Source organism: Loigolactobacillus bifermentans DSM 20003, assembly GCF_001434575.1.
In the GTDB taxonomy this organism is placed as follows: domain Bacteria; phylum Bacillota; class Bacilli; order Lactobacillales; family Lactobacillaceae; genus Loigolactobacillus; species Loigolactobacillus bifermentans.
Genome location: NZ_AZDA01000046.1, coordinates 1 through 115,343 on the forward strand (window position 1 = coordinate 1; position 115,343 = coordinate 115,343).

Genomic DNA, 115,343 nt, shown 5'->3' on the forward strand with positions numbered 1-115,343 from the left:
GTTAAATCAGCTTCATATTTTTGTGCTTGTGTTTTAATTGCTTCGTAATCCATTATTTTTCTTCTCCCCACAAAATGTTCTTGTAGCTATCAGGGTCTGTGTTACCTTCTGTTGAGAATAACAAGACTTTAGAGTTTTCATCTAATTGAATTTGATCTTTAAAGTCAGCATATTTAGGATCATGCATCAAAGTCGCAACTAAGCCCATGCCAACGGCGCCAGATTCACCAGAAGTAACTTGTGGATCGCCTTTAATAGGTGCACCTAACATACGCATGCCTTTTGAAGTTACCCAATCAGGACATGAAGCAAAGAATGAAGCATGGTTCCGTAAAATATCAAATGAAATGGTGTTTGGTTCGCCACAAGCCAAACCGGCCATGATAGTCTTCAAATCGCCAGTTGCAAAATGAATATTGCCATCATTTGCTTCTGCAGATTTGTACAAGCAATCAGCAGCTTGTGCTTCAACGACCGTCATAATTGGTGGGTTATCTTTGAACAAGTTAGCAAAGAAACCAATCACTGCACCTGCTAAACTCCCAACACCAGCTTGAATGAAGATATGTGTTGGACGATCAATATTTGCAGCTTTTAATTGAGCAGCAGCTTCTAAAGCCATCGTGCCATAACCTTGCATGATCCAAGTTGGTATTTCTTCGTAACCATCCCAAGCAGTATCTTGAACCATAACGCCATTTTCATTAGCTTCAGCCAAAGCGTTCGCTTTACGAACACATTCGTCATAGTTAACGTCTTCAATGGTAACGTCAGCGCCTTCTTTTTTAATGTTGTTAAAGCGTGCTTCTGTTGTCCCTTTAGGCATTAAAACAACTGCTTTTTGGCCTAATTTTTTGGCAGCCCAGGCAACACCACGACCATGGTTACCGTCAGTGGCTGTATAGAAAGTTGCTTGGCCTAAATCCTTTTTAAGTTCAGGTGAAACCATTACGTCGTAAGTGATTTCAGAAACATCGCGACCTAATTTTTGAGCAATGAAGTTAGCCATTGCAAAAGAACCACCTAATACTTTAAATGCGTTTAAACCAAAACGATATGATTCATCCTTAACGAATAAGTCATTAAGACCTAAGTAATCAGACATTTTTTCAAGATGTGCTAATGGTGTTTCACTATATTGTGGGAAACTTTCATGGAACTTCTTAGCGTTGCCAATTGCCTTTTCGTTCATTAGTGAAAGGTGTTGGTCATCAGTTTTTTCAAATGCATTCTTTTTTAATTTAATATCAGCCATTAAAAAATGCCTCCTTATTTATTAAAGGTATATTCTGAAGCTTGACGTGCTACAAATTTACCTTGCTTTTCTTTAATGATTTGGCCACTTGCGGCCACTTTAGTGCCACGCAAGTAAACTTCGCGTGGTCCGCCTTGCGTTTGAAAGCCTTCAAATGCGGAATAATCACAATTTTGTAGTTGTGTTTGACTTGAGATCACATTTTTTTCTGCTGGATCCCAAATTACAATATCAGCGTCACTGCCGGTTTGAACAATTCCCTTTTGAGGATACATGCCAAATTGATGCGCTGCATGTTCTGCCATTACACCTACGAATTGTTCAGGCGAGATTCGGCCGCTTGTAACACCAGCCGTATAAAGTAATTCTCCTCGCGTTTCAACACCAGGTAGACCACCAGGAATTTTAGTGAAATCATCTTTACCAAGTGGCTTTTGTGTTTCGTAGTTGAAATCACAATGATCTGTCCCCATCGTATCAATTTCACCGGCTTCTAAGCCTTCCCATAGGGCGGCTTCATCAGCAGGCTGACGCAATGGTGGTGAACAAACATACTTAGCACCTTCGAAACCAGGCAGTGCATATAATGAATCATCCAACAAGAAGTATTGTGGGCAAGACTCAACAAACACTTTTTGGCCACGTTGACGTGCAGCACGGACAACTTCCAAAGCCTCTTTCGTACTTAAATGTACAATGTTAACGGGTAGATCTGCTAAAGCAGCAATGGTTAAATAGCGCGATACCGCTTCAGCTTCTAAGATATTAGGACGTGTAATAGGATGATACTTGGGTGCATTTAAACCATTATCTAAATACTGTTTTTGTAATGCGTTAACCAAATCACCGTTTTCACAGTGAATACCTAACATCCCATGAACAGCCTTAATGGCCTTCATTGCTTCATAAATATCGGCATCGCTAGCGCGTAAATTATCATATGCCATGTACATCTTGAATGACGTAATTCCTTTTGCAGCCATTGCTTTAATTTCATCAACAAAACCCGGTTGCCATTCAATCAATGACATGTGATAACTGTAATCACATGAGCTTTTACCTTTGGCCATTGCATCCCATGCATCTAAACAGGATTGTAAGCTATGACCACGATCTGGTGTTGCCATATCTAAAACAGTTGTTGTTCCTTTCGCAACGGCAGCAATACTACCAGTTGTAAAATTATCGGCTGTATCTGTCATACCGTTGTTTAATTCCAAATGTGTATGTGTATCGATAAAACCAGGGAATAAATAGCATCCTTTTGCATCGACTACATTTGCACCGTCAACGGGTAAATTAACACCCATTGCTGAAATCTTCTCACCGTCAATCCGAACATCAAGTTGTCGCTGACCTTTTGTCGAAACAACTGTTCCACCTTGAATTAAAATGGACATGATTTATTCCTCCTACAACTTAGTCGGCTAAACAATAGCTGTAGTCTTCGATAACTGTTTCCATAAAGTCTAATAAACCATTTGGAATATCCATAACAGATTCAGTCAATCGAATCGTTTCAACTTTGTCACCTAACCGAACTAGGCATTCTTTTGTTGCAGCATCAGTGACATAGAAACCTTCATTGGTACTGTTGTTAAAGTCTTCTTTACTGTTAAATAATGTGAATTTATCTTTGTATGGTGCACTTGAGTATGGACAGAATGTTGCACAGTTCCCACATTCATTACACATCCGGTCGATATGCAAGATTTGTGGTTCACCATTAACATTGACCACAATGTTAGCCCGGTTAGGACAAACATCAACACAGGACTCACAAACAGTTGAACATTCAAGACAACGTGCTGATTGTGAAACGTTGCAATCCGGTGTGATCAAGTCACCACGCTTAGCACGTGGTACTGCTAAGTTAATGTTTTGGTTTGCACGTTCATAATTTAAGTTATGGACTTCGCAAATGTTATTGGCCGCTTTTGTTGCATCCGCAATGGCTTCAACAACCGTTGCAGGGCCTAAGTTCCCATCACCAATCACATAAACGTCTTTTAAGTTTGTTTCCAAAGTAACAGGATCAACATTAACGTGACCGCGATCATTAACCGTCATGCCAACTTCTTGATAGAAGGAAGTATCAACATCTTCACCTACGGCAGCAATTACCGTATCGGCTGGTACTTGACGATACTGACCAGTTGGCATTGGACGACGGCGACCAGAAGCGTCCCGTTCACCTAATTTCATAATTTCGCAAGTTAATTGCCCGTTTTCCAAAGTGACTGGCGATAATAATTCTAAGAATTCAACGCCATCTTCCATTGCGAATAACAATTCTTCTTCATCAGCTGGCATATTGCGTTTATTACGACGGTAAACAATTGAAGTTGATTTAACACCTGGTAAGCGAACTGCAACACGGGCACAATCCATAGCTGTATTCCCGCCACCAACAATGACTAAATGTTCACCGTAAGGATTTTCACTACCGTTTAATTGTTTACGATTTGCATGCAAGAATTCCAATGAATTAATTGCATGGCCTTGTTCTAACTTCAAATGACGATGTTTCCATGCGCCAATCGCATAAATGACATTGTCATAACCTTGGGCACGTAATTCAGCCAATGATGGTGCAGCTGCACCCGTCTTAAATTCAGCACCCATAAATTCAGCTAAGCGAACATCGTTTTTAACGCTTTGACTAGGTAATCTAAATTCAGGTACGATTTGTGATAAGACACCGCCAACTTCGTCTGCTTTTTCAAAGACGGTCACTGGCATGCCTTCACGGGCTAATAGGTAACCTGCTGAGATCCCAGCTGGTCCCCCACCAACAACGGCCGTCTTAGGTGCATTTTCTTTGCGTGTTGGTTTTTCTAAAGTTGCTAATAATTCATCGTAAGCATGTTCTGCTGCTTCCAGCTTCACACCGCGAATGTCAATTGCACCTTCATAAAATTGACGTGTACATTTCGTTTGACAAGGATGTGCACAGATCGTACCAGTTGCAAATGGCAATGGGTTTTTATCGACAATTACTTTTAAAGCATCTAAGTACTTGCCTTCAGCAACATAACGCAGATAAGCTGGCACATCTTGATTGATTGGGCAACCACCAGTACCACGGCAAGGTGCTGTATAACAATCTAATAATGGTAATTTTTCAGCAATCTTGGGACTTTCTGGTAATTTAAATGACTTCTGATAAAGTGCTTGTTTGTTGGCCTTTTCAACAAGTTCATCTAATTTTGGCAAGTCAATTTGTGGATGCGTTGGATAGGTCAAGCTTTCCAATACATTCGCAATTTGATGAATTCGCTGATAACTACCTGGCTTCAATAAGGTTGTTGCCACTGTAACTGGCCAAATACCTGCTTCAAAAATATCCTTGATGTTGAAAATATCAGCACCACCAGAATAAGAAATTTGTAATTTACCATGGAAAGCATCCGATAATTTCTTAGCAACTGCAATACTCAATGGGAATAATGAACGCCCTGACATATACATTTCATCGCCTGGTAATTCACCTTGTTTAATCTCAACTGGGAAGGTGTTGGTGATTTTAACACCAAATCGAAGTTGTGCTGCTTTCGCACGATCCAATAAGCGTTGAATCATCGGAACAGCATCCTCAAACTGTAAATCTTCCGTAAAATGATGGGCATCAAAGGCCATATAATCAAAGCCTAATTCGTCCATTGTTTGACGTGCATAATCGTAACCTAATAAAGTTGGATTACATTTAATGAATGTGTTCAAATGCTTTTCTTCGATTAAATAAGAAGCAATTTTTTCAATTTCATCAGCAGGGCAACCGTGCATTGTTGATAGCGTAATGGAATGAGAAACTTGTGGATCAATGGCATTTAAGTAGGCTTCGTCAATTCGTGTAAATTTCGGTAATAATTGACGTGCTGCTTTAAGACATTGGCCCCAAATTGGCGTCTGACTTGCATCTTGCATGCTATCAATATATTTTTGAACTTTTGGTGATTGAATCCCCTTTAAATCATAGCCAACGCTCATGTTGAAGATGAAACCATTTGGATCGCCTAAATCGAATTCACGGCTTAATAGTTTCAAAATGAACCAAGCCTTAACGTATTCTTCATAAGCATCTGGCACACGTAATTCAGTTGACCATTCAACGTTGTACCCTTCATCCCGTGCACTGATACATGGTTTTGATACTGGCAAATCTTCGCCATCAATGATTTGAACTGTCTTAAGTTCAAAGAAACGAGAACCTGCCAAGTATGATGCCACAATGTTTTGTGCTAACTGTGTATGCGGACCAGCAGCTGGACCAACAGGTGTCTCCATTTGTTCACCAAATAATGAAATTGTTTTATTTGGATCAGCCTTAAAAAATTTGCGAATACCGAAAATCGTGGCATTCCGTTTATATTCTTCTAGAATCCAATCTAATAATGATTCGATTGAAATCGGACGCATAATATCACTCATGTTGATTTCCTCCTAACCGTTGATTCGATGCCACAATTTTTGGGCTTCAACCTGTGCATCTGCCCAAATCTTGGCTTCATCAATGCCTTGAACTTCAAAGTTCTTCATTCGGATTTCGCCATTAATAATTGTGTCTCGAACGTTCCGACCATTAACGCCGAATAAAATGTGGCTATTGTAATTTGAATCAGTAATTGGTGTTGGTGCTTGGTAATCAACCACAATCACATCTGCAGCAGCATTTGGTTCAAGTACACCAAGCTTTGTGTTGAAATAGCGGTTTGCCATCTTTGGATTATTGCCAAAAATCATTTCAGGAATTTCAGTCCACCCTGCATTTGGATCAGCCAAATGATGCTTATGGATCAAGTTGGCAAATTTATAGGATTCTGTTAAATCATTGGTATAACCATCTGTGCCAATACCAATCAACAAGTTGTAATCGTTAAACATTCTTAAAGCAGCTGGTGTGCCAACCGCATTCCCCATATTTGATTCTGGATTGGTGACAACCATTGTATCAGTGTCCCGTAACAATTCCATTTCATGTGGGCCAATATGGATACAATGACCGGCCAAAGTCTTTTTACCTAAAATATTATGTTGATATAACCGGTTCACAATTGGTTGTTGATATTTAGCTAAAGAATCAGCAACATCAGAAATACCTTCAGCAATATGAATATGGAAGCCTGTTGTATCTGGTGTCATTTCACGGCAGTAGTCTAGCGTATCATCTGATAATGTAAATGCCGCATGTAAGCCCATCATGGCGTGTTGCATATCATCATCACGGCCTGCAGCTGCTTTAATGAAACGAACATTTTCAGCAACGGCTGCTTTCATTTGATCAGCACCGTTACGGTCTGAAACTTCATAACAAAGCGTTGTCCGAACGCCTAATTCATCAGCCGCTTGGCTTAATGCGCTTAAACTATTGGTGATCTCACCATAACTTGCATGATGATCAAACATGGTTGTCACACCATTTTTAATACTATCTAAGTAAGCAACGCGTGCACTGGCATAGGTCATATCGTTTGTCAGTTCGCGATCCAATCTGAACCATTGACCTTCCAAAATATCTAAAAAGTTTTGAGGATGATAGCCATTAATCGATAACCCACGTGCAAATGTGCTGTAAATGTGATTATGCATGTTCACAAGTCCAGGCATGATCAAGCCTTGCTTTGCATCGATAAATTCAGCCTCTGGATACTTTTGACGTAGTGTCGAAGTAGTCCCAACTTCTTTGATTGTTTTCCCTTCAATCGCTACACAACCATCCTTGATCAAACCTTGCTGTGTACGTGTAATGAGATATCCATTTCCAATTAATAACATAATATCCTCCTTGCTCCGCAAGCGATTACAATAAAGTCAATAACAAACATTTTTTCATTGATCACTGATTCACTTACCTCACCTAAGAGTATATCACCATTCCTTAAAAAAAAGAAGTATGCCTAAAAAATATTTTATATATTTTTCTAGGCACACTTTTAAAGATGCTGTTTTCTAGTCGTTTTCATAAAAAAAAACGACCTTAATTGGCCGTTTAAAAACTCATTTATTTTTAACATCAATATAACTATACAAGGTATATTTTGAAATATTGAAATAATTTGACACTTTATCACCAGATTTTGTAATCAAAAAGGCGCCCTTGCTATTCAAAAATTGAATGCTTTTGACTTTATCCTCTTTGGTCATCAGTGCAACTGGTTTTCCAACTAATTTAACCGACTCTTGAATCAAATCATCCAGCAGCTCATTAACATCCTTTGGAATAACTTCTGGATCTGGCACTTCAGTTGTCGGTGTTTGTGTTAATGACTTCAAAACATTCTCAGCAACGATCAAGTTTGAGACATCAAAGTTAATGGCAAAGATAGCTTCCAATTGACCTTGATCGTCTTTTAAGTAAAGTGTACTTGATTTCAATACACGGCCGTCATGCGTGCGGGTTAAATAATTAATGTGATCCTTTAATTCAGCGGGTTTCTTCTTTAAACTTTCAAGCACAACCTGTGAAGGACCATCATCTAACTGTCGAGAGGAAACTTGGCCATTTTCAATCATGACAATGGAATGATTGATGTCGTCTCGATTAATTTTGTGAATCACAACTTCACAATTATTTCCGAATTGGCCAGCAAGTGCTTTCCCGACTCGACTGAGAAATTCTAAATTTTCATCTGTTAGCATGTGGCGAACCTTCTTTTTTTTTTTGGATTTAAAAAAATATTTAAACATTTCGTTCAATATTATACCAGTCTTTTTAAGATTCGCCAATTCCTATCAGGATTTACTTTGTGCCCGCTTTCAGGTCAGCTGCTAATTGGACCAAGTTCGTTAAGTGTGACACCTTGAAATCAGCCTGGCTTTGATCAATGACAAAATCATCTGTTAGCGGCTTTAAAGCTGCAACTTTAATTTTAGCAGCACGTGCCGCTGCGATACCTACTTTCGAATCTTCAACTGCTAATACGTCACTGGCTGGCAACTGTAATTGGGATAACGTCGCCAAATAAATTGCAGGATCGGGTTTGCTTCTTGGAAATTGCTGGCCAGAAGTAACCTTATCAAAAAACTGACCAATACCAGTATGTTGAAAAACATTTTCAATCGCTGCCATATCACTGGCGGATGCCAATGCCAGTTGCAATCCTAATTGTTTCAGTTTCGCTAGCGTTGGCACCGCATCTGGATTTAGTCTTGCACGATAATCCATTGGGTGCTGCTTTTTATACGTGACATATCCCGCTTGCCATTGCGTGTACTGCTCAGGTGTTGCCTCTGGGAACAATGTTTGCCAAACTTGACGCAGATTTTGACCGTATAATGCTTTTACCTGCTCTGCGGTGACCTTTAACCCAATTTCATGAAAATAGTTTAGTTTTTGCTCAAAATAATAAGGTTCACTATTGATCAAGACACCGTCTAAATCAAAAACAACTGCTTTTAACATGCCAGTTTCCCCCTTTTGATCACAGATCTAGCATTTGTTGTAAATAGTCTTTTAACGCTGCTGGCGTATCTGGTCGTAAATAAAGCGCCTGTAACAACCGACTGCGATTGTACCAACGCACCCAAAAATCATAGTGTTTTTTAGGTCGTAACATGGCCAGGTCATGTTGCCAGTTTTTTAACATCAACAATAAGTAATCTCGATATAACGGGTCTTGGTTCACTAAATTGATCATGGCCCAAGCCAGTCGTTCTGGCTCTCCAAAAATCAAAGATGTATTTAAGCGTTTGTAACGCTCAAGCAATACCACCAACAAAAAGATTTTATCGCCTCGTACTAAAACCTTGCTTTGGGCCAGCTCTGAAAATGCATTCCCAATATGTGTGAAAGCGTGTGCCCAACCATATTGATCCACATACCCCCGTCCATCTGATTCCAAAGCCGTATAAGTCGCTAATGTAATATTGATCTCTTTTAACTCAGATTTTGTCAAGAAATGATCACGCATCCGATCTGTATATAAAATAACAGATAACAATAAAACTGAGAAGGAACGCTGAAAAACGACATTGTTTTGTGGCTCTAAAATATGGTCAAATAATGTTTCAGGCGTTATTAGACGATCTTTGATCTGACGCAATTGGGCGGTTGTGAAAGCCTGTGTCTGAATTAAATCATTAAATAAGAAATAAACACCTTTATCGCGTACCAGTGGATTTAATGACTTTAAATGGGTTAACAAAAAATCAATCTGAGTTACCTCAATTGGTTCATGTCCCACAATCACTTGTTCATGTAACTGTTTAATGGCTTCTAGGGATGCCTGATTATCACTTAACGGCTGCCATTCGGTTTCAGGCAAGGTCGGCAATTTTTCGATGAGTTGTCCGACTTGTTGTGGCAAGCCTTGATATAAATTGCCTGATAACACTTGTTCTCGTAATTGGACTAGCTTTTGTTGTGTTGTAATAACAACTGGACTCATTATAATGTCACCCCTTCTACTTAATAATAGCATAGGCTAAACACGCGATGATTTCAAAAAAAAGTGATCCATGCTAATATTAAATGATATAGACAGAGGCGATGAAAATGAGTAAAAAGAAAAAAATCACAAAAACATTAGTCGAAAAGATTCTTGATCAGGCTAAGATAGCTTATGAAAGCTTTGAATTTCCAACCGAACAAGAAGGCGACGTCCGCCAAATCAAGCTAGACGAAGCTCACATTAACGATCATTTAATTTATAAAACGCTGGCTTTAACTGGCCAAAAAACAGGTCCAGTTATTGGTGTTGTCCCACTTGATGAGCGAATTAACTATAAAAAGCTTGCCAAAGTCAGTGGTAACCGTAAAGTTGGCATGGTGCCTTTAAAGGAATTGATTGCCACAACGGGTTATGAACATGGTGCTAATAGTCCCGTTGCGATTCACCAAACACATGGTTATCCGATTTACTTTGCAACAGAAGCACAAAACGAACCGACTATTTTAGTTTCAGCTGGCAAGCTAGGTCGTTCTGTTAAAGTTGATCCTCGCGAATTAGTCCAATTCTTAGGCGCAACATTTGCAGACATTGCTGAGCCTGATACCGACTAACAAAAAAGTTGACCCCCCTGTCACAATTTGCAGGGGGGTCAACTTTTTTAGCAACATTATTTATTTTTCGATAGTAAATGGAATCGCCGCTCGTGCATGTGGCTCAACATCAAGGCGTTTAGCAGCCAGTTGCACCGCATCAACAATTTTTTGATAGCCCGTACAACGACACATGTTACCTGACAATTCTCGACGAATCTCACCACGTGTTGGAGACGGATTGTGCGCCAGCAATTGCTTACTGGACAAGATCATGCCTGGAATACAGAAGCCACATTGTACCGCACCGGCATCAATAAATGATGCCTGAATTGGATCAAGGGTCCCATCCTCATGGGTGACGCCTTCAATTGTCGTTGCTTGTTTACCGTCGATCCAAACAGCAAGGTAAATGCATGAATCCACTGTTTGCCCATCAATGATAACGGAACAGGCACCACATTCACCGACACCACAGCCTTCCTTAACACCTGTCATGCCAAAATCTTCTCGCAACATTTCTAAGAGGCTTTTGCGGACATCAACCTCACAAGAAACAGTTTCACCATTCAATGTAAAATTAACCAATTGCTTCATCTTCATCACCTCTTAATGCCATTGAAATGTCACGGCCTGGTAAAATCGTTACTAAGTGATCTCGGAAGACCTTCGAATTACGCCAATCTGAAATGGTTTGTGTATCTTTCAAGCAATACTCACCAATGGTGTTCAATACTGCTCGATTAAGCGGTTGATGTCGTGCATAAGCCTCTGCTTGTGGCATTCTTAACGGTACTGGTCCAGCAGCACCAAAACAAATGCGTAGGGCTTCAATACGTTGTTCAGCGCTAACCTTTATCAAGGCCGCGCAACTTAAATTAGCAATGTCCAAAGCTTTACGGCGTGCAAACTTAGTATAGTGTCCAACAAAACCACGATAATCCTCAGGTGCAATTTTAATTTTCGTTACAATTTCTCCTGGTTTCAAGATTGTTCGTCCTGGGCCAACATAAAATTGAGCAATTGGCACTTGCCGCACATTTGATTCAGATTGAATCTCAATTTGAGCGTTATACGTGAATAAGGATGGTGCGCTATCAGCAGCTGGGCCGGCATTACAGATGTTTCCCCCAACGGTTCCCATCCGTCGTGTTTGCGGACCACCGACTAGCGAAACCGCCTGGCTTAACAAGCCTAAATGCGTTTGAATTAACGAATCGTGTTCGATTTGATCAAACGTCATTAACGCCCCGATATTAAACGTACCATCAGCTTCAAGCGTACATCCCTTTAAGGCAGTAATTCTAGAAATACCGATCAGCGTCGTATCAGCATAATGAGGTGCCGCTGCCCGTATTTTGACTAAAACATCTGTCCCGCCTGCAACTAGCCGTGCTGTTGGATCAGCCTGCATTAATTTAAAAACATCGGTCAGACTGTGTGCCTCATGATAACCTGTCATATCATACATCAGCGATTCCTCCTTCAACAGTTGCTTGTGCCTGATGATAGGCCTGATAAACGACTTCAGGGGTTAATGGAATTTTGCCAATTTCAACACCGATGGCATTTTTAACGGCGTTGCGAATAGCAGGTGCTGGCGAACAAGTTGGTGTTTCGCCCAACGCCTTATTCCCATAAGGGCCTAGTGGATCCACTGTTTCAACAAATACCTTATCTAAATCAGGTAGGTCCATCATCGTTGGTAGTTTATAGTCCAGCATATTATTATTCAACGGTCGCCCTTCAGCACTGTAAACAAGGCCTTCATTTAAGCCATAGGCTGCGCTCATTGCCATTGCACCTTCAACTTGACCACTTGCCAGCAATGGGTTGATTATTTTTCCAGAATCATGAACATTCATGAGACTTAATAGGGTCACCTGACCAGTTGCTACATCAACTTCAACTTCGGCTAAACTACAACCTGAAGCGTAGGAATTATTATGAATATTAACCGAAGCGTGGGTTTCAAGTGCCTTGGCCGTTGCCAAATCATAATAAGACGCCATCACCAAGTCTTTCACCGTGACCACTAAGTCACCATCCGTAGCATAAACAACTTGATTGGCGACAATATCTAAAAATTCCGGCCGAATATCATAAGTGGTTGCCGCACGTTCAATCAACTTTTGCTTCATTTTTTCGGCCGCTGCTTTAACAGCATAGCCCCCAACATAAGACTGACGGGATGCGTAAGCACCTGTATCAAATGGATCCGTATCCGTGTCTGTCATTGAATCACGAATAATTGCCTCAAAAGAAACGCCTAACGTATCAGCCGCCATTTGTGACAGTGCCGTATCGGCACCTTGTCCAATTTCAGTCGCACCAATGTGTAATTTGAAAGTACCATCTGGCAATGCGATTAAATGTGCGCCTGCAACCTCTAATCCAAAGGGCCAAACAGCTGTCCCAAAAGCAAACGCAGCCATTCCAACACCATACTTTTTCGTTGAAGTTGTCTTTTGTTGTGCTTGGGCTAATTTTTGGTCCCAATTAAAAGCTTCACGCCCTTTAACCAAGCAATCTTCAATTCGAAAATCGCGTTGTTTGGTTTTCCCAAATTGATTGTAATAACCATCTGGTTGATGATTTAATTGACGAAATTGAATCGGATCCATTCCAATTTGCGTTGCCACGTCATCAATGGCACATTCTAGTGCATAAACAAGTTGCGGCATCCCATAGCCACGCATTGCACCAGCTGTTCCGATGTTGGTATAAACTGTTTTAGCCGTAAAGCGTAAATTGTCTGCCCGGTACAAGGCATTGATAAACGTCCCACCTTTACCACCTACCGCGTGACCGTGTGAGGCATAGCCACCTTGGTTTGATACCACATCACAATCAATTGCTGTCATTCGCCCATCTTTCATCACACCAATTTTAAAATCAAAATCAATGGCATGGCGTGTACGCGTATAGGCAATTGACTCTTCACGCGTCAGCGCCAGTTGAACTGGCTTACCGCCCATCAACCGACTTAATGCAACAGTTAGCGGTTCAATAATGACATCCTGCTTGTTCCCAAAACCACCACCAATAAATGGCTTTTTAACACGCACTTGTGACCATGGCAACCCATTGGCCTGTGCAATAATTCGCCGGCAAATATGTGGTATTTGAGTTGAGCTTAAACAGAACCAGCGTTGATCATCGCTTTGATAAGCCACTGCAATTTGATTTTCAAGATGTAAATGTTGCTGAACTGGCGTGCTCAAGTGCCGTTTCACAATAAAGTCTGCCTCATTAAAGCCTTGTTCAACGTCCCCATAACCGACCTTTGAACGCCCTAAAACATTATCATGTCCTTCATGAATTTGCTTTGCATCAGGCGCCATTGCAGCCTCTGGTGTCAAATAAACAGGATAAACGTCATAGTCCACTTTGATTTTCGCAAGGGCTTTTTGAGCTTGAAATTCAGTTTTAGCGATAATGGCTGCAATATCGTCACCATAGACACGTACATGACGTGTTAACATGTTTCGGTCTTCAATATCGCGCTTTTCCGGAGTTAAGTTCCATGGATGACCTGCAGTTGCATACGGAGTTGCTGGAATATCCTCAGGTAAAACGACTTTAACCACACCGGGCATCTTTTCCGCTTCAGTTATGTCATAGTGCTTGACATAACCATGAGCAATCGTTGCACGCAAAATTTTTGCGTGTAACAAATTTCTAATCGGAAAGTCTCCAGTGTAACTCGCCTGGCCTTTTACCTTTGCGATTGCATCCCACCGCTGCTCTGCTTGGCCAATAATTTTCTTTTTGTCCATCTCTCCATTCCTCCTTAAGAGAATTTTTCAAACAAAAATTTTATTAATGGTTTTGCAATAACGGGATAACGGATCATACTTTTATATCGCGAAAATGAACGATCGCCGCCTTTCGTATTGATTTCGTATTCTAGCACGCTTATCTTCGTAGTCAAAATAACGGCTATTACAGTGCACTGATATTCTTAAAAAGCAGCCTAAAAAATGAACTTGTCTCAGCCAATTTCACTAAAAAACGCTCATATTAACTATTTAAGTTTCTATTTTTAGTTTTCCAACCAAACATTATCAAAGTTTTTATCAGCACGTTTAAAATAAAACCATATAAAAAACCCCTTGCTTCAAATGGACGAGTGTAATTTTTCTCTTGTCCACCCAAGAAGGAGTTTCCTATTTAAAATAATTTAATTGATGTTATACCTAATTCCCTTGTGCAACATTTGGTGCTTTTGCAGTTTCCGGTACTTCTGTTTTTTCAACAATCTTCTCTTTAGCTTCTGGGAAAATCAAGTTCGCAAGAATTCCAATTACAGTTGTTGCTGCAATACTATCATTAAAGATAAATTGCAACCAGCTTGGCAACCCGGCAGTTGCTTGTGCATTACCAGCTAAGCCAATTCCTAATGCAAATGTAATCCCCATTACTAAGATATTGCGTTCATTAAAACCAGATTGCGCTAACATTTTAACACCATTAATCGTAATCTGAGCAAATACGGAAATTAATGCGCCACCTAATACAGCACTCGGAATTGAAGAAAATACAGCGCCTAATTTAGGTAAGAAACCACAAATCACTAAAACAGCGGCACCCAGTGTAATACACCAGCGGTTAACAACCTTAGTCATTGACACGATCCCAGCGTTTTGGCCGAAAGCGGTTTGTGGCATTGAGCCAAAAATTGCAGCAACAAAACAACCGATGGCGTCTGCAAGCACAGAACCTGATGTTTCTTGTTCCGTCGCTGGCCGATCAAATGCAGCAATTGTAATCCCAGAAGTATTCCCAATGGTTTCCATCGCAACAGTGATATAAATTGCAACAAAACTGAAGATGATTTTCGGATCAAACGTCGGTGTAAAATGCATTGGAAGTGGCACAGTAGCCCATGCAGCGCCGCCAACTGAACTCAAATCTACTTTTCCCAAGACTAAGGCAATAATATAGCCAAAAATAAGGCCAATCAATAAAGCTGCTGTTTTAAAAGCACCTTTCCCAAAACGCTGGAGTGCAATCACAAATAAGAAAGTTGCAAATGCAATTGTCAAATTTTGCCAAGAACCATAGTCTTTAGCACCTGCACCACCAGCAAAGTAATCACGACCAACCCCTAACAAATTAATCCCGATTGCAATTAATGTGCATCCAATCACAAGCGGTGTAAATAAGCGCTGTAACCTGCTGTAAAAAATACCAATCAGGCCTTCAACAAAACTCCCGACTAAAGCACCACCTAGTACAGCCGGTATACCACCCGCTGCAGCGGCAATCGATGCTGTGGGGACAAAGGCAAATGCTGTCCCCATAACAATCGGAAGCCGTGAGCCAAATTGTAATTTACCAATTTTAATCGGATATAATTGAAGAAAAGTGGCTAGCCCAGAAACCAACATCCCTGCTTGAATCATCACAACTTTATCAGCTTCACTCGCTTTTGCAATCGTTGCAATGATGAGCATTGGTGCTAAGTTTCCTGCAAACATGGCCAAAACGTGCTGCATTCCAAGTGGAAATGCAATGGAAAATTTAGGACGACCATCTAGTTGGTAAACCATTTCTCTATCTGACAAGCTACCTTTATCGTTAGGTTCAATTTTATTCATGAGAAAACCTCCATTTCAAAATAATGATCGGCAGGTTGTTTTGTTTTGGGCTTCCAGAGGCACAAAACTTGTTTCTATTGAATAAATTGGTACAAACGTCATTCTAAGATGAAACCCCTACAGTTGTCAGATAAAGCATGGTTCAATTCCAAAGTCAAATCAGTTAATTTGACTAAGACGGTGCATGTATAACCTCCCTTTCTTTGCAATCAATCAACTTTTAGGCATGGTATTGATCAATCGCATCAAGACGTCATCATTGTAACCGTTTTCCAAAAACTCGAAAAAATAATAGCTTGTCACCTAATTGATAGACGCCCTTCACACAGTAATGAAGTAAGATTAAGTTTATCAGCATTGGCCTTGTTTACCAAACAATAAGCTGATTGTTTGATTAGTCGTCGACAACTTTCACAAATATACTGATGACTTAATGTCCACTTTTTGGCTTAATATTTCATTCACAATCAAACCATAAGTTGCTTCGTTCACTGTTGCAAATCCAATTCTAAACGCGCTTTCAGTAAATGTCAAACCCGTTTACAACACTTTTCATGAAAAAAGTTAGCGTTTACAAATTGTATTCATTAATAAAATGAATTTTTGATCAAAAATATTATTTTTAAATCGTCATCATATCAAGCTTTTAGAACCAAAATCAGCTTGTTTTTAAATACACATAAGCTCAAAAAAACACGGCTCGTTGAAAACGAACCGCGTTAAAAATTATTTTATGATGGTCGTACTTGCCCATTTCCTTGCACAACATACTTGGTTGTCGTCAATTCATTTAACCCCATTGGCCCACGAGCATGTAATTTTTGGGTACTGATTCCAATCTCCGCACCAAAACCGAATTCAAAACCATCCGTAAAACGCGTCGATGCATTGACATACACCACTGCTGCATTGATCTGATTGGTAAAAGTTTGGGCATGCTGATAATTATTGGTGATGATGGCTTCAGAATGTTGAGTATTGTAACGATTGATATGCTGAATTGCGGCCGACAAAGATGGCACGACCTTAATCGCAAGAATCGCGTCATTATATTCTGTTGACCAATCCTCCTCAGAAGCAGATTCAATATCTGGTAAAATATTTTGTGCTTCTAAATCGCCGCGTAGTTCAACTTGTTTTTCTTTCAAGGCCTGTGCAATCTTTGGCAAATAAGCTGGTGCAACCGCCTGATGGATCACAAGTTTTTCCATTGCATTACAAACAGCAGGCCGCTGGGTTTTCGCATTAACGATCACTTGAATGGCCATTTCTAAATCACTGTCAGCATCAACATAAACATGACAGTTACCTGCTCCTGTTTCAATGACAGGCACCGTTGCAGTTGCCACAACTGTTTTGATAAAGGCCCCACTGCCACGTGGAATCAGGACATCGACGTAATCTGTTAACTGCATCAAAGCATGCGCCGTTTCATGACTGGTATCTGTGATCAGCTGAATCGCATCAGGTGTTATCCCAACTTCGGTGAGCACCTGCCGCAATAGTGCTGCCAAAACACGGTTCGTTTGCAGCGCTTCTTTCCCGCCACGTAAAATAACCGCATTTCCAGATTTGAAACACAATGCAGCTGCATCCACGGTTACATTCGGCCGTGCTTCATAAATCATGGCAATCACACCTAAAGGAACACGTCTTTGAACAATTTGTAATCCCAATTCAGTTTGCCAACCACGGACAACATCCCCAACTGGGTCTTTTAAACCAGCGACTTGAAACAGCCCTTGCGCCATCGCATCAATCCGGTTAGGTGTTAGTTTAAGACGATCTAACATCACTTGCCGGACACCGTTAGTCGTTGCTTGTGCCAAGTCAAGTTGATTTGCGGCAATAATATCAGCCTGTGCCGCTTGCAATTTCACGCCCATTTGATGTAACACTTGATTCTTGGTCTTCGTTGGTAATTGACTGAGCGCTGCAGATGCTTGCTGAGCCGCTGCACCAATCTCATTAAGTGTCGTCATTTGTAATTCCCCCTTAACCCACGCGGTGAGCCAACTGGCGTCCGGTAAACAATGTCCCAATGGTTTCTCCTGCTAAAATACGATAGATAATCTGCGGGTCTTTGCCGTTGGCCAATACCATTTGTTGTTGCTGTGCCAAAACACGTTTCGCGGCCTTTAATTTGGTCACCATCCCACCGGTGCCGTATTGGCTCCCATGACCACCGGCCGCTTTGATCAGGGTTTGGTCGATTTGATGGATCTCAGATAATAATTGTGCATTCGCAACATCATGCGGATTAGCACTGTAGAAACCGTCAATGTCCGATAAAACAATCAACAGATCCGCGTCCAATAAATTGGTAACTGTCGCTGCCAACTGGTCATTTTCACCAAACGTGGTTTGATGGCCAAACTCGGCAACCGAGATTGCATCGTTTTCATTGACGATTGGGACGATTCCTAACTGAAAAAGTCGATCAAATGTATTCAGTACATTACGATGACTTTGTGGATAATGTAGCACATCTTGCGTTAATAGCACCTGGGCCACTGTTTGATTATAGGTCCCAAACGCACGCGAATAGATGCCCATCAATTCACTTTGTCCAATTGCTGAAAGTGCTTGTAATTCCGGCGTCACCGTGGGTCGTTTCGTCAGCCTTAATTTGTTCATCCCAACCCCAACTGCACCAGAAGAAACCAGCACAACCTCTTTACCTTGGTTGCGCAGATCACTTAAAACAAGTGCTAAACGGGTAATAGCATGCAAATTCAATTGATTGTTGGCATAGATCAAACTACTCGTACCAACTTTGACGACAATCCGCTGTAATGGTAATAAATTTCGCGTTTTTCCCATTGCTTATACGCCTACTTTCAAAGTGGATGGTTCTTATTCTAACATAGATTCCGACTAATTATGAAAATTTCGTTAGAATTTAGCGGCGAATAGGCCTAAATCTAAAACCTGATAGTTATTTTTACGCAAGGTATCTAAGGTTTTTTGTAATTCGGGAATGTGCTGGCCAAGGCCCCCAACTTCAATGTAGAACGAATAGGTGCCCATTTTGCGCTTGGTTGGCCCTGACATTAATGCAATCAAATTCAAATTAGCCCGTGCAAAGTAACCTAAAATATCATACAGCAACCCTGACCGATCTGTGTTCGGGGTAATATAACATAAAAAACGGAAGGTTTCAGTGGCATCAAACTTCACAATTGGGACGCGTGCTGCCACCGCTTGTACCACGATAAACCGGGTTTCATTTTCCAAACTATCCGCTACTTGTTCTCGAATCAAAAAATCAGCCGTCTGCGGTAAATCCGATAAGTGAAACTGTGGAATAATCGCAGCATCCCCAAATTCAGCCGTTTTAAGCTTATTAAATGACAGCATATTGCTTTCCGTGATCGATAGTTCGGCCTGCGGCATTTGATGCAAAATATTTAAGCACTGGCCCTTGGTTTTAAACTGGACGTAGACCCGCTTCACCTGATCCAAGCGTTGACAGTTGGCTACTAATGCAAAATGGACTGGTACCGTTGCTGTGCCAACCACATGAAGTTGGCCTGCTTTTAAAAGCGTTAACGTGCGCTCAACATAGCCATCCAACGTATTTTCCAGCGGTAGAATCGCCAACTGCCCCTTACAATCAACTGATTGACCTACTTTACCAATATTATCGTAATATACCAACTGGTCAATTTCTGAATGCGTTTGTTGATACTGCTGTGCAGCAACATCACTAAAGGTCCCCGCTGGTCCTAAAACTGCTAAACGTGTCATTTAAAAAGCCTCCCTTAATTACTCATTTATTTAGTATAGCTTAAAAATCACCTTTTGATGCAAAAAGTGGGATAATCAGCCGATTATCCCACTTTTTTTATTTTGTAATGATAGCTTGACCACTAAAGAAAGTCTCCAATTCGTTTAGCTGAACCGGATAAATCACCGGTTCCCCGATGGCCTTTAAATAGACTAAATTTAGCTTGCCATGACGGTTTTTCTTATCATGCCGCATATTTTCATAAAATGCCTGACTGCCAATCAAATCACTCTCAGTTGGCAAACCAACTTTTTGCAAAGCAGTGGTCAATTGTTGGGTCAAACCAACTGGTGATAACTGGTATGCTTCAAATAACTTGGTTAATTGCACCATGCCAATACTGATTGCTTCACCATGGGCCAACGCACCTGCCGCCAACAATTCAATGGCATGCCCCATTGTATGACCAAAGTTTAAAATCTGGCGCAAACCGCCTTCTTGCTCATCCGCAATGACAACCTTTGCTTTAAAAGTGACACTGGCTTTGATCAACTCTGACGCATACGTCATAATCGCTGCTGGCTGATCAATTTTTTCAATAATTTGCCAAAATTCAGGTTTATCGATGGCTGCCATTTTTAAAATTTCGGCATAACCTTCAACAAGATAACGCTGTGACAAGGTTTTTAATGTTGTCGGATCAACGGCCACTAGATCTGGTTGGTAGAAAGTACCAACCAAATTCTTGCCACTTGGCAAGTCAACCGCCGTTTTACCCCCAACACTGCTATCCACTTGTGCCAGCAATGAGGTTGGTATTTGAATAAACGCCAGTCCACGCATATAAGTCGATGCCACAAAGCCTGCTAGATCACCAACAACGCCGCCACCAAGTGCAATCACACCATCTGTTCGGGTAAAGCCATCGCCAACCAGCTCATCATAAAGTGAACTCGCCACACCTAAGCTTTTTGACGCTTCACCGGCTTCAACCAAGTAAAGATGAGGTTCAAAACCGGCTGCCTTTAACGAGGTCAACACTTGATCCGCACATAAAGGGGCTACCTGACGATCGGAAATAACTGCAATTTTACGTGGTTGCCATAACGCTGCAACCTCTGTACCAATCGTATTTAATAAACCATTTGCAATTTTGATCTGATATGTTTTTGTAGGTAAAGTAACTGTTACCTCTTCCAAAATTAAGCCTCCCAAGAATCCATTAGACGACGCATTTCAAATACTTCTTTGGTCATCTTTTTGTAAGTATCTGGTTTCAATGCTTGTGGGCCATCAGAAAAAGCATGTTCTGGATCATCATGGATTTCAACGATCATGCCGGAAGCCCCTGAGGCAACACCAGCATGCGCCATTGGTGTGACTAAATCCCAAACACCAACAGCATGGCTTGGATCCACGATAACTGGGTAATGCGTCAGCTTTTGTAAAACAGGGACTGCCGCTAAATCAAACGTATTACGCGTGTACTTATTATCAAATGTCCGTACCCCACGTTCCAATAACATGATCTGATGGTTACCACCAGCAGCAATGTATTCAGAAGCATTTAATAAGTCATCAATTGAACCTGCCATGCCCCGCTTCAAAGCAACGGGTACCCGTGTTTTCCCAACAGCTTTTAACAATGAAAAGTTTTGCATATTACGTGCACCAATTTGGAAAACATCTGTGTATTTGGCAATCAAATCAACATGGTCTTCATCCATGACTTCCGTGATCACATCCATACCATTTTCATCAGCCGCTTCACGCAAGTATTTAAGCCCTGCTTCACCTAACCCTTGGAAAGAGTATGGTGAGGTCCGTGGCTTGTAAGCTCCGCCACGTAAAATGGTTGCACCACCTTCACGGGCAACTTTTGCCATCTTGCGTAAATGTGCTTCTGATTCAACTGAACATGGACCTGCCATCATGGTAAAATGCCCCTTACCGCCAATTATACTATGCGGAAGCTCAATAATGGTATCTTCTGGTTGGAATAATCGACTTCCTAAAACAGCAGCTGGTGTTTTTTCGATCACTTCGGTAACATTTGCGGCTTCTGCCGGTGTTAAATCAACATGACTTAATTCTGGAATCGCCATATGATTTTTAATGCGGATCACGGTTGCTGGTGTTGCTTCTAATCGTTTGGTTAAGGCTGTCACAATTGCTTCATCTGGATTTGCTTTTAATTGAATAATCATCTTTATCAATCTCCCTTAAATTTTAACTGTAGCGTAAAGTTTTTCATACAATGCTTTGGTAACTTGTGGCACTGGCATTTCTTCACCAGTCCACTCCTCAAATGCCAAAGCACCTTGATAAATCAACATATCTAGACCGTTATAACAAGTATGGCCCAATGCTGTTGCTTGCTGCAAAAGACGTGTCGCTTTTGGAACATAGATCAAATCACAAACAATGGCAGCTGGTGCTAACGCTTCTAGCGTTGTCAATGGTAATGGCAACTGATCTTGTGCTTGCCCCATGCCGATATTTGTCGTGTTGATCAAGTAATCACTTTGCGCCAAAATGCGTGTCATTTCAGCCTGATCGGCGTAAGGATGCACTTGAATCTCAACCTGCGTAGCATCCCCAATCTCATGACAACGCTGTACGATTTTATCAAATGTTGCATTTTGACGTTTAAATACATGGATCACTTTGGCCTGGTTTTGAGCAACCGCAGCAATCACGGCTAAACCAGCACCACCTGCCCCTAAAACGGAAACGGTTTTTGCTGTCACACTTTGTTGATGCTGGGCTAAACCCGCAATAAAGCCTGCACCATCGGTACTATCACCAATCAAGTAACCATTTCGATTGGTAACTGTGTTAACAGCGCCTAGCAATTGCGCCGTCGGTGTTAATTCGTCTAGGTAATCTATAATAGCCGTTTTAAACGGATGTGACAAATTGATACCGCCAAGATCTAATGCACGAATTGCAGCGGCGGCTTGTTCAAAATGTTCTGGGATCTCAAATGCCAAGTAAGTCGCATTGATGCCCAATGTTTTAAAGCTTAAATTATGCATCAGCGGCGACAAGCTATGCTTGGCCGGATTTGCATAAAATCCATAAAGTTGTGTGTGACCATCAATCATTTAAATTGCCTCCTGATTCAGTTGCTGCTGCGCAACGTACATTTCTAAGTATTGATCCACAATATGTTCACTGGTAAACCCATAATCGCTTAACAACTGGTCCGCTGCACCACTGGCGCCAAATTGGTTGATGCCAACACTGATGCCATCTAACCCAACATATTTGCCCCAGCCTAAAGTGCTCCCCATTTCAACAGATAAGCGTAACCGCACATTCGTTGGTAAAATTTGTTCGCGGTAAGCACGCGGTTGCCGATCAAATAAATCAAAGCTCGGTAAGGAGACCACTGATACATCATGTTGCTGTTGTGCCAGCTGACGTTGTGCTGCTAACGCCAAGGCAACTTCAGAACCCGTTGCCATTAAAATACCTTCAGGTTGATGCCCCTTTTGTGGTGATAAAACATAACCACCACGACTTAGATCCCCCTGTGCTGTGCCAGCTAAAACAGTCAGGTTTTGACGCGTTAAAACCAATACAGTTGGCCGATTGCGAATCGTCATCGCCAACTTCCAAGCCGCCACTGTTTCATTTGCATCCGCTGGTCGTAAAACCGTGATTCCTGGCATTGCGCGTAAGCTCATGAGTTGTTCAACTGGTTCATGCGTTGGCCCATCTTCACCAACTGCAATTGAATCGTGTGTGAAAACGTAAGTCACAGGTAATTTCTGAAGGGCCGCCAAACGTAATGCACCGCGCATGTAATCTGAGAAAACAAAGAATGTCCCGCCGAAAACGTGTGTTCCACCATGCAGTGCAATCCCGTTCATGGCTGCACCTTCCGCAAATTCACGTACTCCGAAACAAATGTTACGTTGATCTAAAGCATCTGCTTCAAAACTACCGGTTGTCGCAATATCTGTTTTGTTAGAAGATGCCAGATCTGCTGAGCCGCCCCATAGACTTGGATTTTGTGCTGCCAACCCCTGAATCACTTTATGACTGGTAGCCCGGCTAGCTTCTAAGTCGCCCACTTGATAAGTCGGTAACTTCAACGCCCAGTTGGCTGGTAATTGCTGATTGATCGCACTTAGCAGTTGTTCATGTAAAGCTGGCGCAACTTGTGCCAGCTTTTCACATTGCTGTTGCCAAGCTTGTTGCGCTTGTTGACCGCGTTTAGCAACAACCTGTTGAAAGCGTTGGTAAACAGCAGCTGGTACTGTAAAAGCAGGCGTCGTCCAATGCAGTGCTTTTTTAGTTGCTGCAACGCCTTCAATACCTAATGGTGCCCCATGCACTTTATTGGTGCCTTGTTGTGGTGCGCCATAACCGATCACTGTTTTTACTTCAATCAATGTTGGCGCATCCGTTTGCGCTTTGGCTTGCGTTAAAGCGGCATCAATAGCGTTGAGATCATTACCATCAGTCACTTTCAAGTAATGCCAACCATAGCTTTCAAAACGTTGTTCAGCGGAATCCGTTAACGCACGATCAGCGGCGCCATCTAACGAAACGTCGTTAGAATCGTATAGGACAATGAGTTTGCCTAATTTTAAGTGGCCAGCCAGACTAGCTGCTTCATGTGAGATGCCTTCCATCAAATCGCCATCCCCACATAAAGCATAGGTGTAATGGTCAACGACTTGCGTACGTTGGTTATAAGTTGCCCCTAAATGCGCTTCGGCCATTGCCATCCCCACCGCCATACCTAGGCCTTGGCCTAATGGACCAGTTGTTGCATCGACCCCTGGTACTTGACCATACTCTGGGTGCCCTGGTGTCCGGCTCCCTTTTTGACGAAATTGTTTTAAATCGTCCATGGCCAAGCCAAAACCGCTAAGGTGTAATAAGCTGTATAACATTGCCGAACCATGTCCCGCAGATAACACGAAACGATCACGATTGAACCAAGTTGGCTCTGCTGGGTTAATACGCAAATGCCGTGTAAACAATGTATAGGCCATTGGTGCTGCCCCTAACGGTAAACCAGGGTGCCCAGAATTTGCTTTTTGAATCATATCAATACTTAATGCCCGTACTGCATTCACACCTAATTGATCAATCTCATCCATCATCGTAATCCCTCCAGTTAATTGTGAGGTCAAAATAAAAGGGACCCCACATATCTGCTGTGGGGCCCCAAAAATAGATGTTCAGAATTGGGAAGACAAATAGTCTACTATTGGCCACACAGCTGATATTTTTATCATCTATGTGGCTAGTTTTTAATCCATGATTAAGAACTTTTGGCTCGCATAGATGCAAACGTCGTGTTTGCATCTATACTGCTGATGCAAACACTAGCTAAAGAACCAAAAGTAATAATACGCGCTATTCAATTGTAGCGTTAAATGCCGTTTCTTAATCATTATTAAAAACTCCTTAGAATTGAATGACATTAGTATAACAACCCCATTAGTAACTGTCAACGGTTTTCATAGAAAAATTTGTTTTTTCAATAAAAAACTTCAATCAATATTGAGCAACTTAAAATTTCAGTTAACAAATATCAGGACTGGGCGTATAATGGGTAATTGGAGTAATGTACATTAAGCTTTTAGCTATTGCTTAAGATAGCAACCATTTTTGAGGGGGTAAGCTTACGCTAAACTTTATTGAAGCCGCAATCATCACTTGTGGATTGTTGCTAATGTTGTTCCGTGATGACCATCATCTTAACGATGAAGCTTAATTCTGAAATTTGACGAGAACTGCCAGCTGGCAGTTCTTTTTTTATACAAAAAAATTCGTTGAACAAAATTGCTCAACGAACTTTTTAAACGTTATCAACTGATCACTACCCAACAGTACCTTCCATTTCGTAACTGATCAGTCGATTTAACTCAACAGCGTACTCCATTGGTAACTCTTTGGTAAATGGTTCAACGAAGCCCATGATGATCATTTCAGTGGCTTTTGCCTCTGAAATCCCGCGGCTCATCAAATAATACAATTGTTCTTCTGAGATCTTCGATACTTTGGCTTCATGTTCCATTGAAACATTGCCGTTTAAAATCTCATTATACGGAATTGTATCTGAACTAGATTGTTCGTCCATAATGATCGTATCACATTCAACGTGGGCCTTTGACCCGTCAGAATGGCGGCCAAAACGAACTGTCCCACGGTAGTCAACGGCCCCACCATCTTTAGAGATGGATTTTGAAACAATCGAAGAAGATGTATTTTTAGCATTATGAATCATCCGAGCACCAGCATCTTGATCAATGTTCTTACCGGCAACGGCAATTGATAACATCGTCCCAGTTGCACCTTCACCATCCAAATAAACACTTGGATACTTCATCGTGACTTTAGACCCTAAGTTACCATCGACCCATTCCATCGTAGCATTTTCCATGGCGCGCGCCCGTTTGGTTTCCAAACTATAAACGTTATTGGACCAGTTTTGAATGGTTGTATAACGCATATAAGCATCCTTTTCGGCAAATACTTCTACAACGGCAGCATGTAAACTGTCAGAAGAATAGTTTGGTGCGGTACAGCCTTCAACATATTGAACACTAGCGCCTTCATCGACAATAATCAAGGTCCGTTCAAACTGACCTGAGTTTTCTGAATTCAAACGGAAGTAAGATTGGATTGGAACATCCAGCTTAACCCCTTTTGGAATGTAGATAAATGAGCCACCAGACCAAACAGCCCCATTTAAGGCCGAGAACTTGTTGTCCGCTGGTTTAACTAATTTGCCAAACCACTTTTTAAACAGTTCTGGGTATTCGCGTAAGGCAGAATCAGTATCTGTAAAGATGATCCCCAACTTTTGGAAATCATCCTTCATGTTATGATAAACCACTTCTGATTCGTACTGTGCAGAAGAACCCGCCAAATACTTCCGTTCAGCTTCAGGAACCCCTAAACGGTCAAAGGTTGTTTTGATTTCTTCTGGTACATCTTCCCAGTCACGGTACTTTTCATCCGTTGCTTTTTGATAATAGCGCATATTCTTTAAATCTAAATCTGATAAATCTGGGCCATAAGGTGGCATTGGCATTTTTTTGTAGATTTCGTAACTTTTAAGCCGATAATCTAACATCCATTGTGGTTCACCTTTAGCGGCAGAAATCTCGCGTACAATCTCTTCAGTTAAGCCACGGCCAGTTGAGAAAACGGGTTTGACATCATCATGGAAGCCAAAATCGTAATCATCACTGAGGCCAAGGTCCTTAACGGAGGTTGCGGCTGCTTCGTTATTTTTGGTGTTTTCTGTTTCAGGCATGGCAATTCCCCCTTTTATTTGTCGTCCGTTGCTTGATGGTTTGTAATTTGACCAGCAACGCCGGTGCCGTCCGCACTGGTCAACGCTTTATTCAACGCTTTCCAGGCTAAAGTTGAGCACTTGATCCGTGCTGGAAACTTTGCAACACCTGCTAAAATTGCTGCATCTTCTAAGCTAGATGTATCGAGGTCAGGATCATCACCGATTACCATTTTTGAAAAGACTTGCACCATATCTTCCGCCTGTTCAGGGGTTTTCCCCATCACTGCGTCTGTCATCATGCTAGCAGACGCTTGACTAATGGTACAGCCGTCACCAGAAAATGCAATATCAGCAATCTTGCCATCCTTCACTTCGATTTCCAATTGAAGTACATCGCCACAAGTTGGGTTCCGTAATTCAATTTCATTCGTTGCACCCGTTAAATGACCATGATGATGCGGCGTTGCAGAATGATCCAAGATTACTTGACGGTATAAATTATCTAATTTAGATAGTGCCATCTTTAAAGAACTCCTTCGTTGCTAAAACTGCATTCACTAAACGATCAGCATCAGCCTTCGTATTGTAGAAATAGAAGCTAGCCCGTGCTGCCGCTGGAATACCCAAATACTTCATCAATGGTTGGGCACAATGGTGACCTGCACGCACGGCAACCCCTTCCATGTCCAAACCAGTTGCAAGATCATGTGGGTGTAAACCATCTAAGTTAAACGCAATCACCCCTGTATGTTCAGCAGGATCCTGTGGTCCATAAATAGTCAATCCATCAATCGCCTGTAATTTAGGTAAGACATAGGACACAATTTCATGAGAGTGTGCTTGAATTTGATCCATGCCGATCTCATTTAAATAATCCACAGCAGCACCTAAAGCAATGGCACCCGAAATATCAGGTGTACCTGCTTCGAACTTCCATGGCAGGTCCGTCCATGAACTATCAAATAAATTGACAAAATCGATCATTTCACCGCCAAATTCGATTGGTGGCATTTCAAGTAATAAGGCTTCCTTGGCATATAAAACACCGATCCCAGTCGGACCTAACATTTTATGACCAGAGAAAGCTAAGAAATCACAATCAAGGTCTTGCACGTCAACCTTAATGTTTGGCACAGATTGTGCCCCATCAACGACCATGATTGCGCCTTGTGCATGCGCCAATTTGGCTAATTCTTTCACAGGGTTGATCACACCCATCACGTTAGCCGCTTGGGCAATCGCAACAATCTTGGTTTTAGACGTAATTTGTTGCTTCGCATCAGCCATATCAAGCGTGCCTTGATCAGTCAGCTTAATATATTTTAACGTTGCACCCTTACGCAAGGCTAACTGTTGCCAAGGCACGAGATTACTGTGATGTTCCATATAAGAAATCACAATCTCATCGCCGGCCTGAATAACCTTTTCACCATAACTTGCGGCGATCCAATTAAGGCCAGTTGTTGCCCCACGCGTAAACAAGACTTCTTTTGTAGAAGCAGCATTGATGAAAGCGCGTACCTTTTCACGTGCAGCTTCAAAATGCTCAGTTGCACGCTCTGCCAAGGTGTGTACACCACGATGAACGTTGGCATTATCATGGTAGTAATAATTTTCTAAAGCTTGAACCACTTGCCGAGGCTTTTGTGTCGTAGCAGCATTGTCTAAATAAACCAAAGGTTCATCGTTTACAATTTCGTTTAAAATGGGAAAGTCTTCCCGAATGTTATTCAGATCTTTGACCATTTTCAAGCTTCCTTTCGATTGTCGCTGTCAATTGGTCGCGAATTGCTTTAGCAGGAATTTCTGTAATAACACTGCCAAGGAACCCACGAATAACCAAGCGTTCAGCAACCTTCTTTGAAATCCCACGGCTCATCAAATAGTACATCTGCTCTTCATCCACACGACCAACACTGGCAGCGTGTCCCGCAGTAACATCATTTTCATCGATCAACAAAATCGGATCTGCATTTCCACGCGCATGCGTTGATAACATCAAGACACGGTTTTCTTGTTGCGAATCTGAGCCACGGGCGCCTTTGACAATATGACCGATCCCATTAAAGGTTAAGGCTGACGTCTCTAAGATAACACCATGCTGTAAAATATGGCCAATCGTATGTTCACCATAGTTCGTGACACGCGTGTTAACGCCTTGTTGTTGATCCTCCGTGCTAACTGCAACGACTTTCACTTCGGAATGACTGCCTTTACCACGCAGATCTGTATTAAAATCACCGACAACATCGCCATCATTCATGAATCCAATCGCCCAGTCAACGCGTGCATCTTGGCCCAAAGTCGCTTGACGGCTAAAGTAAGCCTTGGTTTGGCCAGCTAATGCATCAACAGCCGAGAAACGAACCCGTGCATTATCACCAGCAACAACTTCTACCACAACATTGGCCACGTTGGTTTCAGTACCAACTGTATGCCAGTTTTCAAGGTAAGCCACCTCACTGTTGGCTTCCGCAACGATCAAAACATGATGAACCATAGTTTGTACTTGCGTACTATCTTGTAAGTAATGCGCCGTTAAAGCTTCCTTAACCTGAACATTAGCAGGTACATAAAGGAAGGCACCACCATTTAAAAAGGCTGTATGTAAAGCAGTTAAGCGATTTGCATCTGGTTTAACAGCTTGTTGCATAAAGTACTTTTGAACTAAGTCAGGATGCTCTTTTAATGCCGTCCACAAATCTGTGAAAATCACACCTTGTGCGGCTAATTCTGGGCTTAAACTTGCCTTAAATGTAGTCGCACCGGCCTGAATCAACGTATTATCTGCTTGTTGATCAATTCCTGCTTGTGCGGCTAAATCCGGTGTAGCAGGTGTGGTACTAGGTGCAACTAAGTTTTCTAAACCCCAACGACGATAATCAATTTTTTCATAACGTGGTAAGGGCAAAGTTGCACTTTTTTGCAACATATTTTGACGCAGCTCTTGGAACCACTTTGGTTCTTCATGAGCGGCAGAGAAGGCTTCAATAGCCGGCCACTGCTTTGTTTCGACTTCTGTTGCCATGCTGTTGCCCCCTTCCTAAAGTTCGTCCGTTAATTTAACATCAATACCAAGGTCATCACGAACACCAGCATAACCTTCAGCTTCAAGCTTTTCAGCTAATTCTGGGCCGCCTGTTTCAACGATCTTACCACCCATCATGACATGAACCGTATCAGGTACAATATAGTTTAACAAACGTTGATAATGGGTAATGATCAAGGAACCAAAGTCAGCACCACGCATTGAGTTAACCCCACGTGAAACGACCTTCAAAGCATCAATATCCAAGCCAGAATCAATTTCATCTAAAATGGCAAATTTAGGCTTGATCATTAATAATTGTAAAATTTCGTTCCGTTTCTTTTCACCACCGGAAAAGCCTTCGTTTAAGTAACGTTCAGACATTTCATCAGTCATGTCTAAGATCTTTTGTTTTTCATCTAATAATTTCATAAATTCCATAACCGGAATCTGATCGTCTGGATCGCGACGCGCATTAATGGCAGCACGCAAAAACTCGATATTGGTCACACCTGCAATTTCAGCTGGGTATTGCATTGCTAAAAATAGACCGGCACGTGCGCGTTCATCAACAGGCTTTTCAACAATACTCTCACCGTCTAATAAAATATCACCAGAGGTGACTTTGTATGCGCTGTTACCCATGATTGCTTGAGATAAGGTTGACTTACCAGTACCATTTGGGCCCATGATGGCATGAATTTCGCCAGTTTTCATGGTTAAGTTGACCCCTTTAAGAATTTCTTTGGCTGTTCCTTTATCTTCGTCGACAACAGAAACGTGTAAGTCTTTGACTTCTAACTTTGCCATTGTATAATCTCCTCCAATCCGATCAGCATTTTGATATGCTCCGGAATTTTCTTCACAACGTCATTTTAGACTAATTGAGAATGTTTTTCAACAGCTTAGAATACTCTCATAAAACTCGTTTTAGAAAAGATTCATGGTAATGGCTAAACCGCTTACTACACGATAGCAAAAAGCACGCTCAATAAAATTAAAATGAGACAAATTTAATTTTACACCAAAAAACTGCTAACGTCGATTGCGACGCTAGCAGTTTTTACAAATTATTTCACTGGTAATTTTTAATATTTTAACGCGGGCGTTTATAGCAACATTTCCGCCCTTTTTCCGCCCCAATTTACAACTGTCAAAATGACCGGGCTAGGATCTATAATTGAATACTTTTAATTGCTTAGCCTGGCCGATGCCAGGCTTTATTTATTGCCAGGATTCAATCACGATTGAATCATTATGCTTATGATGTAAATCATCCGTATAGGCATCCTGGTAGAACCTCAATTTAAATGCCAAATTTTCGACTGGATTGTAGATTTCTTCATATTTAGGGTGATTAGGATTTGAGATCATAATCGTAACCCCTTTGCCCTTTATTTTGGCATTTTTAATAAAATCTAGCAACTGTGCTTTACGTGTTTCTTCCATTAAAATTCACCCCATAAATCATTTGCACTGCCAGTTGGATGAACAGGCAAGTAAATGTCATCGTTACTATATGATTTGTAATGCACCCAGCAGTAGCCATCCCGATTGATATAACCATCATAATAAACCGTGCAATTTGGTGGTAAGTTACCTGCCTTTTCGCCGCTTAATGATGGCGAATAACGGGCTTGAATTTCCTTATTGCCATTTGTAAAATGCCAATTTTCTGCCGTCAAACCCGTACTTGGTCCTGGGTTTGGTGCAGTCGTGATTACGCCGTGCTGCGGTTTAGCTGGATTGCTGACCACATTGCTATTGCTATCTAAGCTAGAAGTCCCCGTCACTACATCGTGCGCAAAGACTGCTTGTGACACGCCTTGGCTATTTAAATAATCAACCGGGTCCTGGTGATTGCCCCAAAAATTATCCGAAATAAACTTGTGGGTTACAATACCACCTTCAACCTGGTTGAATTGCAGTGGAATACCAAACTTAACCGCCATATCATGTGCTAGTTTCACATAAGCCGCATAGTCAGCTTTGAACTGCTCATAGGTGCTGGCATAACCTAATTCAATTTGAACCGGACTGTTATTATTAGCGTACTCACCAGCACCCCAGGCAACGTAGCCTGGTTCGCCACCTTGATAGACCTTACCCCAATCACCAACTACGTATTGCGTATAGGTTTGTGAGGTTGACCAATTATTCTTGAAAAAACTAGCATTATCCGCTGCACCCGATGGCACGCCCACATAGTGCATTATAATAAATCGGTTAATTGCCTTAACACTAGAACCTTCACCGGCACCCAATGCATAGGTTTTGTCAATCGTATAGGCCTTAGCTGGTGACGCCGTAAGGTCAGCAAGACGTTTAACAGTCGCCGATGTCGCTTGTTGCACCGTCGGCATTGACTGCGTACTCAAAACAGTTGGCCCAATTAAAAAGGCGGCCGCTAATGCGACTGCCCCATTCTTTGCTTTACTCATTTTTTGCCTCCGTTTCTGTTGGCGTAACGCCTGTTGTACCAATTGTGCTAACTGCTGTGGCTGATACTGATAGTAACTTAGCTTGCAGCGACTCAATCTGTTCTTGCGCATCACTCACGGCTTTAAGTGCCGATTCGGTTTGCGAAGCTTTTGCCTTGAGATCCTTATTCGTTGCTAGCTTTTCAGCCACAATTGTTTTTAATCCCTTAATGCCATCAAAGGCACCACAGCTAGCGCCACCGCTAAAAGCCCCTACCACCGCACAGGCTACGTAATTGCTATCATCCGTTAGTGCTGTTGCAATGAGGCCACCAACAGCACCTAAAATCACTGCCAAAAACGGGATTGCTGCCGATGGAATCGGTGTGGCCTTTTTAAGCAATTGTGAAATCACACTTACAGCAACTGCAATAATGAACAGTTCCGCCTCACTGGCTAGACTATTAATTTCCATTTAATCATCTCCATTCCTAATAGGTAACGCACAGACCATGGCATAAAGCCGTTCGCCTGTGCCATTGCCGCCTAAATCGCGATAACTGCGAAACAAATAGCCAAGGTCATCTAAATCAGCTGTGCTGATATAGCCCTTGGCTAAATGCATGTTGCAAATTGTATATAGCTCATGGTGCAGCATCGCCACAATTCCAGCCTGTTGCAGTTCCAATTGTCTGTTGTGGACAATGTCGTTGTCTTCGAGGTGATCAAGCCGTTTGTTGCGTGCTGCTTGATCACGGGCAATACGTTTTGTGAGTGATGACCATACTTTTAAGATTCCGGCGACAATGCCGCCGCCCGTTAAGGCTGTGATAACGCTATTGAGTTCTAAAAATCCGTGCACGTCATCGCCTTCCTATTCCGTTTTTTCGGCTTCTGGGGTTACACCATTGGTCCCATCACCTGGTTCTGCTGCCGGTTCCGTTGATTCTGTAGTCTCATTTGACGCATCTTTATCATCTGACACTGCCATTTTGTCTTGCACATCGTAAACCGCATCGTTAAATGCAGCTAAATCCTGACGTACTTCCTTTTTATTAGTATCATACAATTCTTGATTGATTGTTGATGCTGTAATTGTGCTGTGACCATTATCATTCCCGATTTTGGCAGTGAAACTCATCGCCAAAGCATCTCCAACATAAGACTGACCTGATAAGCTAATTGATTTAGTTGTTTTTAACATTTTTATCATCCTTTCCTGCTTGTAATTCTTTGATTTTATTTTGCAAGGCTTCATTGGTTACCTGTAAATTGGCAATCAATTGGTCCTTACGTGCCATTTCAACCGCATGATTACTTGCCATTTTGTTAATTAAAGTCTGCGCATTAATTTGTACTTGTTCCATTGATTATTGCCTCCAATTTTTTGAGTCGTTCTTCATGGTCATTCAAAATTACATTGTGGTACATGGAAATGCGATCGTATGCCAGGTTGTCGACTTCGCCATCGCGATAAGTCACAACCTCATTCAGACCTGCAGCGTCAAAATCATCGGCAATGAAGCCATAGTGCTTTTCAATTCTCACATCCGCTGCTGGTGTGGTGCCATTCGTCAATGATTTGGCTAGACTTTCCATTTCTGTTTTGTCGTACCACTCCGCTGGTTTAATCTTTAAAATACGTTTTGCCTTGTTGATCACGCCTGTTGCGGCCGTGTCGGCTACTTTATACTTACGAGCGGACGTTAAACGCCCCAAAGTGCCGTAACTAGTCACAACAACATGGTCCCCACTTGAATACGTCCGGAAATAAATGTCACGAGATCCAACTCGCTTGCCGGTATCATCCGTGGTAATGAAGAACGTACTAGGACCGCCGCCAGCGAACGATGTTAGGGCAATTGTGTCGCCCATTAAAGCTGCATCAGTGCCACCATTTGCAATTGCATTTAGTTCACTGCCAGTGACGTTAGCACCAATCAACAGCTGCGGAAAGACTGGCAAACCATAATCCTGTTTCGTACTAGTACCAGCTTGTAAACTAATCGCTTTTGGGTTTTCAATTTCCGTTAAATCATTACGGATCGTCATCCCTGCGCCCGCAATAGCATTACCTGGCACCGTAACACCTTTATACTTGCTGGTACCTAACACCAAATCATCCTTGGCAATAACAAACATGCCGGTTTCTTTGATGTAATTACTGTTAAAACTGATTGACCCATAAGTCGGGTCCTGACCGTTCATCCAAGCATTATCAACCAGGTATAAGGCACCATTTGCAAAATGAATACCGTTATTGCCTGTGTCTCGTACGTCCATTGTGCCATTATCAACACTAATGTTGAGCAATCCATTGATCGATTTGATTGCACCTTTTGTAAATAGGATCTCACCACTGTTTAAATCAATCATCAGATTAGCACCATTGATCGTACCAGTTGTAATGTTACTGGCATTAAGGTTAATCACATCAATCACATTGGCATCAATCGAACCAGCTGTTAATTTGCTGGCGGATAAATTTGCAATGGCTGAATCCTGAATAGCTGCATATTCGATGTAGGTGTCACCCGTAATCCAGATTTGTTGTCCTGATAATACTAGGCCGGCTAGGCTAACATCTATCATGCTTTTAACATCGTCAGATTGAACTGACAGACTCAACTCATTTTGAAGTTGTAAAAACTGAGATTGTGTTGCCTGCTCCGATGGATTTGGCGCCCAAAAACGTGGTCCACTAGTGCCGAGGGTTACCGAAGCTGTCGAAACGGTGAACGTGGCGCCAACTGGGAAATTATCCAATCGCCACTGCATTGTTAATGATTTCGTCTTGTCAGTCTCGGACCCCAAGACAAATGTGTACGTGTACCAATTCCAACCTTTTTTAATTGGCACTGAAGTTACCCCTGATAGCTGCCACGTTTGATAACCATCACCAGTTTGTGGTATAAACGTGCCCCCATCAGAACTTGCAGTTATTGCAAAACCGAGTGTCACCTGTTGTCCAAGTGCATCGCGCTGTAATGTATATTTGCCACACCCCTGGTTTGCATTACCAGTCCCAGTGACCGTTAGCGAATTAGCTGTACCCAGTAGTAAATTACCTCTAACGACATTATTAACCGAAGTTATTGTTGATGTCAGTTGATTATTTAACAACGTTAATTGTTCCTGTGTAACACCGTCACTTACTGTCGCCTGTATCCCAGCTATATCTAGTTGTAATCTAGAAATCTCATCCTCACTATTGATTGCAATAGCTTCAATATTATCTGCTTTCTGCGATAATGCGGTAAGAGCAGCATTATTGTTATAGCGTCCTGGCACATATACACCTACATCTTGATCAATAACTATCATTGGTCGAGATATGTTTAAATCGGAGTGGACGCCTTTTACCCACCCGTATAGGCGTACGTATAGCATGCCATCTGGCACAGTTGTTGATACCTTGTACGTTTGCCATTGATTGTTCGTACTACCACTATAAAAATTTAAAATTCCGTCACCATATTTACTGATGTCAGCGGACAAATCAAAGTTTTGAGTATTTGATGTGTTTGCATATTGAAACTGAACTCTTGCACTATTATCAGTGCCATCTGTTGGTACCCAGTATCTAATAGCATCGATTGACACAGATACTTTCCGCCCTGGGGTAACAGGAATCCAGCCACTAATAAACTCAACAGTCGGTTTATCTTTAATATTAGTATCGGACGTGGCCGGACTTCCCATATTTAAAATTCTGCTACCGTCGTGAGAGCCATCTTGTCTGACCATTCTGATTCCACCATTAAATAGCCAAAATTTCCAACCACTAAAGTCCGGGTCCCATTCACTATTGTTTAACTGATTGACCTGTCCCATTGCATTAACTTGAGCATTCAGTTTGCTAACTGTATTTGTTATAGAATCAGCTAAAATATCCGTTTGTGCTTGTACATACTCTTCTGTAACAAAACCACTTGTAGCAGCCGTTAACTCCGACTTAGTCACCATTGTTTGAACTTTGTCCGCCTGAATCTTCATCTGACCTGACAGTGAATCAACGCTTTTGTTGAGCTTATCCGTTATGGTGCTGTCGGCCTTCAGCGCCAATTGATCATTAGCCAAGTCTAACCCAGCGGCTGTTTGAGTGACCGTGTTTTTCAAATCATCCACGATCTGTTGGCTGGCCAGGGTTGACATGGTGCCTTTAACGTCATCTATATCCGTTTTGATTTGGGTATAGTTTTCGGTTAGATCCTCAGCCTGATTCAAGGCGGTCAAGGCATTTGCGGCGGCTTCAGTCATACCCTCTTTAACGTTGTCCATGGCATCACTAACACTGGCCAACGTTGCTGTCATATCGCCAAAGTTGGCTGCATTGGCTTCTGCTTGGGCCATAGCAGCTTCAATTTGGGCTTTTAAATCTGGTATTTGGGCAGCCTTTTCATCGACTTCTTTGCGGATTTCTTCGCCGGTTAAATCATCAACCGCCTTTGTCCACTTGCCACCTTCATACTTGTACATGGTGATTTTGCTGCCTTCTTGGTCATACCAGACATCGCCTTCAGTTCCAGTATCAGCATCGGTAGGCGCCTTATCACTCCAGGTATTGGCATTTTTACCGTTCGCCGCCACGGCTTTCACGTTACGATCAATACTGGTTACCTGGCTTTGTAGCCTGGTAATGGTGTGGTTCACATCTGGGCTGGGCTTGGTGGTGGAGTCAAAGGTCACCGTTAAGTATTCCTGCTGCACAGGTGACCAGGTAAATGCTGTTAATTCAGCTTTGACTTCTTCCCGGTCCTTGCTATGGATAAACGTCGCTGTATCACCAGGATAAACCCGGTTAAACTGACCTTTATCGCGATATTCTTCAGTGTTTTCCAGCAAAATCACATTTAATTTGTAAGTGGTAGCCGGTTTATCCAGGTTGTTCGTTTCAAAATCAGCTTTGGCGGCTTTGCGTAGCAAGTCATATGCTTCTTCTAATGGCACTGCATTCTCATCATCTGAAGCCGTATTTTCATCAATGGCCTTCACATCCGAATACTGAACAACCGCAATTCGTGGCTTGCGATAATTACCGATCAGCGGACTATCCACGTACTTTTCAGGTAGCAGCAGGCCATTATACCCTTCTGGCATAATGCGCGTGACCACGTTGGCCGTGGCAGTTTGGGCCGAATACCCGGTTAAATTTTTACCATCTCGGAAAATAACACCACGATCACTGCCAATTTTATCGGCAACATTAAACTCAAAATTATCCCATTCAAATTCGCCGCCCCAACGGCTAACGAACGTATTGTCATCAGTGCCAATTAAGGCGGCCAGCGCTGACATACGCACCATTCTAGCCGTGGCTACGTTAGCCAGGTTTGAGGCTACTTTAAATCCTGATTCATATTGTGTTCGCTCCAAAATCTGTTTCAGCGCATCGCTACCGGTCTTGTCCACCACATTGGTATCTTCTACAAAATTCTGCATCAGGTCCCAGAATACGTGATAGGCATGCACTGTGAGCATTCCCATTGACTTCGTCACGGTATCAATCCGAAAAGCCTGGTCGTGATTATGAATGCTAGGTGTTGGCACGGTTATAAGCCGTTCTTCTGTTAATTCAAACCCATAAGGGCTAAATAACGGATAATCAAATTGCAATTCAAACTTTGCGTTTAATTGCCAAGTCACTGTATCATTTGAAACATCCTGCAGCACGTGACCGTTGTGCGTAAAATCCGTTACATCACTGTTGTAAAGTTGAATCAAAGCGTCCAACACCACCTTTCGTCAATCTCGATTTTGGTTGTTCCTGCTGCAAATTGAATCGTGTTTTTACCAGGTACCAACGTGGGGAAAGCACCTGTCATTTTATTATCCAAATTGGTTGCGCCTTTGTAACAAGTCTGTAGTCGACTATCGATCGTGACACTGCCATCTACGGCATCAACGCCTACAACATCCCCATTTATGACTAGCTCACAATGATCACTGCCATACAGTGTGATCAACGGTTCAGCGGTTTGCCCACCAGGGTTAACCAAAGTGGTTGCTGCTGAAATGGTTACGACTGGCGTATTTTGATACTGAAATGGGTCAACAACTGCTGTAATGTTAAATGTTGCCACGGCTTCAGTGCTGTCCGGGGTGACATCGGACACATCAGCATTTTTAACCAATAAATAAAAATCTGGATCATTAGAAAAAGCGATTCGTTGGGCCGCCTGAATCAAGGCCCCAACTTGTCGCTTTTTGACTTGCAAATTGTTCAAATCATAATAGGTCATCGGTATGGTGATCGTGACATCCTTCCAGCCCAACTTACGGCTAAGCGATCCGTGCACGCGACCTGGTACCGCTGTATAACTGACATCCCGCTGGGCGCTTGGTAAATTAGGCATCTTGACGGTGTAAACTTCCAACGCCGTTAAGGATTGTCCATCGATTAACGTATCAATCATTACCAAGGCCTCTTTCCATAACTAAAGTTTGATGATGCATCGCTTTGCTGTAGATAATCCGACATGTAAGGCCCAGCAATCTGGGCAAACGTGCGGCCATCAATTTGCAGTGTGATCGGTTGTCCGCCGTTCATTGATGCTGCAATTCCTTGGCCAATTGCGCCTAAGGTTTCAGCGTTTAACGGTAAGGCTGCTTCTGGTCCGGCTTCACCGGCACCTTTCAAGCCACCACCATCGGCCCCAAAAATTGTGGGTTGGGTGAAAATCCCACCTTTGGCATACCAACTAACACTTAAGTGCGGTACGCGCGGTGGTTTTAAGCTAAAGGATCCAGACAAATTAAAATGCGGTAATGGTGGCATGCTAATGCGTGGCAATGCCAAATGCATGCCGCTAAAGAATCCTTTAATGGCACTGACAATGCCAGAAATCGTGCTTTTTGCGGCCTGAACTGGGTTAATCATCGCTGATTTAATGCCGTTCCAAACCGATGAGGTGACAGACTTCACAGCATTCCAGGCACTTGATACCACTGATTTAATCCCGTTAACAACACTTGAAATGGTCGATTTAATGCTATTCCAAACGGAACTGGCTGTCCCTTTTACACCATTAAAAACAGAACTGGTGACAGACTTAACGCCGTTCCAGGCACTTGATACCACCGATTTAACGGCATTAACCACTGAACTAATCGTGGATTTGATGCCGTTCCAAACGGAACTGGCCACCGACTTCACGCCGTTAAAAACGGATGAAGTGGTTGATTTCACCTTGTTCCAGGCTGATGTAACGGCCGACTTAATCCCATTAACCACATTGCTGATTACCGTTTTAATGCCATTCCAGACGGAACTGGCTGTGGATTTAATGCCATTCCAAACTGATGTTACAACTGACTTAATCCCATTCCAAATTTGGGTAAAGAATTGGCCTAACGGGGTAAAAATCGTTTTGGCCAACGTAATAACTGAAGTCCAGGCATTCTGCAGCCAGGTTTTAATGCCGGTCCAAACATTGGTGATCGTGTCTTTAATGGCATTGAAAGCATTGCTGAACGTTTGTTTGACAGTTTCCCAGAATGGGCCTAACCATTCTTTAAACGAATTCCAAAGATTTTTAAACCAATCTACAATCTCGCCCCAGTGCTTAATCACTTCAACAATCGCAACGATGGCCGCTATAACTGCTGCGATTGCAATTGCAATTGGACCTAATGCAATGCTCAAACCACCTGCGGCCGCACCAGCTTCACCGGCACCAGCACCAAACAATCCTATCACACCAACGACTGCTGTTATAACCGGTGCGAGAGCACCAATTACAGCAACAACAGCGCCAAAAGCAGCTACCACTGCTTTAACCGGCCCTGGCATATTTGCAAAAGCCTTAACCACATTGGTAACCGTCTCAATCACTGGCGTCATGCTTCCTAATAGATCCACAAAAGAAGACTTCAGTTCATTGAGCGCACCTTTCAGCTTTTCAGATGGATTGTGCTTGCTCATATTGTCCAGGCCGCCGGTAACCTTATCGGTCGACCCTGCTGCTTCCAGTAATGAAGTAGATGCTTTGTTCCCTAAATCTTCAAACTGTGTGCCCAACGCTGACAACGCGGACTTTTGTTCAGCCGGCGTCATATTTTTAAGGTCCTTTGCAATGGCCTTGGTGACATCCCCTGATGTGGCTTTGCCTTTACGCAAGTCCTTCACCATTTGTTGCGTGTGTTTACTGAATTGGCCGAAATAAGTTTTGACTGGTGTTGAACCATCGGTCATTTTCAGGCCTAATTCCTTGACGGCATCGGCAGCTTTATCGGTGTTAAAGGCCCCATCTTTTGCGCCTGCTGTGATAATACGCATCATTTGTTGCGCACTAAAGCCGGCATCTTTAAATTGCGGTGAATATTCGTGTACGGTGTCCAAAAAGTCATCACTGGCATTGGCACCATTCTGAAAACCGGTGGCGATCATATCCATGGCCTTTTCACCGCTAATCCCAAAGGCCTTGTTCATTTGCGCTGCAGCTTGAATGTTTTCGTTATAATCCGTACCTGTCCGCTGGGATAATGTGGTGATTTTGTCCGTTAAACTGGCTAAATCCGTGTTATTAAGGTCACCAAAAGCTGTCCGAACGTTGGAAACTGCATCAACAGCTTCATCAACTGACTCAACTACCCCTTGATTCATGACCTGCTTGACAACGCCCATCATTTCCTGGGCTTCCTGGGCAGTCCCACCCATAGACGCCTGCATTTTGGTCTGGCCATTGGCGTAATCCATGGCTGCGGAAACAACCGAACTGCCCATTTCCTTGGCCTTATCGCCAACACCTGACAATGCATCCCCGGCCTGCATTAAATTACCAGCATCCAGCTTCTGACCTAGCTGTTCCATGTCGGTACCGGCATTTTTGCTTTCGTTCCCTAACGACGACAACTTATTTTCAAGATCAGTAACGGCTGTTTTGGCATTATTCAGCTTGGTAGCCATCTGCATAGCTTCGCTTGAATTTTGGCCATAGGCCGCTTTGGTCTGCTGCAGTTGGCGTTCCAAGTTAGCGACCACTTGCTTAGCCAAGTTAAGCTGTGACGATAATTGCTTCTGGCTGGCCTCAGTACGCTGTGCTTCGGTGGCGTTGGCAGCTAGCTGCGTGTTTTCCAGCTTGATTGCTGACGCCAGTTCCTTTTGCTGGGCCTGTAGACGACTACCTTCTGTCTGTAAATTACTTAAGTCACTTTTGGCCGAATCGCTTTCGTTACCTAATGCTGCTAAGCCTGATTCCAAGTTGGCTACTGCTGATTTGGCATTGTTAAGCTTGGTGGCCATTTGCGTGGCTTCATTTGAGTTTTCACCATAAGCCGCCTTGGTCTGTTGCAACTGTTGTTCCAGGTTGGCTACTACTTGCTTAGCCAGCTTAAGTTGCTCAGCCAATTGCTTCTGACTGGTTTCTGTTTTTTGTGCTGCCGTTGCATTGGCACCTAACTGCGTGTTTTCCAGCTTGATTGCCGACGCCAATTCTTTCTGCTTGGCTTGCAATTGGTCGCCTTCATTTTCAAGCCCTGCCAGTTTTTCTTTGGCCGCAGTAGCCGATTTACCGCTATCACTTAATTGATCGTTCACTTTTTCCAGCTGACTGCCTAAACTAGCTTCGGCCCGCTGCGCATCGGCCACTCGACCTTGCATTTTGGTTAATTCAGCCGTTGACGCATTGCCAGAATTTTGCATGTCCTTAAATTCACTGACCAATAACTGGGTCCGCTTTTGGGCCGCTGCAAATTGTGTTTCCAGTTTCTTCTGGGCTGCCACCAACTTATCAGTGGCACTGGCATCATCACCCATGGCCGCAATTTGGGCCCGATATTCCTTAGACGCCGTGTTCATAATGCTGTTCAGTTCTTTAACCGTTTTGGCCATTTCAACGGCGCCGTCCGACTTAAAGCGCAGTACAACGTCGGCTTCTTTTTCACTTGCCATCTGTCATCCCCCTTTCTCAGTTAATTCCAGAACGGTACTTCATCCATGAAGACTTCTTGACGTTCTTCAATGGCATCCGGATTGTTCTGGCGTAACCACATCACGTAGTTTTTCATGAATAAATTCGGTGTCGCGTCCATTAAAAATTCAAACGTCCAATGAAACAACGTTGTGGCAACATACAAATAAAACTCCCAGGGATCTTCATCCATCTGGGAGTTTGCATGTCGCGACTTTATTTTTTTGTGGAATCGTCCGCCTTGATTTTATCCGCATCTTCTTGCTGAAAATACGCACTACCAAACAGCTCATTGATTTTAGGGGCAATGTTGGCTAATTCGGTGATTGGAATTAGCTCTTTCACCTCATCTGGTGTGGTGGCCGTACCGCCAGTGCGAATCATGGCATAAAGCAACGTGTAAATACCATCAATCATCTTTGGATCTAAGTTATCAGACGTTTTTTGGTTTTCAAACAGGTTTAACAACCGCTGAAACGACCCTTTGCCCGTGTCTTCAACGTAACTAAGCGTTTTGAAGGTAAAGGCTACCGGGATTTCAGCGCCCATGATCTGTAAGGTGTCAGCCTGCTTTGCTTTAGGAATTAAATCAGATAGCTTTGCCATTATTCAGTGCCTCCTGTGACTGTGATTTCTGCGGTGCCGGTTACGCCACCAACGGTTGCTGTAATGATGGCTGTGCCGGCTTTAACCCCTGTAACAGTCCCATCAGCACTAACCTTTGCAACACCTTCATCGCTTGAGGTGTAAGCTACGGTTTTATTGGTCGCATTGGTCGGCGTAAGCGTTGCTGCTAATTTAGTCGTTTTACCAACTTCAACATTTGCTGTGGTTGGCGCAAGCGCCACACCAGTCACAGCTACTGGTGCAGCATCACTTTTTAAACTGGCAATTTGGGAAACGTCGTAAACCACTTGGCTCATGAAATCATCAACCAATAACGTTGTGTCTCGTTGATTTGAATATTTGAAGTACAACGCATGGTGCCCATCCGGCATTGCATAACGTAGTGGCCCCGCAATAATCGACATTGACACATCTTGTTCTTTAAATTCATCTTCAGATGTTTCATAACTCAATTCGGTGGCTGGGCTTAAAGTACAACTTGGGAACCACATCGCATCCATCACGCCATCGGAACGTTCAGCCACAAACCCCCAGGCAAACTCCGGCAGCTCAGTTGCATCCCCAATACCGACTGAAATACCATTTTCGGCCGCTACTTGGCTAATTGCGTCCAACACTTTGGTTGCAATCCCGATATGATCCATCGAAATTTCTTCCTGGTTTTCCATGGCCACAGTCCCAATCAAAACCCCTGAAGCATAAATCGAGACGGTTTTCCCATTCCCTTTAACTTCAATTTTCTTTGCGATGGTTTTCCGATAAACATCTTCCGAATATTCAGGCAATGTAGATGTGGTTTCTTTCAGAATTTTCGGACAGAAAAACACATCACGTACCGTTAATAGATAGGCGTCTTTATCCGCCTTGGTGTTTGTTGTTGGTGTATCTGGCATTTATAACAACCTCATTTCTTGCATCATTTTTGTAATCATCAATTTACTAATCTCTGCACTGCTTGCATTCCAAGTGTTACGCACAAAATTTTGGGCACGCATTTTAACGGTGCCATGCTCCACAAAACGCCACCAAAACGATGCGCCAAAAGTTGTAATCACATCTTGGCCGTCTGGCTTATTGGTTAAATTACTGATCATGGAACCGTAACGTTTGGCGAAGTGTGCGTTAGGGTCTTTCGGCACATTCGGCTTTAATTTTGTGGTGTAGGCATCTGCTCCAGCCTTTAAAACCTTTTGAACCTGCGACTCTGACACATTAATTTGTTTTAAAATTTTCTGGAAGTCCTCAAACCCGTTTTCACTCATCTGCTAGCACCCGCAAATAGGTGTAAAAATTTGTAATCGTACTGTCGTTTTCGTCCCCCTGTTGCCCAACGAAATCAATGTAAGGCACATCGACAAATGCTTCTCTAAAGCCCTTTAAATCGGCCTCTGTGCCACTGGTAAACAGGGAAACTTGATATTCTGATAAATAGGCCAAGTGCTGACCACCCGCCGTTATTTTGCGCTGATTGGTAAAGGTATAAACGAAATACGGATAGGCCGTACCAGTTGGTGGGCCATTTTGAAATACTGGGTAACCAATAGCCTTCAACCGTTGGCGAAATTCAGTTAAATCAATCAACATAATTCAAACTCAACTCCATCATTTTCTTTTCTTCGTCTAAGTAAATTCGCGTGATCAAAAAAATATCGTCTCCAATTTGGACACGATTATTCTTACGTGATATTGATTTGTCTAAACGACAGCGGATTTTTCGGACTACATCTGTTTTGGCCTGCTTCGCAAGGTAAACATCTTGGGCAGTGGTGCCAATGTCTTCATAATTCAAGGTTCGCACTGGTTGCCATGATTTATCCTGACGATCATCAGCCCCAGTTGTTTCAATCAGCTTCAGCAGTGTTGCTCGCCACTTCAGATGGTTCGGCAGTCTCGTCATGGTCAGCCAGTCCTTCCGCTAATAGAATCGGCGTCATGGCATCTAACGCCTTTTGCATGTCACTATCTGGCACCCGCCAATCATTCAGCATGGCGGCAATCATCAGCACCGATTGTTCTGGTTCCCAACCCGTGGCAACTTTTACCAGGCTGCGGGCGGATTTCAGATAAGTATCGAACATGCTATCATCCATACCTTCTTCATATTCGATGTGCTGCTTAAATTTACTTAACAAAGGGTCTTCGGTATCGGCCATTAGGATTGACCTCCATCGGCTTCAGTCGGTTCACCACTAGCTGCTGGTTCAGCTGATTCAGTTGTGCCGGAACTAGCAGGTGCTGCCGATTGACCCGCATCGCTATCTGATGCACCTGAACCAGGGTCAGCAGCACTTTCAGCGCCTGACTCAGGTGCACCCGATTCGTTATCCCCACCATTTTCAGGCGGGGTTACGCTTTTTTTGCTTCACCATCTGCGATCCACTTGTAAACGGTTGGTTCTAGCGGGCTGTAAATCAACTGTGCATCTAAAATGTTGTAGATCTTATAACCCATTTTGTTGGTCAATGCGAACAGCTGGTCCAGTTTTTGCACTTCTAATGAACCATTGACATCCTGAATGTGGAATGAACGCATATCGCCATAGTAGAAAACAGGCATTTCAGGATTATCCGGTACGTTAGCGCCTTCCGTTACTACCGTATTGGCACCGACCAAACGCCCGTTAATCCCTTCAGCGACTTGAATGTCATCGCGATAAAGCGGCCGACCATTGTCATCTAACATGGATTCAACCAGTGCTTCAGCAGCATCATTCATGATGAAAATAGAGTTCTTACGAACTGACGCCTTAACGGCATGCTTGAACGCCACTAAGCCCTTGTAAACTTCTGGGCCTTTAGTCATGTCGATTGCGGCCGCTGGCTTAAATTCAACTGCCTTTTTGGACAATGACCCTGGGTTTTCGTTGCCGGTCTCAGTCCCATTGAACATGTAATCAATTTCCTTGGCCGTATAGGACTTCGTTAATTCATCAAGAATGATTTTTTCCAACGGTACATCTGTCCGCTTCAATAATTTCTTGGTGACAGTTGCCAGTGCATCGAATTCAGCTGGATCCATGACGATTTCATCGAATTCAACATCACTGTCTGGAATTGAGTCAGCGTCACGTTCTTTCTTGTGACCGTTAGCAGTTGGCGCTTTGACTAATACGGGGTAGCCTTCTGTCGACGTAGTCTTGTGAATCGTCCCAAAGCGGCGTAAGACGTTTTCTTCTTGCGCATAGCTGATAACATCGCTGGCAATGGTTTTAGGAACCGTTACACCGCCATTCCCACTGATAATCCCTAATGAACGCGCTTCTTCACTTGAAGTCTTACCGGCGACATAGCCAAAGAAGGCCTCACGTTGGCGTTCCTCTAACTTTTTAGCGCTATTGCCTGTGAGATTTTGGCCCCGATTGATGGATTTTAAAATATTGGTTGCAATCGGCCCTAGCGCACCTTTATTCATTTCTGCCGAACGCTTACCAGTATCTTTCTTGTCGCCATCGTCGTCAGACCCACCATCATCTGAGCTGCTCGAATCATCAGAACCGCTATCGTCTGAACTACCAGAATTATCATCCTTGTTATCATCTTCGGTATTATCGCCCTCTTTGTTACCATCATCAGTAGCAGCTGCTAATTGGTCTGCAATATCTTGAAGATCCTTATTGATGGCATCAACTTCATCTTTGATTTTTTTAGCATCATCGGCGCTTAGTCCTTCAGCCCGAACTTCCGTTTCTAACGCTTCAAGGCGTGAGCGTTTCGCCCGTTGTAATTCAAGTAAGAATTTTTTGTTCATAGTGTTAACCCTCTTTCGATTTCTTTCATAATTTCTTTTCTAAGTTGAATGTTTTTCACCATATCTTCCGAAATAACGCCGCTACGCACCAAATTGGCTTCAGTATCACCGTATGCAGGTAGTGGTACAATGCTGATTTCATATAGTTTCACCTCTTTGATTGTACGAACAGGCATATCAGGATCGCTATAATCCCATTCGTCGATAGTCGGGCAAAAACCAAATGAACATTGATTAATGTCACCGCGATTCATTGAGACTGCTAAGTCTTGGGCCGTGGTGGTTTCAGGTAAAGCAACTTCAAATGCTAGTCCATGTTCGTCTTCCTGCAGCGTTAAGGTGCCAGATTGCGAACGACCTAACACGTGGTCCCAATTGTGATTAAACAAACAGCGAATATCGTCACTACCCAGGCTTTTGCTAAAGGCCCCTGGTTCAATTTGTTCTTGCCAACAGTCGGCAATGATCGTGGGTGAATTAAAAACAGACGCATAACCCTTGATTGTAGCGGGGTTCGCGTCTGTTGCATCACGCTTATTGAAGTGGCTGATTTGATAAGTTCTGACTTCCCTGGCTTTGATTGTCATCTTTATCACCTCCCTTCGCTTGTGCCGCGGCGACATCGCCGATTTGGTCAAGTGGTACCAGGTCTTTACTGATATACAATTGCTGTGATTCTTTGGTGCCAGCCGGTTTGTGCCCCAGCATTACCCGGGCATCATCTGGCATTAACATGGCCGTGCGCACTTGGTTATAAGCAATTGTCGTCTTCACCGAATACGGCACGAAGTCCAAAATATTAATGCGCCATTCTAATCGCAACCCGGACGCGTCATCAAAAAACAACCTGGTATAATGTTCCGCCAAATTTTTGAGGTATGGCCGTACCACCTTGTTGTGCAGGTACATCATGGCTTTTTCAACGTCGGTTTCCATCAGTTTTTGATATGTTCCAACGTTAATGCCCAGGTATTTGCCTAAATCCGGCTTATAAACGTTGAGATAAGACAAAATCTTATCATCTTCCACTGGTGATTCTAGGGTTTCGATTGAGTACCCTTTACCTAACGGCACGATTTTGGTTTCGCCAGACGTGCTAACGCCATCTAATTGCTTTTTGATTGCATCAATCAACGTTTTTTGATTTTTGTTGCTTGGGGTTATCACACTGTCTAACCGTAGTAAAAACGCTAGCAAGCCACCCTTTTTATACTTCTCATTCAAGGCTTGTTCCGCGTTCATCACCCCATCTAAGGTGTTTCGGCCTAATTCCAATAGGCCAACGCCTTCATCGTAACCAGTGCCAACATTTTTAATGTGGCGAATGGCTGCACCGGGAATTTCAGTTGCACCAACCCGATAATGCTCTGTTAAACGATCATCCAGCTCAGTATAAACGTCGCCTAAAAGATGTAATTGGCCATTAACATAAATTGGATAGGCATCCCCTTGTAACAGCAACAAGTTACACTGTAGCCTGGCGAACTCACTCCCTGTTAAATAGCCGTTTGGATTGCGCAGCACTTTCAACGCGGCATGATTTTTTACTTCGTTATCATTGGCATCCAGTACTACCGGTTCTGCTAGCACTACTTGATTCGCAATATCCGATAACAATTCATAAACGTCTGATGATTCCAAAATATTGGCATCATTCACCAAATGTGATTGCCAGCGAATCGTACTGGTTGCTACATCATCTAACCAACCCCGTCGTTCCAACAAATGTCGAATCTGACGCGAAAAGAAACTTCTAACTCCCAAATTATCACCACCTATTTGTATAAATCGTTGACATAATCGTTCATTTCATCTGCTGTCACATCACTCATTTGGTCAACCGTTGATTTGTGAGCATCGAAAAAGGCGGCAGCCCCGTCAATTTTATGAGTGGACTGTCGCTTTGAAGGCGCAATCATACCGTTAATATTTTCAATTGCAACGACGTTTAACAAGCAATAAACCAGCAGCGGATTATCCGTAATCAATCGTTTTTCATACATTAATCGTTCAGTATCACGCACAACGTCATTCAAAACGGTTGGGTACTGGCGAACTTCAACGCATTCTAAGCCAAGATTCTCAAACATTTCTACCAAGTGCTGGGCCATGGCGGGATCATAATTGATACCCTGAATTTCATATTCTTCCATCAGGCCCCGCACATATTCCAGCACCTGGTCTTGGTCAATCATCCGACCTTCACAAAATTCAACAAACCCTTGTTCTGCCAGTTGACGATAGGGCACGTTATCTTCTTGCTCCCGAAAATCAACGTTTTCAAACGGCAAGAAATAACGTTGTTTTACCTTCAACATGGCGCGACCATCTTCCATTTGTGTTGGGAAATTCAATGAAATGCAGGTTAAATCGGTTGTTTTGGACAAATCGACACCTAGCCAACATGGCATGTGGCTAAGGTCGCCCATTTTACCTGGTTGCAAAATTGGTTCCACTTGATCGCGGGTGAAATAATTGTCCGCACCGTTTACAAACACGTCTAAATGCTTTGATAAGAATTCACCTTTACCGTGTTCAGAACGCTCAGCCGATTTAAATTCCTTCTCTAAAAATTCCATAGTGACTGAGATACCAATGTTCGGATTGACCATTTTCCAAACTTTACGATCAGCATAATCATAGCCGCGGTTGGGTTCATAGATCAGCACCAGCCGTGAATCATCATTGTCTTGCTCCAGAATCGCTTTTGATTCCTTGTACACGCGCATCCCGACTGAAGACGACCCTTTGCCGGCAGTTGAAATGTTAAACATGATTGGCTGCAACCGATCGGCCATGGCTGACTTGAAGTTATCGTATTGTTCCATGTTCTTCTGAGTATGTAATTCATCATTCAAAACAAATGAGGGGTTAGACCCTTCAATTTTGCCAGTATTCTTGGTCATTACCTTGAATTCATTGATGTAATTAATGCCCTCAAGATCATAACGATAAGCCGCACCAGTAACCGAACCACCTTTGCCTTTAAAAATCTGGGTATTGGCATAAAGTTCTTCACTGTTCTGAATCGTTAATGCAAATGGGCCAGCAGCATACTGTGCCTGGTCAAAATCTGACGCACAGCAATACACGTTGGCCCCTAATTCGTCATCCCCATACATGGCGTAAGCCAAAGCTCCAGTACCAATCAGTGTTTTCCCATTCTTTTTCGGCACTTGCCAGTAAACTTCACTGATAACGCGGCATGTTTCGCCTTTGTCGTTATGATGCTGCCACCCATAGAGCTGCGCAAAGCCAAACATTTCCCATGGTTCTAGTTCCAGTAGCTTCCCGGCCAAAGTGCCTTTAACATGCCGTACAAACGTCTGCATAAAGTCCAGCGCTTCATTGGCTTTGTAATTATCCCACCAAATATCCTTACGTTTTTTCCACTTGAAATAGCGTTTGACGGCCTTTCGAATGGTCATTGGGTATCTTTTAGGGTAGCGGCGCACCAATTTTGCATAGATTTCAGCGTAATTTGTTTCGGCGTCAATTTCCATTAGCCACTACCGCGCTTTCGGTTCCATTTATCTTTAAAATTAAGTACCGCATTAGGCCGATTACCGTTTTCAATTTCAGCTTGGCCGGTTGTTGTATCAACGGTTGTGCCGCCTGTAATCACACGTCTTGCTAAGCTCTTATTCGTCATTCCTAGCCGTTCTAAAGCCCGTAATTTCTTCTCTGACCAAATATCCACTTGCACACTTAAAGGGTGCTTAACGGCGTTTTTTGCACCGTTTTTATTCGTAAAGGATTGTGTCTCAGGAAAACCCGCGTCGCTCCAACGTTTATACATGACTTTGTACACTCGAAAAGCATCTAAATAGCTCTCAATCAATGGATCTAAAAGTATCGAATAAACGTCCGTTTTTTGCATGATTTCAAGTACTCGATTCCGCTCAGCATCAACGGTTGCGGCCATTTCTTCAACTTCTTTTTGCTTTTTCGTTTTGCGGCCCATCGACGTTCACCCCCCTTTGAAAATTTTTTTGGTCAGAACTGCGCGCGCGTCTCCACCCTGCCCTATCCCTCCGGCGGCCTAAAATTTTGATTTGGGGTAGGGGGGCTAAAGTAAGATGGGAAGACTTTCGGCGGCTTGGCTTCCTGTTCGTGTTCTACAATTGGATGACATAAATTGCAAAGTAGCATAATATTGTTTGGATCATAAGCTAGACTTGCATCAACCTTAATTGGTTTAATGTGATGATGATGCTTGTGTCTGCCATAGACATAGCGACCACATCGTTGGCAGCAATTGTGTTCCCGAATATCAACCTCCATACACACAGTCTGCCAACGTTCGGTGCGATAGTACGGCTTGTTGTCATGGTGATAGACATCACGTTTCTTCCGCTTGGCCTGTCGGTACTTACGACTATAGGCATGCTCCTGGCAGTACTTGCCATGGTCTACCAGGTTGTTGCAGCCTTCATACTGACACATTTGTTTAGACATGATCGTTAATCAACGCAATCAAGTCAGCCTTCTTGATTTTAGTTGGTACCTCAATGTTCATTGATTCGGCAATTGCTCTGAGTCCACCAACCGTTTCATACTCCAGGTCTCTTCGTGGTAGTTCCGGTTCGACCATGGTGCTATCAAATGGCAGCAGGACTGTCCGCTTATTGTCAGTGTCCCAGCACTCCATACCTGCGCAGGTGCTGCGAATCTCCATTAACATATCGCTCACCTCATCCCATAAAAATACCCAACCAGCTGCAGCAGCCGATTGGGTTGATTTGAATTATTTGATGTTATTAAGATACCACGTTAATTGCAATAGTAACATTCGATTTATTAGTGTTCATAAATCGAACGTTATTCTGTAATAATCAATTATTCTTGCTTTTATTATTACTTGCTTTCTCTAACTTTTTTAATTCAATAGCCTCAGTTATCGTATTTAAATTCAAATTATCTTCTCTGTAATCAAACATCGTTGCTATCAACATTGCTATACATAATGTTAGCCCGCTTAAAAACCAATAAGTATTTATTTTTTCTGAATAAACAAATTTATATAATTTTTGAAATAGCCAACCCATCTTATTAACTTGATCTGAACTCAAGTTACCAGATAACTCCAACAAAGTCTTAAGTACAATTACAATTACCGTTGCCGATACGATATTCGCTAAAATATACTTATATTTTACTGAAGCATTTATTTTTGTTTGCAATATTACTTTTTCTACATATAAGTCTTCAATTTCCTCTTTTGTCTTTTCTCCAATTCGGTCCTTAACTGATTTCTTTGTCTTCCTCATCGCCTCACTTTCCCATCCATCAGAATAATACTGTAACTTCATTAATCTCCACTGAACATTTTTGTCTTCCAAAGAATAGACCAATTTATTCACTACAACAAACAGCAGATAAACGGGACCAAATAATAAAAGTGTTAACACAATAAAATTAACCATCATCACAATAAACTGTTTCCAATCAAAATAAGGCTTTAAACTTGCCTCAGAAAATGATAATACTAGCATAAATAAAAAGTAATATCTAAAGCGTTTCAATCTCTTAATTAATTCTCTTGCAAGTGCGCAAATATTTTTTAGCAAACCTTCCATTTTCCCTTCACTCTTCATACATTGTCCCCCAAACTAAAAATAGACGTACCAACCGATACGTCTACTCTGCGCCTGCCCCTATATAGTTGTCAATAAAATCCAGCCTACGGTGTAACTCGGCGTGCTTCTGTCGGATATAGCTTACCGAGTAATTGAGATCCGTTGCAATATCTTCTAGCGTTTCGCCTTCAACATACTTCTTCCGCAAAATCTGTGCTTCAGTGCCTTTAAACTTTTGAATCAATTCTTTCAAATCTGTCACTGCCCGTTTGCGCCATTGTAGTTCGGCAGTCAATTTATCCAGCTCTTTGTTCAATTGCGCCGGTCGTGAGTGATCACCACCCACGTGCATTTGGCCTAAGTCGCCGGATAACCAACGGTCAGATTCAGCTGTCGTTTTTTGAATTTCCCACTCAAGATAACTAATGTCATTTTCAAGCTGCATGTACTCATTCAACCATTTATAGCTTGACCCCTTCACCACTTAGCGCCACCACTTTCTAATTATGTCTATGCTATAATTTTAAGTGGTCCTTGAAGAAAGAGTCCTTCAGTTAAGTCACCGTGTCTTGAGCCGCACGATGGCTTTTTTTACGGCCTAAAATGGATAACTGTCAGTCTTAGCATTCAGTTGCCATTGATCGAGTTTCACCTTTGCTTCTGCTAACAAACCATGTAATGCTGGTTCATCAATCGGAAATACAACTTCTGACAACTCGTAAAACGGCAACTCAAATGCTGCCATGATGGTCTTTTCTGCTTTGCGTTTGGTAATCTTCATCCCTTAACCCCACTTCAATCGGTGTATAGTCTGGTTGCATTTGGCAAAACTCACGGTTAAACGCTGTTTTGAGCCTGGCCACGTCACTGTATTCAACTAGCAATCCATTGTCATTATACAGGTAAACCCAGCAATTTAAACCTTCATGCCACCGCCGTAAATAACACTTATCCATTTCGGTGGCCGTGAACTAATACAATATTCCATAACATCTCAGACGCTGGTCTTGCACGATTGCGATTCGGACCAAAATCAAATTTACGATATAACCGAGTCCAGTTTTTATCAGGACAAAGCACAGCATCAATATTATTAGGTAGCATAATTTTTTGATATAACTCCTCAGCAAATTCTTGCGTAGTCACCAGGTAATTATGATCACCGTAAAAGCTCAACCCATGGCCACTTTTAAAATCACCCATACAAGATTTCACTTCGTAACAACTAAACTCACCTAATTCAATGGTGGCAGCCGTGACGGCCATACCACTTCGGCCTGGCTTAAATCCTACGAAGTCAATACGACGTTCACTGTCCCGCCACTGGTCAAATGTCACTTCGGAACTCCAATATTCATCTTGGGAAACAAGTCGTTTGGCCACTAGGTCACTTAACCGTTTTGTAATCTCTGATCGTTCAGCCATGTTGTCACCTCTTAACCTATTTCTTTGTTGTTATAAACGTCATCCCAATATTGTCGTATCTCTTCATACCAGGCTTCACTACGGAACGTGTTGAATGGTCGCTTACGTCTATCCCAATACCTTGGATAACCACCTTCCGGCCTCGCTTCACGCATTTTGAGACGCATCACTAACCGTCCTCTACTTTTGGGCTTATCCTTATAATCTGAATCACCGAATACAACATGTAAAAGTGCTGAAATCTTTGTTGGTCCCCATACAGTTCGTTTCATTTTGTAGTCTCCCCATCTGTCGTATTAAAGCACTGTTTCAGTACATCCTTTGGAATAACAATTAGATCACCATTCGGTTTGCTTGCAATATAGTCACCAACTTCAATTTCGACATCCCCACTACTCGTTGGTAAAAAGTATCTACCCCTGGGTACTAATTCATCCATGGTTTGCATGTCACACAAGTCTGCAGCTGGTTCAATTCGAATGTGGTATTTAAGAAACATGGTCAGCCAACCCGTTAATTGTTCGGCTTCAATGTAATACTTTTTCATACTTACACGCCCTCACTTTCAAAACCGCTTATATTTCTCAATCATTACTTCCATGTTCCTTCTGGCAAATAAAGTGTCATCAACATCAGCTAGCGGCTTAGATACTTCAACACCCAGCAAATGGACCTGGGTTAATCTCACGGACAATAATTCACCGTTCACCGCAACAACTGCCACCGGATTTGAAATCACACCACTTACATCTTCAATTCTCAATGCAATATGTCGATGTGCTTCTTGATAAACACCGTATAAATCGCCTTTAAAAACGTCATTCCCCAGTTTCACTAAACAAAGTTGTGTCACACATTCGATTTCAAAACTTGCCATTATTCATCATCCTCTCGCCAATCGTCTACTAAATCCCCTGGTGCCACTTCAAGTGCTTCAGCAATTTTGCTTAGATTCACCACCGATACCCCATAAGGCTGATTAGCCTGAATAGTATGGGCCAACACACTGTAATTAATGCCTGATAGCGTTGACAATTGGCGCAAGTTCAAATGCTGCAGCTTGGCAAAATATAAAATGTTACCTGATACCACTTCTTTAATGTCTTTTGCCATTAGCCTCACCCGTTGAATCATCCACATCAAAGTAAGCCATTACCGGATGGACTTCGCCTTTAATGATTTCATCCACTTTGAAATACTCAAGGTTACAAACGTTGATAGAAATCCCTTGGCCCACGTGCAGCCAATTGTTGTCCACATAAGGTTCATCCCCTGGCCACAACTTCTTACGATTGACATACTCTGGCCGATTCATTCCCTTGAATTTATACTTCACATCAAAGAAACGTGGCTTCGGATGTTCTTCAGTGACTGTCACTTGCTGTTTTTTCATAATCTCACCCCTAATGTTTTGTAAATCCTGACCGAAACATTTCCACTTGTCGGTACTCTAAACTTAAAGACACCAGATAGATTGTTTGTCTACCATACTCATTGGATCTAAAGACCTTTTCAACGAAACCTTGTTGCTCTTTTATTAAAGTTTGGCCTAAGCAAACCACTGGCTTAACATAAACCAAATCATTCACTCGAATCTCTGCTGCACTCATGATTTCACCTTCTGTTTTTCACATATTCTGGCTTAAGCCACATCTTCAAATAGACATGCCAGCCGGTTAATTCATTGTGCTGAAACTTAACTTCTGCAATCTGATAACGTGGATAGATTTTCTCTAACTGCAACCAGGCATCCCTGCGGTTGGCTGCCATCTGCTTTACTTTGTGTTGTGTCCACAAGCTGTCATTATTCCGGCTCACTGGTCGTTTGAGGTTACGACTGGATGACCAGCGCTTTTTGCCTTTGGGGTCTTTACTGATATAACGCATTAAGGCCTCAACGCCATTTTTGTTAGGTTGAATGCGATCCGCATTAATCCAGCCAATGGATTGCTTGCCTTGGCCTTTGACCCGTTTGGACCAAATAGACTCAACTTCATCACGATCCAGGCCGCCGTTCATCACAATATGATGATGGACCCGTTTAATGTACTTGCCCTCATCATCCTGCTGACACTCGGTTACTAAGATGTACTTCAAATCTGGCAGTCCTTGCTTTTGCCGCCGATACTCTAACCGCCGTAGGAAGTTGCGCGCTTCCTTTTCAGCCTGGGCGACCGTCCGGGGTAAGAACTCATCCCGATAGGTGCACGATACATGCAAATCACCAGCACCAAAATTGCCATTGCCTAACTGCAGCAAGTAGCGCTTGGCATTTTTATCATTGAGATTCTTTTGCTTGGGTTCAGATACTCGCCGCTTCTTTGAGCGCTGTCCCTTTTTAGCATTCAGTTCTGCTGCTAGTGAGCGTGGGATAATATCCACCTCTGAATATTGGTCGCCACAATCAATCTTCTTCTGCCGATAGAACATGTCGTGCACCTGAGCCTTTCGCTGGAATCTTAATACCAAATACAAGCTCGGCAAATGCCTGCTACCACGTGATAAAATCAGCATGATAACAGGCATTATTAGACAAGTGAGGCACTCAGGTGTATATTAAAAATTGTTATGTGAGTACCTAGCATTTGCTAGAGCTTGAACCAACACTGCCGCAAACAGTTGTTGGTTTATTTTTTTGCACTTTTTATCATCTCGTAGCCAATGAAAATCATATTGATCACTACCGCACTGATGATGATTTATCCTTTTGGCCTAAGTTCTGGGCGTATAAGTTGGCTTTGAAAAATACGAAATCTCGTTTAGCCAACTTCTGCTTGGCCTGTTCACGGCGCCGTTCCAATCGGTACCAAATCACACACGAGATGATAATGCCAATAACCATGAGTGCAATAAATCCTAGTGGCAAGTACGTTTGCACACTGTTGCTTCCGTTTGATAAATACATAATTATTTCCTCCTATAATTGACCAACATCCGTTAAAGAACCTAGCCCGGTTTCGTTTGAATTAGATGTACTTCTTCGTCTGCTTTTGCTCCTGCGTCCACTGCTTAACGGCCTCTAATGAATAACGTGCATTGGCCTTGTTTGGTGCATAAAACTTGGGAAAGCCTGGTACGTTGCACAAGTCGCACATTGCTTCAGCGCTGATATGGAAATACCGTGCATTAAGTTGCGCTTGAGTGACAGTATCGTCTTCAGTATCCTTAAACATTTTTTTGAGTTCAGGCACCACTTTGGCAACCACAGCATCTGCCACAGCATTAATCAGCTTCTGATACCCGTCACCATTGAATGGTTCAGAATCTGGTACCATATCTTTTGCCTTAGGCACATAATCTTCAACTAACTCTAATGACATTCCGTTCACTTCCTTTCAGAATTAAATTTCCGAACCATAATCATTCGCCGCATCAATTACCTCTTGTAGTTCAAAATCTGGTTGCCAGTGTTGATAGAACTGAGCAGCCTTATCGAATTGGTTCAGCTTAGTCTCTTGGTAGCTGGCTACACCGAACTTGCGCCGGTACTCTTTCATAATGGCTTTGAAAACTTGCGTTGCGATTGCTCGATTTTGATAAGCGGCGGCGTTATACCCACCGCAAATCGCCACTACTCGGCGCCGTCGTTCTTTTTCCAATAAGCTATTTTGGTAAGGTTTCAACTGCTGGTTGTGTTCCAGCTCATTGAAACGCCGGTCTAACTGATCGTACTTTTCTTCTAGTTCTTCCAACGCTTTCAATGTGTGCTTGGCAATGGCCGTGGGCGTTGCATAATCAGCGTCTGTTTTAGCCAGCTCATGGCCGTCAACTGACATGATCATTTCGTTATTATCCGCCATCAATAACTTCCCCCTCGATGTAATCGGCAGGTAAATTGTGGTGCATATCGTCACACCACTTTTCAACCCGACTGACCACTTGATTTAATGTTTTAATCGCTGGATCACTTGGCTTAAATTCTTGGAAATCCATGCTATACATGGCTGGCGAAATCAAATCAAGCAACTCATCAGCCTTATTTTTCAGCTTCAGCACATCGGTAGCAGCTAGCAAATGCCGTTCAACGCCGCTAGATTTAGCCGACATTTTTTGAATTTTCTCTTGTAGTTGTCGATATTCATCAGATTCAACTGAATACTGGTCGCGCTGTTGAATGAGATCTTCTTGCTCGGATTCCAGGTATTCGTTGCGTTTGCGCAGGCTCTCAACCTGTCTCTGAAGTGTTTTGTAATCTGGCGGTGCCACGGTTTCAACCTTTGGCGGTTGCTGTTGTAGTCGCTTGATTTCATCATCCTTGGCCTTCAATTGCTGTTTAACCTCGCGCAACTCGCGCACTGTCATTTCAGCTGGTGTTTTGACATCCCCAGATGCTAACTGCTGCGGTTGTTGCCGCTCGTCTTCAGGTAACTGGGCCATTAGATACATGACCTCGGTACTTAAATTCGGCGACGTCGCCGACTCATCTAACCGTTCTGCAATGGTCATAAAGCGGCGGGCGGTACGATCATCAAAGCGAATCCCGGCTAACCACTTGCCAAAGTCACCATGGGCCAGGTCGTTTTCTTTGACCCACTTCAAACGCTTGCCAATCTCAAAAATGGCATGACCACCAATTGACTGATAAGACCGGATTTCCGTGGTGATCGTGGTTAGGTTCATGCTTAAGGCTAGTTCGTTAGTCATCACTGCCTCCATTAAACACTAGGTCTGACCAGTCAAACACCAGCTTGTCGCCTAACTGTTCAAAACTAAATCCTTGCGCTTTTAATTCATTTAAAAATTCGGCCCGCGGGAAGCGAGCGCTAATGCTCAAGTTTGTCTTACCCTGGGTAGCAGCAATCAGAATCATATTTTTCAAATCAATTTCTTGACCCACTGCATAATTTTCAATCACTTTTGAAGCAAAACCTTCTAAGTTGTTATCCATATCAGTCATCCCTTTCTTGGCGGCTCCTATACGTTTTGACAAAACGTGATAATACGTTAATCGTCGTTTGTATGCCTGAGTAAGTCGGCACCTTGCACCCTGGCATATTTCGTTTGATATAGTGACGCATGATCTTGTAACTGGTAAGTCGGGCGGCGGTTTCTTTTTCAAGCGCCTGTTTAAAGCTCCCAGAATTCAACCAAGCCCACGCTCGAAACTTTTCATAATCCTCAACAGCATCATCGATTGTCGACTGACTATCGACAAATGTAGCGACAAGCTTATTCACCTGAGCGTTTAATTCTTCAATGGTCAAAATACCCACCCCTTTCTGGCTTATCTAATCACACAACCGCCAATCATCGGCCAGCAGGTCTTCCGCTTCTGGTTCCCAACGTGGTGCTAATTCATCTTCAGTGCCAGGAACTTGGACGATGCAGCAGCCTGTTGTATTAGTCGGAATAATGATGATCGGCACTCCTACATCCCACGATTCCCGTGTGATGCCTTTTTGCGTGGTTAAAGCCTTGCGTGTGGCTTGTTGAATATTCATTTTTTTCATCTCCTCACGTGTACAACCAAAAATACTTTCACAGTCTTCTTATAAAGCTTGCTATACTTGAGCTATTCCAATAAATCGAGGTGAACTATTATGGGACTGAGTCCAAGACCGACTGATGAGGGTTCCCTATACGGCTGGGATAATCTTGATTATTCTTTGCAGCACAATATGAAGAAGACCGTCAAAGAACCTAATCCATCATTAACTATTGATCCAAAACAATTTTCTATGAGCACTAGTGAGATTGTTGAGGCCGGTAAGCAAGCTGGTTACAACGTTGCAATCGTGCAAGGAATATCTGGTGAATTAATCAGATTCACTTAGTTTCTCCAATCAATGCTTCTACGAATGACTTACTTGCCTTAGTAGATAGCTCATCTTTAATTTTTTTGTACTCCTCGCTACCACCAATAGCAGGGAGTACTTTTTTTAATTCCTCTGGTTCACATTCAATTGTGATCTTCACTTTGCTCACCTCCTTCCGCTTCATCCCCATTGCATGCTATGATTTGACCAACTCAACCAAAAAGGAGGTGAAAAATATGAATGTTCAACAAACTCGATTATTTCTGTATTCGTTAAAATTCGTTCGCCACTATTTAAAACAAGACTTCCTTGAACAGAATCTTGTTTTTAGAGCTAATAAAAAGCTATTCACTGCTGATTTTTCAATGGAATACTCCAATCAATTGGACATCAATTTAAAAATACTCAACTATTTAGAAATTGATTCTGATTCATCAGGTACTTTCATAAAATACCGGCTTGCCGAATGTGTACAGGAACTTCCTGAACAGTTTAAAAAGTTACAGGCATTTGCAGTGCAAAGTGATTTAAACCCATTTGACAAATCACCACTAGTCAAAAATGTTAGATTCTTTGATTACCCTGATAGTATCTTCGAATCCTATATTTTTGATGATCAAGAAGACATTACAGTTACTGGCGTTCTGTCATCCGCAAAGACGGTTGATAGTTCCGAATAATTTCCAGCTCTTTTTCAAGCTCAACAGATAATTGTTGGGCTTTTTTGATGTGCTGCACTAAAAAGTCGTAGTTAACCACCATGAACGACACTGGGAACTTGTAACCAATCCCATTTATAAGTTCAAACGTTGGTTGTTCTTTCATCCTTCTCACCTCCTTCCAAGGCACATCCCCTTTACGCGTGTTGTACACGGATTCATCTCGTTTTAAGAACTGCGCACTATATTCGGTTCGGTTTTCCGTACAATTGGCTTAAAAAAAATATCGCCAACTTCATCATCCGAAATTCCAAGAAGTCGAACGATTTTAGAAATCTCACTTTGAGTAAAATCTGCTTTATTGTTCAGCTTCAGATTCATTGAAGTTCGGCCAATATTAATTGCATTAGCCAATGATTTTTGAGAATAACGATTTTCGTGCATGGCATCATACAACTTTGAGTAGTCATACACCGTTTTTGGAATTCTCATGAAATCAGCCTCCTCTCTGTTCGGATTTCTGTACAGTTTCTATATTAAAGGCGTTGTTTATTTATGTCAACATATTTTGTACATTTTTCTGAACTTTTTATTGAACACCCAACACCTATCATTTATAATGATTTTAAAGGTGGTGTTCAAAAAAATGAACAGCTTTAAAGATCGGCTGAATCAGGCAATCAATAAGTCTGGTATGTCTAAGGCCGAATTAGCCCGTAGAAGCGGTATTGGACGAAACTCAATAACAGACTACGTCAAAGGTAAATATGAGGCTAAGCAAGATAAAGCCTATCAACTTGCTAAAGCACTTAATGTTGATCCAGCGTGGTTGTTAGGTTACAACGTTCCATCAAACAAAAACGAAAAGCTAATTGATTTATACAACAAATTAACTAAAGAACGACAGGACCGCGTTATCAACTACGCCACCGATCAATTAAATCAACAAGAAAATAATGTGGTCAGCTTACCTGATAGCCAGTTACGTGAAAATGATGCGCCTACCACTGAAATTGAACTGTTTGGTTATGTGTCGGCTGGTACCGGCGAATGGCTGGATGAAGGCGCAAAAAAAGAGCGCATCATGTATTATGGCCACGCGCCAGAATATGATTACGCTCTTAAAGTAAATGGTGATTCGATGCAGCCGTTATTTGAAAATGGCCAAATTATTTTTGTTCGCAATGCCAGCGAGTGCATGCATAACGGTCAGATTATTATTGCAACGCTTAATGGCAGTGCTTTTGTTAAAAAAATCGACATTAGCGAAGACGGCGTGCATTTGGTTTCTCTGAATCCAAAGTACGAACCCATTGCAGTCCATGATTATGATGACTTTGCCGTTCGCGGCATTGTTGTTTTGTAGAAAGGAAGCGCCCATTATGGCTGATAAAAACATTCATACACCTGAAGACTATCGCGAAAAACCTGAACAACGATCATTTAAAATCCCTAAAACCGGTGGCACTCATAAAGCTCCCCGGCCTACTGAAAATAACGGCACTACTAAGCGGTAACAATCAAAAAGAGTTTAACCTGCTTATCATAGTCGATTAGTTGTTCATTACGTTTATCTTGAGCGTACATGTTCCTAGCTTCATAAATTGAATATTCTCCGCTCTCACCATAAAAGTTAAGTGAATACTCATTACGTGGATTGGAAAAGCTTCCAACAAAGCCTGAAGCAATCATCTTATTATCAAAATCAAATAAAATTGCATAAAGTGCTTCATCCTTTTTGGGCCGTCTACTAAGGGCGGCTGTCCACGTACTACGGTTATCTTGAGTTATAATATTTAATTTATTGGCTACTAGTGTTAGCAACCAAGTTCCAAATTTCATTAGTAGCATGACCAAAACAATTAATATGATAGTTGATATAATCGAAATTCCAAACAACACTGACACGTTGATTAATGTATTCAGCTCCTGGATAGGACCAACATACAGCTGATAGATCCACAATGACATAACAACGTTCACAACAGAAAGAAATACCAGCGACACTTGTTTATCTAGTTGCGCTGAATTGATTTCAAAACTCAATACATTTAATCTATTAAGAACCACGTACATTAAGAATCCAGGAATGCCAGCTGTCACAATTGCTGTTAATAAATTCAATTCGTTCACCCAATTTCGTTTTTCCTTTATTATAACAATTCATTGAAAACCATAATTTAATCAATAAAATAGCCCTGACCCGCCGGTAACGAGTCAAGGCTTCACTGATATGCACTAGCACATCCCTACACCTATCTTACCATGCAGGAGGAAGTATCAGTGAAAAAATTTATTTTAATTTGTGCAACAGGGTTATTGGGAATTGGGTTAGCTGGTTGCAGTAATAGCTCTAATCAGTCATCCGATAGTAGTGCAAAAACTGAAAGTGTCGCTTCTAAAAATAACGTGAAGTTAGCCAAGGACTTAGAGAAACAATTCAACAAAGATGGCAAAGTTGCAACAACCAAGGTTGAGCCTGAAGTGGTTGATGATCAATCGAAGGACAACAAACCACATGAAGAAATTAAAGTAATTATTACCGATAAAGCACTAATCAAGACTATCACCGCTGATGAAGATGCAATCAGAAATGATACAGCTACTGATGATCAAAAAATGTATATCGCAACACTTCAAGAAATGATTTCAAAAGAAGCAAAGAAATTAGATAATACGAAAGACACCATTAGTCTTATCTATAAGATGGACGATCAAAACAACTACCAAATTGCTGGCAGTTCAAAAACACATGATTTTGTAAAACTTGTAGAAGTTGGCGTTTAACTTTAAAAATGATTGATACGTTTAGAGGATACGACACTATTTGACTTTAATTTCTCAAAAGCACGCCTGTTTTCAGACATATGCGTTGTTACTTTTCGATTAAATTCTTTGTGTTCGTGAGAAGCTTTCTTAAATTGTTTAATAGAGCTCATATAGTCGTCCTCCCTTCTATGCGGATTATAGCATTAATATCACAAAAAAATACACCCTCATCCCCGACCAAAGTTTTGAGAGTGTATCTATCACAAAAACTGCCACTGAGGTGGCTTCTTTTTCGTATTCTATTATACGCCTGAAAGGTGGTGTTGCCTACTTTCTTTTCATAAATCCTAGCCCGGTTTCGTAAAAGAAAGGAACTTTGAAAATGAAATTTAGTAATGACAAAAAGATTGCATCAGATCCACGGATTCACTCGTACACCACGCAACAGAAAAAGCGCTGCTATCGCGTTAGCTTCAAACGAACGATTAAAGGCCATAAGAAACGTTTTGAACGTGCCGGGTTTAGTAGTAAGCAAGCGGCCACTGAATGGGCTGACAACGCCTTGCGGGACGCTTTACTCACCAACGGTAAGGCCCGCAAGGTTACGGTCAAGGAATACTATAAAAAATGGTCAGAACGCAATGTCGCTGACGGTACCTGGTCCCGTGATTCACTTTGGAATTACAACACAATGTACAACAGCCACATCATCCCGCACTACGGCGACACGCCTTTGGATGAGATCACCCGTGATTCTTTCCAAGACTGGATAGACGAGTTGATTCACTACCCACGGGCCGATGGTAAAATTGGCTATTCGTCAAACACCTTGTACATGATTCGCCGCATGCTATCAGCCATGCTGAATGATGCAATTTTAAGCGAGGTCATCACAGTTAACCGAATCAAGCGGATTCGCATCCCTGACGGTGTCAACAAGAACAACGTGGATATTCCACGCGACAAATACAATGCAGCAATTCAAGCAGCTGAACGCTTGCTGTCCGACGACCAACTAGGCGCCTTTTACCTGACACTATATGGCTTGCGGCATTCGGAAGTCTTAGGCTTAAAGTACAAGCATGTGCACCAAAATTATGTCCACGTTTGCTGGACCCGTACCCGTGCTTGTCCCGAAGGCCAAAAGAAAACCAAGAACAGCACCTCAACCCGTGACGTGCCAATCTCTTTAAAGTGCAGCAACATTTTAAAGCGGGCCATGCTAGCCACCAAACAGATTAAGCTTGAGAATGAATTACAGGTCGCTGAAGACGATTTTATTTTCGTCAATGCACAAGGTTGCCCGTTAGGCATTTCGTCGCTTAATATGCTGTTTAAGCCGATTTCAAAGGCCATTGGTTTCCACGTTTACCCGCACCTCATGCGCCATGCGTTTGCCACCTTTGCGATTCCATTATCCGAAGACCGCAAAGACGTTTCTAACATGTTGGGTCACAAAAATCTTAGTATGACTGATTACTACGATAATGGCACCGAAGCAGGCCAACGCAAAATCGTTGGTTTGATGGACATTTAAACACAAAAAAAGGCTGTATCCCGCGTCACACACGAGATACAGCCATTAAGGGCGGAAATACGGATTGATTTGGACGTTTCCGCCCTTTTTCCGCCCTTCATCGGAAAATTGTAGAAATGGTTAGAAGCATAATTCTGGTAAAACGCTGATACACCAACGTTTTACTTTCTGTCAGCTTCTGCCTTTTTCTGTAACATCTATTTCACTGGTAATACGGCACCTTTAAAGTGCTTACCGATCCATGCTTGAGTTGATTTAGATTGTAAAGCTTTCATCAACTTCTTAACAGCAGGTTTATTTTGATCACCTTTCTTAACTTCAACAACGTTTGCATAAGGTGATGATTTCTTTTCTAATGCAATGGCATCTTTATTCGGATTAATGCCAGCCTGAACGGCAAAATTGGCATTAATGAAGACCACGTCCCCTTCATTGTTTTTATACAAAGAAGGCATTAATTTTGGATCATAAGAATACTTGAATTTTAAGTTCTTAGGATTTTTGGCAATATCTGAGAAGTCAGCATCGGTTAACTTCGTGCCTTTTTTAATCGTGATCAAGCCAGCATCCTTCAGCATCGTCAAAACACGACCATAATCAGGCCAATTGTTGGATACTAAAATCGTTGCGCCTTTCTTCACTTGTGACAATTTCTTCACTTTCTTAGAATACGCCCCAATTGGCTCTAAGTGCACTGAGCCCACGATCTTGATCTTATAATGTTGTTTGGCAATTTCTTGCTGAACATATGGAGTGTGTGCAAAATAAGTGGCATCCAAGTCGCCGGCCATCATGGCCTTATCGATCAAAGAATAGTCTTGGAAGACTGTCACTTTTAAGTTGACGCCTTCTTTTTTCAATTGTGGCTTAACATGCTTCAAAATAATTGAATGTGGTGTTTTAGTCGCCCCAACCTTCAATGTTGTCGCCGCTGAAACTGGTGCAGCAGCTGCACTAGCACCCAATAATAAAACAGCAGCTGCAGTGAATAAACGAACAATACCATGCTTTTTCATATCAAAACTCCTCCCGTCGTAACCACGACTGATTAATTTGTAATCCGTTTGTCTAAATGACGCACGGTCCAATCCCCAATGATTTGGAAAACAAAAACAACTAATAAAATAATAACAGTTGCAACCAAGGTAACCGTATTATTGCTGGCTTGGAAACCATCTAAATAGGCCAGATTTCCTAAACCGCCTGCACCAATGACCCCCGCCATCGCAGTATACCCAATGAGCGAGATCCCCGTTACTGTAATCCCAGATACCAAAGCTGGACTACTTTCTGGTAACAACACTTTAAAGATAATTTGCGCTTTAGTCGCACCCATCGCTTCTGCCGCTTCAATGACCCCATGATCAATTTCATGAAAGGCTAATTCGACCATTCGTGCATAAAATGGTGCCGCAGAAATGATCAAGGATGGCAAGGCCGCTTTCGGCCCAATAATGGTGCCGACCAAGCCTTTGGTGATCGGCAATAGGAGCACAATCAAAATAATAAATGGAATCGAACGAAAAACGTTGACGAATAATGACGTTAACCCATTGATAAAGCGCGCCCCTAAATTCGTTTGGCCAGTTGTTTCAAACAGTAACAGGCCTAATAGAATTCCGATAATTGCCACTAAAATCAGTGAAAAAACCGTCATCCAGATTGTTTCTAATGTTGCAGACCACATATTTGACCAATCAACTTGCGACAAATGAAAGTAGGAACTAAAACCAGTTGTATCACTCACCACGAATCACCTCCGTTCCAACACGCATTTTGTGTAAATACTCTTCTGCGCCATTAATTTCAGCCTCATCGCCTAACAGCTGGAGGTAAAGCGTCCCAATTGAGCCTTCCTGCGTTTGGTGGATCGACCCATCGACAATATTCAGATCAACCTCTGGAAATTGCCGCAGCATTTCCGAAATAATCGGCAACTTTGCTTGGTCGCCATGGAACGTTAATTTGACGATTTTGCCAGTTGGCACTTGCGCTAATAATTCATTGATCACCACGGTGGTATCGTCTAATTGTGGTGTCTCTTCTTCAGAAACAAAGCGCTTGGTGATTTCTTCTTGTGGGTGTCTGAAAATCTCGAAAACAGAGCCTTCTTCAACCACTTTACCGTCATCCATAACGGCCATTCGATCACAGATTTTACGAATGACATGCATTTCATGGGTGATCACCACAATGGTAATGTTTAATTCTTTATTGATCTTCAATAATAAGTCAAGCACTTCATCTGTGGTTTTCGGATCTAAACCACTGGTTGCTTCATCTGAGAGCAAGATTTTGGGATCATTGGCCAATGCTCGGGCAATGGCCACACGCTGTTGTTGACCACCAGATAATTCACTTGGATAAGCATTTTCACGGCCTTCTAGCCCAACCGTTTTAATGAGGGCCTCAGCCTTTGCCAGCCGCTCTGCTTTTGGCACTTTGGTTAATTCTAACGGAAACGCAATATTTTCAATCACGGTACGCGACCAAAGTAGATTGAAATATTGAAAAATCATCCCCATTTTTTGCCGCTCATCACGTAACGCTTTACCACTTAATTCACTCATAACAGTCCCATTAATTGTAACTGTACCAGTGGACGGTGTTTCCAGGCCATTAAACATCCGGACTAACGTACTTTTACCAGCACCTGAATAACCAACAATGCCGTAAATTTCACCATCATTGATTTTAAGATTAACGTCTTGCACCGCGTTAATGGTCTTTTTACGAACATTAAACGTTTTGCTAATATCAGTTAATTCAATCACCGTTTGTCACCTACTTTCTCAAAATATACAATGTCTGCGTCAAAGCAATGCTTCCTCAAAGTTGACGCCAACAAAAAAACTTCTCGTCACCAAACCGTTTGTTTGAGGACGAGAAGTTGATTACTTACCGTGGTACCACCTGTATTTCACTATTTACTCACATAAATAGCCTTTATCAGTCATAAAGACTGCCATCAAGATAACGCGTGATCAACGTGCTAGGCTTGCTAACTCACCTAACAAACACTCCTGAGCCATCTTCAACTTGGTTTCTGCCTGTTCTTCCACTGTCAACAGGTCGCTGTTTTGCCCCACAAGCTTACTCACTCATTCATTGTGTGTTTATTGAATTGTGTTTTATTATAGGCAGTCCTACTGACAAAGTCAAGTCAGTTTAGGTCATTAATGAAAAGACTCACTGTCGGCACTAAACATGTAGCTCTTATAATGGAAGCGCATGGACATGATCAAGCCAACCCCTATCAGGTTCCCAATCAGTGAGGACCCCCCTTGGGAAATAAATGGCAATGGAATCCCGGTCAATGGTAACAACCCGATGTTCATCCCAATATTTTCAAAAACATGAAATAACACCATCATGATAACCCCAGTTGAAATATAAGCATAAAATTCATTTTTAGTATCAAATGTGACACGGATCATTTGGTAGATCAACAGGAAGTACAACAAAATCAAAATGGTGGCGCCAATAAACCCGAAGTTTTCGCCAATTACGGAGAAGATCATATCAGATTCTCGGACTGGGACATAGACTTGAGAAACATTAAACCCTTTCCCAAAAACCTGTCCTGAGCCAATGGCCTTCATACTCTGCCATAATTGATAACCATTATTTGACGTGTCATTGGCCGGATGTAACCAAGTATCGATACGCGCAAATTGATACGCGTGAAACCCAATTTTTTCCAACAAACTCCGACCACCATCTGTGGCAACCAATACAATTGCAGAAGTCCCTATCACAGCCGCACCTGTAAAGACTGGGACTAAAATTTTCCAAGTAATACCGGAAACTAAGATGATACCCGCCAGAATTGCAAGGAAGACCAATGTTGTCCCTAAGTCATTTTGAAAGTGTAACGAAATAATAATTGGTAACGTCCATAAAACCAACTTACCAATTAAAATAAAATCATTTTTAACATCATGAACATGGTGATGGGTATTGTGCGTCATCACCACTCGTGCGGCCATTAAAATGAAGGCCGGTTTCATGACTTCAGACGGCTGAAAGGTAAATGGCCCAATTGCAAACCAGCTTTTTGCCCCGGTTTGCACGTAATACGCACGACTATACAGGAACAGGATCACAAACATCAAGAATATCCCCAAGCCATAAGCATAGGGTGCAATTTTCCAAAGTTGTTCCGTATCAAATTGCATGACGATCAAAATAATCCCAATTCCGACCACATACCACAGTAACTGAACGGCCACCATTTTAGTAACATTAACGGATGATTTATCATGAACGGCCGCAACGTAAATCGATGCTAAACCAATCAATGCCAACATCATCACTGAAAAGATAATCCCGTAATCAATGCGCGGGTTTTCAATTTCTGTACGTGCTTGTTCTCGCATCTTAGAACTCCTTGCTTTTCATTTTTAACTTGCGTATCATCAGCCGCTTCCGCAGAAGTAAAGTGAAGCCTAGACGTTACAAAAGCTTAAAATTACTTGTGCAGATGATAGGCCATGATCAACTCATTGAGCCCATCGTTAAAACTACGCGCGATAAACGTGTCACCGCTTGGTCGTAACACTTGAAAATGACGGGCGTCGACCTCTTCAATCGTCCCGATCTGCTTTTTACCATCAAAAACAGCTTGCACTGTTTTGCCGGCTAATTGTTCGTCTTGTAGTTTTAATTCAATTTTAGTTGGTTGTTTCGCCATAATACTTTCCTTTCGCAATTTCAATTTGTTGCGGATCACCATTTCGTTTTAATTGGAACCGTGATGGGACTGGATCGAAACCACCGCGGCTAAACGGTTGACAGCGTAAAATCCGCGAAAGGCCCATTAAACTCCCCTTAACCCAACCAAAACGTTGAATCGCCTCGTCTGTATAGTGAGAACAGGTTGGATAATAGCGGCAGCTTTTCGGTAACCATGGTGAAATACCGTGTTGATACAACCGAATCAGACCTAACAATAATGTTTGCATGCCGACACCTCTTTTCCAACCCGAAAAAAGAAGCTGTGAGCGCACACGAGCTTCTTTCCGCCAATCACTGTACAAACTCTAACATATGTCCCCAAGTGCTTGGTAAAAAGACACGTAACGGATTCCCGCCGCCAATGGCAAAACCAACCATGCTTCCGACTAGTAAGGCCAAGACCATTAAAATAGCAACAAATAAAATTTTCGTTAAAACCGGACGGACAAAAATATCAAATCGATTTGTATTGCGCATCTTTTCACCTCATTCTAGCGTTCTTTGTCTTTATCTTTGCTTTTGTTCATGTTGCCTAATAAAACTCCGGTCCCTAGTGCCACGGCGTCTAATGGCTTTTCAGCAACGATTACTGGCACTTTTAAGTTATCAGCAAATAACTGATCGATGCCGTGTAATAAAGCACCACCACCGGTTAGAATCACACCACGATCAATAATATCAGCTGATAATTCAGGTGGTGTTTGATTTAAGACATCTTTAGCGGCCTGCACAATTTGGGCCATTGTTGACCGTAGGGCCTGTTCAACTTCTTTGGAGGTAATCGTCACGGTGCGTGGCAAACCGGTTACCATATCGCGACCACGAACCTCTAGAGACTTGCCTTCATCTTTACCGTAAACTTCACCAATCTCGATTTTAATCTTTTCAGCAGTGTGTTCACCAACTAATAAGTTATGCTCGTTTTTAACAAAAGTCGCGATTTCGGCATCCATTCGATCGCCTGCTAAGCGCAAGGACCGACTGGTGACGATCTCACCCATGGAAAGCACTGCAATATCGCTGGTCCCACCACCAATATCAATGACCATATTGCCTTGTGGCTGAAAAATATCCATCCCAGCACCAACAGCAGCTACTTTAGGTTCTTCTTCAAGGTAAACGTGCCCACCACCGGATTTTTCAGCGGCTTCAATGATTGCTTTTTGTTCAATGGATGTAATGTTCGTTGGACAGCAAATCAAAATATTGGGTTTAGATAAAATACCCTTTACATCTAGTTTATTAATAAAATAAGATAACATTGCCTCTGTAATATCAAAATCGGCAATCACACCGTCTTTCATCGGTCGAATGGCGCGGATATTTCCTGGTGTCCGACCAACCATTCGGTATGCATCGGAACCAACAGCCAAGACTTTACCACTTTTTGTATCAATTGCGACAACGGAAGGCTCGTTTAAAACGATCCCCTTTCCTTGAACGTGAATCAATACGTTGGCTGTGCCCAGATCAATGCCAATATCTTTCGCCATACTTTATTTGCTCCTCTCACTAATTAAACTCAATCAATTATGAATTATAGCATAACCTCGCACAACAGAAAACGCAGGTTCTTATGAAAACGGGTTATTTAAAGAAGACTTTAGCATTTTCTTAACTTCAGCAAACAAAAAAAGGCTCACTGCCTTTTTTATTTGCAATTATCGTGTTTGCCCTGCTAAAACTGTTTCAAATGCTGGCAACGTTTTGATTTGCGCAGCGTCTGTTTCATCAATGCGAATCACTTCACCACCCAGTTTGCATAACTTCTTATGAAACTCGTAATAACCGCGATCTAAATACTTTAAGTTCGTCACACTGGTGAATCCTGTTGCAACCAGCCCGGCGATCACCAACGCTGCCGCTGCACGTAGATCTGAGGCGGCGACTTCTGCGCCACTAAACTGAGTTGGCCCGTACAAAATTACTGACTGGCCTTCAATTTTAAATTCGGCGTTCATTCGGCGCAATTCTTCTAAATGCATAAAGCGGTTTTCAAAAACAGTTTCTGTCATGATACTGGTGCCTTGCGCCGCAAGCTGTAACACGGTCATTTGTGCTTGCATATCAGTTGGAAAACCGGGATGTGGCAAAGTTTTAACACTGCAAGGCTTTAACTGTTTAGGGCCAATCACCCGTACCCCAGCAGCCTCTTCAACCACTTTCACATTCATTTCACGTAATTTAGAGATCAACGGTTTATTATGTTCAATAATCGCGTCTTTTACCAAAACGTTACCGCCTGTAATGGCGCCTGCCACCATAAAAGTCCCTGCTTCAATACGATCTTGGATAATGCTATGGTGGCAGCCGTGCATTTCTTTAACCCCGATGATCCGTAATGTATCCGTACCAGCCCCAATCACTTGGGCCCCCATCTTGTTTAAGACATTCGCCAAGTCAACGATTTCTGGTTCGCGGGCAACATTTTCAATAATCGTCGTGCCTTCAGCTAACGTCGCAGCCATCATAATATTTTGCGTCGCACCAACACTTGGAAAATCCAAATAGATGTGAGCGCCACGCAAAACAGGTGCAACGGCATCAATATAGCCATCATGCTGCGTTATTTTCGCACCTAACGCTTCAAAGCCTTTTAAATGTAAGTCGATTGGTCGTGTTCCAATGGCACAACCACCTGGCATCGCCACTTGTGCCCGACCTAAACGCGCCAAAAGTGGGCCTAATACCACGATTGATGCCCGCATTTTAGACACCAATTCAAAATGTGCTTCACTGGCCAAATCACCAGAAGCGTCTAAATCAATGTGTTTTTTAGCTTGATCAAACTGCAAGTTAATGTGTAGACAGTTTAAAACTTTGTTCATTGTGAAAACATCGGCTAAAATCGGCACATTGTCTAATTGGGTAGTGCCTGTTGAACCTAAAATCGTTGCAGCCAGAATTGGCAACACTGCATTTTTCGCACCCTCAATTTCAACTGTTCCAGCAAGACGGTTACCGCCATGTACCATAATTTTGTCTGTCATGATTTTCCTCCGTTAGCGTATTAAGAAGATTAAATTTCGTGCTTGGTCAATAAAGCTTAAAAAGAAGCTGCTGGTTAAATAGCCAATGGCAACGGCAAGCAACCCGATCAGCATCTGTGCTTGGGGAACGTGGTCACGCCTAATGAAACGATCAAAGCGCAACGCTTGTAGCGCCCAAAAGGCCACACCAGTAAAAATAAAATAGCAGGCAAGTGTAATAATCGCCTGGATCCCAATATTTTGCAAAGGATACCCCCCATTCATTCGCTCACTATTTTAGCATAGCGCGCTTGAAAAAGCAGTGAATATCCCTAAAGCTTAAGAAAATATCTTTAAGAACCCGCTTTCATTTTGAGATTTAAAAAAAAGAGTCGAGATTCTCATCTCGACTCTTCATATGCGATAACTAGTGTTCAGCGACATGAATTCGATTCATGGCACGACGCAATTTAATTTGCGCCCGCTTTAATTCATCTGCATCATGCTTCGCTTCAGCTGCTTTAATGAGTTCTTGTGCCCGATGTTCTGCTAAATGAGCCCGCTCAACATCAATATCACGTTCCCGTTCAGCCGAATCGGCTACAATAGAGGCTACATTATCGGCAACTTCCATAAAACCACCATTAACGGCAATTGAATCTTCTTGATCCGGCTTGTCAGCCCGCTTCACCCGAACTTCGTCGATTTGAAGTGGTGCCACAATCGGTTCATGGTTAGGCATAATACCGAGTTGGCCATCCAATGCTTTCACAATAACCATCTGTGCATCGTGATTATAAATGATCCCATCTGGCGTGACAATATTTACTGTCAGGACTGATTGATCAGCCATGATGACCACCTCCTAGTTTGCAGCTGCCTTTGTATCGGCTGCCGCATCAGTTGCGCCATAGCCCATCTTCTTAGCCTTTGCAACGGCTTCGTCAATGCCACCAACACCACGGAAAGCATCTTCAGGCAGATCATCGTATTTACCGGCTAAAATTTCTTTAAAGCCACGAACAGTTTCTTTAACAGGTACATATGAACCTGGTTGACCAGTGAAATGTTCTGCGACAGAGAAATTTTGTGATAAGAAGAATTGAATCCGACGTGCACGTGCAACGGTAATCTTTTCGTCATCAGATAATTCATCCATCCCTAAGATCGAGATAATATCTTGTAATTCACGATAACGTTGTAAGACCTGTTGGACTTGCATGGCAACTTGATAGTGTTCTTCACCAACAATAGCTGGGTCTAAAGCACTTGAAGAAGAAGCCAATGGATCAACGGCTGGGTAGATCCCTTGTTCAGTCAAGGAACGCACCAAGTTGGTTGTGGCATCCAAATGGGCGAATTCAGTTGCTGGGGCTGGATCGGTATAATCATCGGCAGGGACATATACGGCCTGAATTGAGGTAATTGACCCCTTCTTCGTAGACGTGATCCGTTCCTGCAACTGACCCATTTCAGTTGCTAAGGTTGGCTGATACCCAACGGCAGAAGGTAAACGACCTAATAAGGCCGACACTTCTGAACCGGCTTGGGTAAATCGGAAGATGTTATCAATGAACAATAGAACATCTTGGCCGGCAACATCACGGAAGTATTCCGCCAATGTAACACCTGTCATCGCAACCCGCATCCGGGCACCAGGCGGCTCGTTCATCTGACCAAACACCATGGCCGTATTACTTAATACGCCTGATTCCTTCATTTCATAATACAAGTCATTACCTTCACGTGTCCGTTCACCAACACCGGTGAAGACAGAAATACCACCATGCTCTTCGGCGATATTATGAATTAATTCCTGGATCAATACGGTTTTACCAACACCGGCACCACCGAATAACCCAATTTTCCCACCACGCAGGTAAGGCTCTAATAAGTCAATGACTTTGATCCCAGTTTCAAGGATCTCAGAAGTTGTACTTAAATCATCAAAAGCAGGGGCATCTTTATGGATGCTACTGCGTTCATGATCAGCTGGGAATTGGTCCCCAAAATCGATTGTTTCACCTAAGACATTAAAAACACGACCTAATGTGTCTGGACCAACAGGGACTGCAATTGGACCTGCAGTATCTTTGACAGTCATCCCACGTTGGAGACCATCCGTTGATTCCATCGCAATTGTACGCATGACGCCGTCCCCTAATTCAAGGGCAACTTCAAGTGTGATTTGATCATTCTCACCTTTTTCAACGATCAGCGCATTATTAATTTGTGGTAGTGCTTCATCTAAGGGAAACGCCACATCGACGACTGGGCCCATTACCTGGACAATTTTACCAGCACTCATCTTGTTTAGTTCCTCCTTCAATCTCAACAGTTGGGTATTACTCTAAGGCACTTGCACCAGCTGTGATTTCAGTAATTTCTTGGGTAATTGCCCCTTGGCGTGCCCGGTTATAGGTCAACGTTAAATGATCGATCAGATCATTGGCATTGTCCGTAGCACTCCGCATGGCATTCATCCCGGCCGAATGCTCGGCCGCTTTTGCATCCATTAACGCACCGAAAATAAGGCTTGCTGCGTATTGCGGCAAAATCGCATCTAAGACTTCTTCTTGTGAAGGGTCTGTAATATACGAAATATGCTTGTCGGCAACTTCAGACACATCTAAGTCTGAAATAGGCAACATTTTTTCAGCCCGAAATTCTGAACGTAAGGTGTTCACGTGATGGTTATAGCAAACGTATAACTCATCAAAAACGCCTGAATCGTACATGGATACAGCCGTATTGACGATTTCCCGAACCTCATTATAAGTGGGAACATCGCTGACACCACGGTATTCATAAGCAATATTCATGCCACGATTCTTGAAAAAGTCCGCGCCTGTGCCACCAACTGCCATAAAGACATACTCATCATTTGACTGATGATCTTTTGTGATCATATCCGTCACGGCTTTGATCACGCTACTGTTGTAGCTTCCCACTAAGCCACGGTCCGACGTAATGACCAAGTACCCCGTCTTCTTAACAGGACGTTGTTGCAACATGCTGCTGATCTGAAGGGCTTCTTTTTTGTCTTTACTTGAACCGCTACCCGCAGCATTTAGCGCCAATAATTGGGCCGCTGCCATATGAGTTACGATCTCCCGTACTTTTGATGAATAGATTTGGTACGCAGTCGATTTCTTTTCAATCTGGTTCAGTTTTGCTGCTGAAACCATTTGCATCGCTTGCGTGATTTTTTCGGTACTTTTAGTGGAGTCAATGCGCCGTTTGATCTCGGTTAGAGATTCAGCCATATGCTCATCGCCTCCTATTTATTAGCAGTTGCTGTTGCACTGGTCTTAAAGACTTTCGCAAATTCTTTCAATGCATTATCAAATTTGTCACCATCTGGTAATTGACCTGTTGTGGCAATTTGCTTTAATAAATCACTATATTTAGCATCGAAGTAGTCCGCAACTTCACTTTCATAGCGCAAAATATCACTAACCGGGACACTGTCTAAGAAACCTTGACGCAATGCATACAAGATCAAGACTTGTTTTTCAACAGGCAATGGCTTGTGTACAGGTTGCTTCAAAACTTCAACAGTGCGCCGACCACGATTTAATTTTGCTTGTGTGGCAGCATCCAAATCAGAACCAAATTGTGAGAAACTTTCCAGTTCACGGTAAGACGCTAAGTCCACACGTAATGTACCGGCAACTTTCTTCATAGCTTTGATCTGGGCATCCCCACCAACACGGGAAACAGAAGCCCCGGCATCAATTGCTGGTCGCGTCCCTGAATAGAACAAATCACTATCCAAGAAAATCTGGCCGTCGGTAATTGAGATAACGTTGGTTGGAATATAAGCTGAAATATCACCGGCTTGGGTTTCAATAACAGGTAAAGCTGTCATTGAGCCGCCGCCTAATTTATCACTTAACTTCGCAGCACGTTCCAACAGACGTGAATGGGTATAGAAAATATCCCCTGGGTAGGCTTCACGACCTGGTGGGCGCCGTAACAGCAATGAAATTTCACGATAAGCGGCCGCTTGCTTGGTTAAATCATCATAAATGATCAACACGTGCTTGCCGTTATACATGAAATATTCACCCATTGCTGCGCCTGCATAAGGTGCTAAGTAAAGCATTGGTGCTGGTTCAGAAGGACCGGCAGTCACGACGATGGTATAATCCATTGCGCCGTACTTCTTCAATGCTTCGACTTGACTCCGAACAGTTGAATCCTTTTGCCCAATGGCAACATAGATACAAATCATGTCTTGGTCTTTTTGATTAATAATGGTATCGATGGCAACAGACGTTTTCCCTGTTTTACGATCGCCGATAATTAATTCACGCTGACCACGGCCAATTGGTACTAAAGAATCAATTGCCTTTAGTCCTGTTTGAAGTGGTTCACTGACTGATTGACGTTGCATAACACCAGGGGCCTTAAATTCAATTGGCCGTGTGGTGTCCGTCTTCATTTCGCCTAGACCATCAATGGCTTGGCCTAATGGGTTTACGACCCGGCCAATCATTGCGTCGCCGACTGGTACTTCCATAATGCGGCCAGTCCGCTTAACGGTGTCGCCTTCGCGAATATCGTCAAATGAACCCATAATGATAATCCCAACATCATTGGCTTCTAAGTTTTGGGCCATCCCGTAAGAACCATTTTCAAATTCTAACAATTCGTTGGCCATTGCGTTATCCAAGCCATGCGCTCTTGCAATACCATCACCAACATAGGTAACAGTACCAACTTCTTCGACAGCTAGATCATTTGAATAGTCATCCAGTTGTTGCTTAATCAAAGAGCTGATTTCCTCAGCTTTGATGCTCATAGGGTTCACCTCTTTTAAAATTATTTTTTAAGTAATAGTTGCTTAACTGCTGCTAAGCCTCTGCGTACACTACCATCAACAATCAGATCATCGGCTTGCATAATCACCCCACCAATAATGGCCGGGTCTACTTGTTCAGCCAAAGTCAATTGTTGCGCGCCAATGCGTGCTGCAAATTGATCGGCTAATTTTTGCTTTTGATCAGCTGCTAATGGCACTGCTGTCGTGACAGTTGCATGTGCAATGCCTTTCGAGTGGTCATACAACTTAACAAAATCAGTTAGAATTAACGGTAATTCAGTTGTGCGCCCGTAATCAAACACCATTTGAATGAGGTTTTGAATCAGCGGAACTGCCTGTTGCTTCAAGGTGGTTAACAAACCCGCCTTTTGCGCTTGTGCCAGCGTAGGATCGGCTAACACTTGCATCAAAGTCGGTGTTGCAGTTAAAACCTGTTGCAACGCAACGACATCTGCATAAACCGTTTCTAATTGTTGTTGTTCTTGTGCTAATTGAAATAGCGCTGTTGCATAGCGTGTACCAATTGTTGCTTTATCTAGCGCCATTTTGCTTCCCCAACCCTTCGATATAAGAATCAACGAGTGCCTTGTGGTCGTCCGCCTTTAATTCTTTTTGAATGATTTTAGAAGCAATTTCAATAGACAGCGCTGCAACGTCATCTTGCGCACCCTTTAAAGCGTCTTTGCGTTCTTGTTCAATATCTTTAGCCGCATTTGCTTTAAGTGTTTTTGCGGAATCTTCCGCATTTGCAACAATCGTCTGACGTTGCTTTTCACCATTTTCCCGAGCGTCGCTGACAATGCCAGCTGCTTCAGTTTGTGAAGCATCTAACGCTTGCTGACGTTGGGCTTGTAACTTACTAGCTTCATCACGTGACTTTTCAGCATAGTCTAAATCATTTGAGATCTTGTCTGCACGGCTATCCATCATTTTCGTGATCGGACCCCATGCAAAATGCTTAACGAGCAACATGAGCAAGATAAATGAAATCAGATAAAACAATAAGTCACCTAAATATAGGCCAGTTGCTGCGCCAATGACGAAATGTGAGAGCATCTATTGACACCTCCCTTTTCATATGAATTCAAAAAAGGCAGTTAGAATCTGCCCAGATCATGCTTATTTAGACATCAAAATAAATGAAACAACGATTGCGATGATTGGAACGGCTTCGATCAAACCAACACCAATAAACATTGTCCCACGTAATTGACCAGATAATTCTGGCTGACGTGCCATACCTTCGATTGTTTTTGAGATAACTTGACCATTACCGATACCTGCGGCAATAGCTGCGCCTGCTGCTGCAATAGCTGCTGCAATAAAAGCCATAATAAAATTTCCTCCTTCAAGTGGTTAGGTTTACTCTTTTTCGATTTTTTGTGAAAGGTAAACCATGGATAGGGTAACAAACACGTAGGCTTGAATACTCCCGATAAATACTGAGAACCCTTGCCAAATCATTTCAAGTGGTAACATGACCACCGATGTCACGAGCCCGTGAGACTTTGCGATACTTCCGATAAACAGCAAGAGCACTTCACCTGCAAAGATGTTCCCATACAGACGGAATGATAGCGTCAAGAAGTTCGTAAATTCTTCCAATATTTCAACTGGAAGCAAGAAACTTACAGGCCGTAAATAGGAATTAACAAGGTAACCTTTAGCACCGAATCTTTTAACCCCAAAGAAATGGGTCAGTAACAAGACCATCAACGCTAATGACATGGTTACCATTGGGTCAGACGTGGGACTTTTAACGTAAGTCACACCACCAACAATTACTTCCACGATCAAGCCGATTTGGTTTGAAACAAAGATAAACAGAAATAACACGAATGCAAACAGGTTAAATTTTTTACCCTGTTCACCTGGAATATTACTGGAAACAATGCCGTTTGTAAAATCAATCAGCCACTCCAAGACATTCTGCTTACCGGTCGGTCTTAATTTGGGATTACGTGATAAGGCATAAACCAAGCAAAAAACGATTGCAAAGGCCACTAATCCCGAGATAACGTTTGTAAGATTAAATGGTATTCCCAGAAATTTTACAACGTAAGTCTCTTCATTCACAGAATCTCACCTCTTTTCTAAAACAGGATTTTGACAGTGCTGCATCACTTAAATGAGACTAAGTGAGGGTGTAGCGACACCGACAGAAAAGACTTTAAACGTTCGCAAGTGCGTCTGTTCAAAATACAATCGTTATGATACCACCATTAGCCCTAAAATACAAAGTACTTTTTGTATCCCTAAAGGGTCTGAGTACCGCTATGACTGCATTTGCGCGCGCAAAGATATTTTCAGAAAAATAAAAAAAGTGTCGCTAAAATCGACACTTTTTTAACTATTTTGTTCCAAATAATCGATCGCCAGCATCGCCTAAACCAGGTACGATGTAACCATCTTCATTTAAGTGGTCGTCTAACCCTGCCACATAGATCTCAACATCTGGATGTGCTTCTTGTAATGCTTTGACGCCTTCTGGTGCTGCCACCAAACCCACAAATTTAATTTGCTTGGCGCCACGCTTCTTCAACGCGTCAATGGCCATAATTGCTGAACCACCGGTGGCAAGCATTGGGTCAACCACAAATAATTCGCGTTGATCAATGTCAGTTGGCATTTTAACAAAATATTCAACTGGCTTTAAGGTTTCATGATCGCGGTACATCCCGATATGACCAACTTTAGCAGCTGGAATCAATTCCAAGAAACCATCAACCATCCCTAAACCTGCCCGTAAAATTGGGACAATGGCGACTTTCTTACCCGCTAAAGATTTTTGTGTTGTCTTCGCAATTGGGGTTTCAACTTCAACTTCTTCAGTTGCCATATTACGGGTAACTTCATAGGCCATTAAGGTTGCAATTTCATTAACGACTTGCCGGAATTGTTGGGTCCCAACTTCTTTATTCCGAATAATCGTCAACTTGTGTTGGACTAAGGGATGATCAATAACGTGTAGTTCTGCCATTTATAAACTCCTCTTTCGCGTTTTCATTTACGACTTGGCACACAAACGATCGACAGCGCAAACTGTCGATCGCTCATCAAATCAATTATCTATATTCTAACGAACCTCACGCTTAAAAACTAGTCAAAATCGAAACTTTTTGCACTAATTGGAAAACGTTCTGTTAAGGCATAGACTTTTTGCCGAACTTCATCTAATTTTGTTTGATCATCACGATTGGTAATCGCATCAATGATCAAATGAGCAACCGCTGCGGCTTCTTCCTCTTTAAAGCCACGCGTGGTAATCGCAGGCGTCCCTAAACGCAGGCCACTGGTCCGGAATGAACCATTTTTTTCACCTGGAATGGTATTTTTGTTGGCCGTAATGTGCACGGTGTCTAATAATTCTTGTACGTCACGACCTGTCACCCCAAATGGCGTGACATCCAACAATAATAAATGATTATCGGTGCCGCCTGAAACGACCTTCAAACGACCATCTTCATTAAAGACTTTCGCCATAGCTTGGGCATTGTCCAAGATTTGTTGCGCATAAACTTTAAATTCAGGTTGTAAGGCTTCGTTTAACGCCACTGCCTTTGCAGCAATCACGTGTTCCAAAGGACCGCCTTGAATCCCAGGGAAAATTGCAGAATTAATGGCCTTGCCGTATGCTGCTTTAGCCAAGATCAAACCACCACGTGGGCCGCGTAAGGTTTTATGCGTCGTTGTCGTCACAATGTCAGCATAAGGCACTGGGCTCGGGTGCAAACCAGCGGCAACTAAACCAGCGATGTGGGCAATATCTACCATTAAGTAAGCGCCTACTTCGTCAGCAATTTCGCGGAACTTCTTAAAGTCAATGATCCGGCTATAAGCAGAGGCCCCTGCCACAATCAATTTTGGTTGAAAGTCATGGGCCAATTGTTGTAACGCATCATAGTCAATGCGTCCAGTTGCTTCATCAATGCCATAACTCTTAAAATCATAAGTTTGACCACTAAAACTAACGGCAGCACCATGGGTTAAATGACCACCCTCATTTAAGTTCATCCCCAGCACACGGTCACCAGGTTTGATCAAGGCCCGATAAGCAGCCATATTGGCACTTGAACCAGAATGTGGTTGGACATTTGCATATTCAGCACCAAATAATTGCTTGGCACGATCAATGGCTAATTGTTCAACTTCATCAATATATTCGCACCCACCATAAAAGCGATGGCCCGGATAACCTTCGGCATATTTGTTCGTCAACACACTTCCTTGTGCCGCACGTACTGCATCCGAAACAATATTTTCAGATGCAATCAGCTCAATATTGTGTTCTTGCCGTTGTTCTTCGTTGTGAATTGCTTGCCAAAGTGCGTCGTCTTTTACATGAAAGTTCATTTTATCCCTCCACTAGCTTGTTTAAAATATTATGTAACCAAATTACCAAGTATAGTTTGAGTATAGCATAAGCCATTCGTCCTTAGAAAAATATTTTTGACCTGCAGATTTTTCGAGCCGATTCATGTAGGCCACACCTAAGCCTGTTTTCGGGAAACCTTCCGCCAAAATCAACTTAATTTCCGGTTTCAAATCAAAATAACGTAATCCGGCAAATAACGCCCGACTGGCTGTTTCAACGGTATCACCTAATGAAAACTGGTTGGCTGCACTAACTTGCGTTGCTTGTGCCAATTGTTGATCGGTAGCTAAAACACCAAATGGTTGGTGTTGCGCAGTTGCCCAATCTAATGCCGCCTGAAATTCAGCTGGGGTTGGGACAATAACAACCTGCGCATTCGGCGCATAATGTTTATACTTCATACCTGGTGCCTTAGGGATTTCATCGGCCGCAACATGGTGCTGGTTGTTTTCAATGGAACCAATCACAGCTTCAATATCCGCTTTCGTCACCGCGCCAGGTCGCAAAATCACCGGTGTCTCGGTGGAAAGGTCCAAAACGGTAGACTCCAAGCCTACACCAGTTGGGCCATCATCTAAGATGCCTGCAATTTTGCCTTTCAAATCATGGTAAACGTGCTTGGCCAAAGTTGGACTGGGCTTGCCAGATGTATTTGCAGATGGACCAACAATCGGTCGACCTAATGCTTTGATCAACGCTAAAGTCGCAGCGTTATTAGGATTGCGAAACGCGGCAGTGCTTAAGCCACCGGTTACAGTTTTTGAAAAAGTATTGGGTTTTAATGTCATGATCAACGTTAAAGAGCCTGGCCAAAAAGCTTTGATCAGCTGACGTGCTTTGTCAGGAAAATCAGCCACTGCAGCTTCGACTGCCGCCACATCGGCTACGTGCAAAATTAACGGGTTATCACTGGGGCGACCTTTGGCCTGATAAACTTTTTTAACGGCCGCTTCATTGGTGGCATCAGCGCCTAGGCCATAAACGGTTTCAGTTGGAAAGGCCACTAATTCGCCAGCCGCTAAAGCAGCTGCCGCCTCAGGAATTTGCGTACGCGTGTAAATCTTTGTTTCCATTTTTAAGAATCTTCTTTCTGTTCAAAATGCTGTAAATGCAACATTCGCGGTTGCTGGTTAATATCTTGTCGAAAAGTTGCTTGCAAATTCGGTAACAACTGGGCACACAATTGCGTTAACGCTGGCTGTTGCCGATAGCCAAATTCGCCAAAAAATTGACCACCAGCGGTTAAATATTGTGGCAACTGCTGTAACAAACGGCGGTATAATGCTAAACCATCCGTCCCCGAAAATAAAGCGGTTGCTGGTTCATGTTCTAAAACTGAGCGGTCCATCACCGCTTTTTCTGTTGGTGCAATGTAAGGGGGGTTACTCACAATTAAATCAAATTGTTGCCCCTGTACCGGCGTGAATAAGTCACCTTGTACCAAATTCACTGTTAATTGTTGCTGGGTTGCGTTTTTTTGTGCAACAGCCAGTGCTTCCGGCGAAATATCGCTTAAAGTGACTTGCCACTGCGGTCGCAATCGTTTCAGGGTCAACCCAATGGCGCCAGTACCTGTGCCTAAATCTAACACCGTTAATGGCGTTACGGGCAGTTTATGCAGGACCCATTCCACTAATTCTTCCGTTTCTGGACGTGGAATCAGTGTCGCTGGCGTCACTTGAAATGATTCACCATAAAACGGTGCCTCACCTAAAATGTATTGCGCCGGTTGACCGGTTGCAAAGGTCTGAATATCAGTCTGAAATTGTGTCCAAGCAGTAGCTGGCATTGCTTGACGATAATGCGTCAACAATTGTGTTTGTGTCCAATGCGCGCGCCCCATTAACAAGTATGCCCCAACGTCTTCAACGTGCTGTTGGGACAAAAAAGAAGAGGCCCACTTTAAGGCCTCAAAATAAGTGGGATTAGCCATTTTCAAGCTGCTCCAATTTCTGGGTTTGATCATGTAAAATCAACGCGTCGATGATTTCTTCTAAGTCACCATTCATGATCTTATCCAATTTATTCAAGGTTAAGCCGATTCGATGGTCGGTCACCCGGTTTTGCGGATAATTGTAAGTTCGGATCCGTTCTGAACGATCCCCAGTCCCAACGGCACTTTTACGGTTTTCATCGTACGCACTTTGGTTTTGACTTTCATAATAATCATAAACCCGCGCCCGTAAGATCTTCATCGCTTTTTCACGGTTCTGTTGTTGTGACCGTTCATCCTGCATCGCAACCACGATTCCCGTTGGCAAATGGGTCATGCGAACAGCAGAAGATGTTTTGTTAATATGCTGACCACCGGCACCAGAAGAACGATAAACATCCGTCCGAATATCTTTTGGATCAATATCAATATCCACAGCATCGTATTCTGGCATCACCGCAACCGTTGACGTTGACGTATGCACCCGGCCTTGTGATTCAGTTTGTGGGACACGTTGCACACGGTGAGCACCATTTTCAAATTTTAATTTTGAATAAACACTGTCGCCTGAGATCATGACAACCACTTCTTTAAACCCACCAACTTCTGTTGGCGTTTGGTCCACGATTTCAGTTTGCCAGCCTTGCTTTTCAGCATAGCGCATATACATGTCTAACAAATCGCCGGCAAATAAACTGGCTTCATCCCCACCAGCAGCCCCACGAATTTCCATGATAATGTTTTTGTCGTCGTTGGGATCTTTCGGCAACATTAACAAGGTCATTTCTTCTTCAAGCTGGTCTTTTTCAGCATTTAGATCGGCTAGATCTTGCTTGACCATTGCTTCCATATCTGCGTCTAACTTTTCACGCAACAGATCGTCGTTTTCCTTGATCTGTTGCATCACATCTTTATAATGATTGTACTTAACTGTGGTTTCACGGATCTCGCCTTCTTCTTTAGAAAGCTTCATAAACCGTTGTGTATCACTAATCACTTCAGGGTCAGACAGTAAACCTTCTAACTCTTCATAGCGATCGGCCACTGTTTGTAGCTGGTCGAACATTTCATTCATCTTTTTTCCCTCGCTTTTAAAGATTTGTCGTTGCAGCTTGCATCATGGCCCGGTCTGGGTGGAAATAATGCTTGCGGCAAACGGGATAATAAGTTTCATTGCCACCAATTTCGATTTGTGCACCTTCATAAAGTGGTTGGCCGTTATGGACGCGCAAGTTCATTAAAGCCTTCTTTTTACAAAACCAGCAAATCGTTTTGATCTCGACAATTTTATCGGCATAAAGTAGTAAATATTGTGAGCCTTCAAATAGTTCATTGCGGAAGTCATTTTTCAGCCCGTAAGTCATGACTGGAATTCCCATTTCATCCACAATATGTGCCAATTCAAGCACGTGGTGTTTCTTTAAAAATTGCGCTTCATCCACTAAGATACAGGCAGCATGCGGATTCTCACGTGTCACCACATCGCGAATATTTGTTTCCGCAAAAATGGGAATTGCCTCACGTCGTAAACCGATGCGACTGGAAACAACTCCCACTTGCTCGCGATCATCAATTCCAGACGTCATCACGATCACTGACTTATGCTGCTCCTCGTAATTATGCGCCACTTTCAGAATATCCACTGTTTTACCACTGTTCATTGCGCCATAGTGAAAGAACAATTGGGCCATTACTTTTCAAACCCCTTTTCATAAACATTCTTATTAAGTATAATCGATTTGATTGAAAAATTCATCCGTTAATTAAACCAACCTGAAGATTAGCACTTATTCAGTGCTTTAACCGTCACCTATGGTATGCTAAACATAATTTATTTTTAGAGGAGCATTTTCATGTCAATAAAAAGTAGTCTTGCAATTGCAACTGGCCGTTCTGCCTATTGGTTCTTGCACACCTTTATGAAAGGCGGCAGTTCACTGCCTGGCAAACTAACCAATCGCATTGATCCTGATATTTTAACCACCTTAGGCCGCAATTACGATGTGATCGTGATTACCGGTACCAACGGCAAAACACTTACCACTGCCTTAACCGTTAAGGTTTTGGAAGAAAAATTTGATGATATTTTGACCAACCCCACCGGATCGAATATGAAACAAGGTATTATTACCGCTTTTCTGGCGCACAAACGCAGTCGCTCTGGTAAAAAACTGGCCATTCTTGAAGTGGATGAAGCAAATGTCGTGTTGATCACCAAATACTTGACGCCAATTGCCTTTGTCCTAACCAATTTATTCCGTGATCAAATGGACCGTTACGGCGAAATCTATTCGACCTATCAGAAAATTTTAGACGGCATCGCAAATGCTCCTCAGGCGACGATTATTGCCAATGGTGATGCCCCCATTTTTCATTCACGAAAATTACCGAACCCAATTTTATATTATGGTTTCGAGCATCAACCCGATGGCGAATTAAAGGCACCTTACAATACAGATGGCGTGTTATGTCCGCAGTGCCATCATATTTTACATTACAAGTACCTGACCTATAGTAACCTTGGGAACTACTATTGTCCAAAATGCGGCTTCAAGCGGCCTGAACTGACTTATCGGCTCACTGCGTTGGAAGACCAGACACCTACCAGTTCGACATTTACCATTGAAGGCCAGCAATTCCGTTTGCCAATTGGTGGCCTGTACAACATCTATAACGCCTTAGCGGCCTATGCTGTTGGTCGCTTTTTAAAGGTTGCCCCAACTGAAATTGCTGACGCCATTAATGGTGACCAAAAAGTCTTTGGCCGACAGGAAGTCATTCAGGTCAATGATAAAAAAGTCACGTTGATTTTGGTTAAGAACCCAGTTGGTCTGAACCAAGTATTGGACTTGATCAAACTTGAAAAGCAGCCCTTTTCACTGATCACCTTGCTGAATGCCAACTATGCAGATGGCATTGACACCAGTTGGATCTGGGATGGCAATTTTGAAGATCTGCCAGCATTAGCGATTCCAGCTTATATCGCTGGTGGTGAGCGGGAAAAAGACATTGCCTTTCGCCTGAAAGTTGCCGGCGTGCCTGATTCAAAACTGCAAGAAATTCCTGAATTAGATCAAGTTATCAAAGCAATTCCAAAATTACCAACCCAACAAGTTTATGTGTTAGCAACTTACACTGCTGTGTTACAGTTGCGCAAAAAGTTATCTGACGCTGGTTTTGAAACAGCCCCGATGTAAAAAGGATGTGGCAAAGTTGCCACATCCTTTTTATTCGGCGTTTTCGGTTAAATAAGTGGCCACTAATTGATCACGTAGCGGAATAAAGGCTTCATTAGGCGCTGTTGGGTGAATCCGATTGGATAAGAAAATAAAACCAGTATGTTGCTGTAAGTCAAACAGCAGCACGTGGCCCACATAGCCAGTATGGTATAACAGCCAATGCTGGTCGGCCGTGTGTGACGCTAACAAATCCCAACCAATTCCCCGTTCTCCCTGACAGTGTGTGGCATCTTGCGGCAACCGTTCGATCGTGAGGCGCTGCAAAATCGGCTGTGACACTTTTAAATCACCTAACATAAAGTGACCAAATTGAATCAGATCACTTAATGGTGCAAACAAGCCAGCAGATCCACAGTGTGCTTTCAAAATAAAGGCCTTGGGATCATGCACCACACCTTGGAGCAACCCGCGACCTTGCGGCTCGTAGGCCGTTGGCACGCACAAGGCCGGGTCCGGCTGAAATGTGCTTTGGGCCATGCCTAAAGGCTGCAACACCTGATGTTGGATCACCGTTTGAATGGGTTGGTGATAAAATGTCTCAATGATCCACCCACAATAGATCAGACCAATATCACTATATTTCACCACTTGTCCCACTTGATCACCAAAGGTTAGTCCTAATAAGGCCGTTTTAAGCTGGTCAGCTGGCAATTTATTACGATGGGGAATATAACCGGTAAAGTTGGCCGTATGCGTCAGCAAATGCCAAATCTGAATGCGTTGGTCTTTGACGGCTGGCAAATAACGTTGCACTGGATCGGTTAATTGCAGCCGACCTTGTTCAACTAATTGTAAAATCAAAGTGGTGGTGCCAATCACTTTGGTCAAGGACGCCAAATCGTACAACTGATTCGGATACAATGGCTGACGCTGCGGGTAAGTTTGTGCGGCACCCCAGCAATACGTTGTCACATGATCAGCTTGCATAAATGCCACCTGTGCACCAGGAATCACCTGCTTTTGAATGAGGGTTTGAATTGCTGCTTTGGTTTTTGAATACATGTTCAGCCTTCTTCCTGATTACTAGGCTACAATGAAAAATGGTTCATGACAAGTTGTCATGAACCATTTTTGACAGATCTTAAACCGCCACGTTACCGGAAAATTGGCTGTTATAAAGATTTGCATAAAAACCTTTTTTCGCCATTAATGCATCATGGGTCCCAGTTTCAACCACATCCCCGTGATCCATGACAATAATATTGTCAGCATCACGAATCGTGGATAACCGATGGGCCACAACAAAACTGGTCCGGTTGGTCAGCAACCGTGCCATGGCGTGTTGAATATGCACTTCCGTCCGAGTATCGACGGAACTCGTGGCTTCATCTAAAATCAAAATTTCAGGGTTGGCCACAAAAGCCCGGGCAATGGTCAACAACTGCCGTTGCCCTTGTGAAATATTGGAAGCCTCTTCGTTTAACACTGTATCGTAACCTTGTGGCAACTTCCGGACAAAGCTATCCACGTGAGCGGCCTCTGCAGCCGCCATAATCTCATCATGCGTCGCTGATTCACGGCCATACTTCAAATTATCATAGATCGTCCCTGTAAATAGCCACGTGTCCTGAAGCACCATTGCAAAGTGCGACCGCAAGTCTTCCCGCGCTAATTGTTGGGTATCTTGGCCTTGTAACTGGATATGACCGCCTTGAACGTCGTAAAACCGTTCTAATAAATTAATAATCGTGGTTTTACCGGCCCCCGTTGGACCAACAATAGCCACCGTTTGACCTTTTTTGACTTGTAAATTAAAGTCTGTCATTAACGGTTCTTCTGGTGTGTACCCAAATTGAACGTGCTTTAATGAGATAAAATCAGCCTTTAGATCCGGTTGCGTGGTAACAGGCTGCGTTGGTGTCATTTCAGGCTCATCTAACACGTCAAAGATCCGCTCCGCTGACGCAATTGTTGACTGAATGGTGTTCATCAAGTTCGCCAATTGTGAAATTGGTTGTGAAAATTGATTCGTGTATTGCATAAAGGCCTGTACATTCCCTAACGTAATGTTCCCGTGGGCCACTTGAATGCCCCCAAAAACCCCAACAAACACGTAACCAATATTATTAAAGAAGATCATCAATGGCATAATGATGCCAGAAATAAACTGCGCCTTCCAGGCTGCCTGGTAATACGTGTGGTTATTCTCTTCAAACGCTTCAATGGCGTCACTTTCTTTGTTAAAGCTTTTCAATACCAAGTGACCGGCAAAATTTTCTTCCACCTGACCATTTAATAAGCCTAAACTCTTTTGCTGCGTCGAAAAATACCGTTGTGATTTAGGTGCCACGATCCCCACGACAATCAAGCTCAACGGCACCGTGATCACTGCAATCAAGGTTAATTTCCAGCTAATCGTCAGCATCATCCACAGCGTACCAATAAAAGTTACTGTACTGGTCACTGCTTGCGTCAGACTTTGCTGTAACGTGCTGGCAATATTGTCCATATCGTTTACCGCACGACTCATAATATCCCCGTTACTGTTGGTATCATAGTACCGAATGGGCACCCGTTCCATTTTCGCCTTAAATTCTTTCCGTAATTTATAAACCGTTTGTTGTGAAACACGGGTCATAATAAATTGTTGGAAGAAACTGAAAACAGCTGAGGCTAAATACATTAATACCACAATGGCAATAATATGCTCAATTTTAGTAAAACTAATGGGTAAATGCGTAACCGAATAGCCCGCCTTTTGCCGGGCAATGCCCTTCATGACCCCGTTAAAAATTTCAGTCGTCGCTTCCCCTAAAATTTTAGGCGTGCGAATCTGAAAAATCACAGAGGCAATCGCTAAAATCAAAACAACGATCACTGCAACGAGACGATCTGACATATAACGTAATAATCGCAGCGTTGTTTTCCAAAAATGATGCGGCTTTTCGACCACGCCGCCTGGACCATGTCCACGACCATGATTATGCATTTTGACCGTCCCCCTCTCTTAATTGAGATGACATAATTTCTTGGTAAACAGCATTATCAGCCTTTAAGGCCGCATGCGTTCCTTGACCAACCAATTCACCGTTATCCAAGACTAAGATCAGATCTGCGTCGGCAACGGTTGAGATGCGTTGCGCCACGATCACCACGATCCGCTGTTGGATCCGCGGATCTTCCCGTAAGGCTTGCCGTAATTTGGCATCCGTCTCAAAGTCCAAAGCTGAAAATGAATCATCAAAGACATAAATCGACGCATCTTTGACCAATGCTCGGGCAATCGCTAATCGTTGCCGCTGACCACCTGAGAAGTTGCTCCCACCTTGTTCAACATGCGCATCTAGTTGCCCTGGCATGGCGGCAATAAAATCTTGCGATTGCGCAATGGCTAACGCATGCCAGATTTCGTCATCAGTGGCATTGGGATTGCCATAACGCATATTATCACGAACGGTGCCACTAAAGAGCAATGCCTTTTGCGGAACAAAGGCAATTTCTTGATGTAAGTCGTGTTGACTGGTTTGGCGCACATCAACGCCATTCACGGCAACAGCGCCTTGCTCCACGTCATAAAAGCGTGGGATCAGATTGATCAATGTTGATTTACCGGAACCAGTACCCCCAATAATCGCCAACGTTTGACCACTTTTAATCTGAAAATCAATATTTTTCAAGGCTAATCGTTCAGCATGCCGATAACGATAATCCACTTGGTGAAAGGTTAATTCGTTATCACCTGCTGGTTTGGCCACTGGTGTCGGTTGGTCAGGATCCTGAATCGTATTTTTCAACGCCAGAACTTCTCGGATCCGAACCGCTGATGCTTGTGCCCGCGGGATAAAGACAAACACCATAGAAAGCATCATAAAACTCATTAAGATCTGCATGGCATAAGTCATAAAGGCGACTAAATTCCCCACCGGCATACTTTGACTGGCAATTAACTTGCCGCCAAACCAAGTGATCCCAATATTAGTTGCACTCATCATTAACGTCATGATTGGGAACATCGCCGCCATAATGCTATAAACTTTCACGGCATTTTTCGTATAATCGACGTTGGCTGCCTCAAAACGTTGCTGCTCGAAGTGATCCTGTCGAAAAGCGCGAATCACCCGCACACCGGTTAAGCCTTCACGAAAGATCAAATTAATGCGATCTGTTTTGGTTTGCATGGCGCGAAATAACGGCACCGCAAAATACATGACGATCCCAATAAAAATCGCTAAAATCGGCAATACAACGACAAAAATCAGCGTTAATTCATGATTTTTCGTATACGCTAAGAAACTAGCACCGATCAACATAATCGGTGCCATGATCATCATGCGTAAGGCCATCATGGCCACGTTTTGGATCTGAACCACGTCATTGGTGGTCCGTGTGATCAAAGATGATGTTTCAATTTGATCAAATTCGTCATTGGAAAAATGAATCACCTGCTTATAAATATCGCTTCGCAACCGCTGCCCAAGGGCCGGTGACGTACGCGATGCCAGAAAAACATTCCCAATCGCTGCCAAAATACTTAACAGTGCAAAGCCAATCATTTCGAAACCGATTTTCCAAATGTAATCAATATCCCCCTTGGCCACACCGTTGTTAATAATATTGGACGTTAAACTGGGTAAGTTTAAATTACTGACAACCTGAACGATCATAAATAAGAAAGCCCCGATCACTGCCCAAATCGACATGCGTCCACGCGCAATTTTTAGCAAGTCTGCCACCTCTTTCAAAAATCAACTGCGCCTTAATTAATTTAGGCGCCTAACGTTTATTAAGAATAGCGACTTCAGGTTTGTTTGTCAACTAGGTTGACAATATGATCATTAACCAAAAAGCATAAAAAAAGCTATAAACGTGATTTTATCAACGTTTATAGCTTATCAGTCGCTTAAGATAGCCCGTACGGGAATCGAACCCGCAATTCCGCCTTGAGAGGGCGACGTCTTAACCGTTTGACCAACGGGCAATATTGTCAAACAACGGTTATAATCTTACCGAATATTCCGCATTTCGTCAAGCGCTATCTGAGCTTTATTAAATTCCAAGCACTAGTGGCAAGGCATTATTCAAAATATGTAACCAAATCGTTGTCTTTAACCGCTTGGTCCGCCAATAAACGGTTGCTAAAATGCCACCTAATAAAATTTTAGAGAGCCAATAGACTAAATCCAACTGGCCACCGAATAAATTCACATGCATTGTGCCAAACACAATGGCACTCACCCCAATCGCCACTGCCGGACGGGTTGAAAAAAACCAATTCATTAATAAACCACGAAAAATAATTTCTTCAAGGATCGGCCCTAAAATGGCTAAGTAAATCAACGTAAAGACGCCAAATAGCGTCATCAGCGTGCTGATATTGTCAACGTTGGTGTTGCCACTTTGTTGCATAAACGGCAACGTACTGGCATTCACGATTACCATGGCCACAAACCCTAGGCCAAACCAACCATAATCTTTTTTCTGCAAACGTCGGCGTGTTGTTTGATAAGCCGGTGCCAACGTATGCCGATAAAGTTGCCAATATAAGACGGTGATCAACAGCATAATCAGTAAAAACAAACTGCCAACTAGCCACCAAAAACCCGTTCCAAATTGCTGAGTTTGGCCTGCAAGCTGTAACCCAGCCGATGGCAGTTGCTCACCAATAAAAAGTAATATTAAAAGGATCGTGCGTTCTATCTGACGTATCACAAAATCATCTCATTTATTTGTTTACCCTTCATTATACTTAAATCAGCCATTTTTTGCGAAAAAAAAAACAGGCACCACCGATTGGTGATCCCTGTCTAAAAGAAGTTTAATTAAGCTTCTTTGTTAACGTTAGCAGCTTGTGGGCCGCGGTCGCTTTCTTCAACATCAAAAGTTACGCTTTGGCCTTCGTCTAATGTCTTGTAGCCGTCGCCTTGGATAGCTGAGAAATGAACGAATACGTCGCTACCATTGTCGCGAGTGATGAAGCCATAACCTTTGTCTGCGTTAAACCATTTTACTGTGCCGTGTTCCATGTGTAAAAATCCTCCTATTAAAAAAACAAATTATTTGGTAAATCTTGAAAGGCGTACGTTGGAAGAAGTTTACAAATGAAACTTGTCACCAAAATATTCCGAACAAAGAAGTACTTGCATATAATATACCACGAACTATTATGAATAGCAACGATAAGTCATGATTACGCTTCAGTTAATTTTGTTTGGCGCACGCGTGCTAGTTCTGAATCGATCATCGCTAGGACAGTTGTCACATGTTCAGGCTGACTTAAATCATATTTTTGTAAGTCTACTTTCATTTTAGGGCTTTCGTCATAGTCTTCATACCATTGTTGGTAAGCTGACCAGATTTTGTAGTAGTAATCGTACAAATTATGATCATTTTCGATTTGTTCATAGTCACGGCCGCGCTTTTTGATCCGGTATAAAATCGTTTCAAAATCAGCATCGGCATAAACTAATAAATCTGGCGCTTTCTTAGGAATATCCTTCAATTCACCCATCATGTTGTTTAACAAGGTCAAATAAATCGCAAATTCTTGATCTGTAATATTGCCTTCTTTATTATTCTCTCGTGTGAACAACGCATCTTCATAAATGGAGCGATCTAACACGTTGTTGTCATCCGTTAACGCCTGTTTGATCATTGCAAATCGTTTATTTAAAAAGAAAATCTGAAGTAAAAAACCATACTTTTTAGGATCAGAGTAATAAAGTGGTAAGACTGGGTTATCCCCTACTGGTTCAAAAAAAGCTTCAGTTCCTAAATGTTCTGAAATAAGTCCCGTTAATGTTGTTTTGCCAACACCAATCATCCCTGCTGTTACGATCACCATAATGGACCTCCCTGTAATCTGAGCACAATACCTAGCTGTTGTTATGTATCACAAAACAGCATACCTTATATTGTAGGTCATCTCAATTTAAAGCACAATCCTTTTTCTGAAAAGGCCTTATAAATTTATCAATGCCATTAAAAAAACGACCCATTACTGGATCGCCTGTAAGTCTCTGATTGGGTAACTAGGGATCGAACCTAGAAATTACGGATTCAGAGTCCGTTGCGTTACCATTTCGCTATTACCCAATGATTGAAGTCATTCATATCAACGAGTAATATATTACCGGTTTTTAAAATAATTGTCAAATGCTTTTTCAAAGTTATCCAATCGCACCATTAAAGTCGCTGCTCGCCCGATAGCGCCTGAATGGGTGTAATGTCTTGCGTGACTTCTAAACAGCCTAAGTAAGTCCCCGCAGCATCACGCATGGCAAAATAACGAATATAAACCATTGCTTGGTCATGTAAGTTGATCCAAAAATCAGCATGATCCAACTGACCATTGCGAAAGTCATCCAAAATTCGCTGCACTTTTGGCATACTCTTGGGCGGATGACAATTTACCACAGCGCGCCCGATCACAGCACGTGTGCGGGGAAACACCCGCGCGCCGTTGTCCGAGAACCATTGTACAATATCATGCCGATCCACAAAAGTAATATCAACTGGCAACATGCGTAACAAGCCTTCTAATTGATCTAAGCGCAGTTCCCCGGTTGGCAGGCACACACGGGCTTCTTTGTCCACAGTGAGCTCTAAATGAGGTGCTAAAGCGGCTTTTGCAGTATGTTGTGATCGTTTTACGGTCTGTTGAACAGGTTGCGGCGTAGCCGATATTGACGCCGGCTCGTCTTCAACTGAAATCCGCACATGTGGCCCTGGCGTTTTCACTTCAGGGACATCATTGATTTCTTGAACCATCGATTGATGAGACGCTTTAGTCGCCGCTTGGACGTCCTGTTGCGTCGGCTGCCAAGCTACTGGTTGCGGGATAAACGTAAAAGCCAATCTCAGCACTGCCTTGCGCAACCATCAACCAATCAGCCGTGGTGACCTGCGGCCGGATCATCATCAACATGATCTCTTCTTCTTTAAACACCATTTCATCAATTTCGCCACTGACACGCTGAAGCTGCGTCCCCAACACATGTTCCTCAGGCTGCGCTGCTGCAGCGGAGCGGATGGCCTTTTTCAGCCATTCCCGAATGGTATCGTCTACCTCCCACATGACTTCTGGTGGAGTCCGTGTCCCGTACTTGTCCATTTGATAGTGATAACCGGCTGGCATTTTATCATGACGCGGTGGCGTGGTGATGCTGTATTGATACATAAGTGGGAAAATAAAATTCTCTTTACGCGCATAATGATGGTCCACTTGTCGTAACTGCTGCAAGGTCCACTGAACCTGTTTGAAATCAGCTTGTTGATGTTGCGTGGTCCAACGCTGCCATGCTGGCAGTAACACATCGACTGCTAATAACCGCAGCCATTGATTTTCCAATTTCAAGATTGCCACGGGATGGCCTGGTGCAGCTTCGCCAGTGCCTGGCGTTGGTAAGTCAAGTTGTAGCTGTTGGGCTTGCGTCGGGAGCAAACTATTTTGAATCACTGCTAACGCCAGCGCATCAAACGGTTGCACTGCCGTTAGCTGAGCCAAGCCGTGTTGCGCTGGTCCGACCTGTTGGCTGGCTTGAAAAACAGTTAAAATTTGGCTGAGCTTGACTAATCGTTGGGCCTGCTGAAATTTATCCATCATAACGTCACCTGATTAATTTGAATTCAATGTTAAAAGATAACATTCGCTTACTATTATACCATCAAAAAAGAGACCGCCAAGGCGATCTCTCATTAAACGTGACTTTAATTTAGATTTCTTCAGGAACCATCTTAACTGGGCGAGTACCCATCCAGCCACAGATTTCTTTGAATGTATCTGTAATAGCTTGTGTACCAGGTGCTAATAACTTACGAGGGTCATAGCCTTTACCTTCTTGATCCTTGCCAGCTTCGATATATTCACGAGTTGCTTTTGCAAATGCTAATTGGCATTCAGTGTTGATGTTCAACTTAGAAATACCCATTGAGATTGCTTTTTCAACTTGTTCTTGAGGAATACCAGAACCGCCGTGCAATACAAGTGGTAAGTCGATTGCGTCAGCTAATTCTTGTAAACGATCAAAGTGTAAGCCAGTCCAGTTTGCTGGGTATTTACCATGGATGTTACCAATACCAGCAGCTAAGAAATCAATCCCAGTAGCAGCTAACTTTTTAGCTTCTTCAACGTCAGCTAATTCGCCTTCGCCGATGACACCGTCTTCTTCACCGCCAATTGAACCAACTTCTGCTTCAACAGAAATACCTTTGGCATGTGCTAATTTAACGATTTCTTGTGTCTTTTCCAAGTTTTCTTCAAATGGTAAGTCATGGCCATCAAACATAACAGAGTTGTAGCCAGCTGCAATAGCAGCTTTAGCAGCTTCGTAGTTCCCATGATCCAAATGCATTACAACTGGAACTGTGATATTCATGCTCTTCATAGTAGCTTGAACAAGTTGTTGGCAAAGTTCATAGCCGCCCATGTACTTTGCAGCGCCCATAGAAGTTTGGATCAAAACTGGAACGTTTAATTCTTGTGCACCTTTTAAAATGGCACGTGTCCATTCCAAGTTGTTGGTGTTAAATGCACCAATACAATAATGACCCTTACGAGCTGCTTCAAAAAGTTCAGTACCGTGTACTAATGGCATACTAAAAGCCCTCCTAGAAAATAAAAAGTTTAATTTCTCTTACAGCCACTATTCTAGCATACTTCGTTTCGCTTAGACCAGATTTATCGCCAAAAATTGAAAATTTTCTAATGAAAAGGCTACCATAGCAGCGTTGTTTAAAATGATTCAATCATCCACTTTAGAAATCGGTTTCAATTTTTGCTACAAAAAAACCACAAACTACCAAATGAGTTTGTGGTTTTACCAGGCAACGAATTACAAACGTTCGTTTAATTCTTTGCCAAGGGCTTCAAAGCCAGGCTTGCCTAACAAGGCAAACATGTTCTTCTTATAAGCTTCAACACCTGGTTGGTTGAATGGGTTGATCCCATTTAAATAACCAGATACGGCAACTGCACGTTCGAAGAAGTAAATCATATAGCCTAATGTGTAAGCTGTTTGATCAGGAATGTGTAAGCTCATGACAGGTACACCGCCATCAACGTGGGCTAAAACAACCCCTTGATAAGCTTTGGTGTTGACGAAGTCAATGGACTTGCCTTGTAAGTATTCTAAACCGTCTAAGTTGCCTTCTTCTTCAGGCACTTTTAAATCATGGGTTGGGTTGTCAACTTTGACAACTGTTTCCATCAAATTACGACGGCCTTCTTGAATGTATTGCCCTAATGAGTGCAAATCAGTTGAGAAGTTGGCAGATGATGGGTAGATTCCCTTCTGATCTTTACCTTCTGATTCACCCATTAATTGCTTCCACCATTCTGAGAAGTATTGCAAGGTTGGTTCGTAGTTTTCCAATAATTCGGTTGTATAACCTTTACGGTACAAAATGTTGCGTAATGCAGCATACTTGTAAGCATCGTTTTTGGTAACATCGGCATCAGAATAAGCATCTTCAGCGTCTGCGGCACCTTTCATCATTTGATCGATGTCGCCACCTGCAACGGCGATTGGCAATAAACCAACTGCTGTTAAAACAGTGTAACGGCCGCCAGTACCGTCAGGAATCACGAAGCTTTCGTAACCTTCAGCGTCAGCTTCACTCTTCAAAGCGCCTTTTGCTTTATCAGTTGTCGCATAGATCCGTTCTTTGGCACCTGCTTCACCATATTTAGCAATTAACTTTTCTTTGAAGACCCGGAAAGCAATTGATGGTTCAGTGGTTGTCCCAGACTTAGAGATCACGTTGATCGAGAAGTCCCGGTCGCCGATCAATTCAACCAAGTCATGTAAGTATGATGAGCTGATTGAGTTTCCTGCAAAGAATACTTGTGGAACTTTACGATCGGGTGCCATATTGTAGAAAGTGCTGCTTAAGAAATCGATGGCAGCGCGTGCGCCTAAGTATGAACCACCGATACCGATTGCAACAAAGACTTCAGAATCATTTTGGATCTTTTTAGCAGCCGCTTTGATCCGAGCAAATTCTTCCTTGTCATAGTCATGTGGTAAATGAAGCCAGTCGCGCATTTGTGATTCAACGCCTGTTCCGTTTACAAGTTCTTCGTGAGCTGCGGTGATCATTGGTTGGATCTGACCGAGTTCGTTGTCATGGACAAACGTTTTTAATGCTGAGTCATCAAACGAAATATGTGCCATAAAAATATAGCCTCCTTAAAATAGTAAACTACCGATTATTACTTTAGCCGCTTTAATCCTAAAAAGCAAGATAGGCTACTTATATGGAAGCGTTTTAAATGTAAAGAAATTAAAAAAGTTATCGCCGCAACGATAACTTTCTCAAAATTAGGACTTCATGTAGCCTAATAAAACCCCACCAGCAATGACGAAAATACAGCCTAAAGTGACGTAAACCAACTCGCGTTTGGTTTTCTTTTCGCCTAACAAGAAAATACTGCCCAAGGTAGAAATAATGATCCCACATTGTGACAAGGAATAGGCAACGGCTAAGCCAACTTTTGGAATGGACAAGAACATGAAGACATTCCCAGCCCCCCACATTAACCCAGTCAAAATATTTTTAACAGTCGCTTTATCACGTACATCGTGGTTCCAAGACATGATAATGCCACCGAGTAACATCCCGATTGCTTGTGGTAAGATCACCGCAATCGCATTCACATTGCCCCAATCAACTACAATGGTATAGCCTAAGTACCCCACTGTAGAAAACAGTAAGATTCGGAAACCACGACCAAGTTCAACGTTTTCAGTTGAAAGCGCCTTGCTGGCCGGATCGTTTTTAGAGGTTAACGTTGCCCCTAAAACTAAGATGACTAAGGCAACTAAACCAAAGGCTACATCGTGTCCAGATTGCCATTCATGGAATAACAAGGCCCCCGCTAACGTGTTGGCTACTAACTGCATCCCAGTCGACATTGGCACAGTCCGAGAAACTCCCATGACTTGCATGGATTGGAATTGTTGACCTTGCCCCACACTCCACAGTAAACCAGAAGCCAAGCCAACCGCAAAAACTTTCACATCCAAAACAGGTCGATAAACAATGAAGGCGCCTAATGAAAAAATCAATGCACCAATCGTCATGCCTAATGTTTGTTGGTAAGCGTTACCGCCTAGCTTACCACTGACTAAACCAATACTTCCCCAAGCAATTGCGGGAATCAATGCAATTAATATACTCACAATCGTTCCTCTTTCTCTCTTAGATTTTCTCTGATATACGAAAAGCTATTTTACCGGTTGCCTGCTACGGTTGCAACTGAATTTTAAAGACGTGCCAAAAAACAATTTAAAGGTCTAGTGCTAAAATTTACTAAAATAGTGAAAAGTGTCGAGCTTAAATGCCGTTTAATACGTTTTCATTGAAAAGATTACAATAATGTTACAGTTTCTATTTTTTTGGTCTATTTTTCTGATTTTCAGAAAGCGCCATGAAACGGAATCGTTTTCAATCAACTGCTTTAAGACAACCAAAGTTGCTAAGAAACCGTTAAACTTCGCGTTGATTCAAGGCCAATCTGCCGCGATATGTTGACTTTTGCGTTCCCCAATAGGTAGAATAACGACATTAAGACCAATTCGTTTAAGGGGCGTACAAGCTTGAAAGTAGATCAAAAATATAGATTCTGGAATCGACGCGGCGGCTTTTTTGCATTAGTCGTCGGTCTTTTTTGGCTTAAAACCATGCTGGCCTATTATGGTGACTTTTCCCTAGGGCTTAACGATCCACTGCAACACTTTATTCTCTGGGTCAACCCGCTGGGAACCACGTTGCTCCTTTTTGGGATCGCACTCTATGTGCGCAAGGCCTGGATCAGTTACTTCTTATTATTGGTGATCGACGGTGCCAATTCACTTTTGCTGTACCTAAACGTCATTTATTACCGTCAGTTTACGGACTTTATGACGGTCAATACCATGCTCGGTTATTCGAAGGTTTCAGAAGGCTTAAGTGGCAGTTCCCTCGCTTTAGCAAGCCCTCATGACGTGCTTTACTGGTTGGATATTATTATTTTACTGATTTTACTGCTTGCACGGGTGATCAAGCCTGATCAGCGGCCATTACCTAAAAAGCTGCCTTTATTGATCACTTCATTGTCCGTTTTAATTTTTTCGGCTGATCTAACATTAAGTGAAGCCAATCGGCCCCAACTCCTCACTCGGACCTTTGATCGAACTTACATTGTTAAATATTTAGGAATCGATGCGTTTACAGTTTACGATACCATTAAAACGGCTCAGAATAATCAAGTGCGCGCATCGGCTGATAGTTCCGACCTGGACAGCGTGTTAGATTTTATTAACCAACACTATGCCAAACCGAATCCGAAATACTACGGCATTGCCAAAGGAAAAAACGTCATTGTCATCCATTTGGAAAGTTTCCAGCAGTTTTTAATTGATGACAAAGTTAATGGTAAAACCGTCACACCATTTTTAAACAGTCTCTATCACGATGATCAAACCTACGCCTTTAGTAACTTCTTTAACCAAGTGGGACAAGGGAAAACCTCTGATGCTGAAAATATGTTGGAAACTGGGGTTTACGGCTTACCACAAGGCTCCGTCTTCACAACCTTAGGTTCAGACAATACGTTCCAAGCAGCACCGGCCATTCTCAGCCAACAAGCTGGTTATAGCTCAGCTGTTTTCCACGGTAATGTTGGTAGCTTCTGGAATCGGGATAATGTTTATAAGAACTTTGGGTATCAAAATTTCTTTGATGCCTCCTACTTTGACACCACCGGTGATCGTTCAGAACAATACGGGCTAAAGGATAAGCTCTTATTTGCAAATTCAGTAAAATACCTGGAACGCCTGCAACAACCATTTTATGCGAAGTTTATTACGGTCACCAATCACTTCCCATTCCCATTGGATCAAGAAGACGGCGATTTTCCAATTCCAAATACAGCTGACAAAGCCGTTAATAATTACTTTGCCACTGCGCATTACTTGGATCAGTCTGTCCATGAGTTTTTCAATTATTTAAAGCGTTCCGGCTTATACAAAAACTCCGTGATCGTCATCTATGGTGATCATTATGGCTTATCAAACACTGATAATTTAAGTTTAGCGCCTTTATTAGGCAAAACCGCTGACACTTGGAACGATTATGACAATGCCCAACTCCAGCGGGTACCGTTTATGATCCATATCCCGGGACAGCATAATGGCGGGATCCAAACCCAATACGGTGGTGAAATTGATGTCTTGCCAACTTTGGAACATTTATTAGGCATTAGCAATAAAAATTACGTTCAGTTTGGGACTGACCTCTTCTCGAAACAGCATGACCAAGTGGTGGCGTTTCGGAATAACAATTTTGTCACCCCAACGCATACCGTGATTGATGGCACGATTTACAATAATGCCGATGGCGCAATTATCACCCACCCAGACGCAACGTTGAAAGCCACCATTAAAAAAGAACAGGCAAAAGTTGAAACCGAACTGCAAACGTCGGATACCGTCAACAATAAAAACCTGTTGCGCTTCTATACGCCAACGGGCTTTACACCTGTTAATCCTGAAAAGTACAACTACCACAACGATTTCGGTAAGATCAAAGAAATCGAAAAACAACTCGGCAACCAATCGACTAGCCTATTTTCACAAAATGGTAATAAGAGTACAGTCAGTGATTATCATACAGACGCCCCTGAACTCAAACACCATAATCAGAAAGCAACTAATGATGACAGCAGTAGCAGTAGTGACAGCAGTAGTAGCCTCACTGAAAGCAGTTCGAATTTCTTTAGTGGTCAATAATCAAAAGGTTCTGGCAAGCCAGTTTCAAGCTTGCCGGAACCTTTTTGCATTATTCTTCGCAATTAAATCAGTTTATTGCGAAGATATTCATACTTTTTTCAAATTATTTCTCTATAATCATTTTCATGATGAGGTGAGACAATGAGGATTATTCAGCGTATATTTGCTAGTTTGCGCTACCATCGCGTTGCAGCAATCATTTTAGGTGTGATGATGACCCTATTTTTGCTGTTTAGTTTGAGTACCCTAATTATTCGCGATTTTCAGCAAGTAGCGCTGAATCTGTTTGAATCCCGGCTCAACCTCATTGACCTGCCTCGAAAAACCCTTAAGCAACTGCCGGCCCTACAACAGTTGAGCCAGATTCGTTCCGGGTTAGTCAAAACTACAGGGCAAATTTTTGTTCACAGTTTACTGGTGTTTGGGATCGTCGTATTTATCATTAACACCGTTAGTTTATTGAAACGTCGTTCTGAACTGATTGCGTACAAGATTGCTGGTAAAGGGTCTGCATTAGTCAGCTGGCAAATTGCTTTAGAAAATGTTTTTTTATATTTACTTTTTTATTTAGGCGTTGTGCTTGTTTTGATTTGTTTCCAAGGGACTTATTTAAAAGTGTTGGAGAAAATCAACCAAACGGTGTTTCAACAGCAATTACCCGCAACGCTTAAAACGTTACAACAACATATTACGAACCAACAGCTTGACCAGATTTTCAAAAATCAAATCACTGCCTTTAATGGGCATAACTTGCTGTTTGGGGATACCATTGCCAGTCAGCGCACCTTAGCCGATTATGATCGTTATTTGCTTGCCTTATTATGGCGTGGCTGCTTGATTGTTTTCTCGGCAAGTTACTTGCCGGCACTGTGCTACAACTGGTATTTAAATCGTAAAGTCTTTCGTTAGAAATGAGGTGTTTCAGTTTGTTTTCTTTTCACCCTAAACAGCACCAACAAAACTTCATGCACGAATGGCAAAAAGTCTTCCCACCTGAGCGCCTTTTCTTTTTAGGGGTCACCTCAGCCAAACAGGCCCAAACAATTTGTCATGGTTACTGGCAACTTTTTAATCACTACCACGCCAGCAAACATTTAGGCATCATTGATCAACATCACAATAGTGTCCTGCCCTACCTGACCGTTAAGGAAAATATTCTGATGAGCCAAGAAAATACCATGACTTGGCGCAACGAGCAGCCACAATGGGGGCAACATGCAATTGAACGTGATTTCTTAGAAAAATCCGGAAAAGATCTGGCACCACTGGATCACTTTTACATCCAGTTTTATCGCCAGATCGTAGGTCGTAAAAGTGTGATTCTGGTCAACATGATCCTCGACCACCTGCAGCCAGAAGTCGTGCGCGAGATCATCACACGCCTAACCGCTACTTTAAGGGATACCAAGGCAACGATTATTGTTTTAACTGCTAATCAAGACCTTTTATCGGCCAATCCACAAGACCGTTTAGATGAAATTCCCAGTTTTAAAATTAAAACCAAAAAATAATAAGCATTGGGCCGCCGTAAGGCAGCGCCAATGCTTATTTTGTTGGTGTCGTTTCAGTAGCTGGTGCATCATCCGGGAAAACCAATTTGAAAGTGGTGCCTTTATTTTCTTGGCTTTGAACCTCGATTTGACCATGATGTAACTGAATCAACTGATGAACGATTGCCAAGCCAAGGCCAGATTCACCATACTTGGTATTTTTACGAGATGGATCTGCTTTGTAATAGCGTTCCCAAATATTCTTCACTTGGGCCTCAGACATCCCAATCCCAGTATCTTGAACCGTTAAAATCGTCTCATGGAAACCCGTTTTCGCGGTGACTGTAATGGTGCCCTTTTGGGTAAACTGAATTGAATTTTGCATAATGTTAAACATGATCTGGACAAACCGATCGTAATCAGCGTAAACCATCACATCTGGCTGAGACTGAATGATCAGCTTATCATCGGCCTCTTGGGCTTTCTTCGTCAGCTGCATTTTAATATTTTCCAGTGCTTCCGTTGCATTAAAATGCCGTTTAGATAAGGTGATCTGATTGGTCCGAATCTTTTCGTAATCCAAATTTTCATTTACAATTCGAATCAACCGTTTGGTTTCATTTTGCATTAACTCAATACTTTTACCGCGCATCTCCTCTGGAATGGCATCATATTGCAGACCTTCCAATAACCCATTGATCGTGGTAAGCGGTGTGCGCATTTCGTGAGCGGCATCCGCCATAAATTGGCGCCGGCGTTCTTCCTGGCGCTTAATTTCAGCTTGCGATGCTTGCAACGACTGAGCCATGCTGTTAAAGTCTTCCGCCAGGTCATCAATTTCATCATGTTGCTTCGTTTCCAGATGAATATCAAAGTCGCCCCGCGCCACCTTATGCACGGCGCCTCGTAAGCGATTGATCCGCAAAATTTGATACCTGGCTAAAATGTAACTCAGAATAATGGCCGCAACACTGGAAATCAGCAACGCAATAAATAAATTATGCTCGATTTTTGCCAGATTGGCATGCACATCCGACACCAGTGAGCCAACTGAGATCACCGCTTTTAGCTTACCATCATAGAAATACGGCACTAGCACATCCGTCATTTCAGCACCATTGTTCCGGCGATTAATATCCCGATCAGACGTCCGGCGAATGCGCTCACCGTTTTCCAGCCGTTTCCAATCCGCTTTGGTCACACTGTGCTTTTGATTTTCTGGCAAAAGTGGGTAGATCATCTCATTGTCCCCATTAAAAATCGCAAAATGGACCTTTTGCTGGGACAAAACAGCCTCACTATTTTTCAGCATGCTAATTTCAAACCCGTGAAACGTCGCCGTTTGTTTATCCACGGTTAGTGCTTGTTGCATCAGGCTATCCGCATAACCTTCCAATTGATTCCAAGTGTTGTTATACACCATTCGTGTCGTAAATTGAATAAAAAACAAACCAACGATCAATAACGTCGCCATAATAACGGCAAAAAACGCCAGCATTTGCTGATAGATCAGTTTCATGAGGCAACCACACCCGAGTCGTCAAACTTGTACCCTACGCCCCAAACCGTTTGAATGACTTGTGGCCCAACCTTTTCGATTTTTTGGCGTAACTTTTTAATATGGGCATCAACTGTGCGCTCATCCCCGTAATACTGGTAATCCCATACCAATTCCAACAATTGTTCCCGTGAGAAGACTTGCCGCGGATTTTTCGCCAGTGTGTGTAGCAAATCAAATTCTTTTGGTGTTAATCCCTCGATCTGCTTGTCCATTAAATAGGCTTCCCGGGTTTTTGTATTCAGCTTAAAATGATCCGTTTGCACATCAAAATCACTAGTGGTATTTTGCGTTGCAGTCCCCTCTGAGGTTTCACTGAGTTCAGCCCGCCGGTGCAAGGCCTTGATCCGTGCAATTAATGTCATCGGACTAAAGGGTTTGGTCACATAATCATCCGCACCCATTTCCAAACCTAACACTTGATCGGACTCAGAGTCCCGCGCCGTTAACATAATGATCGGCACTGTTTTCGAGGTTTCTCGTAATTTTTGGGCGACTTGCATGCCATCTAAGCCCGGTAAATTGAGATCCAATGTAATAATGTCAAACGCATCCGGTGTGGCGTTGAAGATCTCCAACGCTTCTTGGCCATCATACGCAAAAACAGCCTCCCATTTTTCCTTCGTAAAAAACATATTCATCATTTCTGAAACAGACTTATTATCTTCAATCATTAAAATTTTCAAGGCGGACACCCTTTCACCTGATTATCGCTTATTAGTCATTATTATACCGCATTTTGGACATTGATAAAGTTTTCTGAAAACACTGTGTCACATCCACTCACTTTTGTTACACTTAACTTAACACTTGTCCTGATAGAGGCAAGTCTTTTTTGCCAAAATAACGTTAAATCTGCGGCGAGGTTATTTTGGTTTGGCTTTAAGAGAGGAGTATTTGACAATTGACTTATCGTGCACTTGTTTTCTTTGACCTTGATGGCACGTTGATGAATGCCCAATCAAGATTAGATCCAGAGGTTCAGCAGGCCGTGCGCCAGTTGAAACAAAATAACGTTTTACCAATTATTTGCACCGGGCGCAGTCCCCACGAAATTCAAGAGATTTTGGCCCAAACCCAAATCAAATCCTACATCACCTTAAATGGTGCCTTCATCGTTTACGAAGGCACCACCATTTACCACGGGGATATTGATCCTGATCTAATCGGTAAACTGAAGGCTATTACAGCTGGCCACGGCGATGCCTTGGCCTACTATAATGATCAAACCTACCGTGCTTCGACCTTTAACGACTTGGTCAAAGCACAATATGATACGTTTAACACCCCTTATCCCAAAGTAGACCCTGACTATTACCTGACACACCCAGTTTACATGTTACTAGTGATCACAGTAAACAATGACAAACGGTACATTTATCCTTACGGCGATCAATTAACGTTTTACCGTAATTCACCTTATGCCATGGATACGATTCGTCATGGTGAGTCTAAGCAAGCCGGCATCAAAACGCTGATTGCTAAAATGGGGCTTGATGGCATTCCCACCTATGCGTTTGGTGATGGTACCAACGATCTACCTATGTTAGAATATGTTGACCACGCAATTGCAATGGGTAATGGCATTACAGCTGCTAAAGATCGGGCCGAATACATTACCAGTAAAAATACAGAAAATGGCATTATTCAAGGCCTGCAACATTTTAATTTACTCCCGTAAGCTTAAAGTCAGCTAAAACAACACCAACGCAATTGCGATTCACAACAGAACAAGGGGGACCTGCTTATCAAAAAAGTCTTAAGTGCATTATGCTACCTATCTATTTTATTTGCACCATTTCTCTTTCCGCTGATCGTATGGGTGATTTGTCATAACAATGAGCCTGAGGTTCGGGCTGAAGCCGCCCGGGCGATGTTGTTGCACATTGTACCATTGGTGATTGTTTTAGTCAGTCTCATCATTATCGGTGGCAACGGCATCATTACCAACAATGCCCAAATCACAGCTGGCGTTAGTTTCTTACTTTTAGGGATTGCTGGACTGATTGATCTAGTGCTATACATTTACAACATTTATTACGGCATCAAACTGTTATTGCAACACTAATCAAAAGGGCCACGAAACGATTCAGTCGCTTCGTGGCCCTTTTTGATCAGGCTTGCGTTGGCAAAGCATGTGCCTTCCCAGTTAATTGCTTTAAGGTGATTTGAACGACACTGGTCCCACGAATTTGTTGTGGTTTCAAAGCCTTAAAATCAGCTAAACCACGGCCTGTTTCATGTTGCATCAGCAGGTCTAATCCGTGTGCTTTCAACGCTGGATCCGTTAAGATCACGGCGTTACCATAGCCGATCACACTTTGAAACGCTGCTGAATAGTCAGTGGCTTGCTCACCGGCTGATATCAAAGTTGCCCCTAGATCAACTTCCACACAAACATGGCCATTGGCCTGTAAACAACTTAGCTTCTTACCTTTCATAGCACCATGAATGTACAGCACGAGTTGTTCCCCTTGCCACTCATACCCGTAATTCACAGGGACCACGTAAGGAAATACATCATCAAACATGCCGATATGGGCCACGTGTCCTTGGGCGATAATCGTTTGAATCTTTTCAAAGTCAACTGCTCGGTCTTTCCGTCGCATGTTACCATCTCACATTCTTATGAATTGCTTTTATCATCAAACGGAAACCGTCAAAAGTCAATATCTGCTTTTACATATTGGCCTGAAAAATATCATGTTAATGCTGCGCTAACACAGTGGTGCGTTTTAACGCCAGCACCAACAACCAACCGCCAACTAATCCGATCAACATAAATGGAAAGAAATCCAAGCCTAATTTATAAAACGGAATGTATTGGCTGGCCCACCCATCAATGCCACTAAAGAACCGCATTTGCGCAAAGTAAGGTGGCAATGTGTGAATAAAGTCTAAAACGGCTGGAATCAAGGTTAAACCAACTGTGGTGCGATAAATCAGCGGTTGCTTTCCTAAAACTGGGGTGAGTAACCCTAAAATAATCAACGCCATGGCAATGGGATAAATCAAACTTAATAACGGCGTTGAATACAAAATGATTTGATCCAAACCGAAATTGGCAATCAAGAAAGCGCCAATTGAGGTCATGGTTAAGAAGAAGTGATAGCCTAATTTTGGAAAACGCCGCCCCCAATCTTGGGACAATGACGTTAGCATCCCAATACAAGACGTGATACAAGCTAAGAACGTTACCGCCCCTAAAATGGCAGTGCCGGCTAAGCCAGTATAATGTTGCATGATCTGGGTAAAGGCTGTTCCACCATTATCCGATAAGTGTAAGTATTTTAAACTAGCAGCGCCTAAAGCAATCAAGAAAATATATATGATAGCTTCCAACCCCATACTGATTGCCCCGACCTTCGCAACCGCTTTTGAACGGGCACCGGCTTTTTGAACGCCAAACAATTTTAAGGCCGTGATAATCGTCACCCCAAAACCGAGACCGGCTAACGCATCCATGGTGTTATATCCTTGTAAAAAACCATTGACCAAGTTACTGGTTGCACCAGTCGCAGCTGGTAAAAGATTGATCTGGCGTAAGTCTCCTTTGATCACAAAGGCCATTAAGAAAATAAAAGCTAATAAAATCAATAAAATCGGATTGAGTAATTTTCCAACGTAATCTGTGACTTTGCTTTGATTATAGGACAGTGCAAAGGCAATTCCAAAATAAATCAATGAGAAAATCAGTAACCCCATGTGATCCAGTGATTTGGGCAATAATGGCTGAATGCCAATCGAATACGTCACAGTGGCCGTCCGTGGAGAGGCTACCAGCAAGCCTAAGGTGGCGTGGATCAAAATCAGAAAAAATAGTGCAAACTTACGGCCAACGGGTAATGCTAAATCGTAAACACTGCTACTACGGGTTAAACTAATCGCTAAAATAGCCAATAGTGGCAACAAAATCGCGGATAATAAAAACCCTAAAGCCGACGGTGCCCAGTTATGCGCACTTAATTGTCCTAAATGAATTGGGAAAATTAAGTTACCTGCCCCAAAGAATAACCCGAATAACAGTGATCCAAGAATCAAATATTGATGTTTCGTTAATTGTTTTTCCATTTTTAAAACCTCCCGTGTTGAATCCGACAACTGATACCCCACACTAAGTCCGTCGCCATAAAAAAACACCCTTAGCTAAAAATTAGCTAAGGGCGTTGAATCGCGTTACCACCTTAATTCCTCATAACCTCACAGTCATGAGCTTGAAACGTACGGCACTTGTCCGGACAAGTGTGATACGTCATTGCTGTAATGGGCGCAATCCCAGTAACCACTTCGCATCATACGTCGCAGCTACAACTTATAGATTACCTTCGCAACCAACTTGATGATCCACTTGCAGTGACCATGGACTCCCTGAACATCAAATGCGATTGTTACTCTTCTATGCATCGTCTTTATGAGAATATCTTAATGTTAAGCTTAATAATAAGCCTATTTTCTCATTTGTCAACTACATTTTTTCTAATCTTTGAATCCGCTCTGCAATCGGCGGATGTGTGGCAAAAAGTTGTTGGGTATTTTTCAAGGGATTCGTAATGTACATGGCCGCACTGGCCTGATCAGCTGTTTTCAACGGCTTGCTGTCTGCTAACAACTTTTCTAAAGCATGGATCAGCCCTAATGGATTACGGGTCAATGCCACGCTACTGGCATCGGCTAAATACTCTCGGTTACGTGACAACGCCATTTGGGCCAACGTTGCTGCCAATGGCGCTAATACGATCAGAAGTACCGAAAAAATCGCCAAAATCGCATTACTATCTTTACTATCACGATCATTGTCCCGCCGATAACCGCCACCCCACCATAACGCATGGGTCCCAATATTCACCAGCAAAGAAATTGCCGCCGCCAACGCTGCACCAATCGTCGCCAGGCGAATATCATAGTTGCGAATGTGCGAGATCTCATGGCCAATAACGCCTTCTAATTCTTCGCGATTCATCAGCTCTAACAAACCCGTGGTCGCTGCTACTGCAGCGTGCTCTGGATCACGACCCGTAGCAAACGCATTGGGACTGGCTTCATCGATGATAAAAACACGCGGCATTGGCACTTGGGCCACGAGCGCCATATCTTCGACAGTGTGCCACAGCTGAGGTTGATCAGCCTTGGTAATTTCCTGGGCATGGTTCATGCGCATCACCACATTGGTGGCATTGCCCACCATACTAAACATATACACTGCAGTGATGATCAACGCTAACAATAAGCCCCCTAGCCAACTGTTGAAAAAGACATAACCAATCGCACACCCCACCAGCAACATGAGTAATAAATAGCCGCCTAAAACCAGCCAAGTTTTACGCTTGTTTTGTGTAATTTGTTGATATAACATGCTGCGCCTCGCTAGAATTTCACTTCTGGCACGGCTTTTTCAGCTTCGGGAATTTGTAAAAAGTCGACTGGCTTAAAATGATGCACTTTGCCAACGACATTGCCGGGGAAAGTTTCCAACTTGTTATTGAAAAAAACAGCCGTTGAATTATACAGTTGACGCGAATACGCAATTTTATTTTCGGTATTGGTTAATTCTTCTTGTAAATTCAAGAAATTTTGATTGGCCTTTAAATCTGGATAACTTTCTGATAATGCGAAAATACTCCGCAGTGAAGCGGATAATTGGTTCGACGCATCCATTAATTTTTCATGGTCTTGGCTTGGGGTTTCAACCACTTGATTCCGAGCGGCAACCACTGCTTGTAAGGTTTCCTGTTCATGCTTGGCATACCCTTTGACCGTTGACACCAAGTTCGGCACCAAATCATTCCGCCGCTTTAGTTGAACGTCGATCTGACTCCAAGACTCATCCGTTTGATTGTGCGCCTTGACCAAGCCATTATAAAAAATAATGTAGGCAATGACTAACACAACAATAATCCCAATTGCAATCCACATTTCACGACACCTCCATTTAAGTGACCCTATTATACCAAATCACCCGGTCGGCTGCTGTAAATCTAATTTTTTTCAGAAATCTTATCAGAAACCCAAGATTCTTAAAATTGTGTTGTAAGATAGAAAATGGAAATTTTGAATGAAGGAAGCGAACTTTGTGTCTAAACAGCGTACCCTGATCATCACTTGTGCGTTACTACTGTCCAACGCCATGAGTGGTTTGGACAATACCATTATTAACACGGCTTTACCCGCAATTATTTCAGATTTACACGGCTTAGAGCTCATGGGCTGGATCGTTGCCGTCTTTCTGCTAGGCACCGCTGTCAGCACGCCTTTGTGGAGCAAATTAGGCGAACATATCGGGAATAAGAAAAGTTACCAACTGGCAGCATTACTGTTTGTCATCGGCTCTTTGTTACAAGGTTTAGCCCCTAACATGTGGGTCTTGATCATCACCCGCACCGTAGCTGGTATTGGCAATGGCGGTATTGTCTCATTACCCTACATTATTTACGCGCAGCTATATGCTAACCCGCGCAAACGCATGCAAGTGCTGGGGTTTGTTTCGGCCAGTTATAGCATGGCCACGATTATTGGACCTTTAGTCGGCGGTTACATTGTCGATACTTTTAGTTGGCACTGGGTATTCTACCTAAACGTCCCAATTGGACTATTGTCCGCCTTATTAGTCCAGATTTATTACCCGGCCCAACACGTAGCTGTGACTAAAAAAGTGGATTATCTCGGTGCCATTTTAATGGCTTGTGGCTTGATCAGCCTATTGATTGGCATCGAAAACTTAGGCAGTGCCAGCGTTCACCAAGTGGCACTGGCCTTTGGGATCGCCGTCGTCTGCCTAGGGACTTTGATTCGGGTCGAAGGTCACGTTAACGATCCGATCATTCCCCGCCGTTTATTTAAAAACCTTGATTTAGTCATGGATTTCCTGTTATTTACCTTAATTTGGGGCGCCTTCATGGGTTTTCTGATTTACAGTCCGATGTGGGCCCAAGGCTTGCTAGGGACCTCGGCTTTAATTGGGGGCGCCACGCAAATTCCCAGCTCAATTACCGATTTTATCGGCTCTGGGATGGTGGCCCCGCTTCGCCGCCACTGGTCCCCGCAAAATGTGCTCAATCTGAGTATTCTCACCTTGACCCTAGCTTTTGTTTTGTTAGTCTTGGTTGACGCACACGCGCCTTACTGGATCCTATTAGTTGCAGGGATGTTTGAAGGCTTCGGCAATGGCGCTTGTTTTAATGAATTACAAGTCAAAGTCCAGCAAGATGCCGCCGAACAAGACGTGCCCATTGCCACCTCCTTTAGTTTTTTAATTCGCATGCTCAGTCAAACCTTTACGGCTTCCGTGTTTGCCTTACTCATGAATGCGGCTATTCGCCATGGTGTAACCCAATCCCACGGTAAAATCACCATGCAAATGATGAACCAATTGAGTGATGCCACGAATTTGAAACATTTACCACCACATTTAATTCCACAAATGCGGCAGATCTTACACACCGGCTTGCACAACATTATGTTATTGTCATTAATTTTGATGCTCATTGCTGCTGGTTTGAATTTAGCCGTTCAATATCGCCAACATCGCCAAATGGTGCGTAACGACCTTTAATGGCAATTAGTTTCAGAAAAAACTTACGCCGAACAAATTTTTATGCTATGCTGATAAGCATTGTGGCACAGGCGTGACCACATCTGGGTCCGTATGAAATGCTACCTCCCGCAAATCTAATCATTTAAAGGAGTTTTATTGTGCCAAGAAATTTTAAAGAAGAAATTATTTTTACCCTGATCATGGCTGGTTTAATGGTGTTTGTGATGGCCGGTTACAACGTGGCTTTAAGTGACGGTTTTAGTAACGGTTACGTTTTAGAAGTCTTAAAAGGCTATCCATTGGCCTTGATCGTGGCCATTATTTTAGACATGTTAGTGGTTGGTCGAATTGCGAAAGGCATCTTTTTCAAATATATTTTCAAGCCTGTCATGAAGGCCCATCAAGCCATTATTGGCATCTGGATCTCTGTTTTAATGGTGCTTGGAATGGTCACTTGTATGTCTGCGTTTGGGATGATCGTCACCCACAACTTTGATGGCAATTTGGCCCTGACCTACTTACACACCTGGGCCTTCAACATCATCATGGCCTTACCATTACAATTATTGATCGTCGGGCCAATTGCCCGTGCTGTCTTAGGCGCCGTTCAAAAAAATAGCCCTGTAGCAGTTGACGCCACAGCAAACAAAAAAGCCGTTAAAGCTGACGCGCGTTAAAAATTGCATTCAAAAAACCTTCAAAGGTCTGACCCTTTGAAGGTTTTTTGGTGCTCAGCCGTTACATGTTCGGTGTCGAACGATAACGTGCTACTAAGAAATCATACAGCGGTGTGGTGAAATCAATATCGTCAATTGCCGTTTCAAAATCCGTGGTCACAATGGCGTCATCATGCTGGGCCAATAATTTTTGAACCCAGAATGGATCCACCAATAACTGTTGTCCAACAGCCACTAAATCGGCATGCGCTAAAACGTGATTGGCATCTGCCCGGGTGCGTACACCCCCTACGCCAACCAGCGCTTTGCGACCAGCAATCGCGGTTTGTAAGTAAGCCAAAATAGATTGCGCCTGATAATCGGCTGATTGCGCAACACGATCATATTCATTTAAGGAGACATGCACGTAATCCAGCGGTGTTTGAACCAACTGATCGATTAAATACAAGGTATCTGCAAATGTGATCCCTGGTGTGGTGAATTCTTCCGGTGAGAAACGGTACCCCACAATAAATGGCGCTGTAGCATACTGCTTCACCGCCGCAAAAACAGCCTCTAGTACTTCCTGGATAAAGGTATAGCGCTGCGCCAAGCCACCACCATATTGATCGGTTCGATGGTTGGACTGTGGTGAGAAGAATTGTTGGAATAGGTATGTATTGGCACCGTGCAGTTCAATACCATCAAATCCAGCCTGAATGGCCCGCCGCGTGGCCTCACCAAATGCCGCCACAGTGGCCTGAACATCAGCCGTTGTCATTTCACGTGGCACACCCGTTTTTTGAGTGCCATCATGATGCTGGGCCGCAATCGCACTGGGGGCTTCTGGTAACCGATCGGCTAAAGCCGCTGGTTCGCTCATCCGCCCACCATGAAAGATTTGAATAATGGCTTTGGCACCGCCATTTTGAATCGCACTGGCCAATTGAGTCAGCTCGGGTAATTTATCATCACTGGCAATGCTAAGCTCACCTGGCCAGCCTTTACCGCTGGCTTGTACGTTAGCCGCACCGGTGATCACTGCACCAACGCCTTGAGAACGTAAGGCATAATAGGCCAGTTCGTCTTTGGTAATCGTGCCATCAAAGAAACTTTGTAAGGTTGTCATTGGCGACATCATTACACGGTTGCGTAATGTGACGCCGTTTGCAAATTGATAGGGTTCGTCAAATGTCATGGTTTCAGCCACCTCTTACTTAAAATAAGTACAGTGCCATTTTGCCCCGTTTTTCACGACTTTGTCAATCAAAAAAAGACCGAGCAATTGCCCAGCCTTTGAAAATCCTTATTTTTGAGTTAGATAGCCTTGGGCCTTTAATAATTCTGCGAATTCTACAGAACCACCAGCGGCGCCACGAGCGGTATTGTGGGACAATCCGACAAACTTCCAGTCGTAAATTTTATCTTCCCGTAAACGACCAATGGACACACCCATACCATGTTCAAAATTAACGTCCTTGGCAACTTGTGGCCGATCATCTGCTTGCATATATTGAATAAATTGCTTGGGTGCACTTGGCAAGCCTAAACGTTGCGGTTCACCACTATAATTTTCCAAAGCATCAATTAATTGTTGCTTCGTTGGGTTTTTATGGAACTTCACAAAAGCCGTGGCAGTATGCCCGTATAAAATTGGGACTCGGATACATTGACTGGTGATCACCGTATCATCAGCTGGCACGATTGCCTTTTTGTCAGCGTCCACATGCCCCCAGATCTTCAATGGTTCTTGTTCCGACTTTTCTTCTTCACCTGCAATATAAGGAATCACATTGCCCACCATCTCGGGCCAGTCTTTAAAGGTTTTACCTGCGCCTGAAATGGCCTGGTAAGTTGATGCGATCACTTCATAGGGCTCAAATTGACGCCAAGCAGACAACGCTGGCGTATAACTTTGAATGGAGCAGTTTGGCTTAACCGCAATAAAACCGTGCTTCGTGCCTAACCGTTCCCGCTGATACTTGATCACATCGGTATGCTCTGGGTTGATTTCAGGTACCACCATGGGCACATCTGGTGTCCAACGATGGGCACTGTTATTGGAAACCACCGGTGTTTCTGCTTTGGCATATTCTTCTTCTAACGCCCGTGTGGCAGCTTTATCCAAGCTGATGGCAGAGAAAATGAAGTCCACTTGTGCTGAGATCTCGGCGACTTTGCTGGCATCTTGGATGACCATACCCTTAATTTTTTCAGGCACAGTGCCTTCCATTTTCCAACGTCCGTTAACTGCCTCAGCGTAGGTTTTCCCGGCACTGTGGGCACTGGCAGCGACGGCCACCACGTTAAACCAAGGATGATCTGCCAACAACATAATGAACCGTTGCCCCACCATACCTGTTGCACCAATTACGCCAACCTTTAACTTTTCCGTCATAACAAATCCCCCATTTTCAGTTTCTTTTCACTACAATACCCATTGGAACACGATTGGTCAAGCCCGCTGATCATGATTGCTCACCCTTTAAAATCAAGCGTCTTACCAACGATAACGTTCGGGCCACGTTATCTTTTAAAATCTCAGCCACTAAAAAAGGACTCTTTTGTTTAATCGTCGCTAAACAAAAGAATCCGCCAAAAATTATCGATAATATAGATGATCGGTTTCATTTTCGATAGCGCCCCGCAAGTATGGTACCTGCGACAGTCCGTGATTTATTGAATCACGTCCCAGCTAAGCATCGCCTGTGAGCGATGCCGCTTCGGCAACTGCGCCTTTTGGCCAATGTCGTTGTTTTCACAGAAACTCGATCAGCGGACTGATAGCAGTTGCAACCTCTTCGATTTATCCAAAATGTTATAACTTATTGATGCGTTAGTCAAGGTTTATCTGAATTTATTAGCAGCGTTGCATACGGCACGCCAAAATAGACCCAACGTGATGAACTGCCTAATCTTGGTAGTCAGCCCTTAAATGAACAGCCGTTAGCTATTCATTATGCGTTCCTTACTATAGCACCGACTGAAAATGACGACGATAACCACAGTCCTAAAGTCAACGA

The 115,343-nt window shown here is 42.8% G+C and carries 126 protein-coding genes, 2 tRNA genes and 1 riboswitch; of the genes, 15 read left to right on the forward strand and 113 right to left on the reverse strand.

Annotated features, from left to right (window positions below; all coding sequences use genetic code 11):
* Window positions 1-52: 52 nt before the first annotated feature.
* The 7 genes from dpaL to FC07_RS06540 all read right to left on the reverse strand — a co-directional run bounded on the left by dpaL (window position 53) and on the right by FC07_RS06540 (window position 9,642).
* Window positions 53-1,255 (reverse strand): diaminopropionate ammonia-lyase, encoded by a 1,203-nt coding sequence (gene dpaL / locus FC07_RS06510; protein ID WP_057904320.1) that lies wholly within the window; start codon window positions 1,253-1,255, stop codon window positions 53-55.
* A gap of 14 nt (window positions 1,256-1,269) precedes the next feature.
* Window positions 1,270-2,655 (reverse strand): dihydropyrimidinase, encoded by a 1,386-nt coding sequence (gene hydA / locus FC07_RS06515; protein ID WP_057904321.1) that lies wholly within the window; start codon window positions 2,653-2,655, stop codon window positions 1,270-1,272.
* A 19-nt stretch (window positions 2,656-2,674) separates the two neighbouring features.
* Window positions 2,675-5,686 (reverse strand): putative selenate reductase subunit YgfK, encoded by a 3,012-nt coding sequence (ygfK, locus tag FC07_RS06520; protein ID WP_057904322.1) that lies wholly within the window; start codon window positions 5,684-5,686, stop codon window positions 2,675-2,677.
* 12 nt (window positions 5,687-5,698) lie between these two features.
* On the reverse strand, window positions 5,699-7,030 hold the full coding sequence (ssnA, locus tag FC07_RS06525) for a putative aminohydrolase SsnA (RefSeq protein WP_057904323.1): 1,332 nt from the start codon (window positions 7,028-7,030) through the stop codon (window positions 5,699-5,701).
* Window positions 7,031-7,252: 222 nt separating this feature from the next.
* Window positions 7,253-7,894 (reverse strand): helix-turn-helix transcriptional regulator, encoded by a 642-nt coding sequence (locus FC07_RS06530; protein WP_057904324.1) that lies wholly within the window; start codon window positions 7,892-7,894, stop codon window positions 7,253-7,255.
* 100 nt (window positions 7,895-7,994) lie between these two features.
* Window positions 7,995-8,657, reverse strand: coding sequence for an HAD family hydrolase (locus FC07_RS06535; protein WP_057904325.1), 663 nt, complete (start codon window positions 8,655-8,657; stop codon window positions 7,995-7,997).
* Window positions 8,658-8,676: 19 nt separating this feature from the next.
* Window positions 8,677-9,642 (reverse strand): DUF2785 domain-containing protein, encoded by a 966-nt coding sequence (locus FC07_RS06540; RefSeq protein WP_057904326.1) that lies wholly within the window; start codon window positions 9,640-9,642, stop codon window positions 8,677-8,679.
* A gap of 107 nt (window positions 9,643-9,749) precedes the next feature.
* On the opposite strand from FC07_RS06540, the gene FC07_RS06545 reads away from it, so the two are divergent.
* Window positions 9,750-10,256 carry an aminoacyl-tRNA deacylase gene (locus FC07_RS06545; protein ID WP_057904327.1) on the forward strand — a complete coding sequence of 169 codons (507 nt, stop codon included), beginning with the start codon at window positions 9,750-9,752 and terminating at the stop codon, window positions 10,254-10,256.
* Between the two features lie 60 nt (window positions 10,257-10,316).
* Here the strand turns inward: FC07_RS06545 and xdhC are convergent, their stop codons facing one another.
* The 57 genes from xdhC to FC07_RS06830 form a co-directional block, all read right to left on the reverse strand.
* The gene (gene xdhC, locus FC07_RS06550; protein ID WP_057904328.1) at window positions 10,317-10,832 is read right to left on the reverse strand and encodes a xanthine dehydrogenase subunit XdhC; all 516 of its coding nucleotides are present in this window, start codon (window positions 10,830-10,832) and stop codon (window positions 10,317-10,319) included.
* Window positions 10,816-11,706 (reverse strand): xanthine dehydrogenase subunit XdhB, encoded by an 891-nt coding sequence (gene xdhB / locus FC07_RS06555; RefSeq protein ID WP_057904329.1) that lies wholly within the window; start codon window positions 11,704-11,706, stop codon window positions 10,816-10,818. The genes xdhC and xdhB overlap by 17 nt, the downstream gene beginning before the upstream one ends.
* Window positions 11,699-14,014 carry a xanthine dehydrogenase subunit XdhA gene (gene xdhA / locus FC07_RS06560; RefSeq protein WP_057904330.1) on the reverse strand — a complete coding sequence of 772 codons (2,316 nt, stop codon included), beginning with the start codon at window positions 14,012-14,014 and terminating at the stop codon, window positions 11,699-11,701. Before xdhA ends, xdhB begins: the two co-directional genes overlap by 8 nt.
* A 420-nt stretch (window positions 14,015-14,434) precedes the next feature.
* On the reverse strand, window positions 14,435-15,838 hold the full coding sequence (locus tag FC07_RS06565; protein ID WP_057904331.1) for a uracil-xanthine permease family protein: 1,404 nt from the start codon (window positions 15,836-15,838) through the stop codon (window positions 14,435-14,437).
* A 731-nt stretch (window positions 15,839-16,569) separates the two neighbouring features.
* Complete coding sequence (locus FC07_RS06570; protein ID WP_057904332.1) at window positions 16,570-17,820, reverse strand: glutamate-5-semialdehyde dehydrogenase; 1,251 nt, start codon at window positions 17,818-17,820, stop codon at window positions 16,570-16,572.
* A gap of 13 nt (window positions 17,821-17,833) precedes the next feature.
* Window positions 17,834-18,661: a glutamate 5-kinase gene (gene proB, locus FC07_RS06575; protein WP_057904333.1), complete on the reverse strand. Its 828-nt coding sequence runs from the start codon at window positions 18,659-18,661 to the stop codon at window positions 17,834-17,836.
* A gap of 72 nt (window positions 18,662-18,733) precedes the next feature.
* Entirely contained in the window at window positions 18,734-19,588 is an 855-nt protein-coding gene (locus tag FC07_RS06580) for a prephenate dehydratase (RefSeq protein ID WP_057904334.1), read from the reverse strand.
* Window positions 19,589-19,685: 97 nt separating this feature from the next.
* Entirely contained in the window at window positions 19,686-20,768 is a 1,083-nt protein-coding gene (gene aroB / locus FC07_RS06585; RefSeq protein ID WP_057904335.1) for a 3-dehydroquinate synthase, read from the reverse strand.
* A 2-nt stretch (window positions 20,769-20,770) separates the two neighbouring features.
* On the reverse strand, window positions 20,771-21,775 hold the full coding sequence (gene aroF, locus FC07_RS06590; protein ID WP_057904336.1) for a 3-deoxy-7-phosphoheptulonate synthase: 1,005 nt from the start codon (window positions 21,773-21,775) through the stop codon (window positions 20,771-20,773).
* 15 nt (window positions 21,776-21,790) lie between these two features.
* Entirely contained in the window at window positions 21,791-22,675 is an 885-nt protein-coding gene (aroE, locus tag FC07_RS06595; protein WP_057904337.1) for a shikimate dehydrogenase, read from the reverse strand.
* The gene (tkt, locus tag FC07_RS06600) at window positions 22,676-24,691 is read right to left on the reverse strand and encodes a transketolase (protein ID WP_057904338.1); all 2,016 of its coding nucleotides are present in this window, start codon (window positions 24,689-24,691) and stop codon (window positions 22,676-22,678) included.
* A 722-nt stretch (window positions 24,692-25,413) separates the two neighbouring features.
* Window positions 25,414-26,856, reverse strand: coding sequence for a Fe-S cluster assembly protein SufB (sufB, locus tag FC07_RS06605; protein ID WP_057904339.1), 1,443 nt, complete (start codon window positions 26,854-26,856; stop codon window positions 25,414-25,416).
* A gap of 14 nt (window positions 26,857-26,870) precedes the next feature.
* Window positions 26,871-27,359 carry a Fe-S cluster assembly sulfur transfer protein SufU gene (gene sufU / locus FC07_RS06610; protein ID WP_057904340.1) on the reverse strand — a complete coding sequence of 163 codons (489 nt, stop codon included), beginning with the start codon at window positions 27,357-27,359 and terminating at the stop codon, window positions 26,871-26,873.
* Window positions 27,346-28,584, reverse strand: a complete 1,239-nt coding sequence (locus FC07_RS06615; protein WP_057904341.1) for a cysteine desulfurase — start codon at window positions 28,582-28,584, stop codon at window positions 27,346-27,348. Before FC07_RS06615 ends, sufU begins: the two co-directional genes overlap by 14 nt.
* Window positions 28,565-29,866 (reverse strand): Fe-S cluster assembly protein SufD, encoded by a 1,302-nt coding sequence (gene sufD, locus FC07_RS06620; protein ID WP_057904342.1) that lies wholly within the window; start codon window positions 29,864-29,866, stop codon window positions 28,565-28,567. The genes FC07_RS06615 and sufD overlap by 20 nt, the downstream gene beginning before the upstream one ends.
* Window positions 29,867-29,881: 15 nt before the next feature.
* The gene (sufC, locus tag FC07_RS06625; protein ID WP_057904343.1) at window positions 29,882-30,676 is read right to left on the reverse strand and encodes a Fe-S cluster assembly ATPase SufC; all 795 of its coding nucleotides are present in this window, start codon (window positions 30,674-30,676) and stop codon (window positions 29,882-29,884) included.
* Between the two features lie 414 nt (window positions 30,677-31,090).
* Window positions 31,091-31,315, reverse strand: coding sequence for a hypothetical protein (locus tag FC07_RS06630; protein WP_057904344.1), 225 nt, complete (start codon window positions 31,313-31,315; stop codon window positions 31,091-31,093).
* Window positions 31,315-32,307 (reverse strand): N-acetylmuramoyl-L-alanine amidase, encoded by a 993-nt coding sequence (locus FC07_RS06635; RefSeq protein WP_057904345.1) that lies wholly within the window; start codon window positions 32,305-32,307, stop codon window positions 31,315-31,317. Before FC07_RS06635 ends, FC07_RS06630 begins: the two co-directional genes overlap by 1 nt.
* The gene (locus tag FC07_RS15850) at window positions 32,300-32,761 is read right to left on the reverse strand and encodes a holin (protein WP_057904346.1); all 462 of its coding nucleotides are present in this window, start codon (window positions 32,759-32,761) and stop codon (window positions 32,300-32,302) included. Before FC07_RS15850 ends, FC07_RS06635 begins: the two co-directional genes overlap by 8 nt.
* Window positions 32,762-33,148, reverse strand: a complete 387-nt coding sequence (locus tag FC07_RS06645) for a hypothetical protein (protein WP_057904347.1) — start codon at window positions 33,146-33,148, stop codon at window positions 32,762-32,764.
* A 12-nt stretch (window positions 33,149-33,160) separates the two neighbouring features.
* The gene (locus FC07_RS06650; RefSeq protein WP_191981087.1) at window positions 33,161-33,490 is read right to left on the reverse strand and encodes a hypothetical protein; all 330 of its coding nucleotides are present in this window, start codon (window positions 33,488-33,490) and stop codon (window positions 33,161-33,163) included.
* Window positions 33,474-33,653 carry a hypothetical protein gene (locus FC07_RS06655; RefSeq protein WP_057904348.1) on the reverse strand — a complete coding sequence of 60 codons (180 nt, stop codon included), beginning with the start codon at window positions 33,651-33,653 and terminating at the stop codon, window positions 33,474-33,476. The genes FC07_RS06650 and FC07_RS06655 overlap by 17 nt, the downstream gene beginning before the upstream one ends.
* Entirely contained in the window at window positions 33,634-38,019 is a 4,386-nt protein-coding gene (locus tag FC07_RS06660) for a phage tail spike protein (RefSeq protein WP_057904349.1), read from the reverse strand. Before FC07_RS06660 ends, FC07_RS06655 begins: the two co-directional genes overlap by 20 nt.
* Window positions 38,007-38,702: a hypothetical protein gene (locus FC07_RS06665; protein ID WP_057904350.1), complete on the reverse strand. Its 696-nt coding sequence runs from the start codon at window positions 38,700-38,702 to the stop codon at window positions 38,007-38,009. The genes FC07_RS06660 and FC07_RS06665 overlap by 13 nt, the downstream gene beginning before the upstream one ends.
* Window positions 38,702-42,178, reverse strand: a complete 3,477-nt coding sequence (locus FC07_RS06670) for a phage tail tape measure protein (RefSeq protein ID WP_057904351.1) — start codon at window positions 42,176-42,178, stop codon at window positions 38,702-38,704. The genes FC07_RS06665 and FC07_RS06670 overlap by 1 nt, the downstream gene beginning before the upstream one ends.
* Before the next feature lie 20 nt (window positions 42,179-42,198).
* Window positions 42,199-42,390: a hypothetical protein gene (locus FC07_RS06675; protein ID WP_057904352.1), complete on the reverse strand. Its 192-nt coding sequence runs from the start codon at window positions 42,388-42,390 to the stop codon at window positions 42,199-42,201.
* A gap of 23 nt (window positions 42,391-42,413) precedes the next feature.
* A complete protein-coding gene (locus FC07_RS06680) occupies window positions 42,414-42,803 on the reverse strand; it encodes a hypothetical protein (protein ID WP_057904353.1) in 390 nt (129 codons plus the stop codon).
* Entirely contained in the window at window positions 42,803-43,717 is a 915-nt protein-coding gene (locus tag FC07_RS16175; protein ID WP_057904354.1) for an Ig-like domain-containing protein, read from the reverse strand. Before FC07_RS16175 ends, FC07_RS06680 begins: the two co-directional genes overlap by 1 nt.
* Window positions 43,718-44,086, reverse strand: a complete 369-nt coding sequence (locus FC07_RS06690) for an HK97-gp10 family putative phage morphogenesis protein (protein ID WP_057904355.1) — start codon at window positions 44,084-44,086, stop codon at window positions 43,718-43,720.
* On the reverse strand, window positions 44,079-44,408 hold the full coding sequence (locus tag FC07_RS06695; RefSeq protein ID WP_057904356.1) for a hypothetical protein: 330 nt from the start codon (window positions 44,406-44,408) through the stop codon (window positions 44,079-44,081). Before FC07_RS06695 ends, FC07_RS06690 begins: the two co-directional genes overlap by 8 nt.
* The gene (locus FC07_RS06700) at window positions 44,398-44,721 is read right to left on the reverse strand and encodes a phage head closure protein (protein ID WP_057904357.1); all 324 of its coding nucleotides are present in this window, start codon (window positions 44,719-44,721) and stop codon (window positions 44,398-44,400) included. The genes FC07_RS06695 and FC07_RS06700 overlap by 11 nt, the downstream gene beginning before the upstream one ends.
* A complete protein-coding gene (locus FC07_RS06705) occupies window positions 44,666-44,977 on the reverse strand; it encodes a hypothetical protein (protein ID WP_057904358.1) in 312 nt (103 codons plus the stop codon). Before FC07_RS06705 ends, FC07_RS06700 begins: the two co-directional genes overlap by 56 nt.
* 193 nt (window positions 44,978-45,170) lie before the next feature.
* Window positions 45,171-46,571 (reverse strand): phage major capsid protein, encoded by a 1,401-nt coding sequence (locus FC07_RS06710; RefSeq protein ID WP_057904359.1) that lies wholly within the window; start codon window positions 46,569-46,571, stop codon window positions 45,171-45,173.
* A complete protein-coding gene (locus FC07_RS06715; RefSeq protein ID WP_057904360.1) occupies window positions 46,568-47,158 on the reverse strand; it encodes an HK97 family phage prohead protease in 591 nt (196 codons plus the stop codon). Before FC07_RS06715 ends, FC07_RS06710 begins: the two co-directional genes overlap by 4 nt.
* Window positions 47,106-48,335, reverse strand: a complete 1,230-nt coding sequence (locus FC07_RS06720; protein WP_057904361.1) for a phage portal protein — start codon at window positions 48,333-48,335, stop codon at window positions 47,106-47,108. The genes FC07_RS06715 and FC07_RS06720 overlap by 53 nt, the downstream gene beginning before the upstream one ends.
* 11 nt (window positions 48,336-48,346) lie before the next feature.
* Window positions 48,347-50,074: a terminase large subunit gene (locus FC07_RS06725; protein ID WP_057904362.1), complete on the reverse strand. Its 1,728-nt coding sequence runs from the start codon at window positions 50,072-50,074 to the stop codon at window positions 48,347-48,349.
* Window positions 50,074-50,535: a P27 family phage terminase small subunit gene (locus tag FC07_RS06730; RefSeq protein ID WP_057904363.1), complete on the reverse strand. Its 462-nt coding sequence runs from the start codon at window positions 50,533-50,535 to the stop codon at window positions 50,074-50,076. The genes FC07_RS06725 and FC07_RS06730 overlap by 1 nt, the downstream gene beginning before the upstream one ends.
* Before the next feature lie 62 nt (window positions 50,536-50,597).
* A complete protein-coding gene (locus FC07_RS16350) occupies window positions 50,598-51,017 on the reverse strand; it encodes an HNH endonuclease (protein ID WP_420814207.1) in 420 nt (139 codons plus the stop codon).
* 4 nt (window positions 51,018-51,021) lie between these two features.
* The gene (locus FC07_RS06740) at window positions 51,022-51,255 is read right to left on the reverse strand and encodes a hypothetical protein (RefSeq protein WP_057904365.1); all 234 of its coding nucleotides are present in this window, start codon (window positions 51,253-51,255) and stop codon (window positions 51,022-51,024) included.
* A 151-nt stretch (window positions 51,256-51,406) separates the two neighbouring features.
* On the reverse strand, window positions 51,407-52,168 hold the full coding sequence (locus FC07_RS06745; protein ID WP_057904366.1) for a hypothetical protein: 762 nt from the start codon (window positions 52,166-52,168) through the stop codon (window positions 51,407-51,409).
* Between the two features lie 43 nt (window positions 52,169-52,211).
* Window positions 52,212-52,631, reverse strand: coding sequence for an RNA polymerase sigma factor sigma-70 region 4 domain-containing protein (locus tag FC07_RS06750; protein ID WP_235807471.1), 420 nt, complete (start codon window positions 52,629-52,631; stop codon window positions 52,212-52,214).
* 117 nt (window positions 52,632-52,748) lie between these two features.
* Window positions 52,749-52,931, reverse strand: coding sequence for a hypothetical protein (locus FC07_RS06755; RefSeq protein ID WP_057904368.1), 183 nt, complete (start codon window positions 52,929-52,931; stop codon window positions 52,749-52,751).
* Window positions 52,932-53,098: 167 nt separating this feature from the next.
* Window positions 53,099-53,575 (reverse strand): hypothetical protein, encoded by a 477-nt coding sequence (locus tag FC07_RS06760; protein WP_057904369.1) that lies wholly within the window; start codon window positions 53,573-53,575, stop codon window positions 53,099-53,101.
* An 11-nt stretch (window positions 53,576-53,586) separates the two neighbouring features.
* Entirely contained in the window at window positions 53,587-53,847 is a 261-nt protein-coding gene (locus FC07_RS06765) for a hypothetical protein (protein ID WP_057904370.1), read from the reverse strand.
* Entirely contained in the window at window positions 53,844-54,122 is a 279-nt protein-coding gene (locus tag FC07_RS06770) for a hypothetical protein (RefSeq protein ID WP_057904371.1), read from the reverse strand. The genes FC07_RS06765 and FC07_RS06770 overlap by 4 nt, the downstream gene beginning before the upstream one ends.
* 18 nt (window positions 54,123-54,140) lie before the next feature.
* Window positions 54,141-54,452, reverse strand: a complete 312-nt coding sequence (locus tag FC07_RS06775; protein ID WP_057904372.1) for a hypothetical protein — start codon at window positions 54,450-54,452, stop codon at window positions 54,141-54,143.
* On the reverse strand, window positions 54,452-54,688 hold the full coding sequence (locus tag FC07_RS06780; protein WP_057904373.1) for a helix-turn-helix domain-containing protein: 237 nt from the start codon (window positions 54,686-54,688) through the stop codon (window positions 54,452-54,454). Before FC07_RS06780 ends, FC07_RS06775 begins: the two co-directional genes overlap by 1 nt.
* A complete protein-coding gene (locus FC07_RS06785; RefSeq protein ID WP_057904374.1) occupies window positions 54,672-54,968 on the reverse strand; it encodes a hypothetical protein in 297 nt (98 codons plus the stop codon). Before FC07_RS06785 ends, FC07_RS06780 begins: the two co-directional genes overlap by 17 nt.
* 10 nt (window positions 54,969-54,978) lie before the next feature.
* Window positions 54,979-55,185 (reverse strand): hypothetical protein, encoded by a 207-nt coding sequence (locus FC07_RS06790; RefSeq protein WP_057904375.1) that lies wholly within the window; start codon window positions 55,183-55,185, stop codon window positions 54,979-54,981.
* A 4-nt stretch (window positions 55,186-55,189) separates the two neighbouring features.
* A complete protein-coding gene (locus FC07_RS06795) occupies window positions 55,190-56,089 on the reverse strand; it encodes an SMI1/KNR4 family protein (protein ID WP_235807472.1) in 900 nt (299 codons plus the stop codon).
* A gap of 166 nt (window positions 56,090-56,255) precedes the next feature.
* Window positions 56,256-56,480, reverse strand: coding sequence for a hypothetical protein (locus FC07_RS06800; RefSeq protein ID WP_057904377.1), 225 nt, complete (start codon window positions 56,478-56,480; stop codon window positions 56,256-56,258).
* A 61-nt stretch (window positions 56,481-56,541) separates the two neighbouring features.
* Complete coding sequence (locus tag FC07_RS06805) at window positions 56,542-56,895, reverse strand: hypothetical protein (RefSeq protein WP_057904378.1); 354 nt, start codon at window positions 56,893-56,895, stop codon at window positions 56,542-56,544.
* Window positions 56,896-56,916: 21 nt separating this feature from the next.
* A complete protein-coding gene (locus FC07_RS06810) occupies window positions 56,917-57,375 on the reverse strand; it encodes an ORF6C domain-containing protein (protein ID WP_057904379.1) in 459 nt (152 codons plus the stop codon).
* Window positions 57,365-58,219, reverse strand: coding sequence for a DUF3102 domain-containing protein (locus tag FC07_RS06815; protein ID WP_057904380.1), 855 nt, complete (start codon window positions 58,217-58,219; stop codon window positions 57,365-57,367). Before FC07_RS06815 ends, FC07_RS06810 begins: the two co-directional genes overlap by 11 nt.
* Window positions 58,212-58,463 carry a hypothetical protein gene (locus FC07_RS06820; RefSeq protein ID WP_057904381.1) on the reverse strand — a complete coding sequence of 84 codons (252 nt, stop codon included), beginning with the start codon at window positions 58,461-58,463 and terminating at the stop codon, window positions 58,212-58,214. The genes FC07_RS06815 and FC07_RS06820 overlap by 8 nt, the downstream gene beginning before the upstream one ends.
* Before the next feature lies 1 nt (window position 58,464).
* Window positions 58,465-58,779, reverse strand: a complete 315-nt coding sequence (locus FC07_RS06825; protein WP_057904382.1) for a hypothetical protein — start codon at window positions 58,777-58,779, stop codon at window positions 58,465-58,467.
* A 24-nt stretch (window positions 58,780-58,803) separates the two neighbouring features.
* Window positions 58,804-59,016 (reverse strand): Thoeris anti-defense Tad2 family protein, encoded by a 213-nt coding sequence (locus tag FC07_RS06830; RefSeq protein WP_057904383.1) that lies wholly within the window; start codon window positions 59,014-59,016, stop codon window positions 58,804-58,806.
* Between the two features lie 99 nt (window positions 59,017-59,115).
* Here FC07_RS06830 and FC07_RS06835 point away from each other — a divergent pair, with 99 nt between their 5' ends.
* The gene (locus tag FC07_RS06835; RefSeq protein ID WP_057904384.1) at window positions 59,116-59,349 is read left to right on the forward strand and encodes a hypothetical protein; all 234 of its coding nucleotides are present in this window, start codon (window positions 59,116-59,118) and stop codon (window positions 59,347-59,349) included.
* Here the strand turns inward: FC07_RS06835 and FC07_RS15855 are convergent.
* Window positions 59,342-59,491, reverse strand: a complete 150-nt coding sequence (locus FC07_RS15855) for a hypothetical protein (RefSeq protein ID WP_155797718.1) — start codon at window positions 59,489-59,491, stop codon at window positions 59,342-59,344. The two genes, FC07_RS06835 and FC07_RS15855, sit on opposite strands and share 8 nt — an antisense overlap.
* Before the next feature lie 76 nt (window positions 59,492-59,567).
* Between FC07_RS15855 and FC07_RS06840 the strand changes: the two genes are divergently transcribed.
* The gene (locus FC07_RS06840; protein ID WP_057904385.1) at window positions 59,568-60,011 is read left to right on the forward strand and encodes a hypothetical protein; all 444 of its coding nucleotides are present in this window, start codon (window positions 59,568-59,570) and stop codon (window positions 60,009-60,011) included.
* On the opposite strand, the gene FC07_RS06845 is transcribed toward FC07_RS06840, so the two are convergent.
* Together FC07_RS06845 and FC07_RS06850 are read right to left on the reverse strand one after the other, a co-directional pair.
* The gene (locus FC07_RS06845) at window positions 59,965-60,156 is read right to left on the reverse strand and encodes a hypothetical protein (protein WP_057904386.1); all 192 of its coding nucleotides are present in this window, start codon (window positions 60,154-60,156) and stop codon (window positions 59,965-59,967) included. The two genes, FC07_RS06840 and FC07_RS06845, sit on opposite strands and share 47 nt — an antisense overlap.
* A gap of 62 nt (window positions 60,157-60,218) precedes the next feature.
* Complete coding sequence (locus FC07_RS06850) at window positions 60,219-60,482, reverse strand: DUF739 family protein (protein WP_057904387.1); 264 nt, start codon at window positions 60,480-60,482, stop codon at window positions 60,219-60,221.
* A 154-nt stretch (window positions 60,483-60,636) separates the two neighbouring features.
* Here FC07_RS06850 and FC07_RS06855 point away from each other — a divergent pair, with 154 nt between their 5' ends.
* Both FC07_RS06855 and FC07_RS16280 read left to right on the forward strand, forming a co-directional pair.
* The gene (locus tag FC07_RS06855; RefSeq protein WP_057904388.1) at window positions 60,637-61,356 is read left to right on the forward strand and encodes an XRE family transcriptional regulator; all 720 of its coding nucleotides are present in this window, start codon (window positions 60,637-60,639) and stop codon (window positions 61,354-61,356) included.
* A 16-nt stretch (window positions 61,357-61,372) separates the two neighbouring features.
* On the forward strand, window positions 61,373-61,507 hold the full coding sequence (locus FC07_RS16280; protein WP_268872043.1) for a hypothetical protein: 135 nt from the start codon (window positions 61,373-61,375) through the stop codon (window positions 61,505-61,507).
* On the opposite strand, the gene FC07_RS06860 is transcribed toward FC07_RS16280, so the two are convergent.
* On the reverse strand, window positions 61,497-62,114 hold the full coding sequence (locus tag FC07_RS06860; protein ID WP_155797717.1) for a hypothetical protein: 618 nt from the start codon (window positions 62,112-62,114) through the stop codon (window positions 61,497-61,499). The two genes, FC07_RS16280 and FC07_RS06860, sit on opposite strands and share 11 nt — an antisense overlap.
* A gap of 159 nt (window positions 62,115-62,273) precedes the next feature.
* Between FC07_RS06860 and FC07_RS06865 the strand changes: the two genes are divergently transcribed.
* Complete coding sequence (locus FC07_RS06865; protein ID WP_057904390.1) at window positions 62,274-62,777, forward strand: hypothetical protein; 504 nt, start codon at window positions 62,274-62,276, stop codon at window positions 62,775-62,777.
* A gap of 364 nt (window positions 62,778-63,141) precedes the next feature.
* A complete protein-coding gene (locus FC07_RS06870; RefSeq protein ID WP_057904391.1) occupies window positions 63,142-64,296 on the forward strand; it encodes a tyrosine-type recombinase/integrase in 1,155 nt (384 codons plus the stop codon).
* 197 nt (window positions 64,297-64,493) lie between these two features.
* Here the strand turns inward: FC07_RS06870 and FC07_RS06875 are convergent, their stop codons facing one another.
* From FC07_RS06875 to FC07_RS06990, 24 genes are all read right to left on the reverse strand, one after another.
* Window positions 64,494-65,312 carry a MetQ/NlpA family ABC transporter substrate-binding protein gene (locus tag FC07_RS06875; RefSeq protein WP_057904392.1) on the reverse strand — a complete coding sequence of 273 codons (819 nt, stop codon included), beginning with the start codon at window positions 65,310-65,312 and terminating at the stop codon, window positions 64,494-64,496.
* A 32-nt stretch (window positions 65,313-65,344) separates the two neighbouring features.
* Entirely contained in the window at window positions 65,345-66,043 is a 699-nt protein-coding gene (locus FC07_RS06880) for a methionine ABC transporter permease (protein ID WP_083483235.1), read from the reverse strand.
* Window positions 66,036-67,070: a methionine ABC transporter ATP-binding protein gene (locus FC07_RS16440; RefSeq protein ID WP_057904393.1), complete on the reverse strand. Its 1,035-nt coding sequence runs from the start codon at window positions 67,068-67,070 to the stop codon at window positions 66,036-66,038. The genes FC07_RS06880 and FC07_RS16440 overlap by 8 nt, the downstream gene beginning before the upstream one ends.
* A gap of 402 nt (window positions 67,071-67,472) precedes the next feature.
* Complete coding sequence (locus FC07_RS06890; RefSeq protein ID WP_057904394.1) at window positions 67,473-68,675, reverse strand: FtsW/RodA/SpoVE family cell cycle protein; 1,203 nt, start codon at window positions 68,673-68,675, stop codon at window positions 67,473-67,475.
* 92 nt (window positions 68,676-68,767) lie between these two features.
* A complete protein-coding gene (locus FC07_RS06895; RefSeq protein WP_057904395.1) occupies window positions 68,768-68,989 on the reverse strand; it encodes a DUF2969 domain-containing protein in 222 nt (73 codons plus the stop codon).
* The gene (gene yidD, locus FC07_RS06900) at window positions 68,970-69,260 is read right to left on the reverse strand and encodes a membrane protein insertion efficiency factor YidD (protein WP_057904396.1); all 291 of its coding nucleotides are present in this window, start codon (window positions 69,258-69,260) and stop codon (window positions 68,970-68,972) included. Before yidD ends, FC07_RS06895 begins: the two co-directional genes overlap by 20 nt.
* A 64-nt stretch (window positions 69,261-69,324) precedes the next feature.
* The gene (locus FC07_RS06905; protein ID WP_057904397.1) at window positions 69,325-69,510 is read right to left on the reverse strand and encodes a DNA-directed RNA polymerase subunit beta; all 186 of its coding nucleotides are present in this window, start codon (window positions 69,508-69,510) and stop codon (window positions 69,325-69,327) included.
* A 14-nt stretch (window positions 69,511-69,524) separates the two neighbouring features.
* Window positions 69,525-70,526: a rod shape-determining protein gene (gene mreB / locus FC07_RS06910; protein WP_057904398.1), complete on the reverse strand. Its 1,002-nt coding sequence runs from the start codon at window positions 70,524-70,526 to the stop codon at window positions 69,525-69,527.
* Window positions 70,527-70,694: 168 nt separating this feature from the next.
* The gene (gene murA / locus FC07_RS06915) at window positions 70,695-72,023 is read right to left on the reverse strand and encodes a UDP-N-acetylglucosamine 1-carboxyvinyltransferase (RefSeq protein WP_057904399.1); all 1,329 of its coding nucleotides are present in this window, start codon (window positions 72,021-72,023) and stop codon (window positions 70,695-70,697) included.
* Between the two features lie 12 nt (window positions 72,024-72,035).
* Entirely contained in the window at window positions 72,036-72,269 is a 234-nt protein-coding gene (locus tag FC07_RS06920; protein ID WP_083483237.1) for a DUF1146 family protein, read from the reverse strand.
* Between the two features lie 160 nt (window positions 72,270-72,429).
* On the reverse strand, window positions 72,430-72,855 hold the full coding sequence (locus FC07_RS06925) for a F0F1 ATP synthase subunit epsilon (protein ID WP_057904401.1): 426 nt from the start codon (window positions 72,853-72,855) through the stop codon (window positions 72,430-72,432).
* A 12-nt stretch (window positions 72,856-72,867) separates the two neighbouring features.
* A complete protein-coding gene (gene atpD, locus FC07_RS06930) occupies window positions 72,868-74,310 on the reverse strand; it encodes a F0F1 ATP synthase subunit beta (RefSeq protein ID WP_057904402.1) in 1,443 nt (480 codons plus the stop codon).
* A 37-nt stretch (window positions 74,311-74,347) separates the two neighbouring features.
* The gene (locus tag FC07_RS06935; protein WP_057904403.1) at window positions 74,348-75,268 is read right to left on the reverse strand and encodes a F0F1 ATP synthase subunit gamma; all 921 of its coding nucleotides are present in this window, start codon (window positions 75,266-75,268) and stop codon (window positions 74,348-74,350) included.
* A gap of 14 nt (window positions 75,269-75,282) precedes the next feature.
* Window positions 75,283-76,809, reverse strand: a complete 1,527-nt coding sequence (gene atpA, locus FC07_RS06940) for a F0F1 ATP synthase subunit alpha (protein ID WP_057904404.1) — start codon at window positions 76,807-76,809, stop codon at window positions 75,283-75,285.
* Between the two features lie 20 nt (window positions 76,810-76,829).
* The gene (atpH, locus tag FC07_RS06945; RefSeq protein ID WP_057904405.1) at window positions 76,830-77,375 is read right to left on the reverse strand and encodes an ATP synthase F1 subunit delta; all 546 of its coding nucleotides are present in this window, start codon (window positions 77,373-77,375) and stop codon (window positions 76,830-76,832) included.
* Complete coding sequence (atpF, locus tag FC07_RS06950) at window positions 77,362-77,886, reverse strand: F0F1 ATP synthase subunit B (RefSeq protein ID WP_057904406.1); 525 nt, start codon at window positions 77,884-77,886, stop codon at window positions 77,362-77,364. Before atpF ends, atpH begins: the two co-directional genes overlap by 14 nt.
* A 63-nt stretch (window positions 77,887-77,949) precedes the next feature.
* Complete coding sequence (atpE, locus tag FC07_RS06955; protein ID WP_057904407.1) at window positions 77,950-78,162, reverse strand: F0F1 ATP synthase subunit C; 213 nt, start codon at window positions 78,160-78,162, stop codon at window positions 77,950-77,952.
* A 30-nt stretch (window positions 78,163-78,192) separates the two neighbouring features.
* Window positions 78,193-78,906: a F0F1 ATP synthase subunit A gene (atpB, locus tag FC07_RS06960; RefSeq protein WP_057904408.1), complete on the reverse strand. Its 714-nt coding sequence runs from the start codon at window positions 78,904-78,906 to the stop codon at window positions 78,193-78,195.
* Window positions 78,907-79,180: 274 nt separating this feature from the next.
* Window positions 79,181-79,810: a uracil phosphoribosyltransferase gene (gene upp / locus FC07_RS06965; protein WP_057904409.1), complete on the reverse strand. Its 630-nt coding sequence runs from the start codon at window positions 79,808-79,810 to the stop codon at window positions 79,181-79,183.
* A 119-nt stretch (window positions 79,811-79,929) separates the two neighbouring features.
* Window positions 79,930-81,183 (reverse strand): serine hydroxymethyltransferase, encoded by a 1,254-nt coding sequence (gene glyA, locus FC07_RS06970; protein WP_057904410.1) that lies wholly within the window; start codon window positions 81,181-81,183, stop codon window positions 79,930-79,932.
* 42 nt (window positions 81,184-81,225) lie between these two features.
* Window positions 81,226-82,278: an L-threonylcarbamoyladenylate synthase gene (locus FC07_RS06975; protein WP_057904411.1), complete on the reverse strand. Its 1,053-nt coding sequence runs from the start codon at window positions 82,276-82,278 to the stop codon at window positions 81,226-81,228.
* Window positions 82,279-82,280: 2 nt separating this feature from the next.
* The gene (gene prmC, locus FC07_RS06980; protein WP_057904412.1) at window positions 82,281-83,138 is read right to left on the reverse strand and encodes a peptide chain release factor N(5)-glutamine methyltransferase; all 858 of its coding nucleotides are present in this window, start codon (window positions 83,136-83,138) and stop codon (window positions 82,281-82,283) included.
* Entirely contained in the window at window positions 83,131-84,213 is a 1,083-nt protein-coding gene (gene prfA / locus FC07_RS06985; protein WP_057904413.1) for a peptide chain release factor 1, read from the reverse strand. The genes prmC and prfA overlap by 8 nt, the downstream gene beginning before the upstream one ends.
* Window positions 84,214-84,229: 16 nt before the next feature.
* A complete protein-coding gene (locus FC07_RS06990; RefSeq protein ID WP_057904414.1) occupies window positions 84,230-84,829 on the reverse strand; it encodes a thymidine kinase in 600 nt (199 codons plus the stop codon).
* Window positions 84,830-84,991: 162 nt separating this feature from the next.
* Here FC07_RS06990 and FC07_RS06995 point away from each other — a divergent pair, with 162 nt between their 5' ends.
* Window positions 84,992-86,335: a Mur ligase family protein gene (locus FC07_RS06995; RefSeq protein WP_057904415.1), complete on the forward strand. Its 1,344-nt coding sequence runs from the start codon at window positions 84,992-84,994 to the stop codon at window positions 86,333-86,335.
* Window positions 86,336-86,365: 30 nt separating this feature from the next.
* Here the strand turns inward: FC07_RS06995 and FC07_RS07000 are convergent, their stop codons facing one another.
* The 13 genes from FC07_RS07000 to FC07_RS07060 form a co-directional block, all read right to left on the reverse strand.
* Window positions 86,366-87,379: a serine hydrolase domain-containing protein gene (locus FC07_RS07000; protein WP_057904416.1), complete on the reverse strand. Its 1,014-nt coding sequence runs from the start codon at window positions 87,377-87,379 to the stop codon at window positions 86,366-86,368.
* 79 nt (window positions 87,380-87,458) lie between these two features.
* Window positions 87,459-89,306 carry an ABC transporter ATP-binding protein gene (locus tag FC07_RS07005; protein WP_057904417.1) on the reverse strand — a complete coding sequence of 616 codons (1,848 nt, stop codon included), beginning with the start codon at window positions 89,304-89,306 and terminating at the stop codon, window positions 87,459-87,461.
* Entirely contained in the window at window positions 89,299-91,041 is a 1,743-nt protein-coding gene (locus tag FC07_RS07010; RefSeq protein WP_057904418.1) for an ABC transporter ATP-binding protein, read from the reverse strand. The genes FC07_RS07005 and FC07_RS07010 overlap by 8 nt, the downstream gene beginning before the upstream one ends.
* 182 nt (window positions 91,042-91,223) lie before the next feature.
* A tRNA-Glu gene (locus FC07_RS07015) sits at window positions 91,224-91,294 on the reverse strand.
* Between the two features lie 69 nt (window positions 91,295-91,363).
* On the reverse strand, window positions 91,364-92,026 hold the full coding sequence (locus tag FC07_RS07020; protein ID WP_057904419.1) for a CPBP family intramembrane glutamic endopeptidase: 663 nt from the start codon (window positions 92,024-92,026) through the stop codon (window positions 91,364-91,366).
* A gap of 110 nt (window positions 92,027-92,136) precedes the next feature.
* Window positions 92,137-92,340, reverse strand: coding sequence for a cold-shock protein (locus FC07_RS07025; protein ID WP_057904420.1), 204 nt, complete (start codon window positions 92,338-92,340; stop codon window positions 92,137-92,139).
* A gap of 164 nt (window positions 92,341-92,504) precedes the next feature.
* The gene (locus FC07_RS07030) at window positions 92,505-93,158 is read right to left on the reverse strand and encodes a deoxynucleoside kinase (protein ID WP_057904421.1); all 654 of its coding nucleotides are present in this window, start codon (window positions 93,156-93,158) and stop codon (window positions 92,505-92,507) included.
* A 179-nt stretch (window positions 93,159-93,337) separates the two neighbouring features.
* Window positions 93,338-93,409: transfer RNA gene (locus FC07_RS07035), tRNA-Gln, on the reverse strand.
* A gap of 90 nt (window positions 93,410-93,499) precedes the next feature.
* Entirely contained in the window at window positions 93,500-94,171 is a 672-nt protein-coding gene (locus tag FC07_RS07040; RefSeq protein WP_155797716.1) for a PAS domain-containing protein, read from the reverse strand.
* Complete coding sequence (locus FC07_RS07045; RefSeq protein ID WP_057904423.1) at window positions 94,101-94,919, reverse strand: hemerythrin domain-containing protein; 819 nt, start codon at window positions 94,917-94,919, stop codon at window positions 94,101-94,103. The genes FC07_RS07040 and FC07_RS07045 overlap by 71 nt, the downstream gene beginning before the upstream one ends.
* Window positions 94,920-95,028: 109 nt before the next feature.
* Window positions 95,029-95,910, reverse strand: coding sequence for a class II fructose-1,6-bisphosphate aldolase (fba, locus tag FC07_RS07050; RefSeq protein WP_057904424.1), 882 nt, complete (start codon window positions 95,908-95,910; stop codon window positions 95,029-95,031).
* A 237-nt stretch (window positions 95,911-96,147) separates the two neighbouring features.
* A complete protein-coding gene (locus FC07_RS07055) occupies window positions 96,148-97,488 on the reverse strand; it encodes a glucose-6-phosphate isomerase (protein WP_057904425.1) in 1,341 nt (446 codons plus the stop codon).
* A 147-nt stretch (window positions 97,489-97,635) separates the two neighbouring features.
* Window positions 97,636-98,496 (reverse strand): GRP family sugar transporter, encoded by an 861-nt coding sequence (locus FC07_RS07060; RefSeq protein WP_057904426.1) that lies wholly within the window; start codon window positions 98,494-98,496, stop codon window positions 97,636-97,638.
* A 417-nt stretch (window positions 98,497-98,913) separates the two neighbouring features.
* Between FC07_RS07060 and FC07_RS07065 the strand changes: the two genes are divergently transcribed.
* The 3 genes from FC07_RS07065 to FC07_RS07075 all read left to right on the forward strand — a co-directional run bounded on the left by FC07_RS07065 (window position 98,914) and on the right by FC07_RS07075 (window position 102,596).
* The gene (locus tag FC07_RS07065; protein WP_057904427.1) at window positions 98,914-101,085 is read left to right on the forward strand and encodes an LTA synthase family protein; all 2,172 of its coding nucleotides are present in this window, start codon (window positions 98,914-98,916) and stop codon (window positions 101,083-101,085) included.
* Between the two features lie 141 nt (window positions 101,086-101,226).
* A complete protein-coding gene (locus FC07_RS07070) occupies window positions 101,227-101,994 on the forward strand; it encodes a hypothetical protein (protein WP_057904428.1) in 768 nt (255 codons plus the stop codon).
* 17 nt (window positions 101,995-102,011) lie between these two features.
* Window positions 102,012-102,596, forward strand: a complete 585-nt coding sequence (locus FC07_RS07075) for a P-loop NTPase family protein (protein WP_057904429.1) — start codon at window positions 102,012-102,014, stop codon at window positions 102,594-102,596.
* A gap of 34 nt (window positions 102,597-102,630) precedes the next feature.
* On the opposite strand, the gene FC07_RS07080 is transcribed toward FC07_RS07075, so the two are convergent.
* Together FC07_RS07080 and FC07_RS07085 are read right to left on the reverse strand one after the other, a co-directional pair.
* Window positions 102,631-104,094 carry a sensor histidine kinase gene (locus FC07_RS07080; protein ID WP_057904430.1) on the reverse strand — a complete coding sequence of 488 codons (1,464 nt, stop codon included), beginning with the start codon at window positions 104,092-104,094 and terminating at the stop codon, window positions 102,631-102,633.
* On the reverse strand, window positions 104,091-104,819 hold the full coding sequence (locus FC07_RS07085; RefSeq protein ID WP_057904431.1) for a response regulator transcription factor: 729 nt from the start codon (window positions 104,817-104,819) through the stop codon (window positions 104,091-104,093). Before FC07_RS07085 ends, FC07_RS07080 begins: the two co-directional genes overlap by 4 nt.
* A 218-nt stretch (window positions 104,820-105,037) precedes the next feature.
* Between FC07_RS07085 and FC07_RS07090 the strand changes: the two genes are divergently transcribed.
* Window positions 105,038-105,814, forward strand: coding sequence for a Cof-type HAD-IIB family hydrolase (locus FC07_RS07090; protein WP_057904432.1), 777 nt, complete (start codon window positions 105,038-105,040; stop codon window positions 105,812-105,814).
* A 66-nt stretch (window positions 105,815-105,880) separates the two neighbouring features.
* Complete coding sequence (locus FC07_RS07095) at window positions 105,881-106,201, forward strand: magnetosome magnetite crystal formation protein family (protein WP_268872045.1); 321 nt, start codon at window positions 105,881-105,883, stop codon at window positions 106,199-106,201.
* 46 nt (window positions 106,202-106,247) lie between these two features.
* Here FC07_RS07095 and FC07_RS07100 read toward each other — a convergent pair whose 3' ends face one another.
* The 4 genes from FC07_RS07100 to FC07_RS07115 form a co-directional block, all read right to left on the reverse strand.
* Window positions 106,248-106,742, reverse strand: a complete 495-nt coding sequence (locus tag FC07_RS07100; protein ID WP_057904434.1) for a pyridoxamine 5'-phosphate oxidase family protein — start codon at window positions 106,740-106,742, stop codon at window positions 106,248-106,250.
* Between the two features lie 97 nt (window positions 106,743-106,839).
* The gene (gene brnQ, locus FC07_RS07105) at window positions 106,840-108,204 is read right to left on the reverse strand and encodes a branched-chain amino acid transport system II carrier protein (protein ID WP_057904435.1); all 1,365 of its coding nucleotides are present in this window, start codon (window positions 108,202-108,204) and stop codon (window positions 106,840-106,842) included.
* 394 nt (window positions 108,205-108,598) lie between these two features.
* Window positions 108,599-109,486, reverse strand: a complete 888-nt coding sequence (gene htpX, locus FC07_RS07110) for a zinc metalloprotease HtpX (RefSeq protein WP_057904436.1) — start codon at window positions 109,484-109,486, stop codon at window positions 108,599-108,601.
* A gap of 11 nt (window positions 109,487-109,497) precedes the next feature.
* Window positions 109,498-110,046 (reverse strand): LemA family protein, encoded by a 549-nt coding sequence (locus FC07_RS07115; RefSeq protein ID WP_057904437.1) that lies wholly within the window; start codon window positions 110,044-110,046, stop codon window positions 109,498-109,500.
* A gap of 211 nt (window positions 110,047-110,257) precedes the next feature.
* Between FC07_RS07115 and FC07_RS07120 the strand changes: the two genes are divergently transcribed.
* Together FC07_RS07120 and FC07_RS07125 are read left to right on the forward strand one after the other, a co-directional pair.
* Entirely contained in the window at window positions 110,258-111,682 is a 1,425-nt protein-coding gene (locus tag FC07_RS07120) for an MFS transporter (RefSeq protein WP_057904511.1), read from the forward strand.
* Between the two features lie 140 nt (window positions 111,683-111,822).
* Window positions 111,823-112,341 (forward strand): DUF2798 domain-containing protein, encoded by a 519-nt coding sequence (locus tag FC07_RS07125; RefSeq protein WP_057904438.1) that lies wholly within the window; start codon window positions 111,823-111,825, stop codon window positions 112,339-112,341.
* A gap of 61 nt (window positions 112,342-112,402) precedes the next feature.
* Here FC07_RS07125 and FC07_RS07130 read toward each other — a convergent pair whose 3' ends face one another.
* Both FC07_RS07130 and asd read right to left on the reverse strand, forming a co-directional pair.
* Complete coding sequence (locus tag FC07_RS07130) at window positions 112,403-113,518, reverse strand: NADH-dependent flavin oxidoreductase (protein ID WP_057904439.1); 1,116 nt, start codon at window positions 113,516-113,518, stop codon at window positions 112,403-112,405.
* 108 nt (window positions 113,519-113,626) lie between these two features.
* Window positions 113,627-114,718, reverse strand: a complete 1,092-nt coding sequence (gene asd, locus FC07_RS07135) for an aspartate-semialdehyde dehydrogenase (protein WP_057904440.1) — start codon at window positions 114,716-114,718, stop codon at window positions 113,627-113,629.
* 231 nt (window positions 114,719-114,949) lie between these two features.
* Window positions 114,950-115,130: riboswitch (Lysine riboswitch) on the reverse strand.
* Between the last annotated feature and the right edge of the window lie 213 nt (window positions 115,131-115,343).

Excerpts from the sequence above, each read along its gene's own strand:
- dpaL (WP_057904320.1), bottom strand. The coding sequence starts at position 1,255 with ATGGCTGATATTAAATTAAAAAAGAATGCATTTGAAAAAACTGATGAC.
- hydA (WP_057904321.1), bottom strand. The coding sequence starts at position 2,655 with ATGTCCATTTTAATTCAAGGTGGAACAGTTGTTTCGACAAAAGGTCAG.
- ygfK (WP_057904322.1), bottom strand. The coding sequence starts at position 5,686 with ATGAGTGATATTATGCGTCCGATTTCAATCGAATCATTATTAGATTGG.
- ssnA (WP_057904323.1), bottom strand. The coding sequence starts at position 7,030 with ATGTTATTAATTGGAAATGGATATCTCATTACACGTACACAGCAAGGT.
- FC07_RS06530 (WP_057904324.1), bottom strand. The coding sequence starts at position 7,894 with ATGCTAACAGATGAAAATTTAGAATTTCTCAGTCGAGTCGGGAAAGCA.
- FC07_RS06535 (WP_057904325.1), bottom strand. The coding sequence starts at position 8,657 with ATGTTAAAAGCAGTTGTTTTTGATTTAGACGGTGTCTTGATCAATAGT.
- FC07_RS06540 (WP_057904326.1), bottom strand. The coding sequence starts at position 9,642 with ATGAGTCCAGTTGTTATTACAACACAACAAAAGCTAGTCCAATTACGA.
- FC07_RS06545 (WP_057904327.1), top strand. The coding sequence starts at position 9,750 with ATGAGTAAAAAGAAAAAAATCACAAAAACATTAGTCGAAAAGATTCTT.
- xdhC (WP_057904328.1), bottom strand. The coding sequence starts at position 10,832 with ATGAAGCAATTGGTTAATTTTACATTGAATGGTGAAACTGTTTCTTGT.
- xdhB (WP_057904329.1), bottom strand. The coding sequence starts at position 11,706 with ATGTATGATATGACAGGTTATCATGAGGCACACAGTCTGACCGATGTT.
- xdhA (WP_057904330.1), bottom strand. The coding sequence starts at position 14,014 with ATGGACAAAAAGAAAATTATTGGCCAAGCAGAGCAGCGGTGGGATGCA.
- FC07_RS06565 (WP_057904331.1), bottom strand. The coding sequence starts at position 15,838 with ATGAATAAAATTGAACCTAACGATAAAGGTAGCTTGTCAGATAGAGAA.
- FC07_RS06570 (WP_057904332.1), bottom strand. The coding sequence starts at position 17,820 with ATGACGACACTTAATGAGATTGGTGCAGCGGCTCAGCAAGCATCTGCA.
- proB (WP_057904333.1), bottom strand. The coding sequence starts at position 18,661 with ATGGGAAAAACGCGAAATTTATTACCATTACAGCGGATTGTCGTCAAA.
- FC07_RS06580 (WP_057904334.1), bottom strand. The coding sequence starts at position 19,588 with ATGACACGTTTAGCAGTTTTAGGACCAGCGGGGACCTTTAGTGATGTT.
- aroF (WP_057904336.1), bottom strand. The coding sequence starts at position 21,775 with ATGATTATTCAATTAAAAGCAAATCCAGATGAAGCAATTGTGACAGCC.
- aroE (WP_057904337.1), bottom strand. The coding sequence starts at position 22,675 with ATGATTGATGGTCACACACAACTTTATGGATTTTATGCAAATCCGGCC.
- tkt (WP_057904338.1), bottom strand. The coding sequence starts at position 24,691 with ATGATGGATGAGATTGATCAATTAGGTGTGAATGCAGTACGGGCATTA.
- sufB (WP_057904339.1), bottom strand. The coding sequence starts at position 26,856 with ATGCCTGAAACAGAAAACACCAAAAATAACGAAGCAGCCGCAACCTCC.
- sufU (WP_057904340.1), bottom strand. The coding sequence starts at position 27,359 with ATGGCACTATCTAAATTAGATAATTTATACCGTCAAGTAATCTTGGAT.
- FC07_RS06615 (WP_057904341.1), bottom strand. The coding sequence starts at position 28,584 with ATGGTCAAAGATCTGAATAACATTCGGGAAGACTTTCCCATTTTAAAC.
- sufD (WP_057904342.1), bottom strand. The coding sequence starts at position 29,866 with ATGGCAACAGAAGTCGAAACAAAGCAGTGGCCGGCTATTGAAGCCTTC.
- sufC (WP_057904343.1), bottom strand. The coding sequence starts at position 30,676 with ATGGCAAAGTTAGAAGTCAAAGACTTACACGTTTCTGTTGTCGACGAA.
- FC07_RS06630 (WP_057904344.1), bottom strand. The coding sequence starts at position 31,315 with ATGGAAGAAACACGTAAAGCACAGTTGCTAGATTTTATTAAAAATGCC.
- FC07_RS06635 (WP_057904345.1), bottom strand. The coding sequence starts at position 32,307 with ATGAGTAAAGCAAAGAATGGGGCAGTCGCATTAGCGGCCGCCTTTTTA.
- FC07_RS15850 (WP_057904346.1), bottom strand. The coding sequence starts at position 32,761 with ATGGAAATTAATAGTCTAGCCAGTGAGGCGGAACTGTTCATTATTGCA.
- FC07_RS06650 (WP_191981087.1), bottom strand. The coding sequence starts at position 33,490 with ATGTTAAAAACAACTAAATCAATTAGCTTATCAGGTCAGTCTTATGTT.
- FC07_RS06655 (WP_057904348.1), bottom strand. The coding sequence starts at position 33,653 with ATGGAACAAGTACAAATTAATGCGCAGACTTTAATTAACAAAATGGCA.
- FC07_RS06665 (WP_057904350.1), bottom strand. The coding sequence starts at position 38,702 with ATGATTGATACGTTAATCGATGGACAATCCTTAACGGCGTTGGAAGTT.
- FC07_RS06670 (WP_057904351.1), bottom strand. The coding sequence starts at position 42,178 with ATGGCAAGTGAAAAAGAAGCCGACGTTGTACTGCGCTTTAAGTCGGAC.
- FC07_RS06675 (WP_057904352.1), bottom strand. The coding sequence starts at position 42,390 with ATGGATGAAGATCCCTGGGAGTTTTATTTGTATGTTGCCACAACGTTG.
- FC07_RS06680 (WP_057904353.1), bottom strand. The coding sequence starts at position 42,803 with ATGGCAAAGCTATCTGATTTAATTCCTAAAGCAAAGCAGGCTGACACC.
- FC07_RS16175 (WP_057904354.1), bottom strand. The coding sequence starts at position 43,717 with ATGCCAGATACACCAACAACAAACACCAAGGCGGATAAAGACGCCTAT.
- FC07_RS06690 (WP_057904355.1), bottom strand. The coding sequence starts at position 44,086 with ATGAGTGAAAACGGGTTTGAGGACTTCCAGAAAATTTTAAAACAAATT.
- FC07_RS06695 (WP_057904356.1), bottom strand. The coding sequence starts at position 44,408 with ATGTTGATTGATTTAACTGAATTTCGCCAACGGTTGAAGGCTATTGGT.
- FC07_RS06700 (WP_057904357.1), bottom strand. The coding sequence starts at position 44,721 with ATGACGAGACTGCCGAACCATCTGAAGTGGCGAGCAACACTGCTGAAG.
- FC07_RS06705 (WP_057904358.1), bottom strand. The coding sequence starts at position 44,977 with ATGGCCGATACCGAAGACCCTTTGTTAAGTAAATTTAAGCAGCACATC.
- FC07_RS06710 (WP_057904359.1), bottom strand. The coding sequence starts at position 46,571 with ATGAACAAAAAATTCTTACTTGAATTACAACGGGCGAAACGCTCACGC.
- FC07_RS06715 (WP_057904360.1), bottom strand. The coding sequence starts at position 47,158 with ATGACAATCAAAGCCAGGGAAGTCAGAACTTATCAAATCAGCCACTTC.
- FC07_RS06725 (WP_057904362.1), bottom strand. The coding sequence starts at position 50,074 with ATGGAAATTGACGCCGAAACAAATTACGCTGAAATCTATGCAAAATTG.
- FC07_RS06730 (WP_057904363.1), bottom strand. The coding sequence starts at position 50,535 with ATGGGCCGCAAAACGAAAAAGCAAAAAGAAGTTGAAGAAATGGCCGCA.
- FC07_RS16350 (WP_420814207.1), bottom strand. The coding sequence starts at position 51,017 with ATGTGTCAGTATGAAGGCTGCAACAACCTGGTAGACCATGGCAAGTAC.
- FC07_RS06740 (WP_057904365.1), bottom strand. The coding sequence starts at position 51,255 with ATGTTAATGGAGATTCGCAGCACCTGCGCAGGTATGGAGTGCTGGGAC.
- FC07_RS06745 (WP_057904366.1), bottom strand. The coding sequence starts at position 52,168 with ATGAAGAGTGAAGGGAAAATGGAAGGTTTGCTAAAAAATATTTGCGCA.
- FC07_RS06755 (WP_057904368.1), bottom strand. The coding sequence starts at position 52,931 with ATGAAGATTACCAAACGCAAAGCAGAAAAGACCATCATGGCAGCATTT.
- FC07_RS06760 (WP_057904369.1), bottom strand. The coding sequence starts at position 53,575 with ATGGCTGAACGATCAGAGATTACAAAACGGTTAAGTGACCTAGTGGCC.
- FC07_RS06765 (WP_057904370.1), bottom strand. The coding sequence starts at position 53,847 with ATGAAACGAACTGTATGGGGACCAACAAAGATTTCAGCACTTTTACAT.
- FC07_RS06770 (WP_057904371.1), bottom strand. The coding sequence starts at position 54,122 with ATGAAAAAGTATTACATTGAAGCCGAACAATTAACGGGTTGGCTGACC.
- FC07_RS06775 (WP_057904372.1), bottom strand. The coding sequence starts at position 54,452 with ATGGCAAGTTTTGAAATCGAATGTGTGACACAACTTTGTTTAGTGAAA.
- FC07_RS06780 (WP_057904373.1), bottom strand. The coding sequence starts at position 54,688 with ATGGCAAAAGACATTAAAGAAGTGGTATCAGGTAACATTTTATATTTT.
- FC07_RS06785 (WP_057904374.1), bottom strand. The coding sequence starts at position 54,968 with ATGAAAAAACAGCAAGTGACAGTCACTGAAGAACATCCGAAGCCACGT.
- FC07_RS06790 (WP_057904375.1), bottom strand. The coding sequence starts at position 55,185 with ATGAGTGCAGCAGAGATTCGAGTGAATGATTTGGTTTATGTTAAGCCA.
- FC07_RS06795 (WP_235807472.1), bottom strand. The coding sequence starts at position 56,089 with ATGCTGATTTTATCACGTGGTAGCAGGCATTTGCCGAGCTTGTATTTG.
- FC07_RS06800 (WP_057904377.1), bottom strand. The coding sequence starts at position 56,480 with ATGTATTTATCAAACGGAAGCAACAGTGTGCAAACGTACTTGCCACTA.
- FC07_RS06805 (WP_057904378.1), bottom strand. The coding sequence starts at position 56,895 with ATGTCATTAGAGTTAGTTGAAGATTATGTGCCTAAGGCAAAAGATATG.
- FC07_RS06810 (WP_057904379.1), bottom strand. The coding sequence starts at position 57,375 with ATGGCGGATAATAACGAAATGATCATGTCAGTTGACGGCCATGAGCTG.
- FC07_RS06815 (WP_057904380.1), bottom strand. The coding sequence starts at position 58,219 with ATGACTAACGAACTAGCCTTAAGCATGAACCTAACCACGATCACCACG.
- FC07_RS06820 (WP_057904381.1), bottom strand. The coding sequence starts at position 58,463 with ATGGATAACAACTTAGAAGGTTTTGCTTCAAAAGTGATTGAAAATTAT.
- FC07_RS06830 (WP_057904383.1), bottom strand. The coding sequence starts at position 59,016 with ATGAATATTCAACAAGCCACACGCAAGGCTTTAACCACGCAAAAAGGC.
- FC07_RS06835 (WP_057904384.1), top strand. The coding sequence starts at position 59,116 with ATGGGACTGAGTCCAAGACCGACTGATGAGGGTTCCCTATACGGCTGG.
- FC07_RS06840 (WP_057904385.1), top strand. The coding sequence starts at position 59,568 with ATGAATGTTCAACAAACTCGATTATTTCTGTATTCGTTAAAATTCGTT.
- FC07_RS06845 (WP_057904386.1), bottom strand. The coding sequence starts at position 60,156 with ATGAAAGAACAACCAACGTTTGAACTTATAAATGGGATTGGTTACAAG.
- FC07_RS06850 (WP_057904387.1), bottom strand. The coding sequence starts at position 60,482 with ATGAGAATTCCAAAAACGGTGTATGACTACTCAAAGTTGTATGATGCC.
- FC07_RS06855 (WP_057904388.1), top strand. The coding sequence starts at position 60,637 with ATGAACAGCTTTAAAGATCGGCTGAATCAGGCAATCAATAAGTCTGGT.
- FC07_RS16280 (WP_268872043.1), top strand. The coding sequence starts at position 61,373 with ATGGCTGATAAAAACATTCATACACCTGAAGACTATCGCGAAAAACCT.
- FC07_RS06870 (WP_057904391.1), top strand. The coding sequence starts at position 63,142 with ATGAAATTTAGTAATGACAAAAAGATTGCATCAGATCCACGGATTCAC.
- FC07_RS06875 (WP_057904392.1), bottom strand. The coding sequence starts at position 65,312 with ATGAAAAAGCATGGTATTGTTCGTTTATTCACTGCAGCTGCTGTTTTA.
- FC07_RS06890 (WP_057904394.1), bottom strand. The coding sequence starts at position 68,675 with ATGCGAGAACAAGCACGTACAGAAATTGAAAACCCGCGCATTGATTAC.
- FC07_RS06895 (WP_057904395.1), bottom strand. The coding sequence starts at position 68,989 with ATGGCGAAACAACCAACTAAAATTGAATTAAAACTACAAGACGAACAA.
- yidD (WP_057904396.1), bottom strand. The coding sequence starts at position 69,260 with ATGCAAACATTATTGTTAGGTCTGATTCGGTTGTATCAACACGGTATT.
- FC07_RS06905 (WP_057904397.1), bottom strand. The coding sequence starts at position 69,510 with ATGCGCAATACAAATCGATTTGATATTTTTGTCCGTCCGGTTTTAACG.
- mreB (WP_057904398.1), bottom strand. The coding sequence starts at position 70,526 with ATGGCGAAAGATATTGGCATTGATCTGGGCACAGCCAACGTATTGATT.
- murA (WP_057904399.1), bottom strand. The coding sequence starts at position 72,023 with ATGACAGACAAAATTATGGTACATGGCGGTAACCGTCTTGCTGGAACA.
- FC07_RS06925 (WP_057904401.1), bottom strand. The coding sequence starts at position 72,855 with ATGGCTGATCAATCAGTCCTGACAGTAAATATTGTCACGCCAGATGGG.
- atpD (WP_057904402.1), bottom strand. The coding sequence starts at position 74,310 with ATGAGTGCTGGTAAAATTGTCCAGGTAATGGGCCCAGTCGTCGATGTG.
- FC07_RS06935 (WP_057904403.1), bottom strand. The coding sequence starts at position 75,268 with ATGGCTGAATCTCTAACCGAGATCAAACGGCGCATTGACTCCACTAAA.
- atpA (WP_057904404.1), bottom strand. The coding sequence starts at position 76,809 with ATGAGCATCAAAGCTGAGGAAATCAGCTCTTTGATTAAGCAACAACTG.
- atpH (WP_057904405.1), bottom strand. The coding sequence starts at position 77,375 with ATGGCGCTAGATAAAGCAACAATTGGTACACGCTATGCAACAGCGCTA.
- atpF (WP_057904406.1), bottom strand. The coding sequence starts at position 77,886 with ATGCTCTCACATTTCGTCATTGGCGCAGCAACTGGCCTATATTTAGGT.
- atpE (WP_057904407.1), bottom strand. The coding sequence starts at position 78,162 with ATGGCTTTTATTGCAGCAGCTATTGCAGCAGCAGGCGCAGCTATTGCC.
- upp (WP_057904409.1), bottom strand. The coding sequence starts at position 79,810 with ATGGCAGAACTACACGTTATTGATCATCCCTTAGTCCAACACAAGTTG.
- glyA (WP_057904410.1), bottom strand. The coding sequence starts at position 81,183 with ATGAACTTTCATGTAAAAGACGACGCACTTTGGCAAGCAATTCACAAC.
- FC07_RS06975 (WP_057904411.1), bottom strand. The coding sequence starts at position 82,278 with ATGGAAACAAAGATTTACACGCGTACGCAAATTCCTGAGGCGGCAGCT.
- prmC (WP_057904412.1), bottom strand. The coding sequence starts at position 83,138 with ATGGCTAATCCCACTTATTTTGAGGCCTTAAAGTGGGCCTCTTCTTTT.
- prfA (WP_057904413.1), bottom strand. The coding sequence starts at position 84,213 with ATGAATGAAATGTTCGACCAGCTACAAACAGTGGCCGATCGCTATGAA.
- FC07_RS06990 (WP_057904414.1), bottom strand. The coding sequence starts at position 84,829 with ATGGCCCAATTGTTCTTTCACTATGGCGCAATGAACAGTGGTAAAACA.
- FC07_RS06995 (WP_057904415.1), top strand. The coding sequence starts at position 84,992 with ATGTCAATAAAAAGTAGTCTTGCAATTGCAACTGGCCGTTCTGCCTAT.
- FC07_RS07000 (WP_057904416.1), bottom strand. The coding sequence starts at position 87,379 with ATGTATTCAAAAACCAAAGCAGCAATTCAAACCCTCATTCAAAAGCAG.
- FC07_RS07005 (WP_057904417.1), bottom strand. The coding sequence starts at position 89,306 with ATGCATAATCATGGTCGTGGACATGGTCCAGGCGGCGTGGTCGAAAAG.
- FC07_RS07025 (WP_057904420.1), bottom strand. The coding sequence starts at position 92,340 with ATGGAACACGGCACAGTAAAATGGTTTAACGCAGACAAAGGTTATGGC.
- FC07_RS07030 (WP_057904421.1), bottom strand. The coding sequence starts at position 93,158 with ATGGTGATCGTAACAGCAGGGATGATTGGTGTTGGCAAAACAACATTA.
- FC07_RS07045 (WP_057904423.1), bottom strand. The coding sequence starts at position 94,919 with ATGATGGATAAATTTCAGCAGGCCCAACGATTAGTCAAGCTCAGCCAA.
- fba (WP_057904424.1), bottom strand. The coding sequence starts at position 95,910 with ATGCCATTAGTACACGGTACTGAACTTTTTGAAGCAGCTCGTAAGGGT.
- FC07_RS07055 (WP_057904425.1), bottom strand. The coding sequence starts at position 97,488 with ATGGCACATATTTCGTTTGATGACTCAGCATTAAAAACGTTTGTCCAT.
- FC07_RS07070 (WP_057904428.1), top strand. The coding sequence starts at position 101,227 with ATGAGGATTATTCAGCGTATATTTGCTAGTTTGCGCTACCATCGCGTT.
- FC07_RS07080 (WP_057904430.1), bottom strand. The coding sequence starts at position 104,094 with ATGAAACTGATCTATCAGCAAATGCTGGCGTTTTTTGCCGTTATTATG.
- FC07_RS07100 (WP_057904434.1), bottom strand. The coding sequence starts at position 106,742 with ATGCGACGGAAAGACCGAGCAGTTGACTTTGAAAAGATTCAAACGATT.
- brnQ (WP_057904435.1), bottom strand. The coding sequence starts at position 108,204 with ATGGAAAAACAATTAACGAAACATCAATATTTGATTCTTGGATCACTG.
- htpX (WP_057904436.1), bottom strand. The coding sequence starts at position 109,486 with ATGTTATATCAACAAATTACACAAAACAAGCGTAAAACTTGGCTGGTT.
- FC07_RS07115 (WP_057904437.1), bottom strand. The coding sequence starts at position 110,046 with ATGTGGATTGCAATTGGGATTATTGTTGTGTTAGTCATTGCCTACATT.
- FC07_RS07120 (WP_057904511.1), top strand. The coding sequence starts at position 110,258 with ATGAGTGGTTTGGACAATACCATTATTAACACGGCTTTACCCGCAATT.
- FC07_RS07130 (WP_057904439.1), bottom strand. The coding sequence starts at position 113,518 with ATGACATTTGACGAACCCTATCAATTTGCAAACGGCGTCACATTACGC.
- asd (WP_057904440.1), bottom strand. The coding sequence starts at position 114,718 with ATGACGGAAAAGTTAAAGGTTGGCGTAATTGGTGCAACAGGTATGGTG.